This window comes from Pseudomonas sp. S3_B08, from assembly GCF_054667725.1.
Window position 1 is genome coordinate 2,898,917 of the sequence record NZ_CP162750.1, and the last position, 113,246, is coordinate 3,012,162.

Below are 113,246 nucleotides of genomic sequence, written 5' to 3' on the forward strand. Positions count from 1 at the left end.
GAATCGCCAGCAGGCCGATGACCATTTCCAGCGAACGCTCCAGCGCCAGACCCACCCGCACTTGCGGGCCGACCCCGCGTTCACGCAGCGCCCAGGCCAGACGATTGGCCCGGGCATCGAGTTCGGCGTAGCTCAGGGTCTGCCCAGCGAAAGTCAGTGCTGGTGCGTCTTTGCGCGCCAGTGCCTGTTCGGCGAACAGATGATGGATGCACTGATCGAGACGATGCTCGCCCGGCTCGATGCCGAGGCTGTCGAGCAGCTGCTGTTGCTCGGTGTTGTCGAGCAGCGGCAGTTCACTGAGCCGTTGCTGCGGATCAGCGATCAACGCTTCAAGCAGGTTGCGCCAATGCCTGGCCATGCGCGCGATGGTCGGTTGGTCGAACAGATCGGTGCTGTAAGTCAGGCAGCAGCCGAGGCGATGGTCGAGGTCGGTGACTTCCAGATTGAGATCGAACTTGGTCGCCCGCGCATCGTTGGCCAGGTACTCGACCGTCATCCCAGCGAGCGTGCGGCTCTGCTGGAATTCCCAGCGCTGCACGTTGCACATCACCTGGAACAGCGGGTTGTAAGCCGCGCTGCGTGGCGGCTGCAAGGCTTCGACCAGATGATCGAACGGCAGATCCTGATGGGACTGGCCCTCGATCACGGTGTGGCGCACCTGCTCGAACAGTTCGCCGACCGACATCCGCCCGTCGAGCCGGCAACGCAGCACCTGGGTGTTGAGAAACGCCCCGATCAGCCCTTCGCTTTCCGGGCGAATGCGGTTCGCCACCGGCGCGCCGATGCGCAGGTCGGTCTGGCCGCTATAGCGGTACAGCAACGTGGCGAGCGCGGCGGTCATGGTCATGAACAGGGTCAGACCGTTTTGCGCGTTGAACGCCCGCACCCGCGCGGCGAGATCGTCACTCAGATCGAAACGGAACAGCTCGCCCTGATGGCTCTGTACCGGTGGACGCGGACGGTCGCCGGGCAGTTCGAGGAGCGGATGTTCGCGACCGAGCTGCGCGGTCCAGTAATCGAGCTGGCGCTGGCGCTCGCCGGACTCCAGCCAGTTGCGCTGCCAGACGCTGTAGTCGAGGTATTGCACCGGCAGCGGCTCAAGCGGCGAGGCGCGCTCATCGACGAACGCTTCATACAGCGCGCTGAGTTCACGGGCAAAGATGTCCATCGCCCAGCCTTCGGTGACGATGTGGTGCAAGGTCAGGACGAAGTAATGCTCGTGCTCGGCGGTCTTGACCAGACAGGCGCGCAGCAGCGGACCGGTTTCCAGATCGAACGGCTGGTGCGCTTCTGCATCGGCCAGTTGCTGGACTTGTAGCTCCCGGACTTCTGCCGGCAGGCTGGAGAAATCTTTCCAGCCCATGCGCACGCCGGTCTCGGCATGCACCTGTTGGCGGGCGACACCGTCGACACTTGGGAACGTTGTGCGCAGGGTTTCGTGACGCAGGATCAGCGCCTGCAACGCCGCCTCGAAATGCTCGACGTGCAGCACGCCACGCAAGCGCGCCATGCCGCCGACGTTGTACGCCGGGCTGTCCGGTTCCATCTGCCAGAGGAACCACATGCGCTGCTGCGAATAGGACAACGGCACCGCTTGGCTGCGGTCGACTTTGCTGATCGGCAGCTGGGGGTTGGTGCGGCCGCTGACCTGGATCAGGCGAATCTGTTCGGCGTAATCGCCCAGTTCGCTGTGCTCGAACAAGGTGCGCAGCGGCAGTTCGACGTCACAGGCCTGACGTGTGCGCGAAATGATTTGCGTGGCCAGTAGCGAGTGACCGCCGAGGGCGAAGAAATCATCACGCAGGCCAACCTGCTTCAGACCCAACACTTCGCGCCAGATCGCGGCGATTTGTTGCTCCAGTTCGCTGACCGGCTCGATATGTTCACGCACCTGCCATTGCGGCTCGGGCAAGGCGCGGCGGTCGAGTTTGCCGCTGGGACTCAGCGGCATCGCATCCAGGCGCAGCAATTGTGCGGGCACCATGTATTCCGGCAGCTCGGCAGCGAGGGCAGCTTTCAGCCGAATGATTTGCTCATCGGCATTTTCATGCGCATCGGTCGCCGTGAAGTAGCCGATCAGTTGCGCACCGGCAGCGGTTTCCCGCACCAGGACCACGGCTTGAGCGACGCCATTTTGCGCCAGCAGTCGCGCCTGGATTTCTTCAGGTTCGACGCGAAAGCCGCGCAGCTTGACCTGCTGATCGAGACGGCCGAGATATTCGATCACGCCATCCGAGGACCAGCGCGCACGGTCGCCGGTGCGGTACAAGCGGGCGCCCTGCTCGCCCAGTGGATCGACGACAAAACGCTCGGCGGTCAACGCCGGACGACCCAGGTAACCGCGAGCCAGACCAATACCGCTGATGCACAGCTCACCCGCCACACCCGCCGGCACTGGATTGAGATCGGCATCAAGGATGCGGCAGACCACATTGCCCAGCGGCCGGCCAATCGGCGAGCGCTCGCCATCGACAGTTGTGCAGTGCCAATGAGTGACGTTGATCGCGGTTTCAGTCGGCCCGTAACGGTTGTGCAATTGCACCGCCGGCAATTGCGCCAGTACCCGATTGCGCAGCTCGGCGGGCAAGGCTTCACCGCCGGAAAACAGCCGGCGCAGGCTGGTGCATTCGGCACTCAGCGGCTCATCGATGAACAGCGCCAGCAGCGGCGGGACGAAGTGCAGCGTGGTCACGCCGTATTGCTGGACCAGTTGCGCGATGCGCTGCGGGTCACGGTGCTCGCCGGGCGCGGCAAGCAACAGCCGCGCGCCGGTGATCAGCGGCCAGAAGCATTCCCACACCGAGACGTCAAAGCTGATCGGCGCTTTTTGCATCAGCACGTCGGTTTCGTCGAGGCGGTAAGTGTCCTGCATCCATTGCAGGCGCTCGGCCAGCGCGGCGTGAGTGTTGCCGACGCCTTTCGGTTGCCCGGTGGAACCCGAGGTGTAAATCACGTAGGCGAGGTTGTCGCCGTGCACTCGCAGTCCCGGTGCCTGGCTCGGCCATTTATCCAAGTGCAGCGCATCCATGGCGATCACGCTGACGCCATCGCTGGCCGGCAGACGCTCGAGCAATTGCGTCTGGGTCAGGAGCAGTTCGACGCCGCTGTCGCGGAGCATGTACGCGAGACGTTCGGCCGGATAATCCGGATCAAGCGGCACATAGGCGCCGCCAGCCTTGATGATCGCCAGCAGGCCGATCAGCAGTTGCGGCGATCGCTCGGCGGCAATGGCCACGCACACGTCAGGGCCGACGCCCTTGTCGCGCAGGTAATGGGCGAGCCGGTTGGCTTGCGCGTGCAGCTCGGCGAAATCCAGAGTACCGCCGTCCCACAGCAGTGCGGTGCGTTGCGGGCTTTTGCGCAGTTGTTGCTCGAGCAGTTCCGGCAGCCATTGTCGCGCCGGGGTGCACGGAGCGACGCTCCAGTCTTTCTGCTGATTCTGCTCGCTGGCGGTCAGCAAGCGCAGATCGCCAATGGCCTGCTGAGGCCGTTCGCAGACCTCGCTGAGCAGATTGTGGAAATGCTCGGCCAGGCGCTCGATGGTCGCGGCGTCGAACAGTTCGCTGGCGTAGTCGAACGCCAAGCTCAGACGACCGTTGCGATCCTCTTCGCTGTGCAATTGCAGATCGAACTTGGCCTCGCGGCTGTGCCACGGCAGTTCTTCGGCGAGTAGACCGGGCAGGCGCTTGAGTGCACTGAGGTCGCGCTGCTGATGGTTGAACATGACCTGGAACAGTCCCTGTTCGCGGGCCTGCGGGAACGCTTCGAGCAGTTGTTCGAACGGCAGATCCTGATGGGCCTGGGCGCCGAGTGCGGCTTGGCGGGTCTGGTTCAGCAGCTCGGCAAATGTCAGGCGCGAATCGATTTGCGCACGCAACACCTGGGTATTGATGAAGAAACCGATCAGGCTTTGGGTGTCCAGGCGCGGACGGTTGGCGTTGGGCACACCGATGCGAATGTCGCGCTGACCGCTGTAGCGGTGCAGCAAACTTTGCAAGGCAGCGAGCAGAAGCATGAACGGCGTGGCTTCGTGAGCCTGCGCGGTCTGGCGGATCGCCTCGCTGAGTTCGGTACTCAAGCGCACGCTGTGGCGCGCGGCGCTGTGGTTGTGTCTGGCCGAGCGCGGGTGATCGGTGGCCAGTTCCAATGGCGGATGTTCTTCGCCCAACTGCGCTTTCCAGTACGCCAGTTGCCGCTCGCCCTCGCCTTGCGCCAGCCATTGCCGCTGCCAGTTGCCGTAATCGGCGTATTGCGTGGGCAGCGCTGCCAGCGTCGCCGTTGCACCTTGGGTAGCGGCGGCATAGAGGCGCGAGAATTCGTCGAGGAGGATATTCAGCGACCAGCCGTCAGCAATGATGTGATGCAGGGTCACCAGCAGTTGATGTTCTTCGTCATCGAGACGCACCAGTGTCACCGCCAGCAACGGGCCTTTTTCCAGATCGAACCGAGTGCGCGCCTCGTCTTCGCGAATCTGCTCGGCACGGGCTTCACGCTCGGACATTGGCAGGTCGCTGATGTCGATCAGTTGCAGGTTGAATTCGGCAGCGGCAAGCACTTGCTGCAATGCCACGCCGTCGCGCTCGAAGAAACGTGTGCGCAAGGATTCATGGCGTTCGATCAGTTGCTGGAAGCTTTTGCGCACGGCGTCTTCGTCGAGTTCGCCACGCAAGCGCAGGCCGCCGGGAATGTTGTAGGCGCTGCTCTGTGGATCGAGTTGCCAAGTGATCCAAAGACGATTTTGTGCCAGCGACTGCGGCATCGGCTCACTGCGCGGCAACGTGCTGATTGCACCTTGGGCGCTGCCGCCAGTCTGTTGCTGCTGCGCCACGGCGGCGGCGAAGGCGGACAAGGTTGGCGCTTCGAACAGCAGGCGCAGGCTCAGCTCGACACCGAGTGCTTCGCGAACCCGCGCAACCACTTGCGTGGCGGCGATCGAGTTACCGCCGAGCAGGAAGAAATGGTCGTCGCCACTGACCTGCTTGACGTTGAGTTGCTCGGCCCAGATTTGCCCGATCAACGCTTCAAGATCCGAAGTGCTGCTGGTCGCGGTTTCCGTTGCCGCTGTAATCGAAGGGAAGAGCGCGTAACTGTCGAGACTGCCATCAGCCAGACGATTGCGGCACGCCGAGCGCTGCAGTTTGCCACTGGAAGTTTTCGGCAACGCGCCCGGATTGAGCAGCACCACCACGCTTGGCGCCTCCTGATACGCCTCGGCCACGGCTTGGCGAATAGCTTTGATCAGCGCATCTGGCGCAAGGATTTTCTGCACGCTGCGGCTGATTTCCGCAGCGATGCCGATGCCCTCTTCGCCGTTGTGAGTGACCGCGAACGCCGCCACACGCCCCTTGCGCACCACTTCGACTTCGCGCTCGACAGTCTGCTCGATGTCCTGCGGATACAGGTTATGGCCACGGACGATGAGCATGTCTTTCAGGCGCCCGGTGACGAACAGTTCGCCGTCACGGATAAAACCCAGGTCGCCGGTGCGCAACCAGGTGCGGCCGGCGTGCTGGACAAAAGTCTTGGCGCTGGCTTCGGGGTTGCGCCAGTAACCGTGAGCGATGCTCGGGCCGGCGGCCCAGACTTCACCGACGGCATTGTCGGTCAGTTCCTCGAGCGTGTTGGGATCGACAATCAGCACCGCGTGCTCAGGCTGACTGATGCCGCAGCTCATGATCGCGCTGCCGTCGCCCGGCTCGGCGCGGTTTTGCGCCAGCGCCTGATCGTCCACGCGCAGCGCCGGGATGCCGGTGCCGCGCGGTGTGCCAGCGACAAACAGGGTCGCCTCGGCCAGACCGTACGAAGCCATGAAGCTGTTGTCGCTGAAACCGCAAGCAGCGAATTTTTCCGCGAAGCGTTCAAGGGTGTCGAGGCGGATCGGCTCGGAACCGGAATAGGCCACGCGCCATCGACTGAGATCGAGGCGCTCAAGGGCCGACTCGCTGACCCGCTCACTGCACAAACGGTAGGCGAAATCCGGGCCGCCGCTGATGGTGCCGCCGTATTCGGCAATCGCTTCCAGCCAGCGCAACGGCCGGCCGAGGAAATACGCCGGCGACATCAGAATGCACGGCACGCCGCTGAAAATCGGTTGCAGCAGACCGCCGATCAGACCCATGTCGTGGTACAGCGGCAACCAGCTGACGATGACGTCGTCCGGGTTGACGTCGATGCCGAAACCGTGACGGATCAGCAGTTCATTGGCGACCAGATTGCCATGGCTGACCTGCACGCCCTTGGGCAGCGCGGTGGAGCCGGAAGTGTATTGCAGGAAGGCGATGTGCTCGGGCGGCAGTGGCGGCTCAACCCACTGTTCGGCCAGTGCGCTGTCCAGAGTGTCGACGCACAACAGCGGCGGCGCGCCGTCGATTTGTTGCAAGGCATCGCGCAGATCGGCGCTGGTCAGCAACAGCGTGGGCTCGGCGTCGGCGATGATCGACAGCAACCGCTCCTGATGGTGACGACGCGCGGATTCCGGCGGATAGGCCGGTACCGCAATCACACCGGCATACAGGCAGCCGAAAAACGCCGCGACGTAATCCGCGCCACTGGGAAACAGCAACACCGCACGCTCACCGAATCCAGCCTGAGCCTGCAACGCAGCGGCGATGGTGCGCGCGCGTTGATCCAGTTCGCGATAGCTGAGCACAACGGTCTGCTCCGGGTTTTCAGCGAGAAAACGCAAGGCCAGTCGGTCCGGCGTCAGAACTGCGCGACGCTTGAGGGCATGGACCAGGGTGCTGGGGAGTTCGAACGCGTCGGTCATGAGGTTTCCTGCCTGAATTCGGCTTGCAAGTGGAATCGGGTGGCTGCGTCACACCTGTCGAGAGGCGTGCGGGGCGCGGTCTGTGCCGACCGCGCAAGGCATCGGAATGCGCTGAGGCCGGGGATCTGCACCCGGGCCATTCACCAATGAGAACGGATGGACTGTGGAAATAATTAGTCGGCAGGCACGACGTCCAGCGGGGCCAAGGTGCGGCGGCGTGTCGCAGTTCGCAAAACACATCGACTTACAGCACTACTTCTCTTTCTCATTTGACAATCATTATCATTCAACATAATTTGTCGCTCGATGTGTAGGACGGCGCCGTCCCCCGAGGCCCTCCCACTAACCTATTGGCAGCAAGGTGATTTCCATGACGGAACAAGTATCCACAAGCAGGTGCGATTCACCGCTACTTCAGGCATTCGTCGACAATCGACTGATTCTGGTCAAGATTGCAGCCCGTATTACCGGTTGCAGGTCTCGTGCCGAAGACGTGGTTCAGGATGCGTTTTTCCGACTGCAATCGGCCCCGCCGATCACGTCGTCGATCAAGGCTCAGCTGAGCTACCTGTTCCAGATCGTGCGCAACCTCGCCATCGATCACTACCGCAAGCAGGCGCTCGAACAGAAATACTCAGGCCCGGAGGAGGAAGGCTTGAACGTGGTGATTCAGGGCGCTTCGCCGGAAACTTCGCACATCAACTTCTCGACTCTGGAACACATCGCCGATGCGCTGACCGAACTGCCCAGCCGCACCCGCTATGCCTTCGAGATGTACCGTCTGCACGGCGTGCCGCAGAAAGACATCGCCAAGGAACTGGGCGTATCGCCCACCCTGGTCAACTTCATGATTCGTGATGCTTTGGTGCACTGCCGCAAGGTCTCGGGCAGTCGGCGGGATGCGGTGATTGCGGGTCGTCGTTAGCATCCGGATTCTGCGTCAAGCCATTCGCGAGCAGGCTCGCTCCCACAGGGTTTGATCAACGACACAAACCCAGTGTGGGAGCGAGCCTGCTCGCGAAAGCGGCCTCAGACCCAACGAAATTCCGAGGCCGAACACATCAGGCCAACCGGCACCGATCAAAAAACCGCTCCCGCCCCAGAATCATCAGCGCCGCGCGCTTGTGCGGAAAATCGAATTCCTTCTCGCAGTGAAAGCATTGGTTGTGCATATGTCCGATCATCTTCGCGTTGTCGGCACGTGGCTCAGCGACCACGCGCTGGGTCCGTGGATCATCGAGAAACAGGTAATGCACCAGCGCCGATAACCAGCTCGCCACTTTGTGCGGGCCGCGATGACTTTCCTCGCCGACCAGCATGTGAATGCCACGGTCGTAATCGTCGGCATCGTAGAACGGCGCAATGCGATCTTCCTTGGCCCAGTAGGCTTCGAAATAAGCGAACGGCTGGTCATCGAAACAACCAATCAGCGTCAGCGTGTGCGGATCGGCATCGAGCTTGCCGAGGTATTCGCGATGCTGCTCAAGGCTGCCCTCCTCCTGCCAGAAACTCGCCACGCGCGGGCTGTTCTGCCAGCGATTGAAGCGCGACAGATCTTCCTCGATTTCCAGCGTTCGCAAGGAAATCCACGCGCCGAGACGTGCATCGAAACGCCGATAGACTTCACCGCGCGGCTTCACCGGTCGCAGCGGATGGCGCTTGCCCTGGCTGATGACCATTTGCTGCGGATAGCTGCCGGTCAGTGACGTGCCCAGCCACGGCTGCGGCAGTTGCCAGAACAGCGTGCGCTCGCAGCGATATTCGCCGGCGACTGCGGTGTTGATCAGCAAACCACTGCGCAAGGCTTCGGTCGGTGGCTGATCGAGTTGCCAGATCAACTGCTGACACGCCGGGTCACGGGCGAACAGCCAATAACAGGCTGCCCACAAGGCGTGGCCGGGCGGCAGAGCGAAACGCTCGTCGAGCTGGATCGGGCCATTGGCCTCGCGGTCCAGGCGCAGCCGAATCAGCGGTTGCCCGTCCAGGCTCAGGCTCAGCAGGCTCTCGGTAGCATCAGCGATCAATCGACTGCCCGAGGGCAATGCCAGGGCAGTGAGGTCATTCAGATTGGACATGGGTCGGGCTCACGTAATCGTCGACAGTTCAACGAAGTGACGTGAGCCGGGAGGGGAAATTTAAGCGCGAGAGGCAATTAGCGCTTCAGTGATGAGGCGCCGGCATCACGGCAATCCTGTAGGGCTCGAAAATCCTCAGCAATTCGCCGTTGTCGCGCAAACGCTGCAACAGGTTGCCGAAGGCTTCGCCGGTGATAGGAGCGCTTGGCCGCAGAATCGCGTAATGGTGATAGATCTGATCGGTACGCTGCGACGCCAACAGCTCATCGCGGACCTTCTCGTTGCGCAGCAGGTAATCGAACAGATAGGAACGGGTGACCAGGGCAATGTCGGCGCGCCCGCGCAGGACCATCAGCAGGTTGCTGTCGTGGGAATAGGTCAGCGTCGCGTTGTAGTTTTTCGCGAGATATTTCGGGTCGGCGTTGAAGTCGGCGAATTCGTAGTGATAACCGCTGAACAGCGCCAGACGTTTGCCCGACAGGCTCGAGAAGTAGTTTTGCTGGCGGCCGTCTTCGCGTTGCGCGACAAAAATCTCGGCGTCTTCCAGGCCCATGTCGACGTCGTCGTGGGGAATGTCCTTCCAGCCCCACTCGGGGTTCTCGAAGATCGCCATATCGATGCGGCCTTGCTTGAAATCACCGAAGCGGCGCGGGATCGACGTCGGCACCAGGACAAATTGATAATCGCTCTGCGAGCGGTTCAGCGCCTCGACCAATTGCGGCAACAGGCCGGTGTCGGCGCCGTTTTCCGGGCGAATCGTATAAGGCGGGAAATGCGCGGCGCCGACCCGGACCAATTGCGCTGACTGAGCGGGCAATACCCATAACGCAGCCAGCGCAGCGAGCAGCAGCCCGGCGGCTGTCCGAATTGGCGAAGACTTCAAAACACCCCACTCCCCGAAAAAAATAGCGATCAATGCATTCAAGCTAGGCGGTTTCGCCGACTTAGCCAGTTTCCCGGCCGGTCCGACAACCGTTCAACGCGCTTCGAGGACCAGAATCAACGCTTCATCGGCGAGTTGATCGAGGCTCAAACTGCCGCCGGCACGGAACCAGGTGGTGGTCCAGGACAGTGCGCCGGTAAGGAAACGTCGGGTAATAAAAACGTCACCGCGAATAAAGCCCGCGTCCTTGGCCTCGCCCAGAACCTGCAACCAGATGTCTTCATAAACATCACGCAAAGCGAGGACTTTAGCCTGGCCGTCTTCGGACAATGAGCGCCATTCGTATACCAGCACGGCCATCGCTTCGCCACTGCCGCCCATGATCGACTGCAACTCGCAACGAATCAGTGCCAGCACCCTTTCGCGCACATCGCTCGCCTCGGCCAAGGCTGCGCGCATCAACGCGGTGTTGTAGCGGATGGTTTCCTCCATCACCGCGCGGAGAATTTCATCCTTGCTTTTGAAGTGATGAAAAATGCTTCCCGACTGAATGCCCACAGCACTGGCCAGATCACGCACTGTGGTGCGCTCATAGCCTTTGTTGCGAAACAGGTGAGCCGCCACTTGCAGCAATTTGCCACGGGCGCTGTCCGGGTCGGTCAACTGGCCTTGGTCGACCAGTTCGCGCATGACCCGCAGGGCTTTTTGCTCGTCCACCCGTTCTCTCCTACAGTCGATCAGTGTGTTGCCCCCTGTAACCGCAGGGTTGCGCGCAATTTAAGCCGCGCGCGGGCACCAAGCAAGCGCTTGGGCAGAAGAATGTTTCGCCTGTTTACAAACCAAGCGCTTGCTTGGTAGCCTCCAGACACTTCTGTCGCAGGTCCCTGAGTCGGAGATAAAAATGCCAACCACCGTGCGAATCGGCTGCGCCAGTGCCTTTTGGGGCGACACCTCCACCGCTGCCGCCCAGTTGGTGACGGGCGGAAACGTGGATTATCTGGTGTTCGATTATCTGGCCGAGATCACCATGTCGCTCATGGCTGGTGCGCGTCTTAAAGACCCGCAGGCCGGGTTCGCGGGTGACTTCGTTGAAGTGCTGGCGCCGCTGCTGACGCAGCTGTCCGAACAGAACATCCGCGTGATCAGCAATGCCGGCGGGGTCAATCCGCAGGCTTGCGCGGCGGCCCTGCAAGCGGCCTGCGACCAGGCTGGGGTCCAGCTGAAGATTGCCGTGTTGCTCGGCGATGACCTGCAAGGACAACTCAAAAACCCTGCCGACATCAGCGAAATGTTCAGCGGCGCGCCGCTTCCGCGGATGTGCGTGTCGACCAACGCCTACCTCGGCGCGCCGGGGATTGTCGAAGCTTTGCGCCTGGGCGCCGACATCGTCATTACCGGCCGGGTGGTCGACAGCGCCGTTGTCAGTGCGGCGCTGGTTCACGAATTCGGCTGGTCGTGGCATGACTACGACAAACTCGCCCAGGCCGCGCTGGCCGGGCACATCATCGAGTGCGGCGCACAGTGCACCGGCGGTAATTTCACCGACTGGCGCGAGGTGCCGGATTACGAGCACATCGGTTTTCCGATCGTCGAGGTCAGCGCCGATGGCCAGTTCCTCGTCAGCAAACCCGAAGGCTCCGGCGGACTGGTCACGCCATTGACGGTCGGCGAGCAGATGCTCTACGAAATCGGCGATCCGCAGGCCTATCTGTTACCCGACGTGATCTGCGATTTCAGCCAGGTCAAACTCCAGCAACAAGGCAAAAACGTCGTGCACGTGCACGGTGCCAAAGGCCTGCCGCCTACCGATAAATACAAGGTCAGCGCCACGTACCCGGACGGTTTTCGCTGCACCGCCAGTTGCCTGATGGCCGGCATCGACGCAGTGGACAAGGCACGGCGGGTCAGTCAGGCAATCATCGACAAGACCGCCGAGATGTTCAGCCTGCGCGGCTGGGCGCCGTACAGCGAAACCCATGTCGAACTGCTCGGCAGCGAAGCCACCTACGGCCCCCACGGCCAGCGCCGCGACAGCCGTGAAGTGGTGATCAAAATCGCCGTGCGCCATCCTGACAAACGCGCGCTGGTGCTGTTTTCCAAAGAGATCGCCCAGGCCGCGACCGGCATGGCGCCGGGTTTGACCGGCATCGTCGGCGGTCGTCCGACCGTATACCCCCTCATCCGTCTGTTCTCTTTCCTCATCGATAAAAGCGCCTGCACCCTGCAAATCGACATGGCCGGTGAGCGCCATCCGTGCACCCTCCCCGACCCAGTGGCCCTCGACAGCGCCGATTTGCCGCTCGCCCATCAGCCACCCAAACCCCAGGGCCGCGCCGATGCCAGTGTGCCGCTGGTGAAACTGGCGGTGGCGCGCTCCGGCGACAAGGGCAACCACAGCAACATCGGCGTGATGCCGCGCCATCCCGATTACCTGCCATGGATCGCCGAGGCGCTGACCACATCGGTGGTGGTCGACTGGATGCGCCACGTCCTCGATCCGGTGCTCGGGCGTGTCGAACGCTGGTATCTGCCCGGCACCCACAGCCTTAATTTTCTTTTGGAAAACGCCCTTGGCGGTGGCGGTGTCGCCAGCCTGCGCATCGACCCGCAAGGCAAAGCCTTCGCCCAGCAACTATTGGAAATCCAGATTCCGGTGCCGCAGAGCATCGCCGAACAGCTCGACTAGAGGATGGTGTGCATGGCTTACGCGTCGATTTTTCGCGCCGATCTGTTCAGCGGCCAGAACCTGATTGTCACCGGTGGCGGCAGCGGCATCGGTCGCTGCACCGCCCATGAGCTGGCGGCCCTTGGCGCCAATGTGCTGCTGGTCGGGCGCAAGCCGGAAAAACTCGAAAAGGTCGCCGCCGAAATCGCCGAGGACGGCGGCCGCGCGCACTGGAAGGCCTGCGATATCCGCGATGAAGAAGCGGTCAAGCAACTGGTCAAAGAACTGATCGCCGAACACGGGCCGATCCACGGCCTGGTCAACAACGCCGGGGGCCAATACCCGTCGCCCTTGGCCTCGATCAATCAGAAGGGCTTCGAAACCGTGCTGCGGACCAACCTGGTCGGCGGCTTTCTGATGGCCCGCGAAGTGTTCAACCAGTCGATGAGCAAACACGGCGGCAGCATCGTCAACATGCTTGCCGACATGTGGGGCGGCATGCCCGGCATGGGCCACTCGGGCGCCGCGCGTTCGGGCATGGACAACTTCACCAAGACTGCCGCGTTCGAGTGGGGTTACGCCGGGGTCCGGGTCAACGCGGTGGCGCCGGGCTGGATTGCGTCCAGCGGCATGGACACTTACGAAGGCGCATTCAAAGCAGTGATTCCGACCCTGCGCGAGCATGTGCCGCTCAAGCGTATCGGCACCGAATCGGAAGTCAGTGCGGCAATCGTGTTCCTGCTCAGCCCGGCGGCGGCTTTCATCAGCGGCACTACGGTGAAAATCGACGGCGCCGCCAGCCTCGGCAGTCGCGCCTGGCCGCTGCACAAGGCCAGCCACAGCGAATCGTTCAACGGTTTCCACCGCGCGTATTTACCAGAAGTGTTGCGTCCCGACGTGCTCAAGGACAAGGAATAAGCCATGGCGCAGATTCAGTCGCAACTCGATCCGCACAGCGAAGCGTTCGCACGAAACCGCGCGGCCATGCTCGCCGCCATCGAGCAGGTGCAGCAGCTCGAACAGAACCTGTTGAACAAGGCCGCCGAAGCCAAAGACAGATTCAGCAAACGCGGGCAACTGTTGCCCCGCGAACGCCTGAACCTGCTGCTCGACCCCGGCGCGCCGTTCCTCGAACTGGCCAGCCTCGCCGGCTACAAATTGCATGACGACAAGGACGGCAGTTCGGCCGGTGGCGGGCTGATTGCCGGCATCGGTTATGTCTGCGGCATCCGCGCGATGGTGGTCGCCAACAACAGCGCGATCAAGGGCGGCACGATCTCGCCGAGCGGCCTGAAAAAATCCCTGCGCCTGCAACAGATTGCTCGGGAAAACAAACTGCCGATGATCACCCTCGCCGAAAGCGGCGGTGCCAATCTCAACTACGCGGCGGAGATTTTTGTCGAAGGTGCGCGCAGTTTCGCCAATCAGGCGCGCATGTCAGCCATGGGTTTGCCGCAGATCACCGTGGTGCACGGCTCGGCCACGGCGGGCGGCGCCTATCAACCGGGATTGTCGGATTACGTGGTGGTGGTGCGCGGCAAGGCCAAGCTGTTTCTCGCCGGCCCGCCATTGCTCAAAGCGGCGACCGGCGAAGTGGCCAGCGATGAAGAACTCGGTGGCGCCGAGATGCACGCGCAGGTCGCCGGCACTGCCGAATATCTCGCCGAAAACGACGCTGACGGCATACGCCAGGTCCGCGACATCATGCGCATGTTGCCCTGGAATGAGCAGCTGCCGTGGCTGCCGCAGCCGCAATTCAAAGAACCGCTCTACCCCATCGACGAACTGCTCGGGCTGATCCCGGACGATGCAAAAAAGCCCTACGATGTGCGCGAAATCATCGCGCGGATTGCCGATGAATCGGACTTTCTCGAATTCAAAGGCGAGTTCGATCAGCAAACCCTTTGCGGCCAGTTGAAAATCCAGGGCCGCGCCTGCGGCTTCATCGGCAACAACGGCCCGATCACCCCGCAAGGTGCGAGCAAGGCGGCGCAGTTCATCCAGTTGTGCGACCAGAGCCAGACGCCGCTACTGTTTTTCCACAACACCACGGGTTTCATGGTCGGCACCGAATCGGAACAGCAAGGGGTGATCAAGCACGGCTCGAAACTGATTCAAGCGGTGGCCAACGCACGGGTGGCTAAACTGACCATTGTCGTCGGCGGTTCCTACGGCGCCGGCAACTACGCCATGTGCGGGCGCGGGCTCGATCCGCGCTTCATCTTCGCCTGGCCCAACAGCCGCACGGCAGTGATGGGCGGCGCACAGGCCGGCAAGGTCTTGCGCATCGTTACCGAAGCCAAACAGCTCAAGGACGGCATCGAGCCCGATCCGAAAATGCTCGACATGCTCGAACAGATGACCGCGCAGAAACTCGACAGCCAATCCACCGCCCTGTATGGCAGCGCCAACCTGTGGGACGACGGCCTGATCGATCCGCGCGACACCCGCACCCTGCTCGGTTACTTGCTGGATATCTGCCACGAAGCCGACACGCGCACGCTGCAACCCAACAGCTTCGGCGTCAGCCGCTTCTGACCGCCACGGATCCTACGGAGAACAACAACAATGATCTTCACCCCGGAACACGAAGCCCTGCGCCGCACCGTCCGCCAGTTCGTCACGCACGAGATCAACCCGCACGTCGAAGAATGGGAAAAGGCCGGGCGCTTTCCGATCCATGAGATATTCCGCAAGGCCGGTGAGCTGGGCCTGCTGGGCATTTCCAAGCCGGAAAAATTCGGCGGCATGGGCCTCGACTACAGCTATTCGATCGTCGCCGCTGAAGAGTTCGGCACCATTCATTGCGGCGGGATTCCGATGTCGATTGGCGTGCAGACCGACATGTGTACACCCGCCCTCGCCCGCTTCGGCTCCGATGAATTGCGCGAAGAATTCCTGCGCCCGGCGATCACGGGCGAACAGGTCGGCTGCATCGGCGTTTCCGAAGTCGGCGCCGGCTCCGATGTCGCCGGGCTGAAAACCACGGCACGCAAGGACGGCGATGACTACGTGATCAACGGCAGCAAAATGTGGATCACCAACTCGCCGAGCGCCGATTTCATCTGCCTGCTGGCCAACACTTCGGACGACAAGCCACACATCAACAAGTCGCTGATCATGGTGCCGATGAACACCCCGGGGATCAGCCTCAGTTCGCACCTGGACAAGCTCGGCATGCGCAGCTCGGAAACCGCGCAGGTGTTCTTCGACAACGTGCGCGTGCCGCAGCGCAATCGCATCGGCCATGAAGGCGCCGGGTTCATGATGCAGATGCTGCAGTTCCAGGAAGAACGCCTGTTCGGCGCGGCGAACATGATCAAGGGCCTGGAATATTGCATCGACAGCACCATCGAGTACTGCAAGGAGCGCAAGACCTTCGGCAACGCGCTGATCGATAACCAGGTGATCCACTTCCGCCTCGCCGAATTGCAGACCGAAATCGAATGCCTGCGCGCCCTGGTCTATCAGGCCACCGAGCAATACATCAAAGGCCAGGACGTAACGCGCCTGGCGTCGATGGCCAAGCTAAAGGCCGGACGCCTCGGCCGTGAAGTCAGCGACAGCTGCCTGCAATATTGGGGCGGCATGGGCTTCATGTGGGACAACCCGGTGGCCCGTGCTTATCGCGATGTGCGTCTGGTATCGATTGGCGGCGGCGCCGACGAAATCATGCTGGGGATCATCTGCAAACTGATGGGCATCCTGCCGGGGAAAAAGAAATGAGCAACCTGCCCGATTGCCAGGCGCTGTTGCTGGAACTGCATGGTGGCGTACTGCACATCACCCTCAACCGCCCGGACAGCCGCAACGCGATGAGCCTGCAAATGGTCGCCGAACTGCGCGCGGTGCTGGCGGCGGTGCGTGATGACCGCACAGTGCGGGCCTTGGTGCTCAGCGGTGCCGGCGGGCATTTCTGCGCCGGTGGCGACATCAAGGACATGGCCAATGCCCGGGCTCAGGGCGCGGAAGCTTACCGCGAGTTGAACCGGGCGTTTGGCGCGCTGCTGGAACAAGCCCAACATGCGCCGCAAGTGCTGATCACTGTGCTGCAAGGCGCCGTGCTCGGCGGCGGCTTCGGCCTGGCTTGCGTCAGCGATATTGCGATTAGCGGTCACAAGGCGCAGTTCGGCTTGCCGGAAACCAGCCTTGGCCTGATCCCGGCGCAAATCGCACCGTTTGTGGTGCAACGGATAGGCCTGACCGAAACCCGCCGACTCGCGCTGACGGCGGCGCGTTTCGATGGCCCTGAGGCGCAGCGATTGGGGCTGGTGCATTTCGTTGAACAGGATGCGCAGGCGTTGGCCGAGCGACTGGATGAGGTGTTGCAACAGGTGCTGCGCTGCGCGCCGGAAGCGAATGCGATGACGAAAAAATTGTTGCTGGCGAGTGCCGGACAGCCGTCGAGTGCATTGCTCGATGAGGCGGCGCAGTGGTTCAGCGCGGCGGTGACCGGAGACGAGGGAATCGAGGGGACCATGGCATTTATGCAGAAACGTAACCCTCGGTGGGTCAGCTAAAAGCTTCGCGAGCAGGCTCGCTCCCACAGGTCGAAATGCGCTCCAAATGTGGGAGCGAGCCTGCTCGCGAAGAGGCCCGCACCTTCGCCGCCCAAAACTCAGGAGCGCCCGCATTCGCGGTTGAAATGCGTTCCAAATGTGGGAGCGAGCCTGCTCGCGAAGAGGCCATCCCATTCACCGCTATCATTTCAGGAACCCCACCATGCCTACCCTCCACAAAATCCTGATCGCCAACCGCGGTGAAATCGCCTGCCGCATCCAGCGCACGGCCCAGGCGCTGGGCTATCGCACCGTCGCCGTGTTCAGCGACGCCGACGCCGATGCGCTACACGTGCAAATGGCCGACCAAGCCGTACATATCGGCCCGGCGCCGGTGCAGCAGTCCTACCTCAACATTGCGGCGATCATCGACGCCGCCCGCCGCAGCGGCGCCGATGCAATTCACCCCGGCTACGGCTTCCTCTCGGAAAACGCCGATTTCGCCCGCGCCTGCGCCGAAGCCGGGCTGATTTTCATCGGCCCCAGCGTCGAAGCGATCGAACTGATGGGCAGCAAACGCCTGTCGAAAATTGCCATGCTCGACGCGGGCGTGCCGTGCATCGCCGGCTACCAGGGAGCAGCGCAGGACGACGCGACGCTGCTGGCCGAAGCCGAGCGCATCGGTTATCCGCTGATGATCAAGGCCAGCGCCGGCGGCGGTGGACGTGGCATGCGCCTGGTGCACGAGGCCAGCGAACTGGCGGCGCAACTGCGTACCGCGCGGTCAGAAGCACTGAACGGTTTCGGCAGTGACGAGTTGATTCTCGAGCAGGCCTTGATCGACCCGCGCCACGTCGAAGTGCAACTGTTCGGCGACCAGCACGGGCATCTGGTCTATCTCGGCGAACGCGATTGCTCGATCCAGCGCCGCCATCAGAAAGTCATCGAAGAAGCGCCGTGCCCGGTGATGACCGCCGAGCTGCGCCAGGCCATGGGCGAAGCAGCACTCAAGGCCGGGCGCGCGGTGGATTACGTCGGCGCCGGCACCGTGGAGTTCCTGCTCGACGCGCGCGGGCAATTCTACTTTCTGGAATTGAACACCCGTCTGCAGGTCGAACATCCAGTGACGGAATTGATCACCGGCCTCGATCTGGTCGCGTGGCAGTTGCTGGTTGCCGAGGGTCAGCCGCTGCCGCTGACGCAGGAGCAGATCCGTCTCGACGGTCACGCCATGGAAGTGCGCCTCTACGCTGAAGATCCCGCTGCGGATTTTCTCCCGCAAACCGGCCGAATTGCCGCATGGCAACCGGCGTCGGGCCACGGTGCACGGATCGATCACGGTCTGCTTGAAGGCCAGTCGGTCAGCCCGTTCTACGACCCGATGCTGGGCAAACTGATCGCCCACGGTGCAACCCGCGAAGAGGCGCGGCGCAAGCTGTTGCGTGCGGTGCAGGACACCGTGCTGCTCGGCGTGCAAAGCAATCAACGTTTGCTCGAGGGCCTGTTGCAACATCCGCAGTTCATCAGCGGCGATTTCAGCACCGCCTTCATCCAGCACCATTTTTCCAGCCATGCCAGCCTCAACACTTATGTGCCGACGACGGAGCAACTGGCGATTGCTGTGGCGTTGTTCTATCAGGCCAGCGCCCTGCCCCATCGCGCCCCATTGAATGGCTGGCGCAACAACGCCAGCGTGCCGTTGCACTATCGACTGGGCAGTGACGAGCAGGACTGGACGCTGTCGGTGCTGGCGCGCAAATCCGGCGAGTTGGTCGTGCAGGCTGGCGAAAGCACTGTGGCGGTGAAAATCATTGAGCACGCCGCGCAATCGATCACCCTCGAAGTCGACGGTCTGCGCCAATGTCACGCCTATCGTCTGCACGATCGGCAGCTGTGGCTGTTCACCCATCCGGGCAGCCTGCGCCTGGAGGATCGAACTCATGCGCCGATCGACAGTCAGACCAGCGTCGCTTCCGGCACCCTCAAAGCGCCGATGGACGGTGCCATTGTCGACGTGCTGGTCAGCGAAGGCAGTACGGTCAGCAAGGGTCAATTGCTGGTGGTGCTGGAGGCAATGAAAATGGAGCATCCGTTGAAGGCCGGCATCGATGGCGTGCTCAAACGGGTGCAAGTGAAGGTCGGCGATCAGGTAAAAAATCGTCAGGTTCTGTTGCAGGTCGAGTAGTCGCCCGGGCACAAGCGCGGGGTTTGACTACGCTCTGATAAATCAGAACGCGGAAATCAGGAACCCTGCGATGCCCCATTGGCTGGTCATAGATCTGGAAGCCACCACAGACGAGGGTGGCTGGCCGGTCACGGAGATGGAAATAATCGAGATCGGTGCGACCCTGGTCGACCGCGCCGGGCGCGAGCAGGATCACTTCCAGCGCTTCGTCAAACCGACCCGCCGGCCATTGCTGACGTCGTTCTGTCGGGAGCTGACACACATCACTCAGGCCAACATCGATTCGGCACAACCGCTGAGCGAGGTCTGGCCAGCCTTTGAGCGTTGGCTGGCACAGCATCAGGCTCGCCTTGAAGGCTGGGCCAGTTGGGGCGGCTACGATCGCCAGCAGTTGCTCCAGGAGTGGCAGCGCCTGAACATCGACAGCGGCCTGAGCAAAGTCCCGCACATGAACCTCAAACAGCGCTTCGCCAAGGCCCGGCGCCTGGAACGACCGCTGGGGCTCAACGGCGCGTTGCAACTGGCGGGCATGCAGTTCAACGGCCAACAACATCGCGCGCTGGAAGATGCCCGCAATACTGCACGGTTATTGCCGCTGGTCCTGCCGCTATAGGCGCGTGACGGCGCGAAAAGCCTTGTGCATACTGGCCGCCCCCTTTTAAGCCCTTTTCGAGGAATCCGCCCATGTTTAAAGTCAACGAGTACTTCGACGGCACCGTCAAGTCGATCGCCTTTGGCACCGCTGAAGGTCCGGCGACCATTGGCGTCATGGCCCCGGGCGAATACGAATTCGGCACCAGCCAGCGCGAGATCATGCATGTGGTTTCCGGCGCGCTGAGCGTAAAACTGCCAGACAGCAGCGACTGGGAAACCTTCGCCGCCGGCAGCCAGTTCAACGTCCCGGCCAACAGCAAGTTCCAACTGAAAGTCGCCGTTGATACCGCTTACCTGTGCGAATACCGCGGCTGATCCCGCCGGTTTCACTGCGCAAAAAAATGCCCGCGTCCAAAAGACCCGGGCATTTTTCGTTTCAGCGACAACCTATTCGAGGATTTCCACCGGCATGCCGACTTCCAGGCGGCCGTTGCCGTCGTTGACCAGATTCTGCCCGAACATCGCGCCATCGGCGGTTGAGCGATGTTTCTGTAACGTCGCGAACGGCTCGCGATCGGCGCTACGCTCACCGGTTTGCGGGTCGACAGTGGTCATGATGCAACGCGCGCACGGCTTGACCACGCGAAATTCGATGTCGCCAATGCGAATACGCTTCCAGTTGTCCTCGGCGTAAGGCGCGCTGCCTTCGATGACCAGATTCGGACGGAAGCGCAGCATCTCCAGCTCTCGCCCTACCGTTTCCGAGAGTGCCAGCCGCGAGGCTTCGCCAATGAGCAGCAACGGATAACCGTCGGCGAACGCCACTTGATCGTCATCCTTGCCGAAACCCGACTGCGTGGTGCGCGCCCGCTCGAGTGGCATTTGCACCAGACGTGTCGGCTTGCCGAGGAAGTCGCTGACAAAACGCGCGGCTAGATCACCGGCGTCCGGCACACGCAGGGTGTCACGCCAGATCGTCACACCGCGCTGCTCGGCGTCGGCCGCGGGCAGCGCGACTTCGATAGAACCCTGCTCGGGAGCGCTCAGAGTCAGACCGCCGCCGGCATTCCATAACGCCGACAGCTGACTCATCTTCGCTTCGGCACGCTGGGTCAGAAAGCGCCCGCTGGCCTCGTCCACCAGCATCCAGCGTCGGTCGCCCACCAGCCCGAGCTTGTCCAGCTCAATGCTTTGCAGCATTTCGCCCTTGCCGGATTTCAACGGGTAACGATAAAGCGCGCTCAGACGCAGCATGGCCAGCTTCCTTGGAGGAAAAACGCCACCCTATACGAGCTTCAATAGCGAATCAAAGCCGTCATTAATGTAAATACACTTCTGTGGGAGCGAGCCTGCTCGCGAAGAGGCCGGCACATTCACCATCAATGTGTCCGACCCTGCGCTTTCGCGAGCAGGCTCGCTCCCACAGGAAGCAAGATGTGCGTGTTTCAGGCCGGCACGGCGTCGAGCATCAGACGCTGGCGCACCACATCAACCAATTTGTCCGGCTGGAATTTGGAAAGGAAGTTGTCGCAACCGACCTTCTTCACCATCGAGTCGTTGAAACTGCCGGACAGCGAGGTGTGCAGTACGACGTACAGGCCACGCAGGCGAGGGTCGTTGCGGATCTCCGTGGTCAGGCGATAGCCGTCCATTTCCGGCATTTCCGCATCGGTGAAGATCATCAGCAGTTTATCGGTCATGTGCACGCCGGTATCGGCCCAGGCCTTGAGCATGTTCAAGGCTTTCAGACCGTCGCTGGCGATGTGCATTTTCACCCCGAGCTGGCCGAGGGTGTCGCGCAATTGCGAAAGCGCTACGTTGGAATCGTCCACCAGCAACACTTCGCGGCCTCGGGCGCGCTCGAGAACCGGATCGTCGAGTTTCTCGCGCGAGACCTTGGCGTTGTACGGGACGATTTCCGCGAGGACTTTCTCGACGTCGATGATCTCCACCAGTTGATCGTCGACCTTGCTGATCGCGGTCAGATAATGCTGACGGCCGGCACTGGTCGGCGGCGGCAGAATGGCTTCCCAGTTCATGTTGACGATGCGGTCGACACCGCCGACGAGGAAGGCCTGCACCGAACGGTTGTATTCGGTGACGATGATCGTGCTGTTCGGGCCCGGCACCAGTGGGCGCATACCGATTGCCTGCGACAGGTCGATCACCGGCAAGGTCTGTCCGCGCAGATTGACCACGCCGCAGACGAAAGGATGACGCTGCGGCATCAGGGTCAGCTTGGGCAGTTGCAGCACTTCCTGAACCTTGAACACGTTGATCGCGAACAGCTGGCGTCCGGCCAGGCGAAACATGAGGATTTCCAGGCGATTCTCACCCACCAGTTGCGTGCGTTGGTCTACCGTGTCGAGAATGCCGGCCATCAATGACTCCTGGGCTTGTTCTGATGAATTCACTATGGGGGTTTATCGGCTGCATTCAGCTAATCTTGATTGCTGTAAAGCGCGTCGCTAAAAATGCCACAAACGGCCATTGATGTCACACTGACATCATGCTTTACTGGCAATCGTGATTTCATCTGCTAGATTCATTGCGGCGCGACCTCGGTTTGCACGTTAGGTTCCCGCGTCTAAGGGATTCCCCTAGGATCAATCAGGCCCAACCTGATATTCGCCATTTCCAATAGCCATTACTGTGACGCCATTCTCATTGCATGAACGGAGTCAGGCTATTGTGTGCGATCGCAATTCAGTGGCAACCCACCCTCTGGAACCCCTCGGTCCGTGCACCTGCACCGCCGGGCGCGATCTGCCGACGATTCACGATCGTCGCCACACACGGCCATCCGTCAACCAACACGACGTGGTGGAGATGAACATGCCAATCGACCGTAAAGACTGGGCGCAACGCTTCCCCGAATTTCTGGTCGAGGCCGAAACGCTTCTCGCCAAGTCCGAAGAATGCCTGAGCCATCTGCAACTGATCAGCAATGACAAGGATGCCATCGACTGCATGCTCGGCACTCTGCTGAAGCTGGCGGGTCGGGCCGAAGCGCTGGCGCTTGAAGCGATCTCCGAGTTTTCCCTGCACATCTACAGCCTGCTCAATTTGCAGCAGGACCACGTCGATCTGCACGAGCAGGCCCTCGATGCGTTACGTGACTGCCTGACCTTGATGGCGTGGCAGCTCGAGCTGGTCGATCCCAGGACCGGACAGCTGACCCTGGATAAAAGCGAACAGACTGATCTGCTCGAGGCCTTCGCGGCACAAATGGGCCAAACCTCGTTCGAGCCCAAGAGGGTGAGCAAACGTTTGCTCTCTTCATCCTTTACCGCGCGCCAGGCTTGAGCCGGTAAGTCGCGATATTGTCGTAAATGAATACTTCGTGCCTGAAAGCGACAATCCGGGGCAAATAATCAGCCCGACCAACGGCTAATTTTCAGGTGCTGCCATCAGGGTTTTCCCTGTGCCCACCGAGCGACACTTCCAGGCAAATCGAAGTGGCCCAAATACAACAACTCCAGCTTTTTCCAATATGGAACTTGCGTCCACGATCCGATATTTCCTGACTGAATGGACATATATAGCAACCGCGACCAACGGTATGTTAAGTGGTATTATGCCGCCGGTTAGTTGCCTGCCGGTTAATGGCATACTGACTTCAGTGTTACCTTTTCGATGTTATTGCCGGTCAATGATCGCTTAATGAATGCGGTTTGAATCAATAACATAAATGACAGTATTTCCACACAGAGATCCGCCAGTCACCGGTCGGTCTGCCCGCAGCGAACATCCATTGGCTCCATCCGTTATGTACGCCAGTCTCAAGTCACTCATTACATGGCCACCTTCTCGGGAAAACGCCCGGCGCTTCACACTTGTCCTGTGTGTTCTGGCGACCTTGGGCAGTCTGCTGGCGTATGTTGTTTCCGCACGCCTTCCTTTGGGATTGCTGGCGCTCGACATCGCCGCCACCGCGTGCGTCTGGGTGCAATATCGCTTGTCACGCAAATCGATCAAGTTTCAACCACAAGAGCTGGCTGATCGACTGTTGCAAGTTCAGGAAAACGAGCGCCATCGCCTCAGCCGGGAATTGCACGACGATATCGGCCAGTTGCTCACCGCCGCCAAACTGCAAAGTGACTGGCTCAAACGTCGCCTGCCGGAGGATCTGCAGGAACAATGCAAGGTGCTCTGCGACACGCTGGATGAAACCCTGACCAAGGTGCGTGACGTCTCGGCGATTCTCAATCCACGTCAATTGACCAGCCTGGGCCTCGAAGCCAGCCTGCGTGCGCACTTGCTCAAGACACTGGCCAACACGCCGGTCAACTGGAGTCTCGATTGCCAGCAACGGCTCAACGGCATCCCCGAGGAAATGGCCGTCGCCGCGTTTCGCATCGCCCAGGAAGCCGTGACCAACATCCTGCGCCACGCACAGGCAAAAAACCTGTTGATTCGGGTACAGCGATTGCCGCAAGGTCTGACGCTGTTGATCAGTGATGACGGCCTGGGTTTTGCCCCGGCGGCCGACCCGGCCAGAGAAGGTCAACGCGGCATGGCCGGAATGGCCGAGCGCATCGAACAGTTGGGCGGCACATTGAGCGTTATCAGCGAGCCGGGCAAAGGCACTCGAATCGAAGCACTTTTCCCGTGGGCGCCGCGAGCGCTCGAACGGGCCAGTACGAATAAGGTTATGCGTTGACTTGTAACTTACTTCTGGTGGATGACCACTCGCTGATCAGAGCCGGCGTGCGTGCTCTGGTTCTGGATATTCCCGGTTACGCGGTAGTCGGCGAAGCCAGTGATGGTTCGCAATTGCTCGAAATGGTCGAGCAACTGAGCCCCGACATCGTATTGCTGGACATCTCGATGCGGGAAACCGGTGGCCTGGAAGCGCTGCAACGCCTCAAGCGTGTGCGGCCGCAGAGCAAAGTGCTGATTCTGTCGATGCACACCGACCCGGCGCTGATCATGCAAGCGCTGGAGTCCGGTGCCCATGGCTACCTGCTCAAGGACACCACGGCCACCGAGCTCGAGCACGCGCTGGAAGCCCTGCGCAACAACGAACGCTATCTCAGCCCGGCCATCGCTCACACCGTGATCAATCAGGCACTGACCCGCAACCAGAAAAGCCAGCCGGACATCGCCGATTCGCACAATCTGACCGCGCGCCAGCTGGAAATCCTTCGCCTGATCGTGCGCGGCAAATCGACCCGGGAAATCGCCAATGGCCTGGGCTTGAGCGTCAAGACCGTGGAAACCCACCGCGCACAGATCATGAAACGCCTGCAGATCTATGACGTGGCGGGCCTGGTGCTGTTCGCCGTGCGCGAGCAGATCATCAGTCTTGATGACTGACTGGCGTCAGTTGACTCAATAGCGGCGAGTCCTTTGGCAAGTGCACCTGCAACGCTGCGGGTTTCGCAACAAAACGCAGACTGTCGCCTTCCAGCGGCTCGCCGTCGAGATTGATGCTCAGCCCTTCGGCGACCTTGATCTCGACCCACGGCAATCGCGCCCGCACGAACATGTTGTCGAGGCCGAAGCCCTCGCTCAGCAGATTCTTCAGCGTGCCGACCAGTTCTTGCGGTGCCGGCAGGATACTGATGTCCAGCAAACCATCATCGACCTGTGCCTCGGGGCACAGCACATGGCCGCCACCCGCCTGCCGCCCGTTACCGATGCCCAGCGCCAGCAGCTCACCCTGCCAATGGAAATCCGGGCCTTGCAACTCGCCGTAAGCGGCATGCAGTTCGCTGAACCGGGTCAGGCCGGTAAACAGATACGCGGCGCCGCCCAAGACCTTTTTCAGATCTTCCGAAGTATTGGCGGTCACCTGGCTGCCGAATCCGCCGGTCGCCATGTTGAGGAAAATCTGCCCGCCCACTTCGCCCAGATCGATATCCGAGGGCTGAACATCCAGTAGCTCAAGGGCTTCGGCAGGCTCCAGGGAAATACCGGCGGCGCGGGAGAAATCGTTGGCGGTTCCCAGCGGCAGCAACACAAGACTGGCTTTTTGCGGATGCTGAGCCAGCGCCTCGGCAATATCGCGCAACGTGCCATCACCGCCACCGGCGATGATTTTGCTGTAGCCGGCCGCCAACGCTTCCTCGACCAGACGCTGGGCGTCGCCGGCCTCCCAGGTCACTCGCACAGCCAGTTCCCAGCCTTGCTCACGCTTGGCTTCGACGGCAGCGCGGACATCCTCGTTGAGTGCCTGTTTGCCATGCAAGATCAGCAGTGCCCGGCGTTCACTCATAACGTCACTCCAAGAATTGAAATCGATTGAAACATCTTGACCACTGTGCGCCTTAAAAAAGCCACCGAGCGGCAATTAATTCTTCGTCCAACTGCTGGCGTCCTACACAGCGGTATTTTTTCTTACGAAACAAGAGGAATCGGCTTAATTGACCCCGTCCGACCATTGGGTCACCGTGTGCCAGCAGCATCAACCTTCAACCCATTAACACAAGGATGTGCCGGTAATGAACGGATACCCCCCGATTTATTTCCATGAATCGAGCAATGGCAAAACCAGCAAGCGTGCAGTTGATACGATCGGCGAGAACTTCCATGCACAACCATGAAACCAAGGCACCGGTGAGCCCGGTCGCCGCTCTCGCCGAAAGTCGTGCCAGCAAGAAACCAGACTTCTGTAACAGCGCCAAGACCCCTGGAGAGTTTGATATGGAACCCCGAGTCAGCGAGCTGGAGACTCACTTCAAATACATGCGCCGCGATATGGACGAAGTGCTCAATGATGTCCGGACGATCAAACACCGTCTGGCGTATTCGGCGGGTGCCACCGCTGTCATCCTCGGTCTGCTGGGCTGGGTGGCCAACAGCCGATTCGACCAGTTGGTGACATTGATCAGCAACTGACCGAATCATTCGTTGCACGCGCCGTGCGTATCAGCCGACGCGTGCATGGGCGAGATGCTCTACCCCAGAAGGTCACTGAGGGGAATGAAGCTCACTGCATCACCCTCGCTCAGCGTGCGGCCTTCTCGGACTTCCACCAATCCGTCGGCCCACGCCGCGCTACGCAGCACACCCGAACTCTGGTTGCGGTAAATGATCGCCCGCCCCTGTTCCAAGCGCCCGCGCAGATATTCACGACGGTTGCCGGCCACCGGCCAGACAAAGCCTGCTGGCACTGCAAACTTGAGCGGCTCGACATCTTGCACACCCAGGCGTCGCAATAAATAGGGCCGCGTCAGCAAGGCGAACGTCACCAGCGTAGAGGCGGGATTGCCGGGCAGGCCAATCACCGGCACGTTGCGGAAATGGCCGAACGTCAACGGTTTTCCAGGCTTGATGGCCAGCTTCCACAAGGCCAGTTCGCCTTCCTCTCGCAAGGCAATGCCGAGAAAATCCGCTTCACCGACCGAGACACCGCCAGTAGACAGAATCAGATCGACATTTTGCAGTTCGCCCAGCCGCGCCCGCGTCGCGGGTAGATCGTCCGGAAGAATTCCGCCATCGATCACTTCGCAGCCCAGACGCTGCAACCAGCTGCACAGAAGTACGCGATTGCTGTTGTAGATCTGGCCCGGACCCAATGCCTGACCGGGTTCAACCAGCTCGTCCCCAGTGGACAGAACCGCCACCCGCGGCTTGCGCACGACGTTAACCCCGGCACAGCCAAGCGAAGCAGCCAGGCCCTGCTCAATCGGTCCGAGCCGGGTGCCAGCTTGCAGCACCAATTCACCGACCGTGGTTTCCTGGCCCTGCGGACGAATGTTCTGCCCGGCCTTCAAAGGCTCAAGAAAGCGCACTCGGCAGTCGGCCTGAACTTCGGCGTTTTCCTGCATCTCGACACAGTCAGCGCCCGCCGGTAACGGCGCCCCGGTAAAGATGCGTGCGCAGGTACCTGGTTCCAACGACTGCGGAGATTGCCCGGCAAACACCTTTTGACTGACCGGCAGCGGCTCGCCCTGCCAATCAGCCAGGTTCAAGGCGTAGCCGTCCATGGCGCTGTTCGGCCACGGCGGCAGATCCAGCGTCGAGATCAGATCTTCAGCCAGCACCCGCCCTTCGACTTGAGACAGCGGCAAGTATTCGCGCTCGACAATGCGCGACGCATCGGCCATGGCCAGCAAACGCTCGAGCGCCGTTTCGACAGGCAGCAGACTGCCGGTCTTGCCCGGCTTACCCACGGGATTCACACGGCGCCGCCTGCTTCAGGTGGGTGACGAAGTTGCACGGACGATGACGGGCGTCCAGTTGCTCAGCGAGAATGCCGTCCCAGCCGGTGCGCACTGCATTGGTCGAACCCGGCAGGCAGCACACCAGCGTGCCGTTGGCCAGACCAGCCAAGGCCCGGGACTGCACGGTCGAAGTGCCGATATCGGCCACGGAGATCTGGCGGAACAGTTCGCCGAATCCGTCGACCTGTTTGTCGAGCAGGCATGCCACCGCTTCCGGTGTGCTGTCACGCCCGGTAAAGCCAGTGCCGCCGGTGATCAGCACAACCTGGACCACATCGTCGGCAATCCAATTGGCGACTTGCGCGCGAATTTTGTAGAGATCATCTTTAAGCAAAACACGCTCGGCCAGCGCGTGACCGGCCGCGATCAAGCGATCGACGAAGACCTGGCCGGAGGTATCGGTTTCCAGGGTTCGGGTGTCGCTGACAGTCAGCACCGCAATATTGAGCGGCACGAAAGGTACATCAGCCTTGGCTTTCATAGGCTCTTCCAGTTGTAGGGGAAACAGCCCGGTGTTATATCACAGCGGCTCATTTTTCCGCCGCCCCTCTGGAGAGTCGTCATGCCCTCGAACAAGCCGTTGCCACCCTGCTCCGTCCTGCTTCTGGCCGGTGGACGCGGTCAACGCATGGGCGGTCAGGACAAGGGCCTCATCGAGTGGCTGGGCGAGCCGTTGATCGCGCATCTCCAGCGCAAGGTACGGCCGCTGACCGACGATCTGATCATCTCGTGCAACCGCAATCGCGAGCGTTATGCCGGGTTTGCCGATCAGTTGGTAATGGATGATGAAGGCGATTTCCCCGGGCCGCTGGCCGGTATTCGTGCTGGACTGAAAGCGGCGCGCCATGCGCATTTGCTGGTGTTGCCATGCGATGTGCCGCGAATCGACACGGCGTTGCTGGAAGCCATGCTGACCACTGCCGATCTGCAACGTGAAAAACCTTTAATGCTGCGCCACGGCGAGCACTGGGAACCGCTGTTGTGCGTGATTCCGGTGGCGCTGTTGCCAGCGTTCGAAGCAGCCTGGAATGCAGGCGAGCGCAGCCCGGGCAGGGTGATGCGCAGTCTCGGCGCCGTCGCATTGCAATGCCCTGACAACGACCCGCGACTGGCCAACCTCAACACCCCCGAATTGTTACATCTGCACAACACTGTGTCAGACTGACACTATCCAAGGAACTCTCACGCCTTGTTTACGTCTCAAGCTCAGTAACCAGAAGATTTCCCATTCGGAGACACACTCATGACTCAACGGACCCTCGCCACTTTCATGCTCGCACTGGGCCTGGCAACCCTCGCCGGTTGCTCCTCGCCGACAGTGATCACCTTGAATGACGGTCGCGAAATCCAGGCCGTCGACACCCCGAAATACGATGATGATTCGGGCTTCTACGAGTTCCAGCAGCTGGACGGCAAAGAGACCCGCATCAACAAGGATCAGGTTCGTACCGTTAAAGAGCTGTAAGGCTCCGCGTCGTTACCGGATACAGAAAAGCCCGCATTGTCATGCGGGCTTTTTCATGGGCGCTCGGAAAGCAGTTTCAGCATTACCACTGCAAGGTGATTCGACTCTCGAACTCCCGCAATTCCCCGGTCACCGGGTCAATGAAGCGCAGGCCTTGCGCAAGCAGCTTCAACGGGTTGGCGTAGTCGTCCTCGACATCTTTCAACACCGTCGGATAAAACGGGTCGTTGCAAATACTCGCTCCCAGCGCCGTCATGTGCACCCGCAACTGATGCTTCTTGCCCGTCACGGGATACAGGCCATAGCGCCACAGATCACCATTTTTCTCACGCACCTCCACTGCCGTTTCGGTGTTGCTGGCGCCAGGCCCTTCTTGCATGCGGAAGAACGGCTCGCCATCGACCAACCGGCTCTTGTGCACCAACGGGAAATTCAGCTCGGGCAACGCCGGGGCGATCGCTTCATAGCGCTTGTCGATCTGCCGCGTCGGGAACAACGACTGATAGGCCGAGCGGGTTTGCGGGTTGGCCGAGAAGATCACCAAACCTGCCGTGTGCCGGTCGATGCGGTGCAGCGGCACCAGATGCGGATTGTCCAGCCGACGGATCAGCCGGCGCAGCAGGGTTTGTTCGACATATTCCCCGGCCGGGGTGACTGGCAGAAAATGAGGTTTGTCGGCCACTACCAGATGTTCGTCAGCGTAGAGAATCGACTCGAGCACCGGGATCGGCTTCTCGTCCGGCACTTCGCGAAAGTAGTGAATGCGCAGACCTTCCTTGTACGGCAAGTCCAGCGCAATCGGCTGGCCCTGCGCATCCAGCACCCGCCCGCGAGCAATCCGGTCAAGCCATTGCTCGCGGCCGATGGCACTGAAGTGCTCGCACAGGCAATCGAGCACTGTCAGCCAAGGACCGGGCGGCAAATACAAGGTGCTGGCCTGATTGTGCGCAGCGGAAAATACGGGGCTGGTCATACGAAACAGAAATCCTCAATGCAGGCCGGCATTATCCAACAGTGAGGCAAAGCCACCTAGCGCAGTTTCATCAGGCCGGAATCGACTTGAGGGCCGCCGCTTCGGTGAACTCCTTCAGCCAGCGCAAGACATCGACCGCCTCCCAGCGACCCGGATCGTACAAGGCATACAGCAGGCCCTGATAACCGACCACATCCAGCTGCTTGTGATAACCGGCGCGCTGGAACAGGGCTTCGATCTCGGCAAAGCAGGTGTTGAAATGCAGCTTGTTGAACGGCGTCTTGCCTTCCGTGACCAGCCCGTCCAGGCGCAATTCGAGGACGGCCTCGCGCACCACGTCGACCGACATCCGGTTAACGCTGCTCTTCAACTGTTCGACATTGACCACGGTTCATCCCTCTGACTCGATTGCTGTATGGACATACAGTAACCGAAGAAGTCAGCGAGCGCCAACGCAAGGATGTATCGCTGCGACCAGCGGAAGAACGGTAGTAAACCCCATCATCGTAAAAACGCCGCGATTTCATCGCCACTGAACGGCCAATCCAGCTCCGCGCCAGTGTCAACGCGCCGCAGTACCGGGATGCGCAAGCTGTATTTTTCGAACCACGATTCGTCTTCGGCAATGTCCACCAGTTCAACCAGCAGACCATGCTCGACGAAGGGCATCAGCTCGGCTTCGGCGACTTCACACAGGTGACACCCGAGGGTGCCGAACAGCTGACATTCAGGAGGCATGACGGCATTACCGGAAAACAAGTGAGCCCATTCTAGGACGCCACTAAACCCTCGTCGACCCAGCGCCGCTCAAAGGACCCAGCGCTCCCGGCGCAAAATCCTGACGCAAATCATTCAGCGCAAATTGCAAATGCGTCATCCTCGCGGACTTTTTGCCTCTACGCTTCAGAGGCCAACGCCCTGACAGCGGAGTGTCCCGTGTTTGCAAATCTGTTGATCATCCTCGCCTCATCCCTGGTGGTGATTGCCCTGTTCCGGCGCCTGCGACTGCCGCCGGTACTGGGTTACCTGTGCGTGGGATTACTGGTCGGGCCGAACGCATTCGACTGGGTCAACGAGAGCGAACATCTGCCGGATGTCGCCGAGCTGGGCGTGGTGTTTCTGCTGTTTTCGCTAGGCCTGGAGTTCTCCCTGTCGAAGATGATTGCGCTGCGCCAGGTGGTGTTTCGCCTCGGCAGTCAGCAAGTGCTGATCAGCGCAGCGCTGCTCGGCACACTGTTGATGGGCCTGGGTATGCCGCTGATGCCGGCGCTGTTGCTCGGTGCCGGTTTATCGCTGTCATCCACGGCGATCGTGACCAAGGAGCTGGGCAGCCTTGGTGAAGTGTTCAGCAGCCACGGCCAGAACGCGGTCGGCGTGCTGCTGTTTCAGGACGTTGTTGCGGTATTGCTGCTGACACTGGTTCCGGTGTTCGCCGGCACCAGCGAGCAGGCCTGGTATTGGGCCTTGCCGCTGACCCTGGGCAAGACCTTGGTGCTGTTCTTCGGCCTGCTGCTCGCCAGTCGCTGGTTATTGCCACGGCTGTTTCATGAAGTGGCGGCCTCGCGCTCTGCGGAGCTATTCGTCCTGCTGGCGCTGGTGATCGTGCTGCTGACTGCCTGGCTCACGCACTTGTTGGGGCTGTCGCCTGCACTCGGCGCTTTCCTTGCCGGCATGTTGCTCGGGGAAAGCCATTACCGGCACCAGATCGAAGCTGACATCCGGCCCTTTCGCGACATTCTGCTCGGCGTGTTCTTCGTCAGCATCGGCATGCTCATCGACCTGCAATTGTTCGTCAGTCACAGCCTGTTGATCATCGGCCTGACGCTCGGCCTGATGCTGATCAAAGGCATCGTGGTCGCGCTGCTGGTGAAGTGGCGCGGCAGCGACAGCGAAACCGCATGGCGCAGCGGCCTCGCCCTGGCCCAGGGTGGCGAATTCTGTTTTGCCTTGATGGCGCAGATGCAGCAGAACAGCCTGTTGCCGGCCGAGCCGGGTGCACTGCTGCTTGCGGCGACGTTCTGTTCGATGCTGCTCACGCCACTGCTGTTGCGTGCGGCGCCGCGCATCGCCGCCGTGCTGCACCGCAAGCCCAATCAGGAAGCGCAGATCGAACAGATCAGCGCGCTCAACGCCGACCTCGACCAGCACGTGGTGATCTGCGGCTACGGTCGCGTCGGCCAGTCCATCGGCCGCTTCATGGGCAATGCGGGGCAAGCCTATGTTGCGCTGGACAACGATCCGGTGCGGGTGCAGGAAGCCGCATCCGCGGAAAGCGACGTGCATTACGGCGACTCGGCGCGTGGCGATCTGCTTACTGCGGTTGGCCTGTTGCGCGCCAGGCTGCTGGTGATTGCCGTGGATCAAAGTGACGTGGCGTTGCGCATTCTGCGCGAAGCCCGGCGACTCAACCGACAGGTGCCGATTCTGGTACGCACCCGTGACGACAGCCAATCGGCGGAACTCAGAGCCGCCGGCGCCACCGAGGTGGTGCCGGAGCTTCTGGAGTCAAGCCTGATGCTCGCTTCACACGCGCTGATCATGCTTGGCCTGCCCGCGCACAAAGTGCAGGAGAAGGTCGATCAAGTGCGTATCGATCGCTATCGCCTGCTCCACGGTTTCTATCCCGGAGCCAATGATGAGGAAATCTAGTCCTGACTCACCGCGCCGATCTTGTGCAGCGACAGGTCGGCGCCGTAATACTCTTGTTCCTGACTCAGGCGCAGCCCATGCAATGCCTTGATCGCGCCGTAGACGACGAAGCCGCCGACCAGCGCCACCGCGACGCCAAGCGCAGTGCCGATCAACTGGCTGATCAGGCTGACGCCGCCCAGGCCACCCAGCGCAGACTGACCGAAGATGCCGCAGGCAATCCCGCCCCACACGCCACACAAACCATGCAACGGCCAGACACCCAAGACATCATCGATACGCCATTTGACTTGCGCAGCGGTAAAGCACCAGACAAACAAGGCGCCGGCAATCGCGCCCGTCACCAGCGCACCGAGCGGATGCATCAGGTCGGATCCGGCGCAAATCGCCACCAGCCCGGCCAGCGGGCCGTTGTGCAGAAAGCCAGGGTCGTTGCGCCCAACGATCAACGCCGCGACGGTACCGCCGACCATGGCCATCAGCGAGTTGACCGCGACCAGGCCACTGACGCCTTGCAGCGTCTGCGCGCTCATCACGTTGAAGCCGAACCAGCCGACAATCAGGATCCACGAGCCCAGTGCGAGAAACGGAATGCTCGACGGCGCGAACGCGACCAGGCGCCCATCGCGGTAGCGACCATTGCGCGGGCCGAGCAGCAGAACAGCGGCCAACGCCAGCCAACCGCCCACGGCATGCACCACCACCGAGCCGGCGAAATCATGGAATGCCGCGCCAAACTGCGCCGCCAGCCAGCCTTGCAAACCGAAGTTGCCGTTCCAGATCAGCCCTTCGAAGAACGGATAGATAAACGCCACGATCAGCGCCGTCGCGCACAACTGCGGGACAAACCGCGCGCGTTCGGCAATGCCGCCGGAAATGATCGCCGGGATCGCGGCAGCGAAGGTCAGCAGAAAGAAAAACTTCACCAGTCCATAGCCATGGTCAGCCGTGAGCACCGCCGCCGGTTGCATGAAGGTGACGCCATAGGAGATCCAATAGCCTATAAAGAAATAGGCCAGGGTCGACACGGCGAAGTCGCTGAGGATTTTCGCCAGCGCGTTGACCTGGTTCTTCTGCCGGACCGTGCCGACCTCCAGAAAGGCGAAACCGGCGTGCATCGCCAGTACCATCACCGCACCGATCAGAATGAACAACGTGTTGGAGCTGTGAACCAGCGTGTCCACAGCGCTTTGCAGATTTTCCATGAGAAGGCAGACCCAAGGCTAAAAGGCACCAAAGCGGTTCATGTGTGCATTTCATGCACCAAATTACGACTCATCAAATATCCAACGGCAGGGTTGATGAACTGATTTGGCGCATTTATCGATGTCCGATCACGAACTGCTAGTAAATTAATTAGAGTTTTTCTGCTGGGACGCCCGGCAACAGCGCACATATACCGAGCGACGCACCACGACACAGCAAAAGTTGTACCAGGCATTTGCACTGAACCTTCGCGCAAGGCTCATACTCGAACGCTTCAAAGCCACCTACGGAGATCCACCCATGGCCAGCATCAAGGCAAAGACTGCTCAAGAAATCCTGATGAACGACTTCCAGACTCTGGTCGCCGACACCGAACGCTTGCTCGAACACACCAAGACCCTCGCGGGTGATCAGGCCGATGAGCTGCGTGCCCAGATTCATGACAGCCTGCTGCGTGCCCGGGAAACCCTGAAGGTGACCGAAGACACCCTGCGTGAGCGCGGTCAGGCGGCCGTAACCGCTACTGAAGACTATGTGTCGGCCAACCCATGGCAGTCGGTGGGCATCGCTGCCGGCGTCGGCTTTCTGATCGGCCTGCTGGCAACTCGGCGCTGATCATGTCGATCGGTGAATCCGGCCCGACTGCGGGCACCGCCTCCTCTACGCGTCGCCTCGGCGCTGCCGTTCTGGGCCTGCTGCACAGTCATGTCGAACTGTTCGGCATCGAACTGCAGGAGCAGAAATCACGCACTGTCAGCCTGCTGCTGTTCGCAGGCCTGGCGCTGGTTTTTGCCCTGCTGTTGCTGGTAGGTCTGTCGACGCTGGTGATGATCATCTTCTGGGACACCTACCGCCTGGCGGCGATCATCGGCCTGTGCGTGTTTTACACGCTGGCGTCGATCTTCTGCGGTCTGCGCCTCAAAGCGGCGATTTTCGATGAGTCCTCGCCTTTCCACGGCACGCTCGAAGAGCTGGCCAACGACCGGGAGCGCCTGCTGCCATGAGCCTGCCTGAACTTCCGCACAACAGCTCGCGCCGGGAAATGCGCAAGGCGCTGATCCGTCTGCGCATGGAAATGCACCGTCAGGAAATCCGCCACGAAACCGCGCAAGTGCTGCAACCGTTGCAGCGCATGCGTGGCATGAAGCAGAACGTGCAGGATGGTTTCGGCATCAAGCATGCGCCGTTGTGGGGCGTGGCAGCGGTGACGCTGCTGGGTTTCCTCACCGGCAAAGGCTCGAAACGCAGCGGTGGTGGCGGTTTGACGCGACTGCTGCGTCTGGGCACGACGCTTGGGCCGCTGATCAGACTGGTCATGCACAGCTCGGGCAAACGCTGAAGCGCCCTTCTGGCTACATTCTTGCAATAGCGCCGGGATGAATCTCCTAATCGGAAGATTCCATCCCGCGTGCCTATCCGGCAAGCGCGGCCAAACCAAAAACAAGATTAAGGACTTGCCGTGATCGACGGGCAACCGCTCGCCTGTTTTCAGCCTTTCATCGATACCGCCACCGGCCGCATTGCAGGCGTCGAAGCATTGGGCCGCCTGCGTCAGAGCGATGGTCAACTGACCTCGGTCGGACCGTTGTTCGCCGATCCGCGCACGCCGGCCACTGCCTTGCGCCGTCTCGACCGGCAAATCCGTGATCACGCCCTCAGCCGCCTGCATGAAGCGCCGGCCGAGTGGTTTCTCAGCCTGAACATGTCACCACGCTGGATCAGCCGCCTGCGCGCCGATCAAGCGCTGCCAAGTCTCAAACAACTGGCGCGACACGAGGTTGATCCGCAGCGCATCGTATTTGAAATCACCGAACTGGGTGGTAACAGCGAACGCCTGGCCCACGTGGTCGGGCGCTACCGTGACGCAGGGGCGAGAATCGCCATTGATGATTTCGGCGCAGGCTATTCGCAGCTGGATCGGGTGCTGGCCCTGCAACCGGACATTCTCAAGCTCGATATGCGCCTGTTTCAGGCTGCAGCCCTCGGCGGACCGAGCAGCGATGTGGTAAAGGCTCTCGCCCAGATGGCCGAGAAAACCGGCTGCTGGATCATCGCCGAAGGCGTCGAAACCGAAGCGCAGCTGAATTTCGCGCTGGAGTGCGGCTCGCGCTATGTGCAGGGATTTCTCTTCGCCCGGGCACAAGAAGAATTCTTCGCTACCGATGCCTTCGTCGCGCATTTCGCGCAATTGCGGCAACGCTACGTGAAGCAGAAACTCAGCGAGCGCGGGCGGCTGATGCAAATGCGTCAGCAGCTCAGCGAACTGATGGCGATTCTGCAGCAATGGGCGCAGGCCCGCGCCCCGCTCAGTGCGTTGCCGCAATTGCAGGCGTTTCCCTGGCTGCTGCGCTTTTATCAGTGCGACCGCCACGGCACGCAACTGACTCCCAACCTCGAATGGCGCCATGACGGCTGGTTTGCCGATGACCGCTATCTGGGGCACAACTGGTCGTGGCGACCGTATTTCTATCATCTGCTGGCCGAAGGCTGGGAAGAACGCCGCCTGACCCTGTCGAACACCTATCGCGATGCCACCAGCAACCAGTATTGCCTGACTGCGGGGCAGTTTTTCGATAACGGTGAACGCTTGCTGTTGATCGATATCGACGCAGCAGGCCTGTAGTTCCGCTTGCAGGCGCGCAGCCGAACCGGGAAGCTAGGGCGATCAGTCACCAGACGGAGAGATTCAGCCTTGGATTGGCCAACCCTGCTCAACCGCGAACGCCTCGGCAAGCCGCTGCACAGCCCCCAAGAACTCGGCCGCAGCCCTTTTCACAAAGACCATGACCGCATCATTTTCTCCGGTGCCTTTCGCCGCCTCGGGCGCAAGACCCAAGTGCACCCGGTCACCAGCAACGATCACATTCATACCCGCCTGACCCACTCGCTGGAAGTCAGCTGCGTCGGCCGCTCGCTGGGCATGCGTGTCGGTGAAACCTTGCGCAGCGCGCTGCCAGACTGGTGCGACCCGGCCGACCTCGGCATGGTCGTGCAGTCGGCCTGCCTGGCCCATGACATCGGCAATCCGCCGTTTGGCCATTCCGGCGAAGACGCGATTCGCCACTGGTTTCAACAAGCCGCCGGACGTGGCTGGCTCGATGGCATGAGCGAGGCCGAGCGTGGTGATTTCCTCAATTTCGAAGGCAATGCTCAAGGCTTTCGCGTGCTGACGCAGCTGGAATATCACCAGTTCGACGGCGGCACACGCCTGACCTACGCGACGCTGGGCACCTACCTGAAGTATCCGTGGACCGCGCGCCACGCCGACTCCCTCGGCTACAAGAAACACAAATTCGGCTGCTACCAAAGCGAGCTGCCATTGCTCGAACAGATCGCGCACAAACTCGGTCTGCCGCAAATCGAAGACCAGCGCTGGGCACGCCATCCATTGGTGTACTTGATGGAGGCTGCCGATGACATCTGCTACGCGCTGATCGATCTCGAAGACGGTCTGGAAATGGAGCTGCTCGAATACGCCGAAGTCGAGTCACTGCTGCTCGGTCTGGTCGGCGACGATTTGCCGGAAACCTATCGCCAGCTCGGCCCGCAGGATTCCCGGCGGCGTAAACTGGCGATCCTGCGCGGCAAGGCCATCGAGCACCTGACCAACGCGGCGGCGCGGGCATTTGTCGAACAGCAGGATGCCCTGCTCGCCGGCACACTGCACGGCGATCTGGTCGAACACATGCACGGGCCGGCAAAGCGCTGCGTGTTGAACGCCAAGGACATCGCGCGCAAGAAGATCTTCCAGGACAAGCGCAAGACGCTGCATGAGATCGGCGCGTATACCACGCTGGAGATTCTGCTCAATTCGTTCTGCGGTGCCGCGCTGGAGCAGCACAACGGCCGCACGCCGTCGTTCAAGAGCCGGCGTATTCTCGATTTGCTCGGCAACAATGCGCCGGACCCTCAAGGTTCGCTGCACAGTTCGTTTCTGCGCATGATCGATTTCATCGCCGGCATGACCGACAGTTACGCCAGTGACATGGCACTGGAAATGACCGGCCGCTCAAGTCATTGATCGTCCCCATCAGCCGGCCATTGGTCTGGCCGGCTGATGCCCGGTGAGTTATCGCCACGAACGTTATACGCGTTCTTTAAACTGGTAAGACTGGATCGCGCTGACCCAGGCAACCAAACAAAACGAACCGCACTTGTTAAACACAACTTTAAACACCAGTAAATAATTGGAGATCAATATTGGCTCTCGGATAATTTCCATCTTCGGCGAATTGAACTCTCGTGCTTCCTTACGCCAATCCTAATTTCAACGTAGTCCATTTCTTCATTACGCGTAGGATTAATCCGATAACGTAGTCGCGACACTACCAGTCCATGCGAGTGCTCATGCATCTGAGCTAAGGTGCGCGCTTTATTCATGCTTGCATGGGACTCTATTTATGAACTCCGTTTTTATTGTGGACGATCATCCGGTCATCCGCCTCGCCGTGCGAATGCTCCTGGAACATGAAGGCTACAAGGTCGTCGGTGAGACCGATAACGGTGTCGATGCCATGCAGATGGTCCGTGAATGCATGCCCGACCTGGTCATTCTCGATATCAGCATTCCCAAGCTGGACGGCCTCGAAGTACTGGCCCGCTTCAACACCATGGGTTCCAATTTCAAGATTCTGATTCTGACGGCGCAGTGTCCTACGCTGTTCGGTATCCGCTGCATGCAATCCGGTGCATCGGGATATGTCTGCAAGCAGGAAGACTTGAGCGAATTGGTCAGCGCAATCAAAGCGGTACTTTCCGGTTACAACTACTTCCCCAGTCAGGCACTTAATCCGGTGCGCAGCGATGACACTCGATATGCAGAACTTGAACTATTCAAATCCGTTAATGATCGCGAGCTGATGGTATTGCAGTTATTTGCACAAGGACGCACCAACAAGGAAATTGCCAAGGGCATGTTTCTGAGCAACAAGACCGTCAGCACTTATAAAAAGCGTCTGATGCAAAAACTCAAAGCCAGATCCCTTGTAGAACTTATCGAGATGGCCAAACGCAACGCACTCGTGTGAGACCCCACATGCCCAGCCGTCTGAAGGACTACCTGATCACCTTGAGCGCCGTTCTGTATCTGAGCGCCAATGCCTTCGCCTCGCCAAGCCCCTCACCCGACTATGCGTTGCTCAGCCGCTCGGCAACCGAGGCTGTCGGGATTGTCCTGCAATCGTCACAACGGCAATGGCTACAGACTCGCAGCGAACTGAAACTGGGTACCTCCGCACCTGATTACCCGCCATTCGACATGACCGTCAGTGGCCAGGACTACGAGGGACTGACCGCCGATTACGCAGGGATTCTCGGTCAGGCCACCGGTTTGCCGATTCGCGTGCAACGCTTTCCCTCGCGCGAGGCTGCCATTCGCGCCTTGATCGATGGCCAGATCGACCTGCTTGGCACAGCCAACGGCTACGAAGCAGGCAATGCCAACCTCGCGCTCTCCACACCTTACGCGGTCGATCAGCCGGTACTGGTGACCCGCGAAGATGAAACCCGCTCGCTAACCGAAGGCCTCGCCGGCCTGCGCCTGAGCATGGTGTATCACTATTTGCCGCTGCCGGAGATCAAGGCGCTGTATCCCAAAGCGCTGATCACCTGCTATCCGTCCTATCAGAACGCAATCAACGCGGTGGCCTTCGACCAGGCCGATGTGTTTCTCGGCGACACCCTCTCCACCCATTACATGATCAACAAGGGCTATCTCAATAACGTCCGCATGGCCAACTTCGGCAAGCAGGAAGCCCATGGCTTCAGCTTCGCCGTGCGGCGCAGCAATCCGCAGTTGCTGGGCATCATCGACACCGTGCTAGCAGCGATCCCGCGCAGCCAGCGCGATGACATCGCCAAACGCTGGAGCGCCGGCAGCGACCTGCTGCTCACCGACAGTAAACTCCAGCTGACGGATCGTGAGGAGAACTGGCTCAAGCAGCATCCCGTCGTCAGCGTAGTGGTCAATGAGGCGTACGCACCGTTGACCTTCTTCGACAGCGCCGGCAATTTCCGCGGCATCAGTGCCGACCTGCTCGAGCTGATCCGCTTGCGTACCGGCCTGCGTTTCGAAATCCAGCGCAGCCGTAACGATGCGGAAATGATCAGGCAGATCGACAATCACAAAGCCGATCTGATTGCCGCCCTGCTGCCCAGCGCCGAACGTGAAAAAAACCTGAGTTTCAGTCGTCCCTATCTGGAAAATTCCTACGTGCTGCTGACCCGCAAAAGCGCCGACAGCCCGACCAACCTGGCCCAACTCAAAGGCAAGCGTCTGGCGATCGCCCAAGGCAATCCGCTGGTCGCCTACTTGCATGAGAATTTTCCGGGCATCGAACTGATCGAAACCCCCGACACCTTCAGCGCCGTGTCGATGCTGGCCGACAATCACGTCGACGGCGCGGTGAACTCGCTGGTAATCGCCAACTATTTCATCTCATCGCGCATATTCGATCGGCCACTGCAAATCACCACCACGATCGGCACCAGTCAGGCAGCCTTCTCGCTGGCGACCGCCCGTGACAACACCGAACTGGCCTCGATCATCAACAAGGCGCTGCTGAGCATCGCTCCCGAGGAGCTCGGCGTGATCAACGGTCGCTGGCGCGGTTACTCCACCGCCTCCCAGAACATCTGGCAAAACTATCAGCGCCTGTTCTATCAAGTAGTCGCGGCCGCCGGCCTGATCCTGCTGCTGTTACTGACCTGGAACGCCTACATGCGCCACCAGATCAAGCAACGTCAGGCCGCCGAACGCGCGCTGAACGATCAACTGGAGTTCATGCGCTCGCTGGTCAACGGCACACCACACCCGATCTACGTGCGAGATCGCCAGGGTCTGCTGCAAAGTTGCAACGACAGTTATCTCGAAGCGTTCAACGCCAGACGCGAGGACATCATCGGCAAAGGCGTCGTGCAAGGCACTCTGAGCAATGCGTTCGAGGCCGAGGCGTTCCAGGCCGATTACCAGAGAGTCATTGCCGAAGGCATTCCCTTGATACTCGACCGGCCTCTGCACATCGGCAGCCGCCGCCTGACGATTTACCACTGGATACTTCCCTACCGCGACTCCAGCGGTGCCGTTCAGGGCATCATTGGCGGCTGGATCGATATCAGTGAACGCCGCCAATTGTTTGAAAAACTGCGTGCGGCCAAAGAACAGGCAGACGAGGCGAACCGGGCCAAAAGTACCTTCCTGGCAACCATGAGCCACGAGATCCGTACACCGATGAACGCCGTGATCGGCATGCTCGAACTGACCCTGCGACGCATCGATCCGCAACACCCCGATCGCGCTTCGATCGACACGGCCTACCATTCGGCCAAGGATCTGCTCGGGCTGATCGGCGATATTCTCGACATTGCCCGTATCGAATCCGGGCGCCTGAGCCTGTCCCCGGAGTGGATCAATCTGGTCGACACGGTGACCTCCGTTGCGCGCATCTTCGACGGCCTAGCGCGGCAGAAAAACCTTGCCTTGCAAGTCGTCTTCAACCCGCCGAACCCGGCTGTGGATGTGCACCTGGATCCGCTGCGCTTCAAGCAAGTGCTGTCCAACCTGGTCAGCAATGCCATCAAGTTCACCGAAAGCGGCCACGTGCGGATCACCCTCGACCTGATCCCGGCAGACGCTGCTGGGCGAACATTGATGCAGCTGACCGTGCAGGACAGCGGCTCAGGCATCAGCGCCGAAGATCAACAGCGCTTGTTCGAACCTTTCTCGCAGGCGGATAACGGCAGTAGGCAGGCAAAAAACGGCGCCGGACTCGGGCTGGTCATCAGTCGCAACCTGTGCGAAATGATGGGCGGACAACTGCAGTTGAGCAGCCAGCCCGGCATCGGCACTCAGGTTTGCATATCGCTGCCGCTGGACAGCCTGCCGGCAAAGGCGAATCCGCCGAAAAGCGAACCGTTGATCAAGCCTGCGACAACGCCGTTACATGTCCTGGTTGTCGACGACCATCCGGCCAACCGTTTGCTCATGTGTCAGCAACTGGAGTTTCTCGGTCATCGCTTCAGCATTGCCGAAGATGGCTGCAGCGGCCTCGAGCGGTGGAAGGCCGATCATTTCGATCTGGTGATCGTCGACTGCAACATGCCCTTGATGAACGGCTATGACATGACCCGTGGGATTCGCCAGCTTGAACTGCAAAACCACCGCCCGCCGTGCACCGTGCTGGGTTTCACCGCCAATGCCCAGCCCGAAGAAGTCCAGCGCTGCAAGCTCGCCGGCATGGACGACTGCCTGTTCAAGCCGTTGAGCCTGACCCTGCTCGGACAGTGGATCGACGGCATCACGCCGGCTTCACCGGCCTCGGTCTTCGACCTGCAAAGTCTGAGCCTGCTGACCGGCAACAACCCCGGGCAAACCCGGCGCATGCTGGTGGAACTGCTCAAGAGCAGCCGTCTCGACCGCGAAGAACTGCTGAGGCTGTCGCCCGAGGATGATCGCGAAGCGCTGGCAGTGGTTGCGCACAAGATCAAGGGCGCAGCACGCATCGCGCAGGCCTCGCGGTTGATCGAATGTTGCGATGAGCTCGAGGACGCCTGCCAGCAAGCGCTCGCGTCACAGGAGATTGCCCGTCGCTGGGCGGCAACCAGCCAAGCGATGCTCGAACTGGCGCAGGCCCTGCAACAACAATTGTCCCTGGCCGATCAAGGCACAGTGAGCGAGTCTTAACTATGCTTGGACGCTGAGCAGTGAGTTAAACATTCATGGAGAGCCTGCAATGCACAGCCCACTGCGCCCCGAGCAACGCCGGTTGCCGCTGCACGTGCACATCAGCGTCATGTTCACCTTTCTTTTATTGCTCACCGGCGTGGTGCTGGGCCTGTTCAATTACCACCAGACCACGCAGATCATCCTGTCGAGCAGCGAAAAGCTGTTTGACCGCATCGAGCAGGATGTACGCCTCGATCTGCAGGCAACCTATCAGCCGATCCGCAACCTGTTAAGCCTGCTGGCGGATACCCCGGCAGCCCAGGCTAGTGATCTGGAACAACGCCTGCCCTTGCTCAAACCCTTCAGCCAGTCGCTCACCGACAACCCGGCGCTGGCGTCGCTGTATCTGGGTTACGCCAATGGCGATTTCTTCATGGTGCGCGCGCTGCGTACTCCGGCTCTGAAGGCGCAGCTTCAGGCGCCGGAAGCGGCGGCCTATCAAGTCTGGAGCATCGAGCATGCTCCACAAGGCGCCATACGCTCGCAATCATTGTTCTTTGATCAGGCCCTGACACCGATCAACCGCCGCGAGCATCCCCAAGAGCCGTACGATCCGCGCAGCCGGACCTGGTTCAGCGACGCCCTGCAACAGGCCGGGCAAATCACCACCGAGCCCTATGTATTTTTCTCGACCCACAATGTCGGCACCACGCTGGCCCGGCGCAGCGGCGAGAACGCGGTGATCGGCGCCGACCTGACCCTCGCTTCGCTGTCGACCGCCCTGGGCAAGCACCGGGTCACGCCCTCGACAGAGATCGCGCTGTACGACATTGACGGCAACGCCGTAGCTTACCCCGACAGCCATCGCCTGATCGTCGATGACCGCACTGCGCGTCTGGCCAGAGCGGCCGATCTCAGCCCTGAGCTGAACGCGCTGCTCAGCTCCGACAATATCGGCAAGCGTCTGCAAGTAAACGACCGGCAATGGATCGTCGCGCGCACCAGCATCGAGGAAGGCGGGCCGAAAGGCCTGCAACTGGCGCTGCTGGTGCCGGAAGACGAATTACTGGTGGATGCGTTCCGCATGCGCTGGCAAGGCGCGCTGATCACCCTCGCCATCCTGTTGCTGTGCCTGCCATTAGGCTGGGTGATTTCGCGGATTCTGGTCAAGCCGCTGCATGCCCTGGTCAAGGAAGCCGACGCGATCCGCAGCTTCGACTTCAGTTCTCCGCTGGCGCGCCGCTCGCCCGTACTGGAAGTCGATCAATTAAGCCTGTCGATGGCGCGGATGAAAGAAACCCTGGGCAGTTTCTTCCGCATCACCGACAGCCTGTGCGCCGAAACCCGGTTTGCCCCGCTGCTCGAACGCGTGCTGTTCGAAACCGTACAGATCGCTCAGGCGCAGGCCGGTCTGATCTACCTGCGCGAAGCCGACGGCGCGCGCATGGAACCTTATGGACTGGTGATTGATGGCGTGCCGCAGAAGCTGGAGGCGTTCGACATTCAAGGACGTGAGTTGCATAAAAACACAGGCCCGGCGTGGTTCGAGCAACTGGCCAGCGCCAACAATACCGTCAGCCATCTGGGCTTCGATCAGGCCGGCGACTTGCAGAAAATCCTCCTGGCCATGGAATCACCGCGCATTCACCTGATCGGCATCCGCCTGCACAACCAGCACGATGAAACCATCGGCCTGCTGATTCTGCTGGTCAATGACAGTGGTGAGCCGAGTGATCTGGAAAAGCTGCGGCCTGACCGAATTGCCTTCTTGCAGGCGGTGTCCGGCGCGGCGGCGGTGAGCATCGAAAGTCAGCGTCTGCAAGCGCGGCAGAAACAACTGCTCGACGCCTTCATCCAACTGCTGGCCAGCGCGATCGACGCCAAGAGCCCCTACACCGGCGGCCATTGCCAGCGGGTGCCGGAACTGACGTTGATGCTCGCCCAGGCTGCTGCGGCAAGCCAGGACCCGGCGTTCAGCGCTTACCAACCGAGCGAGGATGAATGGGAGGCGTTGCACATCGCAGCGTGGTTGCACGATTGCGGCAAGGTCACGACGCCGGAATACGTGGTCGACAAAGCCACCAAGCTCGAGACCATCAACGACCGCATCCACGAAATCCGCACCCGCTTCGAGGTGCTCAAGCGTGACGTGTGGATCAACTACTGGCAGACGCTGGCGAACGGTGCAGACGAAGCGGCGCTGGCCCGCGCCCGTGATAGTGAGTTGCTGACGCTCGATGACGACTTCGCCTTTGTCGCCCGCTGCAATCTCGGTGGCGAGGCCATGGCCGAGGCCGACCTGCAACGCCTCGAGCGAGTGGCGCAACGCAGATGGCTGCGCACCCTCGATGATCGCCTCGGTGTGTCATGGGAAGAAAACCGCCGCCAGGCGAAAACCCCTGCGCAGCTGCTGCCCGTCAGTGAAAGTCTGCTGGCCGACAAACCCGAGCATCTGATCGAACGTGACAAGAACGAGCTGATCCCCGAGGACAACCCCTGGGGCTTCAAACTCGATGTGCCCGCGTACAAGTACAACCGCGGCGAGTTGTACAACCTGAAGATCGCCCGCGGCACGCTGACCCGCGAAGAGCGCTACATCATTAACCATCACATGGTGCAGACGATCATGATGCTCAGCCACCTGCCCTTCCCCGGTCACCTGGACAGCATTGCCGAGATCGCCGGCGGCCATCACGAAAAAATGGACGGCACCGGGTATCCGAAACGGCTGAAACGCGAGGAGATGAGCCTGCCGGCCAGGATGATGGCGATTGCCGATATTTTCGAAGCGCTGACCGCCGCCGATCGCCCTTACAAGAAAGCCAAGTCGCTGAGCGAGGCGCTGGGGATCATGGCGACCATGTGCCGTGAAGCGCATATCGATGCGCCGTTGTTCGGCCTGTTCATCAACGAAGGGGTGTACATGCAGTACGCAACGCGGTTTCTCGATCCCGCGCAAATCGACAGCGTGGATACGGCCAGCCTGTTGCACAAGGCTGGCCTCGGCGGTTGATCAGCAGTCGGTCAGGCGCAGGAAAATCGCCGCCAGTTGCTCGATGCCGGCCTGATCTTCGGCGCCGAAACGCGCCAGCTTCGGGCTGTCGAGGTCGAGCACGCCGATCAGGCGACCGTCCTTGACCAAGGGCACTACCAGTTCGCTGTTGGAAGCGCTGTCGCAGGCAATGTGGCCCGGGAAGGCATGTACATCCTCGACGCGCTGGGTTTGCAGGCTGGCAGCAGCGGCGCCGCAAACACCGCGCCCGAACGGGATGCGCACGCAAGCGATCTGGCCCTGAAACGGGCCGAGCACCAGCTCTTCGTTACGATTGAGGTAGAAACCGGCCCAGTTCAAATCATCGAGCTGGTTGAACAGGAACGCGGAAAACTGCGCGGCATTGGCGATGAAATCGCGTTCGTCCGCCAGTAGCGATTCCAGTTGCGCGGCCAACATACCGTAGCCTTCGAGGCCCTGGCCGCTTTGTTGCAAATCAATCATGCCTTGTGCTCCAGCAATTTCAGTCCCACCCAGTAGCGGGCGAATTGATACGCGCAACGTCCGTTGCGATTACCGCGGCCGGTGGCCCAGCGCACGGCGAGGATGTCGAGTGCTTCGTCGCGCTGCCAGCTCAGGCCGGCCTTGGCGGCCAACTGGCCGATCCAGTGCTCGACGACGTCGAGAAAATGTTCCTGGGTAAACGGGTAGAACGACAGCCACAGGCCGAAACGGTCGGACAGGGCGATCTTGTCTTCCACCGCTTCGCTCGGGTGCAGTTCGCCGTCGACGCGCTTCCAGTTTTCGTTGTCGCTTTCCTTTTCCGGCACCAGGTGGCGGCGGTTGGAAGTGGCGTACAACAAGACATTGTCGGGGGCCTGCTCGAGCGAACCGTCGAGCACGCTTTTCAGCACGCGGTAGTCGCCTTCGCCGGATTCGAACGACAGGTCATCGCAGAACAGCACGAATCGTTGCGGCAATTTGGCGACTTGCTCGAACACGCGTGGCAGGTCAGCCAAGTGATCGCGTTCGATCTCGATCAGACGCAGGCCGGCACCGGCGTGCTCGGCCAGCAACGCACGCACCAGCGAAGACTTGCCGGTACCGCGTGAACCCCAGAGCAAGGCGTGGTTGGCCGGCATGCCATCAAGAAATTGTTGTGTGTTGCGCCCCAACTGCTCCAACTGCCGGTCGACGCCGATCAGGTCGGACAGACGCATGTCGAGGCTGACTTCCAGCGGCAACAGGTAACCGCTGCGACCGTCACGCTGCCAGCGCGCTGCCAGGCATGTGTTCCAGTCAATGACGGGGCGCGGTGCCGGCAACAGTGGTTCGATTCGCGCCAGAACCGACTCGGCGCGTTCAAGAAAAGCATTCAATCGGGAATCCACGTCTTCTCCTCGGGCACTTTCACAGTGATGATGACGATCCAGCGACGACACACAGATAAAATCGCCTCAGCAAGCCTTGTTACAAGGCGATTCGGGAACCTCGGTATCCCTGCATGATCGACTATGCTTGAGCAGCGAAGGGAAACGGAAGTGGTTCAACAACCCATGGATATCAAATTCACCCACCGGCTGTCTTACAAGCAAGCCAGGCTTACCGTGCTGGTCGGGTTCATTCTGGGCACCCTGCTCAGTCTGCTGCAGATCGGCATCGATTATGCCAGCGAAGACGCTTCCATCAACCGTGAAATCCTCGCGCTGCTGGAAATCAGCCACAATCCGGCCTCGCGCATCGCCTATAACATCGACGCCGAGCTCGCGCAGGAGCTCACCCTGGGCCTGCTGCGCTCGCCGGCGATCATCGCCGCGCAACTGATCGACAACAACGATACCGTGCTGGCCAGCGTCAAACGCCCGGAACTGCAGAGCAGCTATCGGCTGATCAGCGACTTCCTGTTCGGCGCCAAGCGTCATTTCGAAGACCGCCTGTATCTCGACCACTTGCCCAACGAATCCCTCGGCGTTCTCAAGCTTGAAGTCGACACTTATGCCTTCGGCAGCCGCTTCCTGCGCCGTGCGGAAGTCACACTGCTCAACGGTTTCGCCCGCAGCCTGCTGCTGACCGGGATCCTCCTGGCGCTGTTCTACGTGATGCTGACCAAGCCGTTGGTGCGGGTCATCCGTGAACTCAGCGGCCGCGACCCGCGCAGCGCCGAGCCGACCACGCTTGAGTGCCCGGCCGGCCACGGCAACGATGAGATCGGCGTGCTGGTCAAAGTCGCCAATCAGCAGTTCGAGAACATCGCCACCGAAATCCAGCAACGGCGCACCGCGGAAAACCGCCTGACCGAATACCTCGCGCAACTGGAAGACATCGTCTCTGCGCGCACCGCCGAACTCAAGGCAATCAACGCCCGCCTCAGTCAATCCAACGAAGAGCTGGAAGTGGCCCGCCGCACTGCGCTGGACATGGCCGAAGCGCGTTCGGCGTTTCTGGCCAATATGAGCCATGAGATCCGCACGCCACTCAACGGTTTGCTGGGGATGATCGCGCTGTCGCTGGATGGCCCGCTCAACGCCGAGCAGCAGCAACAACTGTCAATCGCCCACGACTCGGGCAAGGTGCTGGTGGAACTGCTCAACGATATTCTCGACCTGTCGAAATTCGACGCCGGGCAACTGGAGCTGGAAAACATCCCCTTCGACCTCGGTTCGCTGATCGAAGACACCGCCAACCTGCTCTCGCAGAACGCCGCGCCAAGCGTCGAGCTGACCTGTCTGATCGAGCCGCACTTCCCGGCGCTGGTGCTGGGCGACCCGACCCGGGTGCGGCAGATCGTCAGCAACCTGCTGTCCAACGCGCTGAAATTCACCCGCTTCGGTCGGGTCGATGTGCGTCTGTCGGCGTACAAGGGTGGCGTGCGCATCGAAGTCTGCGACACCGGCATAGGCATCGCCCAGGAAGCGCAGGTGAAAATCTTCCAGCCGTTCACCCAGGCCGGCGCCGGTATCACCCGTCAGTACGGCGGCACCGGGCTGGGGCTCGCGCTGACGTACAACCTGTGCGAGGCGATGCAGGGTCGGCTGACCATCAGCTCCGAAAGCGGCTTCGGCAGCCAGTTCTGCGCCGAACTGCCACTGCCCTCTCACACCCGCGCGCTGCCGCCGATACCGTTACGCGGCAAGGTTCTCGCCATCACCGCTGCCAGCAGTGGCCTGGCGGAATTGCTGAAAAGCCTGTTGCCGGTGTGGGGCCTGGAATACACGCAGCGCACTATTGATGATTCGCTGCTGGGCCTGAGTCCGGATGTGCTGATCACCGATTGCCCGGAATGCCTGTTCGGTCTGCGCCCTAGCATCACCGCGCCGATTCTGCTGGTGACTGCTTACGGCAGTTTTCTGCCCAGCGAAGAAGCCGCCGCCCTCGCCCCCTTGCAGCAGCAAGCCCGGCCGCTGGCGCGCAACGCGCTGTACCAGCATCTGCGACGGATTCTGCAACCGGACGCCGCCACCCTCAGCGAAGCACAAGCGGATGCCTTGCCGTCCGCGCGCCGGGGCAAGGTGCTGCTGGTCGAGGACAACCCGGTCAATCAACTGGTCGCCAAAGGCATGCTCGGCAAGCTTGGCTGCGATGTAGTGGTGGCGGGGCATGGTGCCGAGGCGCTTGATCAACTGGAGTTTGCCGATTTCGATCTGGTGCTGATGGACTGCAACATGCCGGTGATGGATGGCTATGAAGCCAGTCGGCAGATTCGCCAGAGCGGGCGCTGGCCGAGTCTGCCGATTGTCGCGCTGACCGCCAATGCCATGTCCGAGGAACGCGAACGCTGCCGCGCGGCGGGCATGAGCGACTATCTGGCCAAACCGTTTCGCCGCGAAGAACTCGCCGCGTTGCTTGATCAGTGGATGCCGACTACTAAAGCCCTTTGATCTGCCCGAGCAAATGATCGAGGCCGGCGCGCAAATCATTGAGCCGGTCGAGATCTACGCCACTGTCGCAGAGCAGGCGCGCCTTGAGTGGCCCGACCTGCTCGCGCAGTGCTGTTCCGGCAGGCGTCAGGCTCAGGTGCATCTCGCGTTCATCCCGCGCCGAGCGCCGACGCTGGACCAGATCGCTCTGCTCCAGACGCTTGAGCAGAGGAGTCAACGTCCCCGAGTCCAGCGCCAGACGTTCGCCCAAGGCCTTGACCGTCGGTTGCTCCGGCGCAGCATCCTGCCATTCCCACAGCACCAGCATCGCCAGGTACTGCGGGTAGGTCAGGCCCAACTGATCGAGCATCGGCTTGTAGGCGCGAATCACCGCCCGCGAGGCCGCGTACAGCTTGAAGCACAACTGGCTGTCGAGCTTCAGCGAATCAACCGCCAGGCTCATTTCAGTAGAGCTTCGATCTCGCCGCTCAGGTCCTGCGGCTTGGTCGTCGGGGCGAAACGCTTGACCAACTGGCCATCCTTGCCGATCAGGAACTTGGTGAAATTCCACTTGATGCCCTGCGAGCCGAGCAGGCCCGGGGCGCGCTTCTTCAACTGCACGAACAGCGGATGAGCATCGGCGCCGTTGACGTCGATCTTCTTGAACAGCGGGAAGCTGACGCCGAAATTCAGTTCGCAGAACTCGCTGATGGCGCCCTCATTGCCCGGCTCCTGTTTGCCGAACTGGTTGCACGGGAAACCCAGTACCACCAGCCCTTGATCCTTGTAGGTTTGCCAGAGTTCTTCGAGGCCCTTGTATTGCGGAGTGAAGCCACACTTGCTCGCGGTATTGACCACCAGCACGGCTTTGCCGGCGAAATCGGCCAAGGTCTTTTGCTCACCCTTGATGGTGGTGCACGGGATATTCAGCAGGTTGTCGCTCATGGGTCGGCTCCGCAATGGTCAGGAAGGCGCAAACATAACGAGCAATTGAATTGTGTGCAATCTAATTGACCGATAAAAAGGCGACGCGATGTCGCCTGTTTCGGTTATTCCCGGGGCTCGAGATTCAGGCACACCGAGTTGATGCAATAACGCAGGCCGGTCGGTGGTGGGCCATCCGGGAACACGTGGCCCAAGTGCGCATCACAGCGCGCGCATTTCACTTCGGTGCGGATCATGCCGTGGCTGGTGTCGCGGATCTCAGTCATCGCGCTATCGCCGATCGGCGCGTAAAAGCTCGGCCAGCCGCAGCCGGAGTCGAATTTGGTCTTGGAGTCGAACAGCGGCTCGTTGCAGCAGACACAGTGGTAGACACCGTCGGTTTTGGTGTTGTTGTATTTGCCCGAAAACGGACGCTCGGTGGCACTCAGACGGCAGACGTTGTACTGCTCGGGGTCGAGCATGGCACGCCATTCTTCCAGGGTTTTCTGCAACTTTTCCATCATCACACCTCAGCGGCTGAAAAAGCCCGATCTGTACCTTTTCCACGGATCGGGCGGCACGTATGATTGCGCCTCGTCACGCGCCAGTCTGGCAGCCAGACCGGGCGCATTCAAACGGATTCTGAGCGCTAAAGCGCCAGACCTCCGCCTGTGCGAAGACGCAGCAATCCCAGTACGGTTGTCCATTTGCCGCCTGGATCGTTCATTTTCGGGATCACATCGCCATGCAGTTCAGCAAATCGAACAAGCTCGCCAACGTCTGCTATGACATTCGCGGCCCGGTGCTCAAGCACGCCAAACGACTGGAAGAGGAAGGCCAGCGCATCCTCAAGCTGAACATCGGCAACCCGGCGCCGTTTGGTTTCGAAGCGCCGGACGAAATCCTCCAGGACGTGATCCGCAACCTGCCGACCGCGCAAGGTTACAGCGACTCCAAAGGCCTGTTCAGCGCGCGCAAGGCGGTGATGCAGTACTACCAGCAGAAGCAGGTTGAAGGTGTCGGCATCGAAGACATCTACTTGGGCAACGGCGTTTCCGAGCTGATCGTGATGTCGCTGCAGGCGCTGCTCAATAATGGCGACGAAGTGCTGGTGCCAGCCCCGGACTATCCGCTGTGGACCGCTGCCGTCAGCCTCGCTGGCGGTAACGCCGTGCATTATCTGTGCGACGAAGGCGCCGACTGGTTTCCGGATCTGGCCGACATCAAGGCCAAGATCACCCCGAACACCAAGGCCATGGTGATCATCAACCCGAACAACCCGACCGGTGCGGTGTACTCGAAGGAAGTGTTGCTGGGCATGCTGGAAATCGCCCGCGCGCACAACCTGGTGGTGTTCTCGGACGAGATCTACGACAAGATTCTTTATGACGACGCCGTGCATATCTGCACTGCCTCGCTGGCGCCGGATCTGCTCTGCCTGACGTTCAACGGCCTGTCGAAATCCTACCGCGTGGCCGGTTTCCGCTCCGGCTGGATCGCCATCTCCGGGCCGAAACACAACGCGCAGAGCTACATCGAAGGCATCGACATGCTGGCCAACATGCGCCTGTGCGCCAACGTGCCGAGCCAGCACGCAATCCAGACCGCGCTGGGCGGCTACCAGAGCATCAACGATCTGGTGCTGCCGCAGGGTCGCCTGCTGGAGCAGCGCAATCGCACTTGGGAGTTGCTCAACGATATTCCCGGCGTCAGCTGCGTGAAGCCGATGGGCGCGTTGTACGCGTTCCCGAAAATCGACCCGAAGGTCTGCCCGATCCACAACGACGAGAAGTTCGTGCTTGATCTGCTGCTTTCCGAGAAGCTGCTGGTGGTGCAGGGCACGGCATTCAACTGGCCGTGGCCGGATCACTTCCGCGTGGTCACCCTGCCCCGCGTCGATGATCTGGAAATGGCCATCGGCCGCATCGGCAACTTCCTCAAGTCCTACCGCCAGTAATGGCCAGCAGTGCGCAACGGATTGACTGTTGCGCACTGTCTGATTCAGCAACACATCTTTGTTCCGCGCCTTTGCAGCCCTTCTACACTTGCGATGCGAGCCGTACAGACGTGTCTGACCTAATGGCGGCGGGGCGAAAGGCTGTGTCATCCGTGTCGGAATCGAGGGTGGGAATTTTCTTTTTCCTCAAGAAACCGCTGTAGGACACAGTTTGAAATAGTCACTCGGTTGAATAGCCCGGTGCCGCACCTTATATACCCCGCAGTACGCTACATCTTTAGCTTGAGGAGAGTTCTACAACCATGATGCGCATCCTGCTGTTTTTGGCCACTAACCTGGCGGTCGTGCTGATAGCCAGCATCACCCTGAGCCTGTTCGGCTTCAACGGGTTCATGGCGGCCAACGGGGTCGACCTCGACCTCAGTCAGCTGCTGGTCTTCTGTGCGGTCTTTGGTTTCGCCGGCTCGCTGTTCTCGCTGTTCATCTCCAAGTGGATGGCGAAGATGAGCACCGGTACGCAAATCATCAGCCAGCCACGCACTCGTCATGAGCAATGGCTGCTGCAAACGGTCGAGCAATTGTCCCGCGAAGCCGGGATCAAGATGCCTGAAGTCGGGATTTTCCCGGCCTACGAAGCGAATGCTTTCGCTACCGGCTGGAACAAGAACGACGCGCTGGTCGCGGTCAGCCAGGGCCTGCTCGAGCGATTCTCGCCCGATGAAGTGAAAGCCGTACTGGCCCACGAAATCGGTCACGTCGCCAACGGCGACATGGTCACGCTGGCTCTGATCCAGGGCGTGGTGAACACCTTCGTGATGTTCTTCGCGCGGATCATCGGCAACTTCGTCGACAAGGTCATCTTCAAGAACGAAGAAGGCCAGGGCATCGCCTATTACGTGGCGACCATCTTCGCCGAACTGGTGCTGGGCATCCTCGCCAGCGCAATCGTCATGTGGTTCTCGCGCAAGCGCGAATTCCGTGCCGACGAAGCCGGCGCCCGCCTGGCCGGTACCAGCGCGATGATTGGTGCTCTGCAACGTCTGCGCGCCGAACAGGGCCTGCCGGTGCATATGCCCGACACCCTGAACGCCTTCGGCATCAACGGTGGCATCAAACAGGGCTTCGCCCGCATGTTCATGAGCCACCCGCCGCTGGAAGAGCGTATTGACGCACTGCGTCGTCGCGGTTGATTTGATCGCAATAAAAAAGAAGGCCCGCAGTGATGCGGGCCTTTTTTTGTATCTTCAGATCATGCGTTGTCAGCAAAGTCCCATTCGCGAGCAGGCTCGCTCCCACCTTTGAAACGCATTCCCCTGTGGGAGCGAGCCTGCTCGCGAAGACGCCGGAGCTGCTAATAAAAAACTATCTGGAAGAAACCCGATAAACCCGCTCCACCAACCACTCAACCCCGCCCTGTAGAAACTTGGGGCTCTCAGCCAGAATATCTCGCTCTTCCAGTTTCTCCAGCTGCCAACCCTGGCCCAGCAGCCGCTGCGCCTCATCATCATTCACCGCAAACGGCGGTCCCGGGATCTGCGTCTGATCGTAATCCAGGGTAATCACCAGCCCTTTCATCTCCGGCGCCAGCAAGTGCTGCAAATGCGCCGCGTAGCGCTGGCGCATCGCGTCCGGCAAGGCAATCAGCGCGGCGCGGTCATACAGCGCAGTACAATCTGCGACGTCCTCGGCCGTCAGCGCAAAAAAATCACCGCACCACAATTCGAACGCAACACTGCGATAAACCTTGAATGCGCCCTGCTCGCTGATCTGCGGTTGCAACTGATGTTCGCTGAAAAACTCCTCGACAGCCTTTTCCGCTAGCTCAACCCCAATCACCTGGTGTCCCTGCCCGGCAAGCCAGAGCAGATCCAGACTCTTCCCGCACAGCGGCACCAGCACACGCGCCGACGGTGCAATCGCCAGCTCCGGCCAGTAGCGCTGCAAATACGGGTTGGCCTCGGGCTGATGAAAGCCGATCTGGTTCGAATCCCATTTCTTGTACCAAAACTCAGGCTGCATGGATCACTCCCGAAAAACCGATGAAAAACCGCAGAAACTTATATTGGATTCAGATCGATGATCTGACTGAAGATGGTTCATCTTAGCGCTCAGGAGCCCGTCCATGTTGCCCAGCCTGTTTATCTCCCACGGTTCACCGATGCTGGCGCTGGAGCCCGGTGCCAGCGGCCCGGCACTGGCGCGACTGGCCGCTCAACTGCCGCGCCCCAACGCCATTGTCATCGTCTCGGCGCACTGGGAAAGCCAGGAACTGCTGGTCAGCAGCCACCCGCACCCGGAAACCTGGCACGACTTCGGCGGTTTCCCCCGTGCGCTGTTTGAAGTGCAGTACCCGGCACCGGGCAATCCGCAGCTGGCCGCCGAGGTGGCTCAACTGCTGAACGCCAATGACCTGCCGGCGCGGCTCGATCCGCAACGACCGTTCGATCATGGTATTTGGGTGCCACTGTCTTTGATGTATCCGCAGGCCGATATTCCGGTGGTGCAAGTCTCGTTGCCGAGTCGCGGCGGACCGGCATTGCAGACGCGAGTTGGCCGTGCACTGGCGAGCCTACGCGAACACGGCATTCTGTTGATCGGCTCCGGCAGCATCACCCACAACCTCCGGGAGCTGGATTGGCATGCCGGCCCGGAAAGCGTTGAACCGTGGGCGCGGGATTTCCGTGACTGGATGATCGACAAGCTGGCGGCCGACGATGAAACAGCGCTGCATGATTATCGCCAGCAGGCGCCGAATGCCGTGCGCAGTCACCCGAGTGATGAGCATTTGTTGCCGCTGTACTTTGCTCGCGGTGCTGGCGGGGTTTTCAGCGTGGCGCATCAGGGTTTCACGATGGGGGCGCTGGGTATGGATATTTATCGCTTCGGCTGACGTCATCGCTGGCAAGCCAGCTCCCACAAGGTGTTGTGTCGCCCGATGAGCAGGCAAAAAAAATCCCCGAACCAGTCGGGGATTTTTTATGTGCGATCAATCAGCCCGAGGGCGGATCAATCTTCGCGGTAGCGACGCAGCTTGAGCTGCTTACCGGCCACGCGAGTGTCCTTCAGTTTGGTCAGGAGTTTTTCCAGACCTTCTTCCGGCAGCTCGACGAGGCTGAAGCTGTCACGCACCTGGATGCGACCGATCGCTTCACGGGCCAGACCGCCTTCGTTGAGGATGGCGCCCAGCAGGTTTTTCGCAGCGATACCGTCACGCGCGCCCAGCGCGGTACGGCAACGAGCACGGCCTTCGCCCAAAGGCATTGGCGCGCGACGCTCGCGGTCACCACGATCAGGACGATCACCGGAACGCTCAGGACGGTCGCCACGCGGTGCGTTGTTCGGCACCAGTGGACGTTCCTTCTCGATTGCGGCCAGGTTCAGCGCTTGACCATTGGTGGCTTTGCGCAGCAGCGCAGCAGCCAGAGCACGCGGGGTGCAACCGATGTCGGCGGTCAGGCGGTCGAGCAGCTCACCGTGAGTCGATTCGGCATCAGCAACCAGCGGCGAAAGGCTGTTGGTCAGTTTCTTGATGCGAGCATCGAGAACGGCTTGAGCGTCCGGCAGACGCACTTCGGCAACTTTCTGACCGGTTACGCGCTCGATCACTTGCAGCATGCGGCGCTCACGTGGAGTCACCAGCAGCAGTGCACGACCTTCGCGACCGGCACGGCCGGTACGGCCGATACGGTGCACGTAGGATTCCGGGTCGTACGGCATGTCAACGTTGAACACGTGAGTGATGCGCGGAACGTCCAGACCACGGGCAGCAACGTCGGTGGCGACAACGATGTCCAGACGGCCATCTTTCAGCGAGTCGATGACGCGCTCACGCTGGTTCTGGGCGATGTCACCGTTCAACGCGGCGGCTTTGTAGCCTTTGGCGTCGAGGGCGCTGGCCAGGTCCAGAGTGGCTTGCTTGGTGCGCACGAACATGATCAGGGCGTCGAAGTCTTCGACTTCCAGCAGACTGAGCACGGCCGAGGTTTTCTGGTCAGCGTGAACCAACAGGTGAGCCTGTTCGATCGCGGTAACGGTCTGGGTCTTGGTCTGGATCTTGACGTGTTGCGGATCGCGCAGGTGGCGTTCGGCAATGGCGCGGATCGACTGCGGCAGGGTCGCCGAGAACAGCACGGTCTGGCGGGTCGATGGCAGAGCCTTGAAGATGACTTCCAGGTCATCCATAAAGCCCAGCTTCAACATTTCGTCAGCTTCGTCGAGAACCAGATGGTTCACGGTCGACAGGACTTTCTCGTCGCGACGCAAGTGATCGCACAGACGACCCGGAGTAGCGACAACAATCTGTGCGCCATTACGGATTGCCTTGAGTTGCGGGCCCATCGGCGCGCCGCCGTAGACAGCCACGACGGTGACGCCTGGCATTTGCTTGGCGTAGGTTTCAAAAGCGGTTGCTACTTGCAGCGCCAACTCTCGGGTTGGCGCCAGGATCAGGGCTTGCGGTTCGCGCTTGGCAGGATCGATGCGGTGCAGAATAGGCAGTGCGAACGCGGCGGTTTTACCGGTACCGGTTTGCGCCTGGCCAATCATGTCCTGGCCGGCCATGATGATCGGGATCGATTGCTGCTGAATCGCCGAAGGCTCTTCGTAGCCAGTCGCTGCGACGGCTGCAAGAATATTCGGGTTGAGATTAAAAGCGGCGAATCCGCCGGTTTCCTGGGTCATGGGTCTGCCTCTAAGTGCATCCGCAAAGACCCATGCTCCAAAGCTGCGCATGCCGTGTTGAGACTCAAGAGTCGCCCTGGCAGCTTTGTCGGCGGGGATTTGCGAAAACGAATGAATGAAGATGAATCGTCAAGGAAGAGCCCGCAATGCGGACGTGCAGCCGAAGCTGACTTCGGGAAATGCGCTACCTAAACGCGGCCCGGTTAAAGGCCGGCGCGCACTATACCGGATTTCGCCCGAAAAGGGAGCTTTTTTTGTGGCCCCTATCCGTGTGTCACCGCCGTGTAACGGGGTTTTGCGGATAATCGCGCAACGGTCTATTTTGCAAAGGCCCGGCCCTGCGGGCGATGACGCTTAAACGGTTCACCGACCTGCGGCAAAGCGCCGCGCATCCGCCCTTCCCGCTTGAGGATTTAGCCATGAATCAGCCCTGCGCCGGCCGCGTCAGCCGAGAACGTCGTGGTCATGTGCACTTGATCGGCCTCGATCGGGCGGCCAAGCGCAACGCTTTCGATATCGACCTGCTCAACGACCTGAGCCTGGCCTACGGCGAGTTCGAAGCCGACCGCGAAGCGCGGGTCGCCGTGGTGTTCGGCCACGGCGAGCACTTCACCGCCGGGCTTGATCTGGTCAATGCCAGCGCGGCTCTGGCCGAAGGCTGGCAGGTTCCGACAGGCGGGTGCGATCCCTGGGGCGTTTTCGTCGGGCCACGGGTGAGCAAGCCGGTAATCGTCGCCGCGCAGGGTTACTGCCTGACTATCGGCATCGAGCTGATGCTGGCGGCGGACATCAATCTGTGCGCGAGCAATACCCGCTTCGCGCAGATGGAAGTGCAACGTGGGATTTTTCCGTTTGGCGGGGCGACTTTGCGTTTCCAGCAGATCGCCGGCTGGGGCAATGCGATGCGCTGGTTGCTCACCGGCGACGAGTTTGATGCACACGATGCGTTGCATCTGGGCTTGGTCCAGGAAGTGATGGCCAGTGAAGACTTGCTGCCCCGCGCGATCGAGCTGGCCGAACGGATTGCCCGGCAAGCACCGCTGGGCGTGCAGGCGACCTTGATGTCAGCGCGGCAGGCGCGCTATGAGGGTGAGACAGCGGCGGCGCAGGCGTTACCGGCGCTGGTGAAGAAGTTGCTCGCCACTGAAGATGCCCGGGAGGGGGTGAGATCGCTGGTGGAGCGGCGGCCAGGGATTTTCAAAGGGGTGTGAAGAATCTGCTGCCTGTCAGGGCCTTTTCGCGAGCAGGCTCGCTCCCACAGGTCGAACGCATTTCAAATGTGGGAGCGAGCCTGCTCGCGAAGGGGGCGGTACTGCCGGCTCAGGTCGCCGGGCGAATCGCGTTGATCAACGACTGCAACGAGTACCCCAACTGCGGCGCCAGCGCTTCGGCTCGTTGGGTCAGCGCCTGCATGTCCAGCGCCTGATCGAGATCCGCCGGAACGATCAGAATCACGTTGCCCTCCTTCACCGGCAACTCCCAGTAATGCCGGTGATAGAGGCCGCGCAACAATGCCGCGCCCAGTGGTTTGCCATCGTCGGTGGCCCACTGGTTGATCACCAGCCAGCCGCCCGGATTCAGGCGCTTCTGACAATCGCCGAGAAAACTCCAGGCCAGATGCCCGACACCGGGACCGACATCGGTATAGAGGTCGACGAAAATCAGATCCGCCGGCTCGGCAGTCGGCAGCAATTCCAGCGCATCGCCGACGCGGATGTACAAACGCGGATCATCATCCAGGCCAAGATATTCGATGGCCAGGCGCGGCACGTCCGGGCGCAGTTCGATGGCCTCGACGTCTTCGAGCGGCAGAAACTTCAGGCAAGCCTGGGTCAGTGTGCCCGCACCCAAACCGAGAAACAGCGCGCTCTCCGGCTGCTCGTGGCACAGCGCACCGATCAGCATCGCGCGGGTGTAGTCGTACTCCAGCCAGCTCGGGTCGGCTGTGAACACGCAGCTCTGCTCGATCGCATCGCCGAACTCGAGAAAGCGGTAATCGGCCACTTCCAGCACGCGAATCACGCCGAACTCATCCTGTACTTCGGCGAGCAGATGCTCGACGCGCTCCTCAGTCATTTCGTCTCCTGATGGTCACCGGGCGCGGTGACGCGATGGCACCGCTGTGGCGCCGTGGCAAAGCGGCGATTGTCGGCGAAGGGGCGGGAGCAGGTCACGCACTAATTGCTGCTAACATGGCGCTTCCCTGCGTACGAACTTCGAGACCGTGATGAGCCAACCGTGGAGCCCTGACAGCTGGCGCGCCCTGCCGATCCAGCAACAACCGCAATACCCCGACGCCGCGCACCTGCGCCAGGTCGAGCAAACCCTGGCCAGCTATCCGCCGCTGGTGTTCGCCGGCGAAGCGCGCGAGCTGCGCCGCCAGTTCGCCGAAGTTACCCAGGGTCGCGCGTTTCTGTTGCAGGGCGGCGATTGCGCGGAAAGCTTCGCTGAATTCTCCGCAGCGAAGATTCGCGACACCTTTAAAGTGTTGCTGCAGATGGCGATCGTCATGACCTTCGCTGCCGGTTGCCCAGTGGTCAAGGTCGGGCGCATGGCGGGTCAGTTCGCCAAGCCGCGTTCGGCCAACGACGAAACCATCGGCGGCGTGACCCTGCCGGCCTATCGCGGCGACATCGTCAACGGCATCGGCTTCGACGAAAAGAGCCGCGTGCCGGATCCAGAGCGTTTGCTGCAGTCCTATCATCAGTCAACGGCGACTCTGAATCTGTTGCGCGCTTTCGCCCAGGGTGGTTTTGCCGACCTGCACCAAGTGCACAAGTGGAACCTGGATTTCATCGCCAACTCGGCGCTGGCCGAGAAGTACAGCCACCTCGCCGACCGCATCGATGAAACTTTGGCATTCATGCGCGCCTGCGGCATGGACAGCTCGCCGCAACTGCGCGAAACCAGTTTTTTCACTGCCCACGAAGCGCTGCTGCTGAATTACGAAGAAGCCTTCGTACGCCGCGACAGCCTGACCAACGATTACTACGATTGCTCGGCGCACATGCTGTGGATCGGCGACCGCACGCGCCAGCTCGACGGCGCGCACGTCGAGTTCCTGCGCGGGGTGAACAACCCGATCGGCGTCAAGGTCGGACCGAGCATGGACCCCGATGATCTTATCCGCCTGATCGACGTGCTCAACCCGGACAACGATCCGGGGCGTTTGAACCTGATCGCGCGGATGGGTGCGAACAAGGTCGGCGATCATCTACCGGCACTGATCCGCGCGGTCCAGCGCGAAGGCAAGCAAGTGCTGTGGAGCTCCGACCCGATGCACGGTAACACCATCAAGGCCAGCAGCGGCTACAAGACCCGTGACTTCGCGCAGATCCTTGGCGAGGTGAAGCAGTTTTTCCAGGTGCACGAAGCGGAAGGCAGCTATGCCGGCGGCATTCATATCGAGATGACCGGACAGAACGTCACCGAGTGCATCGGCGGCGCGCGGCCGATTACCGAGGATGGCTTGTCCGACCGTTATCACACCCACTGCGATCCACGGATGAATGCTGACCAGTCGCTGGAATTGGCGTTTTTGATTGCCGAGACCCTGAAGCAAGTCCGCCGCTAGACCGAGTAGCCCCAATTCGCGAGCAGGCTCGCTCCCACATTTGCAATGCGTTTCCCTGTGGGAGCGAGCCTGCTCGCGAAAGGGCCGGCTCAGGCAACCTCAATCCGCGCCAATGCCACCCGCAACCGCCCCGCACTCTCGCGCTGACAATTCAACTGCACCCGCGCCAAACCCAACCAACCGGCCATCCGCCGCAAATTCAGCGCCAGCGCCAGCATCCCCTCCTCGTCCAGTCCCGATTCTTCCTCATGCACCGCATGCACTGCCAACTGCCCTGCCGCCCGTTCGGCGCGCAGATCAACCCGCGCGGCGATCCGCTCGTTGTGCAAAAACGGCAGCACGTAATAGCCATACACGCGCTTGGGCTGCGGTGTGTAGATTTCCAGGCGATAGCGGAAATCAAACAGGCGCTCGGTGCGGCTGCGCTCCCAGATCAGCGAGTCGAACGGCGACAGCAGCGCACTGGCAATGACCTTGCGCGGCACTTTGGGCTCCGGCAGGCAATAGGCGATCTGCCGCCAGTCGGCGACTTCGCACATCTGCAATTGCCCCGCCTCAACCAGTTCAGCCAGACGCGGCCGCGCATCCGCAGGGCTCAGGCGAAAGTAATCACGCAGGTCTCTTTCCGTACCAACGCCCAACGCTTGCGCCGCATGCAACAGTAAACTGCGTTGCGCCTCGGCCTCACCCGGTTGGGGCTGCTGCAGAATCGCTGCCGGAATCACCCGCTCGGGCAAATCGTACAAACGCTCGAAACCGCGTCGCCCCGCCACTGTGACCTCACCGGCGGCGAACAACCATTCCAGCGCATGTTTCTCGGCACTCCAGTCCCACCATGGCCCGGCCTTGTCTTCGCGGGTCGACAGACTGCCGGCGCCAAGCGCGCCCCGCTCCTCAACCGCAGTCAGCACGCGGCGGATGGTTTCCTGTTGTTCGCGACCAAACCTCGCCAATTGCTGATAGATGTCTTCGCCACGCTTGGCCCGCTGCATGCGCCAGCGCAGCAACGGAAACATCGACAGCGGCAGCAACGACGCTTCATGGCCCCAGTATTCGAACAGCGTGCGCCGACGGCCCGAACTCCAGGCAGCCTGGTCGAGCAAGTCAGATGGATAGCAACCGAGACGGGAAAACAGCGGCAGGTAGTGCGAGCGCACCACGGCATTGACGGAATCGATTTGCAGCAGGCCCAGCCGTTCGATCAGCCGGTTCAGATGACTGGCATTGACGTTCGGCGGCTGGCGCCCGTTGAACCCTTGGGCAGCCAGCGCCAGACGTCGTGCTTGTTTGAGGGAAAAGGACACTGTCGCGGGCATTTATTCCTCCATGTCTGCTCGCAACCTACCTCACCTGAAAGGGGTTTGTGTAGCGATAGCCTCATCATTTATGCATCGGGTCGTCCCAGAACGGCCGCACGGTTTCATGCTCGACATCGGCGCGGCTGATGCCGATGTCCTTCAGTGCCTCATCGCTCAGACCGGCGAGCATCTCCCGTTCGCGATGCAGCTCATACCAACGGCTGAATTTGTGCAGCAGATCGGACACGATATGGCCGTGGCCGGACAGCTGTTCTTGGCTTGCATACTCTCTTTGACCTTTCATCGTCTTGCCTCCTTTTGTGGATGGCTCAAGTCTCGCGCCGGCGCTAAGATCAATCCAACGAATGTTTCTGATGGCATGCATCACGGAGATTCATCAATTGTCCGCCTACCCCAGTATCGATACCGATGTCCTGCGCACCTTTGTCGCGATTGCCGATCAGGGCGGTTTCACCCGTGCTGGCGAGATGGTCAACCGCACCCAGTCGGCGGTGAGCATGCAGATGAAACGCCTGGAAGAAGACGTGTTGCAGCGCCAGCTGTTCGAGCGTGATGGGCGCCAGGTGCGCTTGACGGCCGAAGGCCAGGTGCTGCTCGGTTATGCACGGCGCATCCTCAAACTGCACAGTGAGGTGTTCAACACCCTGCGCGAGCCGCACATGGTCGGCACCGTGCGCATCGGTACGCCGGATGATTATGTGATGCGTTTTCTGCCGGGAATCCTGTCGCGGTTTGCGCAGTTCTATCCGCTGATCCAGATCGAAGTGCATTGCGAATCGACCAAACAACTGTTGCAGCGCACTGATCTGGACTTGTCGATCGTCACCCGTGAGCCGGGCAACGAGATCGGCCAGTTGCTGCGCAAGGAGCGCTTTGTCTGGGCCGAGGCGCAGAACTTCAGCGCCCACGAACAGACGCCGCTGCCCCTGGCGATGTTCAACAGTGATTGTTTCTGCCGCTTGTGGGCGTGCAATGCGCTGGACGCGATGGGCCGCGATTACCGCATCGCCTACAACAGCAGCAGCCTGTCGGCGCTGATGGCTGTGGTCAGCGCAGGGCTGGCGATCACCGCGCAACTGGAGAGTCTGATCACCCCGGACATGCGCATCCTTGGCGCCGCCGAAGACCTGCCGCTGCTGCCCGAGGCAAGCATCATGCTGATCCGAAACCTGAACAACCCGTCGCCGATCACCGAGTGCCTGGCCGAGCACATCGTCGAGGGCTTCAAACTTTAAACGCGAGCATCACCGCACACAGCACGAGGAAGCCGCAGAACAGCCCGCGCAGAATTTTTTCCGGCATGGCGTGGGCAACTTTCACGCCCCAACTGATGCTGAGCAGACCACCGACCGCCAGAGGCAGACCGATCATCCAGTCGACTTCATGGTGCACGGCGTAGGTCACCAGGGTTACACCAGTGCTCGGCAGGGCCAGCGCCAGCGACAAGCCCTGAGCGACCACTTGGCTGGTGCCGAACAGGCTGGTCAGCACCGGCGTCGCCACCACCGCGCCGCCGACGCCGAACAGACCGCCCATGGTCCCCGAGGCGGCGCCGAGCACGCCCAGCCAAGGCCACGAATAGCGCATCTCGGCAGTCGGCGCTGGGCGCGGGCCGAACATCTTCAACAGGTTGTAGGCCGACAGCGCCACCAGAAAGGCGACAAAGCCGATGCGCATGGTCTGCGCATCGATGCCCACCGCCCAGATCGAGCCGAGCCAGGCAAAGCAGAAACCCATCACCGCCAGCGGCAGCGCATGGCGCAATTCGATGCGATTGCGCTGGTGATAACGCCACAGCGCCAGCATCACGTTCGGTACCACCATCACCAGTGCCGTGCCTTGGGCGATCTGCTGATCAAGCCCAAACCACACGCCAAGCAACGGAATCGCAATCAAGCCACCGCCAATGCCAAAGATCCCGCCCAATGTGCCCAGAGCGGCGCCGAACAGCAGGTACAACAGAAAATCCATCACAACGGTAATCCTCTAACGACAGGCGGCCAATGCTACGCACTCGCGCCTAGCGGGGAAACGCATAGCAACGCACAATGGCTATGCCGATTTTGCACAAGCGTGGTTTCCATGAATCCCAACCAATTGACCGATCAACTCGGCCTGTTTCTCGATGTGCTGGAGAGTGGCAGCTTTTCTGCTGCTTCGCGCCGCCATCCGCTGACACCTTCCGCCGTGGCGCGGCGCATCGACAGCCTGGAAAGTGCCGTCGGCAGTCAGCTGTTCGTGCGCAGCACCCATGCCGTGCTGCCGACTTCGGCCGGCCTGGCCTTTGCCGAGCGGGCGCGCCGGATCATCGCCGAGTTGCAACTGGCGCGTGCCGAAGCGGTGTCGTTGAGCAGTGCACCGGAAGGTCTGATCCGCATCGATGCGCCAGCAGCTTTTGGGCGGCGACATCTGGCGCCGGTAATTGCCGATTTTCTCCTGCTGTACCCTGGACTGGACGTGCAGATGCACCTGATCGACAGCTTCAGCGACATGGCCGGCAGCAGCCTGGGCAAGGTCGATCTGGTGCTGCGCACCGGACAGTTGGCCGACTCGCGCCTGGTCGCCACGCCATTGGCGAGCATGGTCCGCGTCGCCTGCGCCAGCCCTGACTATCTCAAGCAGCGCGGCGTGCCCGAGCGTCCGGCGCAGTTGAGTGAACACGACGGGCTCGACTGGGAAGGCCTCGCGCCGCCCTTTGCCTGGAAATTCGAAGTGGACGGGCAAATGCAACTGCACCGGCCATCGCGGGTACGCCTGAGCGCCAACAATGCCGAAGCCCTGGCGTGTGGCGCGGCGGCGGGTCTGGGCGTCGCACACCTGCCGACCTGGCTGGCCAGCGAATACCTGCTGCGTGGCGAACTGGTGCCACTGTTCTGCGAAAATGGCCTGCCGCCGCCGGAGTCCACCGGCATTTACGCGCTGCGCATGGAACAGCAGGTCCATTCGCGCAGTCGGTTGTTGCTGGAATACCTGAAAACCCGCTTCAGCCCGGTGCCGCCGTGGGATCTGGCGCTGCAACGGCAATTCGCCCGGCACTGAGGCCGGACATATTTATCTGGCGCCTTAAAGATTCGAGCGCTAGATTAAAAAACGATCAACGATCAAGGCTTTGACATGACTTCCGAACGCGACAACTGCGACGACCTTCTGCTCGACAATCAGGCGTGCTTCGCCCTGCACTCGACCTCGCTGATGATGACCAAGGTCTACAAGCCGCTGTTGCAGGCGCTGGGCCTGACCTATCCGCAATATCTGGCGATGATGGTGCTGTGGGAGAAGGACGGTCTGACTGTCGGAGAAATCAGCGCACGCCTGCTGACCGATCCGGGATCGCTGACGCCATTGCTCAAGCGTCTGGAAGCCGAAGGCCTGCTCAGCCGCACCCGCAGTCGCGAAGATGAGCGGGTGGTGATTGTGGAACTGACCGCAGCGGGCCGAGCCTTGCGCGACAAGGCGCAGACCGTGCCGCAGTGCATTCTTGGCGCCAGTGGCTTCACCCTTGAACGTCTGCAGAAATTGCAGGCCGAGCTGCAAGCGCTGCGCGGACATCTGCAAGACAGCCTGAATTAAGCCCCGCTACATTCCCCTGTGGGAGCGAGCCTGCTCGCGAAAGCGTCCGATCAGACAGCGAGTCGTTGAATGGTCCACCGCCTTCGCGAGCAGGCTCGCTCCCACAGTGATTTCAGCGCCAACAAAAATATTTTTCCCGCCTGAATTCCCTCGTCAAGCGCTCTAAATCAGGCCTTACCCGCCCCTTACACGCTATGCCCTTGAGCAGAACGCGATTTTTATTAAAAATTTATCTTGCGCACTAAACATTAGCGCTATACATTCTCTTCACACCTACTTAGCGCGCAAACAATTAGCGCACAAAACCACAACCCATGAGGCTCACACCATGCAAACTCTCTACACCGCAATCGCAACTTCCACTGGCGGCCGTGACGGTCGTGCGATCTCCAGCGACAACGTACTGGACGTCAAACTGGCCACTCCGAAAGAACTTGGCGGTGCTGGCGGTGCGGCGACCAACCCTGAGCAACTGTTTGCTGCCGGTTACTCGGCCTGCTTCATCGGCGCACTGAAATTCGTCGCCAGCCAGACCAAGCGCAAGATTCCCGACGACGCGTCGATCACCGCCCATGTCGGCATCGGCCAGATCCCTGGCGGTTTCGGTCTGGACATCGATTTGCACATCAGCCTGCCAGGTCTGGAACAAGCCGATGCGCAGTCGCTGGTCGACGCCGCTCACCAGGTCTGCCCGTACTCCAACGCCACCCGTGGCAACGTCGATGTCCGTCTGCACGTGACTGTGTAATCACTCAAGCCCCCGGCCCGAACAAGGAAAAATGAACATGAACACTTTCAGCAAAGTCTTGACCGGTACCCTTCTCGCCCTGTCGGTACACAGCGCTTTCGCCGGTGATGTCGAACACAACACCCAGGCATTTCTCGATGCGCTGAACTCAGGCAGCGGCAAGCCGATCGAGCAGCTGTCGCCCAAGGATGCCCGCGCCGTGCTGGTCGGCGCGCAGTCCGGGGTCAAGTTGACGTTGCCCAAAGCCGATGTCAGCGAGAAAACGGTGCAGGTCGATGGTCAACCGCTGAGCCTGACCATCGTCCGGCCGGCCGGGGTCAAGGGTGAGCTGCCGGTGTTCATGTTCTTCCACGGCGGCGGCTGGGTGCTGGGGGACTTCCCGACTCACGAACGTCTGGTGCGCGATCTGGTGGTCGGTTCGGGGGCGGCGGCGGTTTTCGTCAACTACACCCCTTCGCCGGAAGCGCATTACCCGGTGGCGATCAACCAGGCCTACGCTGCGACCAAATGGGTGGCGGAACACGGCAAAGAGATCAACGTCGATGGCAAGCGCCTGGCCGTGGCCGGCAACAGCGTCGGCGGCAACATGGCCGCAGTGGTTGCACTGATGGCCAAGGACAAGGGCACCCCGGCGATCAAATTCCAGGTACTGCTGTGGCCGGTGACCGATGCCAACTTCGACACCGGTTCGTACAACCAGTACGCCGAAGGACACTTCCTCACCCGCAACATGATGAAGTGGTTCTGGGACAACTACACCACCGACGCCAAACAGCGCAACGAGATCTACGCTTCACCGCTGCGCGCTACTACCGCACAGCTCAAAGGCCTGCCACCTGCACTGGTGCAGACTGCCAGCGCCGACGTGTTGCGTGACGAAGGCGAAGCCTATGCGCGCAAACTCGATGAGGCCGGAGTACCGGTAACGTCGGTGCGGTTCAACGGCATGATCCACGATTACGGTTTGCTCAACGTGGTCAGCCAAGTGCCTGCGGTGCGTTCGGCGATGTTGCAGGCGTCTGAAGAACTGAAGCAACACTTGAAGTAACCACAGTCCCATTGTGGGAGCGAGCCTGCTCGCGAAAGCGTCCCGTCAGACAGCGCTTCATTGAATGACACACCGCATTCGCGAGCAGGCTCGCTCCCACATGGGACAGGTGTGAAACTCAAAGCGCAGGCACAAAAAAACCCGACTCAATGGTCGGGTTTTTTCTTTCCGCAAAAAGCAGTGCTTATTTCGCACGGCCTTTGTAGGAACCGCCTTCGCGGGTATCGATCTCGATCATGTCGCCGATTTCGATGAAGTCGGCAACCGACAGCTCGGTACCGTTCTTCAGTTTGGCAGGCTTCATCACCTTGCCGGAAGTGTCACCGCGAGCGGAGCCTTCGGTGTAGTCAACCTGACGCACGATGGTGGTCGGCAGCTCTACGGAAACCAGACGCTCTTCGAAGAACACGGCTTCGCAAACGTCGGTCATGCCTTCTTCAACGAAAGGCAGAACGCTTTCGATGTCTTCGGCGTTCAGCTCGTACATGGTGTAGTCAGTGGTGTCCATGAACGTATAGGTGTCACCGCTGATGAACGACAGGGTGGCTTCTTTACGATCCAGGATCACGTCGTCCAGTTTGTCGTCCGCACCGTAAACGGTTTCGGTCTTGTAACCGGTCAGCAGGTTCTTCAGCTTGGTCTTCATGATCGCGCTGTTACGGCCCGACTTGGTGAATTCAGCTTTCTGAACCAGCCAAGGATCGTTGTCGATACGGATCACGGTACCGGGTTTGAGTTCTTTACCAGTTTTCATTGCGAATATCCGAATTTGGATGGGATTTACAAAAATCTAGGCCGCGTATCATATCCAATTTACATAAAACTGTACCAGCGCCGTGGCAAGATCCGCTTGCAAGGCCTGTTCCAGACACCATGCCTCGGCGTTTTTCTCGAGTTCCGGCCAATGATTTCGCGCCGCCAGCCAGTGCTCACCGATCGGTTGCCCGGCGCTCCACGCTCGCCACAGACCGTTCATCGCCTGCGCCGCAGCGGGCGAAAGGCCGTGAGTGTAGAGCGCGAGGAAAGCGTCGAGCTTGTCCAGATGGATGTCATCGTCCTGCTGATAGATGTGCCAGAGCATCGGCCGCCCCGCCCATTGCGCGCGCACGAATGAGTCTTCACCGCGCACCGCGTTGAAATCGCAGCACCACAGCAGATGGTCGTATTGATCCTGACGGACGAACGGCAGCACTTGCACGGTCAGGGACTCGCGCACATGAATCGCGCCGACCGTCAGGGTTTCCACATTCAGCCAGCGCGCCACATCGCCGAGAATCCGCCCTTCCGGCACCAGCAGGTGAGTCGCCTGTGCGTCGGCCGCCAGCACATCCAGCCAACTGGCCAACCCGGCATTTTCATAAGCAAACAGCGAGATCAGTTGCGCATCGGGCGCGGGATCAATACCCAGGTCTTGCAGGAAATGTCGCTGAGCCGGCCGATCCTGCTGAAACTGCCGACGCTGTTCGAGCAGTCCGCATTCGCGCAGCAGGCCACCGGTGCCCGGCTTGAAGCCCGGAAAGAAGAAGAACTTCTGCACCGATTTGTATTTCACCGACGGCAAGCCATGGCAGCCGGTGACCCAGTCTTCGGCGCTGAGATAATCGAGGTTGAGCCACAGCGGCGGCGTTTCCCGCGCAGCCATGCTGTCCATGTAATCAGTGGGCAACTGACAGGCGAAGGCGGCGATGACTACGTCGGCCGCCTCGGCGTGCGGCCATTCGCTCGGCCACTGACGCACCTCGACGCCCTGCTGCCATTGCTGCACAACATCGACATCGATCTCAGGACAGAGGCGCTCGAACGCGCGTAGATCATCCACCCACAGGCGCACCGGCAAGGCATGTTCGGCCACCAGTTGCCGGGCCAGGCGCCAGGTCACGCCGATGTCACCGAAGTTATCGACCACGGTGCAGAAAATGTCCCAGCGGGGTTTCGCTTCAGGCATGCCGTTCTCCCGTTGGCAAAAGACCTCGATTGTCCGCATAAATGCGCTCGCGCAGAAGAGCCGACGGCGATTAATCTTCGTGCGACAATCGCCACTTGCCCGCAACCATCCGCCAGGAGGCCGCCATGCCCTACCGTCCGAATCCGCGTCGTCCCTTGCCTGTTCAGCTTAGCGCGCTGCATCTGACCGGCAGCATCGCGCTGGGCCTGTGGCTGGGGTTCCTGGCGATTGCGCTGACCTGCTGGCTGCTATCGCGCTTCATCTTTCCCGAGCAATTGGCCCCGGTGGCTCAAGCGGTGCAGCAATTGGCCAATCCGCCAGTTGCAGTCGAGCCACAGCCGGACGTCGCACCGCCGCCAACGCCGCTGTTCCAACAGTACGAAGAAAACCTGCGCAAGAATGAACAGCAGGCCCGACTGGACCAGGCGCGCGCCAATTCGCGCAATGCGTCGAACCCGAAATGCCAGTTCTGGCTGCAGCAGGACCAGACCGCGCCGACGGAAAAGAGCCGCGCCAACGTTTTGCAATTCTGCGATTGATCATGAATAAACACAGCGTCCACCAATTGATTCTCGACAAGCTGCGCATCGACCTCGACATCGCCGAACGCGCCGCGCAAACCGCCTACGAAACCGCGACCCACGAAGAAAACATCGCCGAAAACAAATACGACACGCTGGGGCTGGAGGCGTCGTATCTGGCGGCGGGTCAGGCGAAACGGGTTGAGGAGATTCGTCAGTCACTAGCGCTGTGCCAGAACCTGACGTTGCGTGCCTACGACGAAAATCGCGGCATCGAAGTCGGCGCCCTGCTCGGTCTGGAGGACGAAAAGGGTCGCGAGCAATGGCTGTTTCTGGCGCCGGATGCGGCGGGGCTGAAAGTCGACGTGGTGGGTCAGCCGATCACCGTCATCACCCCACGCTCGCCGCTGGGCAAAAGTCTGCTGGGCAAGTTCGCGGGCGATGAGGTGGAGATTCTGGTGGCGGGCACCCGGCAACAATTTGCTGTCACCGAGGTGCTCTGAAGCGGGTGCTTAGTGAACGGGCAGTTCGACGCCGTCGAACAGTTCTTCCAGCTCTTGCTTGTTGTGGCACTGAATGGCCTTGGCCATGACTTCGCGGGTCAGGTGCGGAGCGAATTTCTCGATGAAGTCGCACATGAAGCCACGCAGGAAGGTGCCACGACGGAAACCGATCTTGGTGATGCTCGACTCGAACAGCTCGCTGGCATCCAGCACCACCAGGTCGTTATCGAGTTTGGTATCGACGGCCATTTTAGCCACGATGCCCACGCCCAGACCCAGACGCACGTAGGTTTTGATCACGTCGGCGTCAGCAGCGGTGAACACCACTTTCGGCGTCAGGCCACGATGGCTGAAGGCTTCGTCGAGCTTGGAACGGCCGGTGAAACCGAACACGTAAGTAACAATCGGATATTCGGCCAGCGCTTCGAGGGTCAGCTTCGGCAGCTTGGTCAGCGGGTGGCCATGGGGTACGACCACGCAGCGGTTCCAGCGGTAGCACGGCATCATCACCAGATCGCCGAACAGCTCCAGCGCTTCAGTGGCAATGGCGAAATCGACGGTGCCGTCAGCGGCCATTTCGGCGATCTGCATCGGCGAGCCCTGATGCATGTGCAGGGCCACGTCCGGGTATTGCTTGATGAAATTGCTGATCACCGGTGGCAGCGCATAACGCGCCTGGGTGTGGGTGGTGGCGATCGACAGGGTGCCCTTTTTCTCGTTGGAGAATTCCTGGGCAATCTGCTTGATGCTTTCGACTTTGCGCAGAATCTCGCCAGCGGTGGTGATGATGCGCTCGCCGGCCGGGGTGACGCGGGTCAGGTGCTTGCCGCTGCGGGCGAAGACTTCAACGCCCAGCTCGTCTTCCAGCAGGCGGATCTGCTTACTGATGCCCGGTTGCGAGGTGTACAGGCTTTGAGCGGTAGCGGAAACGTTGAGGTCGTGGTGCGCCACTTCCCAGATGTAGCGCAGTTGTTGAAGCTTCATATCAATCCCTCAAAGCAGGTAGACGCCACGGGCATCAGCGACGGTATATAACTATATTAATGGTTCGAAGAATAAATCTAGAACTTTTTTATCAAAACGCCATTATTCCTGCTTCAACGATCCTCCCGCCGCCGGCGCTCCATCAGCGGCACCAGATAGACCGGCACCTTGGCCAATTGCAGGACCCGCGCCGCCGTGCGCCCCAACGGCGTTTCCGCGCCGACGCCATGGCTGTGACTGCCGACGATCAGCAGATCGACCGAGAGCTTGTGCACCTGGTCGAGAATCACCTGCGACGGGTCGCCCTGCAGCACGCGCACCGCGCGTATGCGCTGCAGATCCTGTTCGCCGTCGTCCCCCAGTTCTTCACGAAAGCTGTCGAGCACCCGCTGTTCGATATTGGCGATGACTGTTTTCAGACCCTGACTATGGAATTCGTTCAATGCCTGTTCGTCGAGATAGCTTTGCAGCACCGACTCGGCAAACAGGCCCATGGGTTCCACCGCGTGTACTACATACAGATCGGCATTGAAGGTGCGCGCCAAGGCCAGGGCATGCTGCATCACGAACGGTGCGTACAGACCGAGGTCGGTGGCATACAGCATTGAGCGAATCATGGGACCTCCTCGCGAGCCAACGATGGCGGAGATTGATTCAGCTTAGCAGTGCCTTGGCGAGTACGACGTGCGACGCAACGTCCTGAATGAAAAGGCTCTAGATCGACGGTTCGTTGCTGATGCCATGGGGCACGTGGCCGGTGGCGACCACTTCGCGAGCCAGCTCGCAATGACCGGTCTGGTCATCGAAGAACACGTCAGCGGCGAAGGCTTCGAGGAACGCCGATTTGGTCAGGCCACCGAGAAACAGCGACTCATCGAGACGGATATCCCATTCCCGCAAGGTGCGAATCACCCGCTCATGGGCCGGCGCCGAACGCGCGGTCACCAGCGCCGTGCGGATCGGGCAATCGTCATCGGGAAACTCGCGCTGCAACAGATTGAGCGCTGCCAGAAAGCCCTTGAACGGCCCACCACGCAATGGCTCGCGTGCCGATTCGCGTTCCTTGGCCTGAAACGCTTCCAGGCCGCCGGACTGATAAACGCGCTCGGACTCGTCGGAAAAAATCACCGCATCACCGTCAAAGGCGATACGTAATTCATCACTGGCCGCACGGCTCGCGCCACCGGACAGAATCGTTGCCGCAGCGAACCCGGCGTCCAGCGCCGCACGCACGTCTTCGGCGTGGGTCGAGAGAAACAGGTCGCAGCCAAACGCTTTCAGATAAGGGTACGGACTGCGCCCACCGACGAACGCCGCACGAGAAATCGCCAAGCCGTAATGATGAATCGAATTGAACACGCGCAGACCGGTGTCGGCGCTGTTGCGGGAAACCAGAATCACCTCGACCCGCGCGCGGCCGAGGCGGCTGTTCAGGCTCAGGAGTTTTTCCACCAGCGGGAACGCATCGCCCGGCGCGAGGATTTCGTCCTCGTGCTCGATCTGATATTGCCGATAGGCTTCGACGCCGCTCGACAGGTAGACCTTGTGGCTTTCGCTCAGGTCGAACAAGGCGCGCGAGGAAATCGCCAGCACCAGTTTGTCATCGATGTTATTGGCCATGCCTTCCCCCAGAACAACCGACTCAGGTATTGCGTCGGTCGATAAAACCCAAATGGCGATACAGCGCCTCGATGCGCGGCAACTCGCAGCCCGCCGCGTTCGCCGCTGCCAGTGGCCGGGCGTAAATCGCCTCCAGCTCCAGCGGGCGTTTGTGTGCAAAGTCGTGGTACATGCTCGGCCAGTAATCGGGCATTTTCTCGGTCATGGTGAACAGGTACTCGGCATAGCCGGGCGGGATCTCGTATCCACAGGCCCGGGCGCCCTGCACCACTTCCGCCATCAGTGCCTGAATCGACACGCGGCTGTCAGCATCAGCCATCAGCGCTTCGGTTCCCGCGCCGAGCAACACCGAAAGGCCGTTGTAGGGAATATTCCACACCAGTTTCTGCCAGCGCGCCTGATGCAGGTTGGCCATCGCCTGCGAGTCGATGCCGGCGGCACGGAACAGCCCGGCGCCCTCCTCGACGATCGCCATGCGCGCTACTTCATCAATGGCCGAGCCGCTGTGATAACCGACATTCACCGCGCCAAGGGCCTGATGGGTAATCTGCCCCGGACCCTCGCGGTGCACGCAGATCAGGCACAGACCACCGAGCAGATGCAGTGAATCCGGCAACAGTGGCCGCAGGCTGTCTTCGACATCCAGACCGTTCTGCAGCAACAGCACCTTGGCGTCAGGCTTGGCGGCCTGAATGATCGCCGGGGCCAGACCGGCGTTGCTGGTGGTCTTGGTGCCGACCAGCAGCCAGTCACAGGGCGGCATGTCTTCGGCAGCGGAATAGGCATTGGCCGGATGCAGCGTCAACGGCCCGTGCACCGCACTGTTGATCTGCAAACCGCGCTCAGCCACCGCCGAGAATTCGCTGCGCAACAAAAAGTGCACGTCGAAACCGGCACGCGCCAGCATCACCCCGTAGAACCCGCCGATTGCACCGGTGCCGATAATCCCCACCACCGGCTTGCTGACTGTCTCGCTCATGGCAACTCCTCTGCAATTCGACTCAGCGATTGCGCCACCGCCTGGTTGAGTTGATCAACCGTCAGACGTGTGTGCACTGCGCCAAAGAACTCGCCGTCGCGCACCACAAACAGCGCCGGCAAATGAAACACCTGATAACGCTCGACCAGCCCGCCATTGTCGCCGGCGTCAATCCAGCACAGCCGATCGATAGCCAGCGGCAATCCCGGCAACACCTCGCGGGCATAACGACAACTGGCACAGCCGACGCTGGTGAAGATCACCAGAGAAACCCCGCGCATCGCCAGCAGCCGCTGGTCGGCGTCGAAGTCGGTCAGCTCGGATTCGACCACTATACTGGGGGAAACAATGTCAGATGGCCGACACAGGGAGTCTGTGCTCATGGGACGTTTCATTCCTCATCCGGACGAAGTGCCGGTTGAATTGACGTTACTCAAGCCTGAATGCATTTCCAGACAACAGCTGCACACTATCAGCCTCGGCGGCATCGCTTGCAATTACCACCGCGCCTGGCGCCACGGCACTGCACTGCAAGTACGCATGCCGACGCTGAATGCCGACTTCTGTTGCCCGGGCTACGTGGCCTGGTGTCTGCGCCGTAAAAAGGCTATCTGGTGGGCATCGCCTTCACTGACGAACAGACCCTGTTCAGCGCGCGAATGGGTGAGCAGGTGTGTCAGATCGAACGCTATTCGCGCATGCAGGACAGCCACGACGACCTGCAGGATAGTCAGGCGCTGGCCCTGCAATGGGTCGAGGAGCACGCCGAAGAGTTCTCCCACGACAACTTGCGCAAGGCTTTCGCGCAGCCAGCGCTGGACTAAAGCACGGTTTGCCCATTGTCGAGCCGCCTCCGACGCGCTAAGGTTCGGCTCCCCCGACGCGCTAAATCTGCTGTGCTCCGCCGCGCGGGGATCGCTGGCGGCCGGCACCCGTGACCTGACGAGTAAACGATGGCTGATTTACCGATCAACGACCTAAACGTCGCCTCTAACGAGACCCTGATCACTCCCGATCAGCTCAAGCGTGATATCCCCCTGAGCGACGCCGCCCTGCGCACCGTCACCAAGGGCCGCGAAGTCATTCGCAACATTCTCGATGGCACCGACCACCGTCTGTTCGTCGTGATCGGCCCGTGCTCGATTCACGACATCAAGGCTGCCCACGAATACGCCGATCGCCTCAAGGTACTCGCCGAGGAAGTCTCCGACACGCTGTATCTGGTCATGCGTGTGTATTTCGAGAAGCCGCGTACCACTGTCGGCTGGAAAGGTCTGATCAACGATCCGTATCTGGACGACTCGTTCAAGATCCAGGACGGTCTGCACATCGGTCGTCAGTTGCTGCTCGACCTGGCCGAGAAAGGCCTGCCGACCGCGACCGAAGCCCTCGACCCGATCTCCCCGCAGTATCTGCAGGATCTGATCAGCTGGTCGGCCATCGGCGCGCGTACCACCGAATCGCAGACTCACCGCGAAATGGCTTCCGGCCTGTCCTCGGCGGTCGGCTTCAAGAACGGCACCGACGGCGGCCTGACCGTGGCGATCAACGCCTTGCAGTCGGTGTCCAGCCCGCACCGTTTCCTCGGCATCAACCAGGAAGGTGGCGTGTCGATCGTCACCACCAAAGGCAACGCCTACGGTCACGTGGTGCTGCGCGGCGGTAATGGCAAGCCGAACTATGATTCGGTCAGCGTTGCGCTCTGCGAGCAGGCGCTGAACAAGGCGAAGATCAAGCCGAACATCATGGTCGACTGTAGCCACGCCAACTCCAACAAGGACCCGGCGCTGCAACCGCTGGTAATGGAAAACGTCGCCAACCAGATTCTTGAAGGCAACCAGTCGATCATCGGCCTGATGGTTGAAAGCCACCTGAACTGGGGCTGCCAGGCGATTCCAAAGGATCTCGCCGACCTGCAATACGGCGTGTCGATCACCGATGCCTGCATCGATTGGTCCGCCACCGAAAACACCTTGCGCAGCATGCACGCCAAGCTCAAGGACGTATTGCCGAAGCGTCAGCGCACGTAAGCTGCGTTTTGCGGGCATAAAAAAACGCCGGGCATTGCCCGGCGTTTTCGTGTGTGCGGTTCAGATCTTCGCGGCGCGACGCTGATGGCGTTCCATGTAGCGCTCGACGTAGGAGCAAGACGGGATCACCGTGTAGCCCATTTCTTCGGCGTATTGCAGCGCGCGTTCAGTCAGCGCTGCGGCAATGCCACGGCCACGCAGGGCGTTGGGCACGAAGGTGCGATAGATATCCAGGGTCTGCTTGCCCAGATCCATGTAGGTCAGGTAAGCACGATGACCGTCCACAGTGGTCTCGAATTGATGACCAGCCTGGTCATGGTGGATGGACAACGCCTCGCTCATCACTACTCCTCGCGGGTCTTGAATTGTGACCCCTACCTTACCGATGTTTTTCCGGCGAAGGAACATCTACGCCACCCCGTGCCTGATGGACACTGAGAAGAGCCACACCGATCTCGCGCAATCTGACACCTGCTGAATAGTAGGCACCATTGGCGAAAATGCTCAAGGTACGCTCGTCATCGGATGGTTTGCGTGCATTGGCATCGATGGTCGCAGGTTCGGCCGCAAGACAATCTTCGCGTGCCGTTTGCCTGAACATTGCCGGAATGTTGAGACTTAAGACGTGCGACCTTTTTTAAAGTCACCTGTACATCAACAAAGATACGCGAAGCGCTTCGCAGAACCTGAACAAAAGTGTGGACGAATTCATTTAGAAAGACTTTAGCCGAAGTCGCAAAAACAGCGCGCGAGCGCGGGAACTTTTCCCGTTTGAGTCGCTCACGCCGGGGCTTGCAGCTGGATATTTTTTATACAGCGCAGTTAAAAGTTGCTCGAAAAAGAATCAACGCCTACAATTTTTTTTGCTTCTTGCGCTACGTCAGTTTACTTACTACAAGTAATGGGTAGTATGTACGCCGGCTATTTCCTCAATCGTGAGGAGACAGCCACTTAATTTGAAAGTCCTTGAAGGGGAACACGATGAACAACGTTCTGAAATTCTCTGCTCTGGCTCTGGCCGCAGTTCTGGCTACCGGTTGCAGCAGCGCATCGAAAGAAACCGAAGCACGTCTGACCGCTACTGAAGACGCAGCTGCTCGCTCCCAGGCTCGTGCAGACGAAGCTTACCGTAAAGCTGATGAAGCTCTGGCTGCTGCTCAAAAAGCACAACAGACTGCTGACGAAGCTAACGAGCGTGCTCTGCGCATGCTGGAAAAAGCTAGCCGCAAGTAATAATCCCTCGGGATTGTTATCGAGCCGATCCGGTTTTCCGGGTCGGCTTTTTTGTGCCCGGTGCTTTTCTCCGGGCAATAAAAAACCCGCCGACGCTGCTCGCATCGGCGGGTTTCAATCAGCGCTTATTGCTGCAGGTCGATCGGTGCACTGCTCACCATTGGCGCCGAGGTATTCGGCACGGCGATTTCTACCGGCAGGCCGTCTTCGGCGGCGACCACATCACGCACCACATCCCAGTTCATGCGCAGGTTGCTGGTGATGTCTTCACGCTTGAGCATCGCGTTGATTACCGCCGTGTGCTTGTCGACCACCGACGGGTTGCCCTTGTCGTCGAGCGGCGTGTGCGCTTCCAGATAGACCTTGCCGCCACTGCGACCGAACTTGTACGGGTCGTTGATGATGCGCACCGAGGTGCCGACCGGGACCATGCCGGCCATCTCCAGCACGTTGTTGTTGAACATGCGGAAGCAGCCGTGGCTGGTACGCATGCCGATGCCGAACTTCTTGTTCGAACCATGGATCAGGTAGCCCGGCGTGCCGAGGGTGAACTTGAACGGACCCAGCGGGTTATCAGGACCGGCCGGCACCACATTGGGCAGCGGATCACCGTCAGCGGCGTGTTCGGCCTTGATCGAAGCCGGAGGCGTCCACGTCGGGTTCGGTGTCTTGGCGATGATCGAGGTGTGCGCGATCGGCGAGCCCCAGCCTTCACGGCCGATACCCAGCGGGAAGGTGTACACCACGTCGCGGCCTTTCGGATAGTAATAGAGACGGTATTCGGCGAGGTTGATGACGATGCCTTCACGCGGGCCAGGCGGCAGGATGAAGCGCGTCGGCAGGACGATCTCGGTACCGGCGCCCGGCAGCCAGGCATCGATGCCCGGGTTGGCCGCAACCATTTCCGAATAACCCAGATCGTAGGTGGTGCCCAGGTCGGCGAAGGTGTCTTCGTACTTGGCTTTGATCACCTGCACCTGGCCGACGATGTCTTCGCCGGGTGGTGGCAGGGGAAGCTCCAATGCAGCAACGGGGCCGGCCACACACAGGGCGGCAAGTGACAGGCAGCGGGTGACGGCAGGAAAGCGCGGCAACATCCGGAAAATCCTTCGCATGATCATCAAGGGTATAAGGACGCGATTGTACACCGCGGCTTGGGGATTCGGGAGACACGCCGATAGACCGTGTCGCGCCCTGAAAGATCGCAGCCTCGTTGCACTCGTCAGCTCCTACATTTGCAACGCATCCCTGTAGGAGCTGACGAGTGCAACGAGGCTGCGATCTTTTGATCTTAAAGTTCGAATCGAAGCTCGGGCCAGATCGGCGACGTACCGCGCTTCTGCGATTCAAGAATCGCCCGGCACAGCGAGCACAGACGCTGATCCTGGAACACCCGGCGATCAACATTCGACCAGCGCGGTTGCGCTGGCAGCAGCGTGCCGCACAGCGTGCGATCGGCAGAGCCACCGAGTTCCAGCTGACGCGTCACCAGATGCACCCGCACTTCCTGGCAGGCGAACAGATCCAGCTGCTCGTCAGGCTCGATCAGTTGGTAGGCAAACAGGGACCAGGCAGGACGCGGCATCGGGGGCTCCAAATTAGGGGGCGCCACATTAGCCGAAAGCCTGCCTCTAGAAAAGCCTCATAACAGCGGTTTTAGCGTCGGCCAGACATTTTCCAGCAACTTGCCCTGAGCCCCGGCCGCCGGGTGCAGACCGTCGGCCTGCATCAACTCCGGATGCCCACCGACACCTTCGAGAAAAAACGGCACCAACGGGATGTTTTTCTCTTCGCCGAGCTTGCCGTAAACCTCGGCGAACGAATCGGTGTAGCGCTTGCCATAATTGGGTGGCAACTGCATGCCGAGCAGCAGCACTTTCGCGCCGCTCTGCCGCGAGCTGTCGATCATCGAGGCAAGATTTTGTTGCAATTGCGTTGGCGGCATCCCGCGCAGGCCGTCGTTGCCACCCAACTCGAGGATTACCAGCTCAGGCTTATGCTCTGCAAGCAGCGCCGGCAGCCGCGCCAGGCCTCCGGCACTGGTGTCGCCACTGATCGAGGCGTTGACCACTTTATCGTCGAAACCCTCTTGTTTGAGGCGCTGCTCGAGCAGCGACACCCACCCCAGACGGGTATCCAGGCCGAAACCGGCGCTGATACTATCGCCAACGATCAGGACAGTACCCGCCGCTGCGTTCTGGGCCATGCACATCAAGGCCAGGCCAGCACTCAAAAACCATACACGCATCGGATTCTCCATGGGCGCAAGCATTCTCACCGCGAAGAACCTCAGCAAAGTGGTCCCTAGCGCGGAAGGTGAACTGACTATCCTGCACGAACTCAGCCTGGAACTGAACAAGGGCGACAGCCTGGCCATCGTCGGCGCGTCCGGTTCCGGCAAATCCACCCTCCTCGGCCTGCTCGCCGGACTCGACCTGCCGAGCAGCGGCGAAGTCACTCTCGCCGGCCAGGGCCTGAGCAATCTCGACGAAGACCAGCGCGCGCGAATCCGCGCCGAGCACGTCGGGTTTGTCTTCCAGTCGTTCCAGTTGCTCGACAGCCTCAATGCGCTGGAGAACGTCATGTTGCCGCTTGAACTCGATGGCCGCAAAGATGCCCGCGAGCGCGCCACGCAATTGCTTCAGCGCGTCGGCCTCGGTCAGCGCCTGACCCACTCGCCGCGCCAGCTCTCCGGTGGTGAACAGCAACGCGTGGCCATCGCCCGCGCCTTCGCTGCCGAACCGGACGTGCTGTTCGCCGACGAGCCGACCGGCAACCTCGACAGCCACACCGGCGAGCGCATCAGCGACTTGCTGTTCGAATTGAACAAGGAACGCGGCACCACCCTGGTGCTGGTGACCCACGACGAACGCCTGGCCCATCGCTGCCGGCGCCTGATCCGTCTTGAAGCCGGGCTGCTGGTCGCCCCTCTGGAGCCTTGATGGCACGTCTGCCGCTGTTGCGTCTGTTCAGCCTTGCCCTGCGCCAGCTCATGCGCGATGCCCGCGCCGGTGAGCTGCGCGTGTTGTTCTTTGCGCTGGTGGTGGCCGTCGCGGCAAGCACCGCGATCGGCTATTTCGGCGCCCGACTCAATGGCGCAATGATGCTGCGCGCTACCGAGTTTCTCGGTGCCGATCTGGTCCTTGAAGGCAGCTCGCCGGCCCGCGATGAGCAAATCCGCAGCGGCACCGAACTGCGCCTGAATCATGCGCAAGTGGTGGAGTTCTCCAGCGTCATCGCCACCGACAATGGCATTCAGTTATCCAGCATCAAAGCCGTCGACCGCGCGTATCCTCTGCGCGGCGAGCTGAAAAGCGCGCCCGCGCCATTTGCCAATGAAGAAGTCGGCGGCGAACCGCAACCCGGTGAAGCCTGGGTCGAGGCACGTCTGTTGACCGCGCTGGATCTGAAGATCGGCGACAGCATCGACGTCGGCATGAAGACGCTCAAGCTGACCCGCGTGCTGACCTACGAGCCGGATCGCGCCGGCAACTTCTACAGCCTGACGCCACGGGTGTTGATCAATCTTGAGGACCTCGCCGCCACCGGCGTGGTGCAACCGGGCAGCCGGGTGAGTTATCGCGAACTGTGGCGCGGCGAACCGCAGGCGCTGGAAACTTATCGCGAGCTGATCAAACCGGGCCTCGCTGCAAACCAGCGAATCCAGGATGCCCGTGACGGTAACCGGCAGATTGGCGGTGCGCTGGGCAAGGCCGAGCGCTATCTGAACATGGCCAGTCTGGTCGCGGTGTTGTTGGCTGGCGTGGCCGTGGCGCTGTCGGCCAATCGTTTCGCCAGTCGCCGTTTCGACGCCAGTGCCTTGCTGCGCTGCCTCGGCTTGTCACGCCGGGAAACCATGGTGCTGTTCAGCCTGCAACTGACCGTGCTCGGCCTGATTGCCGCCATAAGCGGCGCCCTGCTCGGCTGGCTGGCGCAACTGGGTCTGTTCGCGTTGCTGCATGATTTGCTGCCAAGTGACGTACCGCCGGGCGGCCTGTTTCCGGCGATGGCCGGGATTGGCACCGGGCTGGTGGCGCTGGCCGGTTTTGCCTTGCCGCCTTTGGCTGCACTGGGTCGCGTGCCGCCGCTGCGGGTGTTGCGCCGCGACATGCTGCCGATCCCCTCGAGCACATGGATAGTGTACGGCGCGGCGTTGGGTGCGCTGGGCCTGATCATGTGGCGTCTGAGTCTGGATCTGCTGCTGACCTTCGCCCTGCTTGGCGGTGGCGTAGTCGCCGCGCTGGTGCTGGGCGGCCTGCTGTTGTTGCTGCTGCAAAGCCTGCGCCGCATGCTGGCCCGCGCCTCGTTGCCTTGGCGTCTGGGCCTTGGCCAGTTGTTGCGGCATCCATTGGCGGCGGCCGGGCAGTCGCTGGCGTTCGGTCTGATCCTGTTGTCGATGGCGCTGATCGCACTGCTGCGCGGCGAACTGCTCGACACCTGGCAGAACCAGCTACCGAAAAACGCGCCGAACTATTTCGCGCTGAATATCCTCCCGGCGGACAAACAGGCTTTCGCCGATCACCTGATCAAGGTGTCCGCGCAAGCGGCGCCGTTGTATCCGGTGGTACCGGGTCGGTTGATCAGCATCAATGGCGAAGCGGTACAACAGATCGTCAGCAAGGACTCGGCCGGTGACCGCGCCATTCAGCGTGACCTGAGCCTGACCTGGGCGGCGGATCTGCCGGCCGGCAACAAGCTCACCGCCGGCTCGTGGTGGAGCGGCCAGCCGTCCGATGATGTGCCGGGGGTCTCGGTGGAAGGCAAGGTTGCCGAAAGCCTGAAACTCAAACTCGGCGATCACATGGTATTCAGTGTTGGCGGGGTCAATCGCGAAGCGAAAGTCACCAGCCTGCGCGAGATCAATTGGGACAACTTCCAGCCGAACTTCTTCATGATCTTCCAGCCTGGCACCCTGAAGGATCTGCCGGCGACCTATCTGACCAGTTTCTATCTGGCTCCGGGGCATGATCAGCAGATCGTCGAGTTGTCGCGGACCTTCCCGGCGGTGACCATCCTGCAGGTCGAGGCCTTGCTCGAACAGCTACGCAGCATCCTCGCCCAGGTCACCCTGGCGGTGGAATATGTGTTGTTGTTTGTTCTGGCTGCGGGGATGGCGGTGCTGTTCTCCGGCCTGCAAGCGACGCTGGATGAACGCATCCGCCAGGGTGCGCTGTTGCGCGCGCTGGGCGCCGAGCGGCAGTTGCTGATCAAGGCGCGGCGTATCGAGTTCGGTTTGTTGGGTGCGGTCAGCGGTCTGCTCGCGGCGATCGGTTCGGAGGTGGTCAGTCTGGTGCTGTACCGCTTCGCCTTCGATCTGCCATGGCATCCGCATCCATGGCTGCTGGTGCTGCCGCTGATTGGCGCCGCGCTGATTGGTGGCGCCGGTGTGTTCGGCACGCGTCGCGCTCTGAATGCGAGCCCGCTGACAGTGTTGCGCGAGGGTTGATAGACTCAAACGGTCTTAATCACAAGAAGTCGCCATGAGCCGTTATCGCCCTCCCCGCACCGCTGGCACCGCGCTGATCACCCCCGAGGGTGAAGCGCGGATGCGCGCCGAATTCCATGAGTTGTGGCATGTGCGTCGCCCGCAGGTCACCCAGGCGGTGAGTGAAGCGGCGGCGCAGGGTGATCGTTCGGAAAACGCCGAATACACCTACGGCAAGAAGATGCTGCGCGAAATCGACAGTCGCGTGCGTTTTCTCACCAAACGCCTGGAAGCGCTCAAGGTAGTCAGCGAAAAACCCAGCGACCCGAACAAAGTCTATTTCGGCGCTTGGGTAACCATCGAAGACGAGGACGGCAAGCAGTCGCGCTACCGCATTGTCGGCCCCGATGAACTGGACCTCAAACAGGGTTTGATCAGCATCGACTCGCCGCTCGCCCGCGCGCTGATCGGCAAGGCACTCGACGCAGAAGTGCGGGTGCAGACGCCGACCGGCGAGCAGTTCGTTTACATCGTTGCGATTGAATACCCGTAAGACTGATCAGAGCCGAGTGATCAGGCCCTGCCGCGCTACGCGGGTCAGTTGCTTGATCATGTCCGGCGCATCTTCTGCGCTCGGCGCCTGAATCACCGCCAGATCGAAGCTGTCCGTAGCAAAACGCGCCAGCGACTCGCCGTCATCGACAAACTGGATCAGGAACGCGGCAGGACCGCCGCTGCGACGTGGCCAGCCATCGAGATAACGCAACAGCGTCGGCTGGTGTTTGCCGCCAAGAAGGATTTTCGGGTTGCGCTGGGTGACATGTGCCGTGATCGGCGCGGGACGTGCTGGAGGGCGTAGTGCGTTCATCGTGTCGTGTCTCTGCCTCAAAAGTCTGCATGGCAGGTGAGAGGCAACACCGAACCAGCGCTTTAGCGGTATTTCGAAGCCCTGTTCCGGCTTCTGACGGTAACTGTAGAAGTCACCTGGCGCCCCGCAAGTAGCTGTTTAAATCGGCGCATGGGCAACATCCTAGAGAACGTGACCGATCAGTGTCAAGAATCGCCAGCAACAAAAAAGGCCCGCGCAATGCGGGCCTTTGCCTTGAGCCAGAGCCTTCAACCGGCGATGGCGCGATCCGCCGAGAGCTTGCCGGCGCCTTCAATCAGGACCGCAATGCTGCCGGCCAACAAAGCCAGGGCGAACTCGTAACCGTTGTTGGCCATGAACAGACCGTTACCGATGTGCACCGAGAAGATCGCCACCAGCGAGAGGAACGCCAGACCGAGTGCCGCCGGGCGTGCCAGCAGGCCGATGATCAGCGCCAGACCCGCAAAGAACTCGGTACCGCCGGCCAGCGAGGCCATCAGATAGCCGGGGGTCAGGCCGATGCTTTCCATCCATTGCGCAGTGCCGGCCAGGCCGTAACCACCGAACAGACCAAAGAGTTTCTGCGAACCGTGGGCGGCGAAGATCACGCCGACAGCAATGCGCAGGACAGTCAGGCCGTAACCGGCGCGGGTGAACAGAACCTTGTTGATCAGAGAGCTCATGGTGCATTCCTTGTTGTGCAGAAGTGTTTGTGTGTTTGGGTTGGTCGCTATATTAATCAGTTTATTTCATGTTTAAAGCGCAAAAATTTCGCCATAACAATCGAATTGTTAGATTATTTCCGTGTGACCACTTTCTGCTGCCGGGGCTCGAGCGACTCTCGCTCCCGGTCGAATGCCAGATAATACTTGTTCACGCTATTAACATAGCTGACGGCGCCCATCCCCACCTGCTCCATGGCAATGCGCTCGACCTGGAAGAACCACTGGTTGGGATTGAGGCCACGGCGGCGGGCTTCCGCACGCATACCCTGGACGCGCTCGGGGCCGATGTTGTACGCGGCGAGGGTGAACGCCATGCGCTCACGCTCGTTGAGTTTCGGGCTGCTGAAGAACTTGCGGCGGATCATCGCCAGGTACTTGGCGCCGGCCTGCACATTCGCATCGAGATTCTGGATATTGTTCACGCCGACCCGTTGCGCGGCGGACGGAGTGATCTGCATCAGCCCGGTCGGACCGCTGCCGCTGCGGGCGTTGGGCTGCAGACGCGATTCCTTGAACGCCAGCGCCGCCAGATTGAGCCAGTCCATGTTCTGCGCGTCGGCGTGCTTCTGCAGGGTTGGACGGAGTTTTTCCAGACGCTGGCGATCGGCTTTGGCCAGCGGGTTGTGCACCTGGTACAAGCGTCGATAGATGCGCAGGAACGCCGCGTCTTCGTCCGACGGTCTCTTGTAACCGGTGAGGAAGCGATCGATGCTCGCGCGCAACATCGACGCATCGCGGCGCACGAACCAATGCTCTTCGCCCGGCTCGCCGAGGCTCAGCTGCCGATCGAGACGCAGCTTCGGCAGGATTTTGCCCCAACGCTCGGCAATCGGTTGCTCGACAATGGTCAGGTGGAAAATCCCGCCCTGAACCATCTCCAGCACATCTTCGACCGCCAGCGTCGGATCGACCCATTCGATATTGATCGGCGCCAGTTTGTGCAGCGCCAGTTTCTGGTTGAGCTGGCTGACCACCTCCCCCGCCGCACTGCCGGTGGGCAAGGCCAGGGTCTTGCCGGACAGTTGCTCGACCTTGGTGTAACGGCGCTGGCCCTTGATCCCGACCAGCACCAGCGGCACGTTGCTGGCAATCGGCTCACTGCTGGCGACCGCGTAGCCAGAAGGCAGATCGAGCAATTCACCGGGCGCGACCATGTCGCCTTCGCCGCGCTGCAAAGCGCCGAGCAATTGATCCTTGGCTTTGGGAATGATCTTGAGGGTGACTTCCTGGCCGTCGCGAGCATGGCCATTGAGGTATTGCTCGAACGCGCGCAATCGGTGGTACTCGACACCGATGGCCTGGCCCTGGACTTCGCCGGAGCTGTTGCGGCTCTGATTGACCAAAACCCGCAACACGCGGCTGCTGCGGATTTCCGAGAGGTCGCGAACCTTGCTCGCCGGCACGGCTTGCAGCGGCCCGGGCAGGCGCGCGACCGCCGTCATCGGCAGCAGCAGCGCAGCACACAACAGCAGCAGAACCGAGGGACGATGCATCCACTCTCCGAAAAGAATACGGGGCTATTCGTCGCAAAAGAGACGACATCACCGACGAAAACAGAGCGCTTTGCGCGCTGATAAAGTGCGTGAGACTGGCACAGTGATGGCATAGTCGCCACCCCGGAGTCCTTCGCGGCCTCAACAGACAGCCATAAGTCTTTGTAGTTCTTGGCTTTTCTTATAAATCTACAGCTCTGATATGCTTTCCGGCCTTCGGCCCGAGGTAGCACCATGCAACTCATCGATATCGGCGTCAACCTGACCAACCCCAGTTTCGCCGACAAACACCAGGCCGTGCTCGACCGCGCCTACGCCGCCGGCGTCTGCCAATTGGTGCTGACCGGCACAAGCGTCGAGGGTAGCGAGCAGGCGCTGGAACTGTGCCAGCAACTGGATGAGAGCGGCCAACGGCTGTTCGCCACCGCCGGTATTCACCCCCATTCGGCCAGCGACTGGAACGCTGACAGTGCTCGTCGCCTGCGCAGTCTGTTGAACGAATCCAACGTCGTCGCGGTGGGCGAATGCGGGCTGGATTTCAACCGCGATTTCTCTCCGCGCGCGCAACAGGAAAAGGTTCTCGAAGAACATCTGGCGCTGGCCGTCGAACTGCAATTGCCGGTGTTCCTGCACGAGCGTGATGCCAGCCAGCGGCTGCTGGAGATCCTCAAAGACTTCCGCGATCAACTGCCGGCGGCGGTGGTGCACTGCTTCACTGGCGAGCAAAAGGCTTTGTTCAGCTACCTCGATCTGGATCTGCACATCGGCATCACCGGCTGGATCTGCGACGAACGCCGGGGCACGCATCTGCATCCATTGGTCAAAGAGATCAAGCCGGGGCGGCTGATGCTGGAAAGCGATGCGCCATATCTGCTGCCGCGCACGTTGCGGCCGAAACCGAAAAACGGTCGCAACGAACCGGCGTATCTGACCGAAGTGTTGCGCGAGGTGGCGTTGCATCGCGGCGAGACCGAGGAAGCGCTGGCCGCGCATACCACCGCATGTGCCCGGGCGTTTTTTAATCTTCCCATTCTCACCTGACTGCACACTTCCCCTGTGGGAGCGAGCCTGCTCGCGAAGGCGGTGGATCAGCTACAAATGGGCTGAAGGACGCAGCGCTTTCGCGAGCAGGCTCGCTCCCACAATAGATCTCGGCATCTGTTGATTCATATCAAAACTCCCGAATCTGCATAGCGGCACAATAATGGCACCTTGCCAAAACTGTTTCCGCTATCAGAGAAGACCTCCATGGGTGCCTGGCTTAGCAACATCTCGCTGAAATACAAATTCTGGGCGGTCAACGCGGTCGCCTTTGTCACCACCCTGCTGCTCGTACTGTACGCCGTACATCTCGAACAGCAGGCCCGCAGCCACGCCGCGCAGGCATCCGCACAAGCGCAGGCGCAGTTGCTCAAGGCCTGGCCGCTCGGGCAACCGTTGCCCAAGTCCGCCCAAGTGCTGACATTCAAGCGCGGTGAAGCGCCGCGTCTCAATGATCAACCGCTGCTGGAAATCAGCGGCAGCAACGGCTGGAACGTCATCAATGAAATGCCACTGTTCGGTGACGACCCGTTGATCGGCGCCGAAGTGTTCAGCCGTGCCGACGGCGAACAAGTGGCGGTCATCGCCTCCGCCCCGAGCCTGAGCCAGGTGTTCAGCGAGCGTTTCGCCAACTATGCATCGGCGGTCTTCGTCCTGATGCTGGCGATGCTCGGTGCCTCGCAATTGTTGATCCGCTTTCTGCTCAGCCAGCTCAACACGTTGAAAGACGTGATGCTGCACGTTGAAAAAACCGGCGATCTTTCTGCTCGTGTGCCGCTGGTGGGCAAGGACGAAGTCGGGCAGATGGCCAATGCCTTCAACGCCATGCAGGCCGGCTATCAACGCGTCGTAACCACCGTTGCCAGCACCGCGCGACAACTGGATGACGGCGCTGCGCGGCTGGCCTCGAGCATGAATGATGTGCGCCACGGCATGCTCGGCCAGCAAAGCGAAACCGACCAGGCTGCCACCGCGATCAACGAAATGACCGCCACCGTTTATCACATCGCGCAACACGCCGGCGCCACCCGCGATCTGTCGAAAACCGCCGATGGTCTCGCTGGAAGCGGTCAGCAGGTGGTGGCGCGCGTGCAGCAATCGATTGCCGGGTTGTCCAGCGGCGTGCAGCAGACGGCAGAAATGATTCAACGCCTGGCCGAGGACAGCCAGAAGATCAACGGCGTGGTCAGCGTGATTCACAGCATTGCCGAACAGACCAATCTGCTCGCGCTCAACGCGGCGATCGAAGCGGCCCGCGCCGGGGAGATGGGGCGCGGCTTTGCCGTGGTCGCCGATGAAGTGCGCAACCTCGCCAAGCGCGTGCAGGCGTCCACCGACGAGATCACCAGCATGATCGCCGCGTTGCAGGCCGGCACCCGCGATGCGGTGGATTTCATGCAGGAGAGTTCGTACAAGGCCGACGACTGCGTGCAGCAGGCGCAGGAGGCTGGCGCGGCGCTGGCGGAAATCACCGGAGCGGTGGCGCAGATGCGCGAAAGCAACACGCAGATTGCCGTGGCGGCGGAACAGCAGAGTCAGGTCGCCGAGGAGATGAACCGGGCGGTGGTGAGTATTCGTGACGTGACCGAGAACACCGTGCAGCAGACGGTGGATTCGGCGACGACCAGTAATGAGCTGGCGACATTGGCCGGGGAGCTGAACAAGGCGATAGGTCAGTTGAAATTGTGAATCCGCTTTCGCGAGCAGGCTCGCTCCCACATGCGCCATAGAATCAATGTGGGAGCGAGCCTGCTCGCGAAGGCGTCAGAGGCACCTACATCGAATCCTGCGATGACGGCTATCACTTCAATAGCCAACCTTGATTCGCCGCGCTCCGCGCCCGGGCCTATTCTTCAACCATGAAGTTCAACATGGATCGAGGAGTAGCAAACATGGGCAAACGTCACCCCAACCTTCCCGCGTGGCAATGGCGCGCCTATCCGGGCAATCATCAGCATCCGACCAATCTGGTCCTGCACCTGATTGCCGTGCCGCTGTTCATCGTGGCGTTTCTGTTGATCGTGTCGGGAGTGTTCAGTCTGAGCCTGGCCAGCGTCGCCATCGGCGTGATCGGTATCATGGCGGCGCTGGGTCTGCAGCGCCACGGTCACGGCCTGGAGGCGCAAGCCTCCGAGCCGTTCAGTGATCGCAAAGATGCCGTGTCACGTTTGCTGGTCGAGCAGTTTCTGACCTTTCCGCGGTTCTTCCTCAGCGGTGGCTGGTGGCGCGCCTGGCGTGAGCGCCACCGTCGGCATTGAGTCAGGCGAAGATCGTCACGGTCTGCCGACTCATGGCAATCAACTCCCCTTTCGCGCTCCACAACTTCGCGGCGACATGGCCGTAACCGTCGGCCGCGTATTCGATATCGGCCAGGTATTGGCACCAGTCCAGTGTGCTCAAATCGTGTAACGGCTGCACGAATTCGATGGTCCAGGTCAGCGTGCTACCCGGCGCCGGCTTCTTCAGATACGGCAACAGCGCCGGCGGCCAGGCATCCACCAGCGCCAGCAGATGCGCCTCGTTGACCGGCTCCTCTTTGACATCCCCACGCAACCGCACCCAGCCGCCCATCAAGCGCGAGGCCGTGCCGGAAAACGGAATGCCGCCGACGCTCCAGCGCATCGCCAGATGGCGCATGAATTCCGGGGTCACGCCTTTGATGTAGGGCAGCTCCTGGCATTCGTCCCAGTGTTTCATGGTCGGCGCCGGGTAGGCTTCGACGGCGACTTCCGAGGGCCGCGAGGCACCGAAGCTGCCCTGAATGATCGTCACCACCTGACCATTCTGCATGGCGCGGCCCAACACCTGGCTGACGGCTTTGCCTTCACGCAGCACGTCGACTTCGAAACTCACCGGCACTTCCGGCTCGACCGGGCCGACAAAGGTAATCGCCAGCGAACGCACCGGGCGCTCCGTCGGCACCCTGGCGCGCATGGCTTCAAATTGCAGCGCGGCCACCAGTCCGCCAAAACTGGCGCGGCCCTGCCCCCATTCGGCGGGGATGATTACTTCAGGTTGTTGGCGGACAGCATCGAGCAGATCGCAAAAGCGCATGGCAACCTCGGAAAACGAGAAAGGAATGCGCGGATCTTACCCAGCCCCGGGCGGCGGCGCAGCGTCTATTCCGGTCAAATGGGCTGACAGATAGGCCTTGGCACTTTTCGATTTCGCCGCAGAACCCTTGTAGGAGCTGTCGAGTGAAACGAGGCTGCGATCTTTTGATCTGTTTGCAAATCAAAATCAAAAGATCGCAGCCTTCGGCAGCTCCTACAGGGGATGCGCAAGCTTCAGGATTTGAAACACGTAGCGCTGAGCTTTTCCAGCACTTGATCGGCCTTCAGCTCTGCCTTGATCAACCCGGCCTGCCAGGTGGCCACACACGGCTGCAGATCAGCCTCCTGCTCGGCGCGCGCCAGCCATTGCCAGCAATCGTGCCAGTCGCCCAGTGCGCCTTGCGCGGATTTCAGGCGTTTGTAAGCCGGTTTCGGCAAGCGATCCAGTTCGGGGTAGGCTTCAATGCCATAGCGCACGCGCTTGATCAGCAGGCGCAGGCGATGGCGGTCATGGGCGGGATCGTGCAGCGCTTCGTCGAGTTTCTGCCATTGTTTGCCCAGGCGTTTTTCAATGCGTTTATCCAGATCCTTGAGCAGCCCCTGACGCTGGGACGCGCGCAAAAATCGTGGAAATGCGTCGAGAATCATCAGCAACGAAGCCAGTTCCGCACTCGCCGCCAGCGCCGGATACGCTTCGGCCATTTGCGCCAGACGCCGCTGCGCAGCCTCGGGCTGATCATGCTCGAGCAGATACGCCGCGAGCACTTCGCGATCACGCCACGGTGTGGTCAACTCGCCCACCGCAGACGCTGCCGCCTCCAGTTGCTCGACACCCGGCAACCCGCGCAACGGCCGCAACAGACTGCGCAAGCGCCGCACCGTGGTGCGCAAATCATGCAACGCCTCGGGATCAGTGCGCGCAGTCAAGCGCGCCTGACATGCCAGTAGCCGCACATCCAGGCTCAACACATGAGCCACCAAGCGATCGATCATGGGGTCTACTCCGTAGACAGCTACAAGCTTCTAGCTACAAGCTTGAAGCTTCAAGCTGAATGTGATTGCTTCAAAGCTTGCGGCTTGCAGCTAGAAACTTGCAGCTGCTGTTAACGTCCTGCGCGGGATTCGCGAATGTAGAAGCGGGCTTTTTCGGCTTTTTTGCTGCAGCCTTCGAAGCCTTCGAATTGTTGCTGGGTCTTGGCGGCGGTCAGCAGCGACAGCGCTTTGGAATAGCTGACGGTGCCGGCGAAGCCTTCAGCCTTGGCCAGGTCCAGTTCGTGCCAGGCCGCGTCGAGTTGGCTGCCGCAGCTGTCGCGGTACGCGGTTTTGCCGGCGCAACCGGCCAGAACCAGAGCCATCAACGGTACACAGATCCAGGCTTTCATCACTCACACCTCAAGGTAGGTCAACAGTCGTGCAGGTAAGACGGTCAAGCGGTGAAAAAGTGCCTCGCTGATCGGTCAAACCACGTGGCGCAGAGCATAGCGCGCAAGCGTGCGCCGCGAACGAAAAACGACGTCACCGCTTCGCGCAACGACCTTGGCGATTGAGCCGCTTGGCCGATGCGTGCATTGTGCAGGCTTGTCCGGAGGAAGTTTGATGAAAAAGCGTGTCGCACTGGTGCTGGGCTCCGGTGGCGCCCGGGGCTATGCCCATATCGGCGTTATCGAAGAAATTGAAAAACGCGGCTACGACATCGCCTGCATTGCCGGTTGTTCGATGGGCGCGGTGGTCGGCGGGATCTATGCCGCCGGCAAACTGGATGAATACCGGCGCTGGATCGAAAGCCTCGATTACCTCGACGTGCTGCGTCTGGTCGATGTGAGTTTCCGTCTCGGCGCGATTCGCGGCGAAAAGGTCTTCGGGCAGATTCGCAAGATCGTCGGCGAGATCAACATCGAAGACCTGCGCATTCCCTACACCGCCGTCGCCGCCGACCTGACCAATCAGCAGGAAATCTGGTTTCAGGAAGGCTGCCTGCATCAGGCCATGCGCGCCTCGGCGGCGATTCCCAGCCTGTTTACCCCGGTGATGCAGGGCAACCGCATGCTGGTCGACGGCGGCATTCTCAATCCGTTGCCGATCGTTCCGGTGGTGTCGAGCCATTGCGACCTGATCATCGCGGTCAACCTCAACGCCACCAATCAGCGCCAGTACAAGTTGCCGGTGATCGAGCGGCCGGCGGCGTTCCGTTCGCGCTTCGACAGTCTGATCAAATCCATGGGTTCGAAGTTGCCGTTCCGCCGTAAACAGGCTGAACAATTGTTGAAGCTGGAACAGGAAGCGTTGCGCGCCGAGGCGGCGGAGATCAATCCGTGGCTTGAGGGCGTCGAACCGGAAAGCCAGCAACCGGCCTCGGCCCCGGAACGCGAAGGCGCGCCGAAATCCGCCACCGGTTCGTTCATCATCGATAACGTCGGGCCGGCGTCGCTGCTGGATTTGATCAACCAGAGTTTCGAGGTGATGCAGACCTCACTGGCGCAGTACAAGATTGCCGGGTATCCGCCGGATATCCTGATCAACGTGCCGAAACGGGTGTGCCGGTTTTTCGAGTTCTACAAGGCGCCGGAGTTGATCGCGCTGGGGCGGGAGATTGCCAGTGATACGCTGGATCGGTATGAGCAGGAGCAGGGTTGAACTGATGCGGATTTTTCGGAGTATTTGATGGCCTCTTCGCGAGCTGGCTCGCTCCCACATTTGAAATGCATTCCCCTGTGGGAGCGAGCCAGCTCGCGAAAGCGTCAGCTCAGCCAGCTTCACTCAACAACCGATACCCCACCCCCGCCTCAGTCACGATAAACCGCGGCCGGGTCGGGTCATCCGCCAGTTTCTGCCGCAGGTGCCCGACCACGATGCGCAGATAATGACTGTCCTCGGTGTGCGTCGGCCCCCAGATATCCTTGAGCAATTGCTGCTGGGTGATCACCCGCCCCGGATGCCGCGCCAGTTGCGCCAGCACCGCATATTCCTTGCGGGTCAGGGCGACTTCGGCGCCGTCGAGCAGCACGCGCCGATAGGCCAGATCCACGGTCAGAGGGCCGAAACTCAGCGCCGCTGGCTGCGCCTCCCCCGCCGGTGCCTGGCGCAACAACGCGCGAACCCGGGCGAGAAATTCCTGAATGCCGAACGGTTTGGTCACGTAGTCGTTCGCGCCGCCATCCAGCGCTTCGACCTTCTGCCCTTCACTGGCGCGCACCGACAGCACAAGCACTGGCGTGGTCGCCCACTCGCGCAACTCGCGCAGGACCTGCTGACCGTCCATGTCCGGCAGGCCGAGGTCGAGCACCACCAGGTCCGGTTTGCTCAGCGCGGCTTGTGCCAGGCCTTCAGCGCCGGTGCCGGCTTCGAGCACTTTGTAGCCTTGTGAAGCGAGGCTGATGCGCAGGAATTTGCGGATCTGCGGTTCGTCGTCGATGACCAAAATGGTCGCGGTCTGGCTCATGAATTCACATCAACACAATAGATTGGCAAGAGAGTAGCGCAGTCGACTTCAAGCTTCACCGTCCATCCCCGGTTGTGCCTGCAACGGCAGGTGCAAGGTGATGCAGGTGCCGCGCCCGTCGATGCCGTCAGCCACGGAAATACGCCCGCCGTGCGCGCCGACCATGCCCTGACAGATCGCCAGTCCCAACCCCGTGCCCTGCCCGCCGCGATCACCGCGCGCGGCGGTGTAGAACATGTCGAAAATCTTCGCTCGGTCCTCTTCAGGGATCCCCGGGCCTTCATCGCTGACCGAAAAGAAAATCTCCTGCTCATCGGCACCCGCGCGCAGTTGCAGGCGACCGTGGCTGGGCGAAAATCGCGCGGCGTTTTCCAGCACGTTAACCAGCGCCTGTTCGATCAGCGCCGCGTGCACATACAGCAGCGGCAACTCGGCCGGCACTTCGGTGCTGACCTGCAGCGGCGCCAGCACGGCGCGAAGGCGATTGAGCGAGCTGCCGACGATATCGGCCGGCGATACCCAGTCGCGCGCCAGCTTCAAGGCGCCGTGGCCGAGGCGGGTCATGTCGAGCAGGTTCTGGATGTAGCGGTCGAGGCGTTCGGCCTCATCGCGGGTGCCTTCGAGCAGCTCGCGGCGATCCTCCAGCGGGATCGCTTCGCCGAGGGCCAGCAGGCTGTCGATGCTGCCGCGCATGGCCGTCAGCGGCGTGCGCAAATCGTGGGACACCGAGGCCAGCAAGGCGCTGCGTAACTGTTCGGTTTCGCCGTGCAGACGCGCCGCTTCGAGGTCATCGGCCAATTGCGCGCGGGCCAGGGCTTGCGCCAACGGCTGGCTCAGCGCAGTGAGCAAACGCCGGCGCTGACCGCTCAAGCTCTGGCCTTCCTTGGCGCAAACACCAAGCAACGCCAGCGGCCCGTCCTCGACCGACAACGGCCACCACCACCAACGCCCCAGCGGCAAGGTGCCGGTGCCCTTGCCCGCCGGTTGATCGTGTTGCCAGGCCCAGTCGGCGGCGGCGCGTTCGGCCTCGGTGAATTGCAGCGGCCCGCCGGTTTCGACTTTCCAGCCGCCCTGGCCGTCGCGGTTGAGCAAGCACAATTGCACATCGCTCCAGCCTTCGAGGTGTTGCGCGGCAGCGCTGATCACGGCTTGGCGATCCGTCGCGGCGGTGAGTTTGCGCGACAGGTCGAGCAGTTCGCTGGTCTCTTCCTGCGTATCGCGCAAGGCCTGCAACTGCCGCCGCTGACGCGCCGCGAGGTTGCCGGTGAGCGCCGCCATCAACAGGAAGAACAGCAGCGTCAGCACGTCTTCTTCGCGCTGAATGCTGAAGGAGAAATTCGGTGGAATGAACAGAAAATCGTAGGTCAGAAACGACAGCGCCGCACAGGCCAGCGCCGGGCCGAGGCTACTGCGCACCGCCACCAGCAACACCGCCGCGAGAAAAACCAGCGAGATGTTCGGCAGCGGCAACACACTCGACACCGCCCAGGCCAGGGCCGTGGCCAACAACGTCGCAATCAGCGCCAGCGCGTAGTCGAACCACACCAGCGTGACTGAATTGCGCGGGCGCGGTTGGCGCTGCTCGTGGTCACTGTCGAGCACGTTGATTTCCAGACCGTGCGCCTGACGCAGCAGGCGCGCCGCCAAGCCACCGCCGAACAGTCGACGGCGCAGACGTGGCCGCGACTGGCCGACCAGCAACAGACTGGCGCGGCGTTCGGCGGCGTGTTGAATCAGGGTTTTCGCCACTTCGCCGGCCCGCAACAGCACCACTTCGCCACCGAGGCGTTCGGCCAGTTGCTGGGCGCTTTGCAAACGCAAACGCGATTGCTCGTCACGGGCGCTGCCGTTGTCGACATGCACCAGACTCCACGGCAGATGCCGGCGCTGGGCGACGCGGCTGGCGTGACGCACCAGCCGTTCGGCCTGCGCATCGCCATCGATACCGACCAGCAAACGCCCGCGTACCGCCGGCGCGGCCTGCCCGAGTTGGCGATAGCCCTGGGCGAGATCGTTGTCGACCTGCGCGGCAGCGGTCTGCATTGCCAGTTCACGCAGTGCGGTGAGATTGGTCTGGGTGAAAAACGCATCGATCGCAGCGCGGGCCTGTTCCGGCACGTAGACCTTGCCTTCGCGCAGACGCTCGAGCAATTCACGCGGCGGCAAGTCGATCAGCAGCAGCTCGAAGGCTTCCTGCAATACCCAGTCCGGCAGCGTTTCGCGCACCTGCACGCCGGTGATGCCGCGCACCTGATCATTGAGGCTTTCCAGGTGCTGGACGTTGACCGTGGTGTACACGTCGATGCCGGCGGCGAGCAGTTCCTGAATGTCTTGCCAGCGCTTGGCGTGACGACTGCCGGGGGCGTTGCTGTGGGCCAGTTCATCCACCAGCACCAGTTTCGGCTTGGCGGCGAGAATGCCGTCGAGGTCCATTTCTTCGAGCAGCACGCCACGGTATTCGCTGCGCACCAACGGCTGCTGCGGCAGGCCGCCGAGCAAGGCTTCGGTTTCGGCGCGGCCATGGGTTTCGACCACGCCGGCGAGAACCTTCACACCCTGGCGCAGTTGCGTATGCGCGGCCTGAAGCATGGCGTAGGTCTTGCCGACCCCGGGCGCCGCGCCGAGGAAAACCTTGAGCCGGCCACGGCCATCGCGGGGCAGGTCTGCTAACAATGCGTCGGCGCGGCCGGAGTCGCTCATGCTTGATGTTCTCTCTTACGAATGATCGTTCCCACGCTCCGCGTGGGAATGCAGTCCGGGACGCTCTGCGTCCCATAAAAGCAGACGCAGAGCGTCTATTGATGCATTCCCACGCAGAGCGTGGGAACGATCGGTATCAACTGAATTACAGGTTTTGCAGTGCCAGATTCAGCTCCAGCACATTCACCACCGGCGGCCCAACCAGCGGCTGTTCGATGTGCTTATCGAGCAATTGCTGCACGGTCGACACCGGCAGGTTACGCGCTGCTGCGACACGCGCCAGTTGATAGGCAATTGCCGCCGGTGGCAAGTGCGGATCGAGGCCGCTGGCGGAGGTGGTCAGCAAGGCCAATGGCACCGGCCCCTGCCCAGCGACTTGTTGTTTTTGCGCGTCTTCGATTACGCGGGTCGCCAGGGCCGGATTGCTCGGCGCGAGGTTGCTGGCGCCGCTGGCGACCGTGGCAAAAGCCCCGGCAGAGGGGCGCGGGTGGAACCAGTTGTCACCGCTGAAATCCTGGGCGATCAGCGCCGAGCCGCGGACTTTGCCGTCGGCGTCGTGGATCAGGCTGCCATTGGCCTGAGCCGGGAAAGCGACCTGGGCGATGCCGGTGACCGCGAGTGGATAGGCGACGCCGGTGATCAGGGTCATCAGCGCCAACAGGCTCAGGGCCGGGCGTATCATTGTGGACATTGCAGAATCCTCGATTCAGAAACCAGTACTGTGTTGAACCAGATAAGCAGTGGCGCATTTTTCGCGAGCAGGCTCGCTCCCACAGGGGAATGCAATTTCAGGTGGGAGCGAGCCTGCTCGCGAACGCGTCACACCAGATGCAACGCCGTAAGCAGCATGTCGATCACCTTGATCCCCACGAACGGCACGACAATCCCGCCGACGCCATAGATCAGCAGATTGCGCCGCAGCAACGCCGCCGCACTCGCTGCTTGCACGCGCACACCGCGCAATGCCAATGGAATCAGCACAACGATGATCAAAGCGTTGAACACGATGGCCGAGAGAATCGCGCTCTGCGGACTGCTCAGATGCATGATGTTCAGCACGCCCAACTGCGGGTAAATCGAGGCGAACAGCGCCGGCAGAATCGCGAAGTATTTGGCGATGTCGTTGGCGATGGAAAAGGTCGTCAGCGCGCCACGGGTCACCAGCAATTCCTTGCCGATCTGCACCACGTCGAGCAGCTTGGTCGGGTCGCTATCGAGATCGACCATGTTCGCCGCTTCGCGTGCCGCTTGCGTGCCGTCGTTCATGGCCATGCCGACGTCTGCCTGGGCCAGCGCCGGGGCGTCGTTGGCGCCGTCGCCGCACATGGCGACCAGGCGACCGTCGTTCTGCTCGTGACGAATGCGCGCGAGTTTCTTCTCCGGCGTGGCTTCGGCGAGCACATCATCGACGCCTGCTTCAGCGGCGATCGCAGCAGCGGTCAGCGGGTTGTCGCCGGTGACCATCACCGTGCGAATTCCCAGTTTGCGCAACTCGGCAAAACGCTCGCGGATGCCTGGTTTGACCACGTCCTTGAGATGGATCGCGCCAAGCAACTTACCGTCTGCACAGACCAGCAACGGCGTGCCACCGCTCTGCGCAATCTTGTCGATTTCCCGCGCCAGCGCCGGGGCCAGATCGCTACGTTGCTGACCGAGAAACGCCAGCAGCGAATCCACCGCACCTTTACGATACACGCGGCCCTGATAATCGACGCCGGACAAGCGGGTTTCCGCGCTGAACGGCACGGCGGTCAGGGTTTCCGGGGCCGGCTCCGGTTGTGGATGCAGGCCACGGAGGAACTCGACGATCGACTTGCCTTCAGCGGTTTCGTCGGCCAGCGAAGCAAACAACGCGCCTTCGGCCAGCTCACGGCCGCTCACACCCGGCGCCGCGTATACGGCACTGCAGCGACGGTTACCGAAGGTGATGGTGCCGGTCTTGTCGAGCAACAGCACATGCACGTCACCCGCCGCCTCCACCGCGCGACCGGATTTGGCGATCACATTCAGGCGCACCAGTCGATCCATCCCGGCGATACCGATGGCCGACAGCAGACCGCCGATGGTGGTCGGGATCAGCGTGACCAATAACGCGACAAGGAACACCAGCGGCAGGCTGCCATTGGCGAAATGCGCGAACGGTTGCAGGGTGACGACCACCAGCAGAAAGATCAGGGTCAGGCCGATCAGCAGGATATCCAGCGCGACTTCGTTCGGGGTCTTCTGACGCTTGGCGCCTTCGACCAGGGCGATCATGCGGTCGAGGGTCGATTCACCGGGGTTGGTGGTGATCTTCACCAGCAGCCAGTCGGACACCAGCCGCGTGTTGCCGGTGACGGCGGAACGGTCGCCGCCGGACTCGCGGATCACCGGCGCCGATTCGCCAGTGATCGCCGCTTCGTTGACCGCCGCGATGCCTTCGATGACTTCGCCGTCACTGGGGATCATTTCCCCGGCTTCGACTCGCACCACGTCGCCCTTGCGCAGATTGGCAGCCGGCACGATCTTGAAGCTGCCATCAGCCTGACGGCAACGGGCGCTGAGGCCTTCGCTGCCGGCCTTGAGGCTGTCGGCGCGGGCCTTGCCACGACCTTCGGCCAAGGCTTCGGCGAAGTTGGCGAACAGCACGGTGAACCACAGCCACAGGGCGATTTGCGCGGCGACGAAGGTCGGCACGTCGGCGTCCGGGATGAAGCACAGCACGGTGGTGAAAATCGCCGTCAGTTCGACCACCAGCATCACTGGCGAACGGGCCAGCTGCCGTGGGTCGAGCTTGACGAAGGCTTGCACCAGCGCCGGGCGCCACAGGGCCGAGATCGCAGTTTTGGCTTGTTCCGGCGCTTTGACGGCGGCGGGTTTGATTGCAGGCATATTCATGATGGATTCCTTAGAAGCCCATACTTAAATGTTCGGCGATAGGACCGAGCGCCAGCGTCGGCAAGAACGTCAGGCCGCCCACCAGCAGAATGGTCACAGTCAACAGGGTCACGAACAGCGGGCCGTGAGTCGGGAAGCTGTTCTGGCCGATCGGTGCGCTTTTCTTCATCGCCAAACTACCGGCCAGTGCCAGCACCGGCAGGATGTAGCCGAAGCGGCCGATCAACATGCCCAGGCCGAGCATCAGGTTGTGGAACGGCGTGTTCGCGCCCAAGCCACCAAATGCCGAACCGTTGTTGGCGCTCGCCGAGGTGTAGGCATAGAGCAACTGACTGAAACCATGCGCGCCGGGGTTGCTGATGGTTGCCGCAGCGCTGGGAACCGTGGCGGCAATCGCGCCGAGCACCAGCACGCCGACGGGCATCACCAGCAGCGTCACCACCAACAATTGCACCTCACGCGCTTGAAGCTTCTTGCCGAGGTATTCCGGCGTACGACCGATCATCAGACCGGCGAGGAACACCGCGATCAGCACGTTGAGCAACATGCCGTAGAGCCCGGCACCGACACCGCCGAAGATCACTTCGCCGACCATCATGTTGACCAGCGCGACCATGCCACTCAGCGGGTTGAGGCTGTCGTGCATGCCGTTCACCGAGCCGTTCGAAGCCGCCGTGGTAGTCACCGACCACAGCACCGTCGCGGTGGTACCGAAGCGCGCTTCCTTGCCTTCCAGCGGCGCGGTCTGCTCGACGGCAGCGTTGTTCAGGGTCGGATTCGGCTGATACTCGGCCCACAGCGAGGTCGCACCGCCGATCAGGAACAACGCCAACATGCAGGCGATGATCGCCCGGCTCTGACGCAAGTCCTTGACGTAGTGGCCGAAGGTGAACACCAGCGCCACCGGGATCAGAATGATCGAGGCGACTTCGAACAGGTTGCTCCACGCGGTCGGGTTCTCGAACGGATGCGCCGAGTTGACCCCGAAGAAACCGCCACCGTTGGTGCCCAGCTGCTTGATCGCAATCTGGCTGGCGGCCGGGCCGAGCGGAATTACCTGATCGACGCCTTGCAAAGTCACGGCATTTACATACTGGGCGAAGGTTTGCGGCACGCCCTGCCAGACCAGGTACAGCGCCAGCAGCAGGCACAGCGGCAGCAGGCCATAGAGGGTGGCGCGGGTCATGTCGACCCAGAAGTTGCCGAGGGTCTGCGCCGATTTACGGCCGATGCCACGGCACAGCGCGACCAGTACGGCGAGGCCGGTGGCGGCGCTGACGAAGTTCTGCACGGTGAGACCGACCATCTGGCTCAGGTAGCTGAGGGTCGCTTCGCCGCTGTAGGACTGCCAGTTGGTGTTGGTCATGAAACTGACCGCGGTGTTGAACGCCTGGGTCCATTCCTGGCCCGGCAGGTTTTGCGGGTTCAGCGGCAGGTGATCCTGGAACAGCAGAATCGCAAACAGCAGCAGGAAACCGGCAAGGTTGAACGCCAGCAGCGCCAGCGTGTACTTCTGCCAGCTCTGCTCCGCCTGCGCATCGACCCCGGCAAGACGATAGCAACCGCGCTCGACCGGTCCGAGAATCGGCGTCAGCCAGGTGCGCTGGCCCTCCATCACCTTGTAATAGAAGCGCCCAAGGAACGGCGCCGGCAGCAGGACCAGCGCAAAAAACCCGAGGATCAGCCAATAGTCATAACTGTGCATAACCGCTCCTAGTTCCGGTCCGCGCGCAACAGCGCAACCAACAGATAAATGAACAGCCCCACTGCCAACAGCAGTGACACCCCGTCCAGAACGCTCATGGAAGATCTCCGTGTAACGGCGTATTGCCGTGTGTGCAGCGATTGTCGGGAAGGAGGCTGTAAAGGAACGAGAGCGAGGCGCGGCGTGGGTCATAAAGAAAGCGTAAAGAGTGGGTTTATGCGGGCTTTACGGCTGAGTTTCGTGGTGTTTGGGCTGCGCCTTCGCGAGCAGGCTCGCTCCCACCGGGGCAACGCATTTCAAAATGTGGGAGCGAGCCTGCTCGCGAAGACGGCATCACCGACAACATCGCACCCAACTGGCGCACAAAAAGCAGCTATCCCCACCCGAACATCCCCCCTGCGACAGCTTTGAACTCATTACGACTTGTTTCAGCGTAATGGCACGCCCACTGCACACGCCCTCCCCTGAGCTTTCCAACCATTGCGGGAGCAAGCGCATGAACACACAACTCAAACCCACGCTGGGCACGTTGCACCTGTGGGGTATTGCCGTGGGGCTGGTGATTTCCGGGGAATATTTCGGCTGGAGTTACGGCTGGGGCGTGGCCGGTACGCTGGGTTTTCTGGTGACCTCATTCATGGTCGCGACCATGTACACCTGCTTCATCTTCAGTTTCACCGAACTGACCACCGCGATTCCCCATGCCGGCGGGCCGTTTGCCTACAGCCGCCGCGCGTTTGGCGAAAAAGGCGGATTGATCGCCGGGCTGGCCACACTGATCGAATTCGTCTTCGCCCCGCCAGCGATTGCCTTGGCGATTGGCGCGTATCTCAATGTGCAATTTCCGGCACTCGACCCGAAACACGCGGCGGTCGGGGCGTACATCGTGTTCATGGGCCTGAACATTCTCGGGGTGAAACTGGCGGCGACGTTCGAGCTGATCGTCTGCGTGCTGGCGGTGGCTGAGTTGCTGGTGTTCATGGGCGTGGTCGCGCCGGCGTTCAGCTTCAGCAACTTCGCGCTGAATGGTTGGGCCGGTTCCGACGTCTTCGGCGCGCCGGCAATTGCCGGGATGTTCGCGGCAATTCCATTTGCAATCTGGTTCTTCCTCGCCATCGAAGGCGCCGCCATGGCCGCCGAGGAAGCCAAGGACCCGAAACGCACGATCCCGAAAGCCTATATCAGCGGCATCCTGACCCTGGTGCTGCTGGCAATGGGCGTGATGTTCTTCGCGGGCGGCGTCGGTGACTGGCGCACCTTGTCCAACATCAACGACCCATTGCCGCAGGCGATGAAAACCGTGGTCGGCGACAACTCCGGCTGGCTGCACATGCTGGTCTGGATCGGCCTGTTCGGCCTGGTCGCCAGTTTCCACGGCATCATCCTTGGTTATTCGCGGCAATTCTTCGCCCTCGCCCGCGCCGGTTACCTGCCCGCCTCATTGGCAAAACTGTCGCGCTTCCAGACCCCGCACCGCACAATCATCGCTGGCGGCCTTATCGGCATCGCGGCGATCTACAGCGACGGTCTGATCAACCTCGGCGGCATGACACTCACCGCCGCGATGATCACCATGGCCGTGTTCGGCGCCATCGTGATGTACATCATGAGCATGCTCAGCCTGTTCAAACTGCGTAAATCGGAACCGAATCTGGAGCGTACTTTCCGCGCGCCGTGCTATCCGCTGGTTCCGCTGATCGCGCTGGTGCTGGCGGTGGTTTGCCTGGTGGCGATGGCGTGGTTCAACACACTGATCGGGCTGATTTTCCTCGGTTTCATGGCGGTGGGGTTCTGCTACTTCATGCTCACCGGGCAACTGCGCGCCGATGCGCCGGCGGATGCCATGTTGACCGGTCTGTAACACGGTTCGGATGTGCCGGGCATAAGCGGCCTAGAATGGAACCACTGCGAAGTCGTTTCGCTCAAAGGTGGTATGCAGCATCGCACGGCGAAGTCCTCGCCCGTCGAGCTGCCATTAAGGAGAGCCGTTATGCCCTGGTATGCCTGGTTGATTCTGGTCGTCGCGATCGGCTCGATTGTCGGCGGATTGATGATGTTGCGCGACACCGCCAACAAGGTCGAACTGACCGATGAAGAACGCAAGCGCGTCGCACAGCGCAATGCCGAAGCGGATGCCAAGGATGCACAAGACCGCTGATACCAACCCCGCCGCATGGCGGGGTTTGTTTTTTCAGCACAATCGGACTTACCCGCAGGCTGTTTAGATTTTAGAAGTACAGTCACCATTTAATCTTCCGTGGTTAAGATGGCAGCATCGTCGCGGAGAGCTCCACATGCGTTACTCGCCAGATCACAAAGCCCAGACCCATCAACGCATCATCAAGGAGGCTTCCGCCCGATTTCGCAAGGACGGTATCGGCGGCACCGGCCTGCAGCCTTTGATGAAAGCCCTGGGCTTGACCCATGGCGGCTTCTACTCGCACTTCAAATCCAAGGAAGAGCTGGTCGAAAAAGCCCTGCAAGAAGCCGGCGAGCAAGTCGCGGGCCTGTGCGAAGAGATCTTCGCGCAGGAAAACCCGCTGCAAGTCTTTATCGACACCTACCTGTCGGAGTGGCATCAGACCTCGCCCCACGAAGGCTGCCCGCTGCTGACCATTTCCTCCGAGCTGGGCCTGCGCGGCCAGCCAAGCCCCACCAGTGACGAAGTCCTCAATGCTCGCCTCGAACAAATTCAGGCCACGCTCGAAGGCGAGAACAGCGCCGATCGCAGCATTGTCATCATGGCGACCCTGGCCGGCGCTCTTCTGCTGTCACGCAGCGTCGCGGATGCCGACTTCGCCCAGCGCATCCTCGACGTCACCCGCGAGCATCTCAAGCAATCGAGCGATTAACCTTCCCAGCGCTTGAACAACACGCTCGCATTGACCCCGCCAAAACCGAAGCCGTTGGACAATGCATATTCGATCGCCATCGACCGCGCCTCACCATGGACAATGTCCACCCCTTCGCTCGCTGGATCCGGGTTTTCAAAGTTGAGCGTTGGTGGCACTACCTGATCCCGAATCGCCAGGAGCGTGAAAATCGCCTCCAGCCCGCCGGCCGCGCCGAGCAAATGACCAGTAGCGGATTTGGTCGACGTTACGGCGATCTTGTTCTGCGTGCCAAACAACGCCTTGATCGCCGCCAGCTCGCCCAAATCGCCAACCGGCGTCGACGTCGCATGGGCGTTGAGATGCTGCACCTGCTCCGGCTTTACACCGCCCTGAGCCAGTGCCAATTGCATCGCCCGGCGAGCGCCACTGCCATCTTCCGGCCCGGCGGTAAGATGATATGCATCAGCGGTCGTGCCGTAACCGACCAGTTCGGCCAGCGGCTTCGCACCGCGTGCAAGCGCATGCTCCAGCGACTCGATGACCAATAGACCGGCACCCTCGCCCATCACGAAACCATCGCGCCCACTGTCGAAGGGACGCGAAGCTTTTTCCGGGGTGTCGTTGTAGCCGCTGGACAGCGCCCGCGCCGCCGCGAAACCAGCGAGACTGACGCGATCGATCGATGCCTCCGCACCGCCACATACGGCGATGTCCGCCTCACCTGCGCGAATCAACCGCGCTGCGTCGCCGATCGCCTGAACCCCGGCGGCACATGCGGTAACCGGAGCACCCAATGGCCCTTTGAGGCCGTGCTGGATCGACACATGACCGGCCGCGAGATTGACTAGAAACGATGGAATGGTGAACGGCGACAAACGCCGGGGACCACGGCTGTCGGTGGTACGCACCGCATCGGCAATCGCACCGAAACCACCGACACCCGAGCCGATGATTGTTGCGGTCCGCTCCTGGCTTTCAGCGTCGGCTGGATGCCAGCCGGCCTGCTCCAGCGCCTGCCGCGCCGCTTCCATGGCGAACATGATGAAGCGATCCATCTTCTTCTGTTCCTTGGGCGGCGTGGCGCGATCCGGATCAAACCCGGCCTCGGCATCCTCCTCCACCGTCGGCACACTCCCGCCGACCCGGGTCGGCAGATCAGCCACAACCGCATCGGGCAGGTTGCGCAATCCGGAACGACCGGCCAGCAAACGCTGCCAGACGATTTCAACATCACTGCCCAAGGGTGAAACCAGGCCCATGCCCGTGACGACGACTCGACGTTGGTTCATACCGTGGTTACCCCTTATCAATTCAAAATTCGACGTGCATCGGTGTGCTGCGATTCGGCTGCTGAATCAGTCCCGAGCAAAATTATTATAGGCATAATCAAACCGCAATATGATAGCCGTAATTTCAGCGTTTAGGCATTCACCCGATCAGCACCCAATAAAAAAGGCCGGTCAATGACCGGCCTCTCGGCGTTGAACTGTCAGCTTAGTTCACTTCCAGCTTTTCACGATTGCGATCCAGAATCGCCTTGCCAATCCCCTTCACTTCCAGCAACTCATCCACCGACGCAAACGGCCCATTTGTATCACGATACGCAACAATGGCCTGCGCCTTGGCCTCCCCCACACCCGCCAACTCCTTCTGCAACGTTGCCGCATCCGCGCCGTTGAGATCGACCTTGGCGCTTGCCGAGGGCGCAGCTGCATCCATCAGCAACGGCGCTTTTGTTGACTCGGTCGGCGCTACAGGCGCAGCAATGGCAGCGATCGAGGCGCTGGTGAGGAAAGCAAAGATCAGCGAGTAGAAATAACCGGTACGCATAAGTGACGCTCCATCATCGTTTTAGAAAGCAGCTTTTCCGAAGCTGCTCTCCAAACGTAGGTCATGATAGAGCGAAGTCAAAAATGCGAGCGTTACAGGATGTGAAATAATCAGGGTTCGAGGCGGCGTTGCTGGTAGATCCAGTCGACGATTTCGCCATCGGGGGTGTAGCCGGAGACGGTTTCGCGCAGGAGTTGGCGGACGCGGGTGTAGTCGTCGGCTTCCACGGCTTTGAGCAGTTCCCCCAGCCTGGCCTTCAGCACGTCCCATGGGAGGTGATCTTCATTGGCCGTCATGATCATCGGGTGCGATGTTGCTGCGACGTTGTCACCGATCAGCAGCTCCTCGTAGAGCTTCTCGCCAGGGCGTAATCCGGTAAACTCGATGGAAATATCACCCTGCGGATTACGCTCGGAACGAATACTCAAGCCGGACAGGTGAATCATTTTCTCCGCCAGTTCGACGATTTTTACCGGCTCACCCATATCCAAAACGAAGACATCTCCGCCCTGCCCCATGGAGCCAGCCTGGATGACCAACTGTGCGGCTTCGGGGATGGTCATGAAGTAGCGGGTGATTTTTGGATGGGTGACGGTCAACGGCCCGCCGGCTTTGATTTGGCTATGGAACAGCGGGATGACTGAGCCTGAAGAGCCAAGCACGTTGCCGAAACGGACCATGGTGAAGCGGGTTTTGTTGACTCTGGAAACGTTGGCTTTATCGCCGAATAAGACAGGAGCGATCTCACGGCTCAGAGCCTGAAGCGTCAATTCCGCCAAGCGCTTGGTGCTCCCCATGACGTTGGTCGGGCGGACCGCTTTGTCAGTGGAGATCAACACGAAGTTAGCCACTCCGCACTGTAATGCGGCCTGAGCAGTATTGAGGGTACCGATCACATTGTTCAGTACACCTTCGGCAATGTTGTGCTCAACCATAGGCACGTGTTTGTAGGCAGCCGCGTGGTACACGGTATCAACATCCCAAGTTTTCATGACATCCAACAGCTTGTGTTGATGCCGGATGGAACCAAGGATTGGTAACAGTCTGATCGATAAAGACTCGCGAACGGCTCTCTGCTCAAGTTCTGACAAGATGCTGTAGAGGTTGAATTCACTATGCTCAAACAGCAGCAGAGTCTTGGGTTCAAGAGAAAATATTTGCCGACAAAGCTCTGACCCGATGGATCCGCCTGCACCGGTCACCATTACCGTCTTCCCCTTAACGCAGCGCTCCAGCAAATCACTCTGCGGCGGCACTGAATCCCGACCAAGCAAATCGGCAATGTCGACTTCCTGAATGTCTTCCACCTTAACGCGACCGCTAGCCAGATCGGTGAAGTTTGGAACGCTCCGGACGTGCAGCGGGAAACCTTCCAGCAGATTGAGAATTTCCCGTCGCCTGGCGCGAGTGGATGAAGGAAGCGCCAGCAGTATTTCCTGGGCGCCGGTAACATCAATCATCTGTTGAATGTGCTTTGGCTTGTAGACCTGCAACCCCGAAATTGACCGGTCCGCGATGCTCGCGTCATCGTCGATAAACGCTACGGGGCGCATAACGCGCCCCATGCGTAACGCAGCAACCAGTTGATTGCCGGCAACGCCGGCACCGTAAATCGCGACTTTCGTTAGGCCATCATCACGATTCGCAAACGGCACATGTTGAGCTGCATTGAACCAGTCGCCCATGAAATATTGGCGCATGCATAGTCGAAGCCCACCTATGATGACCAGGCTCAGCCACCAATAATTGAAGATAATTGAACGTGGCACGACCGCTTCATGATTGCTGTACCAGTACACCACCAATGCAAGTATCAATGAAGAAAGGCTGACCGCTTTGCCTATCGCTATCAACGCATCATTGCCAAAATAGCGCATCACCGCACGATACATACCAAAACGGACAAAGAGCGGAATAGCAATAATAGGGGCGCTTATAAAAAGCCAGAAATGCATCTTGATCGGGTTGTACATATCGTCGATGCCGAGGCGAACGATAAACGCAAGCCAGAGCGAGCCCCAGACAAGAAATACATCTGTGGCGACTTGAATCAGGCGCTTTTGCTTGCGTGGCAAACCTAGCAAAAAGCTGCGTATCTTATCCATAAACCTCAACCGATCAGACCAGTTTGGACGCTTAGCTATGACTACTCATTGTACGAGATAATTCGCAGCCGACCGATTTTTTCCCTTCATCGCTCCGGCGAACTCACTTCCGTCTTGCCCGCATCAAATGCGATTGCGAGCAGGACGAGCGGAGCATACGCCAGCACCACACCGACCATTCCATTGAGCCCCAGCACACTTACGCTGTAGGCAATGGGAAACAGCCAGACAACATTGATCGCCGCCGCAGACAACGTAACCGGTAAATGACGGGCATAACGTCGTGCGGCGTACTGATACGCATGGCTTCTGTGAGCTTCATAAACCTTCTCGCCCTGCATGAGGCGCCGGACAAGGGTAAACGTCGCATCAACGATAAAGACGCCCAGCAGGATCAACCACATCCACAGGAAACCGGGATCAATCCAGGCAGCCTGCAGGGAAAGAGCGCCCAGAGAAATACCTAGGAACCCACTTCCAGCGTCCCCCATGAATATTTTAGCTGGTGGAAAGTTCCAAAACAGAAAGCCAAGTACAGCTGCGGCCAAGAGTACGGGCGGCCAAACTAACGAGCCGTGACCGTTGATCCAATAAAGAACGCCTGCCCCGATACATACGCACAGCGCCTCAATGCTGGCGAGCCCGTCAATACCGTCCATGAAATTATAAAGATTCAGCATCCAGACTAGATAGAGCAATGCGAGAATATTTCCAACCAGTTTCAAGTCGACTGATGCACCAAAGATCTGAATCGGTGCAAAGCCTCCGATCCAGACGAGCACCCATCCTGCAGCCAGGAAATGGCCAACCAGACGCCAACGAGCGGCGATATGGCCGTGATCATCCATGAAACCGATAACCGCCACCAGAAAGCCACTGCCAGCCGTTGCAATAAACGTGGCGTTATTAATCAAATGAGTGCTCCATAACCATGCGAGTGCAATGAGAAAGCCCACGACGATTGAAATGCCGCCGCCTCTGGGTGTTGGCACGGTATGTGAACTACGTCCGTTAGGGATATCTATCATACTGCGCGCCAAGGCATATCGACGGAGCGCTGCAGTCAAACCGAGAGCAAGACCGAAAACGATGGGAAACAACCACCATGAAAACATTTATGAAACTCCACTTTTGAGTTCTCCGACGAAGGTGCCGCGTTATTGATTACAACACCCTCGCCAAGCCCTCACCTCGGGCACCGAGGCTATTTACTAAAATCATACTTATCTACTTCAACCGAGTTCACTTGTATTATTCCACCTCTAAAACCAGTCGGAACGATCAATAACTCAGTGACATCGTCATCTATATGAATGGTTTGTCTTTTTTCGAGAAAATTGATTGGGAACCTGCCGTAGACGTGGTTTTCGGAAAATTCCTTGACGCTGGCAGATTTCCAGTAAACCGTCATGTAGTCGTAAAAGAACCCGCCTCTGATATTGAGAGTAACTTTCGAAACGATACGACCCCCATCCGCACGCCCTACAGGTGGTACGGTTACGTTAATCACGGGCGGCGCGTCGACGTCATTTATATAAACGTCTTTGGACACGTTCGTGGTGTTGGCGACGGGCAATGCATCAGCCAAAAAGTCAAAAGATGCTACTTTCCGGGCGCTTGCCACATCCGCCACCTCGACCCCCATGTAGCGTGCGAGCCGATAGGCCGACATTTCCTTATGAATGTTCCACGAAAAGATGTAAGTACTGAACACGATAATAATGGAAACCAAAACCGCCGCGCACAGGTAAGTGGAGCGAATGATCTTGTCCCAACCAGCCGATCGGGCCTGGATCACCGTAGCGGCGTGCGTAAGCGATGCCGGACTGTACCGTTCGATAACGTAGTCAAGCAGCACAGCAAAAATGATAAGCACGAAAGGGATGGCCGGGAACGCGTAGCGCGGGAGTCCGTGAAATGGCGCATTCATATACGTTAACGCCAATGGCACAGCCGCAATGAATAAGATGCGCGGATCTGTTCTTCGCGCCAGAAAGGGCAAGGCTGCCACGGTAGGAATGATCACAAGGTGCTGTAACAGTAACCAGGGCCGAAGCAAAGGCTGCACATGCACGAGGCGCTCGTCCCAGACATCTCCCCACAACTGTTGCATGTAGCCGAAAATTCGCCAGTTCCAGTAAGTGAGCGGGGCTGGCGTACTATTCGCTGCAACAATGTCGGCGAGCTGTCGTCCATTCGTTGCGCCCATATCGAGAAAATAGGGAACTGCTCCCCAGATCATCGGACCACCGCCGGTTTCCGGCAGCAGCAACACCCGGTCGAACTCTAGGAAATTATGCACACCGTAGGGCGCCATTCCAGCGGTGACGCCCATCGCGAATACGGCCGATTGAATGCACCGTTTCTTTATAGGGCCGTGTCCGTAGACCAAATAGAACATCATTGCCAACAGTGCAAATGGCAGCGCCTGAGCTCGAACGTGTATAGCGTAAGCAACCAGGATTGCAGCCAAAAAGGTAGTCCAGGCGCGCCCGGTACCGAGCGAACTTATAAATGCGGCGACGAATCCAAGCATGACAAATATGAAGAGGTGCTCTGTCAGAAGCCTGTCGGTATTATATAAAAAAGCAGGATAAACCGATAAAAGTGCAAGCGCCAATACCACCAGCATCCGGCGAACTTTGAGCTGAGTCAGAATGAGAGCGGCCAATACGAGCGACAAAACACTTAAAACCACTTGAACTACAATCACATGCTCGAATGATTCACCCCATAATGTATAAATCGCAGCAAGGAAAACAGGATAGCCAGGAGACAGGCCTGTCACACCCTTAAGGCCAGAGAGCTCACCATTAGTTATATAAGGCTCTCTGACCATATACCCATAGGCGAGAATACTTTTCGCCGCATTGTGATAAGTATATTCATCCCCCGGCAATGGCGTCCGATCCAGATCGGTATATGTATATCTCATATACGCCGCGAGACACAGGACCATAACCAGCACTAGAAAATACAGACATCTATTCACATTGCTCATACTGAAATACGCTCGAGCATCAGCGACTGGCTTGCTCGTTTCAGTGGTTACCTGAATAGATGTTGGTACGGTTGACATTGTTATTTTTTCCATTTTAAGTGATGACCTGCAACTGCCTTCACAACGCTGCTGATTGGCTGAAAGCATGCAACACCAATGCTCGCCGACCTCCCCAAGAGCGTACACTGAGCGATTTACGCTTGACATTCCGAATGGCCTGAGGGTACTCCGCTTACCGCTGTCCGGGCCGGGAGACGAATCGTCCGGAATTCGTGGTGCTGGCACAAATCCGTCCGATTATGCTTGATTTTTTTTCGTATGCATAAGGCAATGCTCACATTTAGTCTGTAAAATGCGTCCATGCAAGCGTGTCCGCGGCTTCCACGCGGGATTCAAAACGGACATGAACGCACCGCTCTGACATTAAGCACCGGCTAAAAAATCTATTAAACACTTACCATTAAAAAGGAAGCTTTTAACTCAATGCAGTTTTTTGCTTTCAGACAAAACTGGGCGATCATCGGATGAGTACTGAAAAAAAAATCGCAGTAGTGATACCTAGCTACCGTGTACGCAATCACATTCTTAACGTGATTGGCAAAATTGGACCTGAAGTCAGTAATATCTATGTGGTTGATGATTGCTGTCCTGAGCAATCCGGCGATTTTGTACAAACAAGCTGTAATGACTCTCGTGTCAGGATAATTAGACATGCCGTCAACCAAGGTGTCGGCGGCGCAGTAATGACAGGCTACCAAGCTGCGATTGACGACGGTATCGACATTATCGTGAAAGTCGATGGCGATGATCAGATGGAGCCGCATTTGATTCCCAACTTCATTGCACCTATCCTTGCCGGTGACGCGGATTATACCAAGGGCAATCGTTTTTTCGATCTTGAAGAAATTCGGGCAATGCCAAAATTGCGCCTTTTCGGAAACTCGGTTTTATCATTCATGACGAAGGTTTCTTCGGGTTATTGGGACTTGTTCGATCCTACCAATGGCTTCACCGCTATACATAGCGACGTTGCAAAACACTTGCCATTCAAAAAAATAAGCCGTCGTTATTTTTTCGAAACTGACATCCTGTTTCGCCTGAACACCTTGCGTGCGGTGGTGATGGACATCCCGATGGACGCTAAATACGGTGATGAAGTCAGTAACCTCAAAATTTCCCAAGTGATCGGCGAGTTTCTTGCCAAACACACACGAAATTTCTTCAAGCGTATTTTCTATAACTACTATTTGAGAGACATGTCGATCGCATCGATCGAACTGCCATTAGGCCTGCTCCTTTTTCTGTTCGGCACGTTCTACGGCGCTTATCACTGGATCTATAGCCTGTCGTCCGGGGAAGCTGCTCCATCCGGCACGGTGATGCTTTCATCTCTGCCAATAATACTGGGAGCCCAACTTATCCTGGCGTTCATTGCCTTTGACATATCCGCGCTACCAAAAAATGCTCTGCATAAGCGTATTTCTTCTTACATAAAAAACTCAAAGAGTAAATAAATCATGGCCTACGTGATAGCGATCATCTGCGTTTTGGGGATTGCCACTGGGCAAATACTCTTCAAACTCAGCGCCGCCAGCATGCACCAAGCAAATAACTTTTTTGACAAACGCAGCCTTATCATATTGTTTTTCGCTCTTGCTCTCTATGGCATAACAACTTTGGCATGGGTCTGGGTTTTGCAGAAAATCGAGTTGGGCCGGGCTTACCCGCTAATGGCGCTGGCGTTCGTTCTGGTACCGATCGGCAGTCATTTCATCTTTGGGGAGCGCTTCAATCTGTACTATGTCATGGGCGTAGTAGTAATCATGCTGGGCATACTGCTCACCATTAAAAGCTGAGAAGAATGCTCATCAAGATTTGCTACCGGCGCTTGCGCTGGTGCAGATCTGGATTATACAAAAACAGATAATCAAGTCGACAACCGTTAGCGAAGCGCGGGACGCCTGGACACAACATACGGACTTTGGAAAAAAATGTCATATATTGAACGCAACAGGTGGCAACTGGTCTTTTTTGCCGCTTTAACCGCCATCACGCTGACATGGATATATTTGGGTTTTTACCAAAGTCATTTCCTTTCCGCCTTGCGAATACTGGGCGACTACTCCACTCAAAGTGTGACGGGTTTCCCGAAGGAAGGGCGTGGCGATGAGTGGTCGACTTATCTGCCAATGCTGAAACAAGCTTACATTGAAGGCTTCCCGCTAAAGTCTACCCTCGCCCCTTACTACGAGAATCTGGACTGGTTCATCGCCATACCAAAATTAGATATTTCGTTACTTTTTCTGCCGAATCAGATTGCCTACTGGGTGCTGCCGGGCGCTAACGCCTTGGCCCTGCAAGGTGCCTGGTACAACCTTCTGTTGCTAGGTTCTGTCTTCTGGCTCTTGCGAAACATGGGAGTGAGAACCGTTCTCGCTCTTTCAGTTGCAGGAATGATACTGTTCAGTCACTTCTATCAAGTGTGGTGGACAAGTAATTTTCCCGCGCTGGGTGCCGGCATACTTCCCTTTGCCGTACTTAGTTGCAAGCTACGCGACAGCATCAAATATCCTCTTTTTTTCTGGTCGGTGGGCCACGCAGTATTTGGGCAAATTTATCCACCTTTTTACGTGTCCATGGCCTATGCGGTCGTACCTTTGCTTTTTACCGCCAACCCCAAGCTGCTGACTCGCAAAAATCTGCTCCTGACCATCATTTGCGTCGCTGCCGCTCTCGCCGTATTCCTTCTGATGAGATGGGATTTCGTCAAAGCAGTCGCCTCCACCAGCTATCCTGGCGTAAGGATCAGCACAGGGGGGGACGTCACCCTACACTTGCTTCTTTCGGCCATTTTACCTACCGCGCCTGTTGGC

104 protein-coding genes and 1 pseudogene (2 of these 105 running past the window's edge) are annotated in these 113,246 nt (G+C 60.2%); 53 read left to right on the forward strand and 52 right to left on the reverse strand.

Features of this window, described 5'->3' with window-relative positions; translation table 11 throughout:
- Positions 1 to 6,766, reverse strand: partial view of a non-ribosomal peptide synthetase gene (locus tag AB4N73_RS13105; RefSeq protein WP_460143560.1) — the 5' portion only. It extends 6,233 nt beyond the left edge of the window; 6,766 of the gene's 12,999 nt are visible here — the first part of the coding sequence; the start codon lies at positions 6,764 to 6,766; its stop codon lies beyond the left edge, outside the window.
- Positions 6,767 to 7,136: 370 nt separating this feature from the next.
- On the opposite strand from AB4N73_RS13105, the gene AB4N73_RS13110 reads away from it, so the two are divergent.
- Entirely contained in the window at positions 7,137 to 7,691 is a 555-nt protein-coding gene (locus AB4N73_RS13110) for an RNA polymerase factor sigma-70 (protein ID WP_008088195.1), read from the forward strand.
- A 136-nt stretch (positions 7,692 to 7,827) separates the two neighbouring features.
- Here AB4N73_RS13110 and AB4N73_RS13115 read toward each other — a convergent pair whose 3' ends face one another.
- The 3 genes from AB4N73_RS13115 to AB4N73_RS13125 form a co-directional block, all read right to left on the reverse strand.
- Entirely contained in the window at positions 7,828 to 8,841 is a 1,014-nt protein-coding gene (locus AB4N73_RS13115) for a GNAT family N-acetyltransferase (RefSeq protein ID WP_460143561.1), read from the reverse strand.
- An 85-nt stretch (positions 8,842 to 8,926) separates the two neighbouring features.
- Positions 8,927 to 9,724 (reverse strand): substrate-binding periplasmic protein, encoded by a 798-nt coding sequence (locus AB4N73_RS13120; RefSeq protein ID WP_041478456.1) that lies wholly within the window; start codon positions 9,722 to 9,724, stop codon positions 8,927 to 8,929.
- Between the two features lie 93 nt (positions 9,725 to 9,817).
- Positions 9,818 to 10,441: a TetR/AcrR family transcriptional regulator gene (locus AB4N73_RS13125; protein WP_041478455.1), complete on the reverse strand. Its 624-nt coding sequence runs from the start codon at positions 10,439 to 10,441 to the stop codon at positions 9,818 to 9,820.
- Positions 10,442 to 10,625: 184 nt separating this feature from the next.
- On the opposite strand from AB4N73_RS13125, the gene AB4N73_RS13130 reads away from it, so the two are divergent.
- From AB4N73_RS13130 to ppnP, 8 genes are all read left to right on the forward strand, one after another.
- Entirely contained in the window at positions 10,626 to 12,410 is a 1,785-nt protein-coding gene (locus AB4N73_RS13130; RefSeq protein ID WP_460143562.1) for an acyclic terpene utilization AtuA family protein, read from the forward strand.
- Positions 12,411 to 12,422: 12 nt separating this feature from the next.
- On the forward strand, positions 12,423 to 13,307 hold the full coding sequence (locus tag AB4N73_RS13135) for an SDR family oxidoreductase (RefSeq protein WP_122700113.1): 885 nt from the start codon (positions 12,423 to 12,425) through the stop codon (positions 13,305 to 13,307).
- 3 nt (positions 13,308 to 13,310) lie between these two features.
- The gene (locus AB4N73_RS13140; protein WP_460143563.1) at positions 13,311 to 14,927 is read left to right on the forward strand and encodes an acyl-CoA carboxylase subunit beta; all 1,617 of its coding nucleotides are present in this window, start codon (positions 13,311 to 13,313) and stop codon (positions 14,925 to 14,927) included.
- 30 nt (positions 14,928 to 14,957) lie between these two features.
- On the forward strand, positions 14,958 to 16,115 hold the full coding sequence (atuD, locus tag AB4N73_RS13145) for a citronellyl-CoA dehydrogenase (protein WP_056788533.1): 1,158 nt from the start codon (positions 14,958 to 14,960) through the stop codon (positions 16,113 to 16,115).
- Positions 16,112 to 16,909, forward strand: a complete 798-nt coding sequence (locus AB4N73_RS13150; protein ID WP_460143564.1) for an enoyl-CoA hydratase/isomerase family protein — start codon at positions 16,112 to 16,114, stop codon at positions 16,907 to 16,909. The genes atuD and AB4N73_RS13150 overlap by 4 nt, the downstream gene beginning before the upstream one ends.
- 202 nt (positions 16,910 to 17,111) lie before the next feature.
- Positions 17,112 to 19,073, forward strand: coding sequence for an acetyl/propionyl/methylcrotonyl-CoA carboxylase subunit alpha (locus AB4N73_RS13155; protein WP_460143565.1), 1,962 nt, complete (start codon positions 17,112 to 17,114; stop codon positions 19,071 to 19,073).
- A gap of 70 nt (positions 19,074 to 19,143) precedes the next feature.
- Entirely contained in the window at positions 19,144 to 19,686 is a 543-nt protein-coding gene (locus tag AB4N73_RS13160) for a 3'-5' exonuclease (protein ID WP_256809690.1), read from the forward strand.
- A 71-nt stretch (positions 19,687 to 19,757) separates the two neighbouring features.
- Positions 19,758 to 20,042 (forward strand): pyrimidine/purine nucleoside phosphorylase, encoded by a 285-nt coding sequence (gene ppnP / locus AB4N73_RS13165; protein WP_039759849.1) that lies wholly within the window; start codon positions 19,758 to 19,760, stop codon positions 20,040 to 20,042.
- 72 nt (positions 20,043 to 20,114) lie between these two features.
- Here ppnP and AB4N73_RS13170 read toward each other — a convergent pair whose 3' ends face one another.
- Together AB4N73_RS13170 and AB4N73_RS13175 are read right to left on the reverse strand one after the other, a co-directional pair.
- Positions 20,115 to 20,921, reverse strand: a complete 807-nt coding sequence (locus AB4N73_RS13170) for an MOSC domain-containing protein (protein ID WP_150637785.1) — start codon at positions 20,919 to 20,921, stop codon at positions 20,115 to 20,117.
- 191 nt (positions 20,922 to 21,112) lie between these two features.
- Positions 21,113 to 22,048, reverse strand: a complete 936-nt coding sequence (locus AB4N73_RS13175; RefSeq protein ID WP_016770829.1) for a chemotaxis protein CheV — start codon at positions 22,046 to 22,048, stop codon at positions 21,113 to 21,115.
- Positions 22,049 to 22,502: 454 nt separating this feature from the next.
- Between AB4N73_RS13175 and AB4N73_RS13180 the strand changes: the two genes are divergently transcribed.
- The 3 genes from AB4N73_RS13180 to AB4N73_RS13190 all read left to right on the forward strand — a co-directional run bounded on the left by AB4N73_RS13180 (position 22,503) and on the right by AB4N73_RS13190 (position 24,986).
- The gene (locus tag AB4N73_RS13180; protein ID WP_150637816.1) at positions 22,503 to 22,973 is read left to right on the forward strand and encodes a hypothetical protein; all 471 of its coding nucleotides are present in this window, start codon (positions 22,503 to 22,505) and stop codon (positions 22,971 to 22,973) included.
- Positions 22,974 to 23,436: 463 nt separating this feature from the next.
- Positions 23,437 to 24,330, forward strand: coding sequence for a sensor histidine kinase (locus tag AB4N73_RS13185; protein ID WP_024013690.1), 894 nt, complete (start codon positions 23,437 to 23,439; stop codon positions 24,328 to 24,330).
- On the forward strand, positions 24,327 to 24,986 hold the full coding sequence (locus AB4N73_RS13190) for a response regulator (protein WP_056788523.1): 660 nt from the start codon (positions 24,327 to 24,329) through the stop codon (positions 24,984 to 24,986). Before AB4N73_RS13185 ends, AB4N73_RS13190 begins: the two co-directional genes overlap by 4 nt.
- On the opposite strand, the gene yegS is transcribed toward AB4N73_RS13190, so the two are convergent.
- Positions 24,970 to 25,887, reverse strand: a complete 918-nt coding sequence (gene yegS / locus AB4N73_RS13195) for a lipid kinase YegS (protein ID WP_041478444.1) — start codon at positions 25,885 to 25,887, stop codon at positions 24,970 to 24,972. The genes AB4N73_RS13190 and yegS overlap by 17 nt on opposite strands.
- 314 nt (positions 25,888 to 26,201) lie before the next feature.
- Between yegS and AB4N73_RS13200 the strand changes: the two genes are divergently transcribed.
- On the forward strand, positions 26,202 to 26,510 hold the full coding sequence (locus AB4N73_RS13200; RefSeq protein WP_172834003.1) for a hypothetical protein: 309 nt from the start codon (positions 26,202 to 26,204) through the stop codon (positions 26,508 to 26,510).
- 59 nt (positions 26,511 to 26,569) lie between these two features.
- Here AB4N73_RS13200 and AB4N73_RS13205 read toward each other — a convergent pair whose 3' ends face one another.
- Together AB4N73_RS13205 and moaB are read right to left on the reverse strand one after the other, a co-directional pair.
- Entirely contained in the window at positions 26,570 to 27,796 is a 1,227-nt protein-coding gene (locus AB4N73_RS13205; RefSeq protein WP_460143566.1) for a molybdopterin molybdotransferase MoeA, read from the reverse strand.
- On the reverse strand, positions 27,780 to 28,319 hold the full coding sequence (gene moaB / locus AB4N73_RS13210; protein ID WP_016770598.1) for a molybdenum cofactor biosynthesis protein B: 540 nt from the start codon (positions 28,317 to 28,319) through the stop codon (positions 27,780 to 27,782). Before moaB ends, AB4N73_RS13205 begins: the two co-directional genes overlap by 17 nt.
- Before the next feature lie 81 nt (positions 28,320 to 28,400).
- Between moaB and mobA the strand changes: the two genes are divergently transcribed.
- Positions 28,401 to 29,003, forward strand: a complete 603-nt coding sequence (gene mobA, locus AB4N73_RS13215; RefSeq protein WP_056788518.1) for a molybdenum cofactor guanylyltransferase MobA — start codon at positions 28,401 to 28,403, stop codon at positions 29,001 to 29,003.
- A 78-nt stretch (positions 29,004 to 29,081) separates the two neighbouring features.
- A complete protein-coding gene (locus AB4N73_RS13220) occupies positions 29,082 to 29,303 on the forward strand; it encodes a YgdI/YgdR family lipoprotein (protein ID WP_016770600.1) in 222 nt (73 codons plus the stop codon).
- 82 nt (positions 29,304 to 29,385) lie between these two features.
- On the opposite strand, the gene AB4N73_RS13225 is transcribed toward AB4N73_RS13220, so the two are convergent.
- The 3 genes from AB4N73_RS13225 to AB4N73_RS13235 form a co-directional block, all read right to left on the reverse strand.
- Entirely contained in the window at positions 29,386 to 30,276 is an 891-nt protein-coding gene (locus AB4N73_RS13225) for a pseudouridine synthase (RefSeq protein ID WP_460062255.1), read from the reverse strand.
- Between the two features lie 70 nt (positions 30,277 to 30,346).
- Positions 30,347 to 30,664 (reverse strand): hypothetical protein, encoded by a 318-nt coding sequence (locus AB4N73_RS13230; RefSeq protein ID WP_016770837.1) that lies wholly within the window; start codon positions 30,662 to 30,664, stop codon positions 30,347 to 30,349.
- Between the two features lie 113 nt (positions 30,665 to 30,777).
- A complete protein-coding gene (locus AB4N73_RS13235) occupies positions 30,778 to 31,014 on the reverse strand; it encodes a glutaredoxin family protein (RefSeq protein WP_016770838.1) in 237 nt (78 codons plus the stop codon).
- A gap of 198 nt (positions 31,015 to 31,212) precedes the next feature.
- On the opposite strand from AB4N73_RS13235, the gene AB4N73_RS13240 reads away from it, so the two are divergent.
- Positions 31,213 to 32,925 carry a cation:proton antiporter gene (locus tag AB4N73_RS13240; protein WP_041478439.1) on the forward strand — a complete coding sequence of 571 codons (1,713 nt, stop codon included), beginning with the start codon at positions 31,213 to 31,215 and terminating at the stop codon, positions 32,923 to 32,925.
- Here the strand turns inward: AB4N73_RS13240 and AB4N73_RS13245 are convergent.
- The gene (locus AB4N73_RS13245; RefSeq protein WP_460143567.1) at positions 32,922 to 34,130 is read right to left on the reverse strand and encodes an ammonium transporter; all 1,209 of its coding nucleotides are present in this window, start codon (positions 34,128 to 34,130) and stop codon (positions 32,922 to 32,924) included. The two genes, AB4N73_RS13240 and AB4N73_RS13245, sit on opposite strands and share 4 nt — an antisense overlap.
- Before the next feature lie 301 nt (positions 34,131 to 34,431).
- Between AB4N73_RS13245 and AB4N73_RS13250 the strand changes: the two genes are divergently transcribed.
- The 8 genes from AB4N73_RS13250 (at position 34,432) to AB4N73_RS13285 (ending at position 45,806) form a co-directional block, all read left to right on the forward strand.
- On the forward strand, positions 34,432 to 34,746 hold the full coding sequence (locus AB4N73_RS13250; RefSeq protein ID WP_016770842.1) for an ElaB/YgaM/YqjD family protein: 315 nt from the start codon (positions 34,432 to 34,434) through the stop codon (positions 34,744 to 34,746).
- Positions 34,747 to 34,748: 2 nt separating this feature from the next.
- The gene (locus AB4N73_RS13255) at positions 34,749 to 35,135 is read left to right on the forward strand and encodes a phage holin family protein (RefSeq protein ID WP_008079909.1); all 387 of its coding nucleotides are present in this window, start codon (positions 34,749 to 34,751) and stop codon (positions 35,133 to 35,135) included.
- Positions 35,132 to 35,470 (forward strand): hypothetical protein, encoded by a 339-nt coding sequence (locus tag AB4N73_RS13260; RefSeq protein WP_041478436.1) that lies wholly within the window; start codon positions 35,132 to 35,134, stop codon positions 35,468 to 35,470. Before AB4N73_RS13255 ends, AB4N73_RS13260 begins: the two co-directional genes overlap by 4 nt.
- Positions 35,471 to 35,590: 120 nt before the next feature.
- Positions 35,591 to 36,754 (forward strand): EAL domain-containing protein, encoded by a 1,164-nt coding sequence (locus tag AB4N73_RS13265; protein WP_041478435.1) that lies wholly within the window; start codon positions 35,591 to 35,593, stop codon positions 36,752 to 36,754.
- Between the two features lie 69 nt (positions 36,755 to 36,823).
- The gene (locus AB4N73_RS13270; RefSeq protein WP_016770846.1) at positions 36,824 to 38,152 is read left to right on the forward strand and encodes a deoxyguanosinetriphosphate triphosphohydrolase; all 1,329 of its coding nucleotides are present in this window, start codon (positions 36,824 to 36,826) and stop codon (positions 38,150 to 38,152) included.
- A 379-nt stretch (positions 38,153 to 38,531) separates the two neighbouring features.
- Positions 38,532 to 39,158 (forward strand): response regulator transcription factor, encoded by a 627-nt coding sequence (locus AB4N73_RS13275; protein WP_041478434.1) that lies wholly within the window; start codon positions 38,532 to 38,534, stop codon positions 39,156 to 39,158.
- 8 nt (positions 39,159 to 39,166) lie between these two features.
- On the forward strand, positions 39,167 to 42,811 hold the full coding sequence (locus AB4N73_RS13280; protein ID WP_150637775.1) for a transporter substrate-binding domain-containing protein: 3,645 nt from the start codon (positions 39,167 to 39,169) through the stop codon (positions 42,809 to 42,811).
- A 49-nt stretch (positions 42,812 to 42,860) separates the two neighbouring features.
- Positions 42,861 to 45,806: an HD domain-containing phosphohydrolase gene (locus AB4N73_RS13285; RefSeq protein ID WP_460143568.1), complete on the forward strand. Its 2,946-nt coding sequence runs from the start codon at positions 42,861 to 42,863 to the stop codon at positions 45,804 to 45,806.
- Here AB4N73_RS13285 and AB4N73_RS13290 read toward each other — a convergent pair whose 3' ends face one another.
- Positions 45,807 to 46,289, reverse strand: coding sequence for a GAF domain-containing protein (locus tag AB4N73_RS13290; RefSeq protein ID WP_016770850.1), 483 nt, complete (start codon positions 46,287 to 46,289; stop codon positions 45,807 to 45,809).
- Positions 46,286 to 47,176 (reverse strand): ATP-binding protein, encoded by an 891-nt coding sequence (locus tag AB4N73_RS13295; RefSeq protein WP_460143569.1) that lies wholly within the window; start codon positions 47,174 to 47,176, stop codon positions 46,286 to 46,288. Before AB4N73_RS13295 ends, AB4N73_RS13290 begins: the two co-directional genes overlap by 4 nt.
- A 165-nt stretch (positions 47,177 to 47,341) precedes the next feature.
- On the opposite strand from AB4N73_RS13295, the gene AB4N73_RS13300 reads away from it, so the two are divergent.
- Positions 47,342 to 49,663, forward strand: coding sequence for a hybrid sensor histidine kinase/response regulator (locus AB4N73_RS13300; RefSeq protein ID WP_423662682.1), 2,322 nt, complete (start codon positions 47,342 to 47,344; stop codon positions 49,661 to 49,663).
- On the opposite strand, the gene AB4N73_RS13305 is transcribed toward AB4N73_RS13300, so the two are convergent.
- The 3 genes from AB4N73_RS13305 to msrB all read right to left on the reverse strand — a co-directional run bounded on the left by AB4N73_RS13305 (position 49,650) and on the right by msrB (position 51,087).
- The gene (locus AB4N73_RS13305) at positions 49,650 to 50,105 is read right to left on the reverse strand and encodes a MarR family winged helix-turn-helix transcriptional regulator (protein ID WP_056788501.1); all 456 of its coding nucleotides are present in this window, start codon (positions 50,103 to 50,105) and stop codon (positions 49,650 to 49,652) included. The two genes, AB4N73_RS13300 and AB4N73_RS13305, sit on opposite strands and share 14 nt — an antisense overlap.
- The gene (locus AB4N73_RS13310; protein WP_016770854.1) at positions 50,102 to 50,587 is read right to left on the reverse strand and encodes a glutathione peroxidase; all 486 of its coding nucleotides are present in this window, start codon (positions 50,585 to 50,587) and stop codon (positions 50,102 to 50,104) included. Before AB4N73_RS13310 ends, AB4N73_RS13305 begins: the two co-directional genes overlap by 4 nt.
- A 104-nt stretch (positions 50,588 to 50,691) precedes the next feature.
- A complete protein-coding gene (gene msrB, locus AB4N73_RS13315) occupies positions 50,692 to 51,087 on the reverse strand; it encodes a peptide-methionine (R)-S-oxide reductase MsrB (protein ID WP_041478500.1) in 396 nt (131 codons plus the stop codon).
- 224 nt (positions 51,088 to 51,311) lie between these two features.
- Between msrB and AB4N73_RS13320 the strand changes: the two genes are divergently transcribed.
- Positions 51,312 to 52,523, forward strand: coding sequence for a pyridoxal phosphate-dependent aminotransferase (locus AB4N73_RS13320; RefSeq protein ID WP_016770856.1), 1,212 nt, complete (start codon positions 51,312 to 51,314; stop codon positions 52,521 to 52,523).
- A gap of 302 nt (positions 52,524 to 52,825) precedes the next feature.
- The gene (gene htpX / locus AB4N73_RS13325; RefSeq protein ID WP_007908619.1) at positions 52,826 to 53,713 is read left to right on the forward strand and encodes a protease HtpX; all 888 of its coding nucleotides are present in this window, start codon (positions 52,826 to 52,828) and stop codon (positions 53,711 to 53,713) included.
- Between the two features lie 172 nt (positions 53,714 to 53,885).
- Here the strand turns inward: htpX and AB4N73_RS13330 are convergent, their stop codons facing one another.
- Positions 53,886 to 54,542: a thiopurine S-methyltransferase gene (locus AB4N73_RS13330; RefSeq protein WP_041478428.1), complete on the reverse strand. Its 657-nt coding sequence runs from the start codon at positions 54,540 to 54,542 to the stop codon at positions 53,886 to 53,888.
- Positions 54,543 to 54,645: 103 nt separating this feature from the next.
- Here AB4N73_RS13330 and AB4N73_RS13335 point away from each other — a divergent pair, with 103 nt between their 5' ends.
- The gene (locus AB4N73_RS13335) at positions 54,646 to 55,413 is read left to right on the forward strand and encodes a DODA-type extradiol aromatic ring-opening family dioxygenase (protein WP_460143570.1); all 768 of its coding nucleotides are present in this window, start codon (positions 54,646 to 54,648) and stop codon (positions 55,411 to 55,413) included.
- 116 nt (positions 55,414 to 55,529) lie between these two features.
- Here the strand turns inward: AB4N73_RS13335 and AB4N73_RS13340 are convergent, their stop codons facing one another.
- Complete coding sequence (locus AB4N73_RS13340; RefSeq protein WP_016770859.1) at positions 55,530 to 57,203, reverse strand: DEAD/DEAH box helicase; 1,674 nt, start codon at positions 57,201 to 57,203, stop codon at positions 55,530 to 55,532.
- Between the two features lie 419 nt (positions 57,204 to 57,622).
- Between AB4N73_RS13340 and AB4N73_RS13345 the strand changes: the two genes are divergently transcribed.
- On the forward strand, positions 57,623 to 58,414 hold the full coding sequence (locus AB4N73_RS13345) for a crotonase/enoyl-CoA hydratase family protein (RefSeq protein ID WP_056788494.1): 792 nt from the start codon (positions 57,623 to 57,625) through the stop codon (positions 58,412 to 58,414).
- Between the two features lie 109 nt (positions 58,415 to 58,523).
- Here the strand turns inward: AB4N73_RS13345 and AB4N73_RS13350 are convergent, their stop codons facing one another.
- Positions 58,524 to 59,279 (reverse strand): spermidine synthase, encoded by a 756-nt coding sequence (locus tag AB4N73_RS13350; protein WP_024013768.1) that lies wholly within the window; start codon positions 59,277 to 59,279, stop codon positions 58,524 to 58,526.
- 151 nt (positions 59,280 to 59,430) lie between these two features.
- On the opposite strand from AB4N73_RS13350, the gene AB4N73_RS13355 reads away from it, so the two are divergent.
- Positions 59,431 to 60,777, forward strand: a complete 1,347-nt coding sequence (locus AB4N73_RS13355; protein ID WP_095182202.1) for a class II 3-deoxy-7-phosphoheptulonate synthase — start codon at positions 59,431 to 59,433, stop codon at positions 60,775 to 60,777.
- Positions 60,778 to 60,866: 89 nt separating this feature from the next.
- On the opposite strand, the gene AB4N73_RS13360 is transcribed toward AB4N73_RS13355, so the two are convergent.
- Positions 60,867 to 62,093, reverse strand: a complete 1,227-nt coding sequence (locus AB4N73_RS13360; protein WP_256809703.1) for a winged helix-turn-helix domain-containing protein — start codon at positions 62,091 to 62,093, stop codon at positions 60,867 to 60,869.
- 64 nt (positions 62,094 to 62,157) lie between these two features.
- Positions 62,158 to 62,379 carry a DUF1127 domain-containing protein gene (locus AB4N73_RS13365; protein WP_016770864.1) on the reverse strand — a complete coding sequence of 74 codons (222 nt, stop codon included), beginning with the start codon at positions 62,377 to 62,379 and terminating at the stop codon, positions 62,158 to 62,160.
- Between the two features lie 97 nt (positions 62,380 to 62,476).
- Here AB4N73_RS13365 and AB4N73_RS13370 point away from each other — a divergent pair, with 97 nt between their 5' ends.
- A complete protein-coding gene (locus tag AB4N73_RS13370) occupies positions 62,477 to 63,331 on the forward strand; it encodes a LysR substrate-binding domain-containing protein (RefSeq protein WP_174823892.1) in 855 nt (284 codons plus the stop codon).
- On the opposite strand, the gene AB4N73_RS13375 is transcribed toward AB4N73_RS13370, so the two are convergent.
- The gene (locus AB4N73_RS13375) at positions 63,321 to 64,067 is read right to left on the reverse strand and encodes a sulfite exporter TauE/SafE family protein (RefSeq protein ID WP_221264894.1); all 747 of its coding nucleotides are present in this window, start codon (positions 64,065 to 64,067) and stop codon (positions 63,321 to 63,323) included. The two genes, AB4N73_RS13370 and AB4N73_RS13375, sit on opposite strands and share 11 nt — an antisense overlap.
- Positions 64,068 to 64,178: 111 nt before the next feature.
- Between AB4N73_RS13375 and AB4N73_RS13380 the strand changes: the two genes are divergently transcribed.
- The 4 genes from AB4N73_RS13380 to AB4N73_RS13395 all read left to right on the forward strand — a co-directional run bounded on the left by AB4N73_RS13380 (position 64,179) and on the right by AB4N73_RS13395 (position 67,462).
- A complete protein-coding gene (locus tag AB4N73_RS13380; RefSeq protein WP_150637763.1) occupies positions 64,179 to 65,135 on the forward strand; it encodes a LysR family transcriptional regulator in 957 nt (318 codons plus the stop codon).
- A 75-nt stretch (positions 65,136 to 65,210) separates the two neighbouring features.
- Positions 65,211 to 65,666 carry a MarR family winged helix-turn-helix transcriptional regulator gene (locus tag AB4N73_RS13385; RefSeq protein WP_042607887.1) on the forward strand — a complete coding sequence of 152 codons (456 nt, stop codon included), beginning with the start codon at positions 65,211 to 65,213 and terminating at the stop codon, positions 65,664 to 65,666.
- A 328-nt stretch (positions 65,667 to 65,994) separates the two neighbouring features.
- A complete protein-coding gene (locus tag AB4N73_RS13390) occupies positions 65,995 to 66,414 on the forward strand; it encodes an organic hydroperoxide resistance protein (protein ID WP_007940002.1) in 420 nt (139 codons plus the stop codon).
- Positions 66,415 to 66,451: 37 nt separating this feature from the next.
- Complete coding sequence (locus AB4N73_RS13395; RefSeq protein WP_041478416.1) at positions 66,452 to 67,462, forward strand: alpha/beta hydrolase; 1,011 nt, start codon at positions 66,452 to 66,454, stop codon at positions 67,460 to 67,462.
- Between the two features lie 184 nt (positions 67,463 to 67,646).
- Here the strand turns inward: AB4N73_RS13395 and AB4N73_RS13400 are convergent, their stop codons facing one another.
- Positions 67,647 to 68,216: an elongation factor P gene (locus tag AB4N73_RS13400; RefSeq protein ID WP_003226785.1), complete on the reverse strand. Its 570-nt coding sequence runs from the start codon at positions 68,214 to 68,216 to the stop codon at positions 67,647 to 67,649.
- Between the two features lie 48 nt (positions 68,217 to 68,264).
- On the reverse strand, positions 68,265 to 69,407 hold the full coding sequence (gene earP, locus AB4N73_RS13405; protein WP_256809704.1) for an elongation factor P maturation arginine rhamnosyltransferase EarP: 1,143 nt from the start codon (positions 69,405 to 69,407) through the stop codon (positions 68,265 to 68,267).
- A 125-nt stretch (positions 69,408 to 69,532) separates the two neighbouring features.
- Between earP and AB4N73_RS13410 the strand changes: the two genes are divergently transcribed.
- Entirely contained in the window at positions 69,533 to 69,946 is a 414-nt protein-coding gene (locus AB4N73_RS13410; RefSeq protein WP_041478413.1) for a hypothetical protein, read from the forward strand.
- Positions 69,947 to 69,948: 2 nt separating this feature from the next.
- The gene (locus AB4N73_RS13415; RefSeq protein WP_024013776.1) at positions 69,949 to 70,431 is read left to right on the forward strand and encodes a GreA/GreB family elongation factor; all 483 of its coding nucleotides are present in this window, start codon (positions 69,949 to 69,951) and stop codon (positions 70,429 to 70,431) included.
- 9 nt (positions 70,432 to 70,440) lie between these two features.
- On the opposite strand, the gene cysB is transcribed toward AB4N73_RS13415, so the two are convergent.
- From cysB to AB4N73_RS13440, 5 genes are all read right to left on the reverse strand, one after another.
- Entirely contained in the window at positions 70,441 to 71,415 is a 975-nt protein-coding gene (cysB, locus tag AB4N73_RS13420) for an HTH-type transcriptional regulator CysB (RefSeq protein WP_016770873.1), read from the reverse strand.
- A gap of 113 nt (positions 71,416 to 71,528) precedes the next feature.
- The gene (locus tag AB4N73_RS13425) at positions 71,529 to 72,032 is read right to left on the reverse strand and encodes a universal stress protein (protein ID WP_016770874.1); all 504 of its coding nucleotides are present in this window, start codon (positions 72,030 to 72,032) and stop codon (positions 71,529 to 71,531) included.
- A 97-nt stretch (positions 72,033 to 72,129) separates the two neighbouring features.
- Complete coding sequence (locus AB4N73_RS13430) at positions 72,130 to 73,035, reverse strand: 5'-nucleotidase (protein WP_039759920.1); 906 nt, start codon at positions 73,033 to 73,035, stop codon at positions 72,130 to 72,132.
- Positions 73,036 to 73,057: 22 nt separating this feature from the next.
- Positions 73,058 to 74,014, reverse strand: coding sequence for a putative 2-dehydropantoate 2-reductase (locus AB4N73_RS13435; RefSeq protein ID WP_056788472.1), 957 nt, complete (start codon positions 74,012 to 74,014; stop codon positions 73,058 to 73,060).
- Positions 74,011 to 74,397: a thioredoxin family protein gene (locus tag AB4N73_RS13440; protein ID WP_041478405.1), complete on the reverse strand. Its 387-nt coding sequence runs from the start codon at positions 74,395 to 74,397 to the stop codon at positions 74,011 to 74,013. The genes AB4N73_RS13435 and AB4N73_RS13440 overlap by 4 nt, the downstream gene beginning before the upstream one ends.
- Here AB4N73_RS13440 and AB4N73_RS13445 point away from each other — a divergent pair.
- A pseudogene (locus AB4N73_RS13445) lies at positions 74,396 to 74,838 on the forward strand (PilZ domain-containing protein). The gene AB4N73_RS13440 and the pseudogene AB4N73_RS13445 overlap by 2 nt on opposite strands.
- Positions 74,839 to 74,967: 129 nt before the next feature.
- On the forward strand, positions 74,968 to 76,044 hold the full coding sequence (locus AB4N73_RS13450; RefSeq protein ID WP_016770878.1) for a 3-deoxy-7-phosphoheptulonate synthase: 1,077 nt from the start codon (positions 74,968 to 74,970) through the stop codon (positions 76,042 to 76,044).
- Between the two features lie 60 nt (positions 76,045 to 76,104).
- On the opposite strand, the gene AB4N73_RS13455 is transcribed toward AB4N73_RS13450, so the two are convergent.
- On the reverse strand, positions 76,105 to 76,386 hold the full coding sequence (locus tag AB4N73_RS13455) for a GNAT family N-acetyltransferase (RefSeq protein WP_016770879.1): 282 nt from the start codon (positions 76,384 to 76,386) through the stop codon (positions 76,105 to 76,107).
- Between the two features lie 639 nt (positions 76,387 to 77,025).
- Here AB4N73_RS13455 and oprI point away from each other — a divergent pair.
- Complete coding sequence (oprI, locus tag AB4N73_RS13460) at positions 77,026 to 77,277, forward strand: outer membrane lipoprotei OprI (protein ID WP_003183784.1); 252 nt, start codon at positions 77,026 to 77,028, stop codon at positions 77,275 to 77,277.
- Between the two features lie 125 nt (positions 77,278 to 77,402).
- On the opposite strand, the gene AB4N73_RS13465 is transcribed toward oprI, so the two are convergent.
- The 3 genes from AB4N73_RS13465 to AB4N73_RS13475 all read right to left on the reverse strand — a co-directional run bounded on the left by AB4N73_RS13465 (position 77,403) and on the right by AB4N73_RS13475 (position 79,525).
- Positions 77,403 to 78,374 carry a L,D-transpeptidase family protein gene (locus AB4N73_RS13465; protein ID WP_024013783.1) on the reverse strand — a complete coding sequence of 324 codons (972 nt, stop codon included), beginning with the start codon at positions 78,372 to 78,374 and terminating at the stop codon, positions 77,403 to 77,405.
- 194 nt (positions 78,375 to 78,568) lie between these two features.
- Positions 78,569 to 78,862: a hypothetical protein gene (locus AB4N73_RS13470; protein WP_016770881.1), complete on the reverse strand. Its 294-nt coding sequence runs from the start codon at positions 78,860 to 78,862 to the stop codon at positions 78,569 to 78,571.
- Positions 78,863 to 78,919: 57 nt separating this feature from the next.
- Complete coding sequence (locus tag AB4N73_RS13475; protein WP_460062300.1) at positions 78,920 to 79,525, reverse strand: arylesterase; 606 nt, start codon at positions 79,523 to 79,525, stop codon at positions 78,920 to 78,922.
- Positions 79,526 to 79,535: 10 nt separating this feature from the next.
- Between AB4N73_RS13475 and AB4N73_RS13480 the strand changes: the two genes are divergently transcribed.
- The 3 genes from AB4N73_RS13480 to greB are packed head-to-tail and all read left to right on the forward strand — an operon-like array spanning position 79,536 to position 83,255.
- On the forward strand, positions 79,536 to 80,219 hold the full coding sequence (locus tag AB4N73_RS13480) for an ABC transporter ATP-binding protein (RefSeq protein WP_016770883.1): 684 nt from the start codon (positions 79,536 to 79,538) through the stop codon (positions 80,217 to 80,219).
- Positions 80,219 to 82,723, forward strand: a complete 2,505-nt coding sequence (locus AB4N73_RS13485) for an ABC transporter permease (protein ID WP_460062302.1) — start codon at positions 80,219 to 80,221, stop codon at positions 82,721 to 82,723. The genes AB4N73_RS13480 and AB4N73_RS13485 overlap by 1 nt, the downstream gene beginning before the upstream one ends.
- A 34-nt stretch (positions 82,724 to 82,757) precedes the next feature.
- Entirely contained in the window at positions 82,758 to 83,255 is a 498-nt protein-coding gene (gene greB / locus AB4N73_RS13490; RefSeq protein ID WP_071173132.1) for a transcription elongation factor GreB, read from the forward strand.
- Between the two features lie 6 nt (positions 83,256 to 83,261).
- Here the strand turns inward: greB and AB4N73_RS13495 are convergent, their stop codons facing one another.
- The 3 genes from AB4N73_RS13495 to AB4N73_RS13505 all read right to left on the reverse strand — a co-directional run bounded on the left by AB4N73_RS13495 (position 83,262) and on the right by AB4N73_RS13505 (position 85,788).
- Entirely contained in the window at positions 83,262 to 83,570 is a 309-nt protein-coding gene (locus AB4N73_RS13495) for a class I SAM-dependent methyltransferase (RefSeq protein ID WP_423521639.1), read from the reverse strand.
- Positions 83,571 to 83,818: 248 nt separating this feature from the next.
- Positions 83,819 to 84,253 (reverse strand): DoxX family protein, encoded by a 435-nt coding sequence (locus tag AB4N73_RS13500; protein ID WP_016770887.1) that lies wholly within the window; start codon positions 84,251 to 84,253, stop codon positions 83,819 to 83,821.
- Positions 84,254 to 84,366: 113 nt separating this feature from the next.
- Positions 84,367 to 85,788: an MltF family protein gene (locus AB4N73_RS13505; RefSeq protein ID WP_095182215.1), complete on the reverse strand. Its 1,422-nt coding sequence runs from the start codon at positions 85,786 to 85,788 to the stop codon at positions 84,367 to 84,369.
- A gap of 234 nt (positions 85,789 to 86,022) precedes the next feature.
- Here AB4N73_RS13505 and AB4N73_RS13510 point away from each other — a divergent pair, with 234 nt between their 5' ends.
- From AB4N73_RS13510 to AB4N73_RS13520, 3 genes are all read left to right on the forward strand, one after another.
- Positions 86,023 to 86,829: a TatD family hydrolase gene (locus AB4N73_RS13510; protein WP_460142188.1), complete on the forward strand. Its 807-nt coding sequence runs from the start codon at positions 86,023 to 86,025 to the stop codon at positions 86,827 to 86,829.
- 207 nt (positions 86,830 to 87,036) lie between these two features.
- Positions 87,037 to 88,518: a methyl-accepting chemotaxis protein gene (locus AB4N73_RS13515; RefSeq protein ID WP_460142189.1), complete on the forward strand. Its 1,482-nt coding sequence runs from the start codon at positions 87,037 to 87,039 to the stop codon at positions 88,516 to 88,518.
- Between the two features lie 203 nt (positions 88,519 to 88,721).
- Positions 88,722 to 89,087 carry a DUF962 domain-containing protein gene (locus AB4N73_RS13520; RefSeq protein ID WP_217851699.1) on the forward strand — a complete coding sequence of 122 codons (366 nt, stop codon included), beginning with the start codon at positions 88,722 to 88,724 and terminating at the stop codon, positions 89,085 to 89,087.
- Position 89,088: 1 nt separating this feature from the next.
- Here the strand turns inward: AB4N73_RS13520 and AB4N73_RS13525 are convergent, their stop codons facing one another.
- The 3 genes from AB4N73_RS13525 to AB4N73_RS13535 form a co-directional block, all read right to left on the reverse strand.
- Positions 89,089 to 89,883 carry an acyl-CoA thioesterase gene (locus AB4N73_RS13525; RefSeq protein WP_041478384.1) on the reverse strand — a complete coding sequence of 265 codons (795 nt, stop codon included), beginning with the start codon at positions 89,881 to 89,883 and terminating at the stop codon, positions 89,089 to 89,091.
- 233 nt (positions 89,884 to 90,116) lie between these two features.
- Positions 90,117 to 90,875, reverse strand: coding sequence for a CHAD domain-containing protein (locus AB4N73_RS13530; RefSeq protein WP_310217523.1), 759 nt, complete (start codon positions 90,873 to 90,875; stop codon positions 90,117 to 90,119).
- Positions 90,876 to 90,985: 110 nt separating this feature from the next.
- Positions 90,986 to 91,264 (reverse strand): hypothetical protein, encoded by a 279-nt coding sequence (locus AB4N73_RS13535; protein ID WP_016770894.1) that lies wholly within the window; start codon positions 91,262 to 91,264, stop codon positions 90,986 to 90,988.
- 214 nt (positions 91,265 to 91,478) lie between these two features.
- Here AB4N73_RS13535 and AB4N73_RS13540 point away from each other — a divergent pair, with 214 nt between their 5' ends.
- Positions 91,479 to 92,516 carry a patatin-like phospholipase family protein gene (locus AB4N73_RS13540; RefSeq protein WP_305381244.1) on the forward strand — a complete coding sequence of 346 codons (1,038 nt, stop codon included), beginning with the start codon at positions 91,479 to 91,481 and terminating at the stop codon, positions 92,514 to 92,516.
- A gap of 109 nt (positions 92,517 to 92,625) precedes the next feature.
- Here AB4N73_RS13540 and AB4N73_RS13545 read toward each other — a convergent pair whose 3' ends face one another.
- The 6 genes from AB4N73_RS13545 to kdpF all read right to left on the reverse strand — a co-directional run bounded on the left by AB4N73_RS13545 (position 92,626) and on the right by kdpF (position 100,701).
- Complete coding sequence (locus AB4N73_RS13545) at positions 92,626 to 93,321, reverse strand: response regulator (protein ID WP_016770895.1); 696 nt, start codon at positions 93,319 to 93,321, stop codon at positions 92,626 to 92,628.
- 48 nt (positions 93,322 to 93,369) lie between these two features.
- Positions 93,370 to 96,021, reverse strand: a complete 2,652-nt coding sequence (locus tag AB4N73_RS13550; protein WP_460142190.1) for a DUF4118 domain-containing protein — start codon at positions 96,019 to 96,021, stop codon at positions 93,370 to 93,372.
- Positions 96,022 to 96,166: 145 nt separating this feature from the next.
- On the reverse strand, positions 96,167 to 96,712 hold the full coding sequence (kdpC, locus tag AB4N73_RS13555) for a potassium-transporting ATPase subunit KdpC (protein WP_460142191.1): 546 nt from the start codon (positions 96,710 to 96,712) through the stop codon (positions 96,167 to 96,169).
- A 128-nt stretch (positions 96,713 to 96,840) separates the two neighbouring features.
- On the reverse strand, positions 96,841 to 98,898 hold the full coding sequence (kdpB, locus tag AB4N73_RS13560; protein ID WP_256809713.1) for a potassium-transporting ATPase subunit KdpB: 2,058 nt from the start codon (positions 98,896 to 98,898) through the stop codon (positions 96,841 to 96,843).
- Between the two features lie 10 nt (positions 98,899 to 98,908).
- Positions 98,909 to 100,603, reverse strand: a complete 1,695-nt coding sequence (kdpA, locus tag AB4N73_RS13565; RefSeq protein ID WP_252884650.1) for a potassium-transporting ATPase subunit KdpA — start codon at positions 100,601 to 100,603, stop codon at positions 98,909 to 98,911.
- Positions 100,604 to 100,611: 8 nt separating this feature from the next.
- Complete coding sequence (kdpF, locus tag AB4N73_RS13570) at positions 100,612 to 100,701, reverse strand: K(+)-transporting ATPase subunit F (protein WP_007899818.1); 90 nt, start codon at positions 100,699 to 100,701, stop codon at positions 100,612 to 100,614.
- Between the two features lie 398 nt (positions 100,702 to 101,099).
- Between kdpF and eat the strand changes: the two genes are divergently transcribed.
- The 3 genes from eat to AB4N73_RS13585 all read left to right on the forward strand — a co-directional run bounded on the left by eat (position 101,100) and on the right by AB4N73_RS13585 (position 103,455).
- Positions 101,100 to 102,464, forward strand: a complete 1,365-nt coding sequence (gene eat, locus AB4N73_RS13575) for an ethanolamine permease (RefSeq protein ID WP_460142192.1) — start codon at positions 101,100 to 101,102, stop codon at positions 102,462 to 102,464.
- 129 nt (positions 102,465 to 102,593) lie between these two features.
- The gene (locus AB4N73_RS13580; protein WP_016770901.1) at positions 102,594 to 102,761 is read left to right on the forward strand and encodes a DUF2897 family protein; all 168 of its coding nucleotides are present in this window, start codon (positions 102,594 to 102,596) and stop codon (positions 102,759 to 102,761) included.
- 136 nt (positions 102,762 to 102,897) lie between these two features.
- The gene (locus AB4N73_RS13585) at positions 102,898 to 103,455 is read left to right on the forward strand and encodes a TetR/AcrR family transcriptional regulator (protein ID WP_460094933.1); all 558 of its coding nucleotides are present in this window, start codon (positions 102,898 to 102,900) and stop codon (positions 103,453 to 103,455) included.
- Here AB4N73_RS13585 and fabF read toward each other — a convergent pair.
- From fabF to AB4N73_RS13610, 5 genes are all read right to left on the reverse strand, one after another.
- The gene (fabF, locus tag AB4N73_RS13590) at positions 103,452 to 104,726 is read right to left on the reverse strand and encodes a beta-ketoacyl-ACP synthase II (protein WP_073472389.1); all 1,275 of its coding nucleotides are present in this window, start codon (positions 104,724 to 104,726) and stop codon (positions 103,452 to 103,454) included. The two genes, AB4N73_RS13585 and fabF, sit on opposite strands and share 4 nt — an antisense overlap.
- A 205-nt stretch (positions 104,727 to 104,931) precedes the next feature.
- On the reverse strand, positions 104,932 to 105,267 hold the full coding sequence (locus AB4N73_RS13595; protein WP_122700150.1) for a ComEA family DNA-binding protein: 336 nt from the start codon (positions 105,265 to 105,267) through the stop codon (positions 104,932 to 104,934).
- Between the two features lie 110 nt (positions 105,268 to 105,377).
- Positions 105,378 to 107,372 (reverse strand): polysaccharide biosynthesis protein, encoded by a 1,995-nt coding sequence (locus tag AB4N73_RS13600; RefSeq protein WP_375122491.1) that lies wholly within the window; start codon positions 107,370 to 107,372, stop codon positions 105,378 to 105,380.
- Between the two features lie 86 nt (positions 107,373 to 107,458).
- Positions 107,459 to 108,487 (reverse strand): MraY family glycosyltransferase, encoded by a 1,029-nt coding sequence (locus AB4N73_RS13605; protein ID WP_375122492.1) that lies wholly within the window; start codon positions 108,485 to 108,487, stop codon positions 107,459 to 107,461.
- Positions 108,488 to 108,576: 89 nt separating this feature from the next.
- On the reverse strand, positions 108,577 to 110,451 hold the full coding sequence (locus tag AB4N73_RS13610) for a hypothetical protein (protein ID WP_375122493.1): 1,875 nt from the start codon (positions 110,449 to 110,451) through the stop codon (positions 108,577 to 108,579).
- Positions 110,452 to 110,897: 446 nt separating this feature from the next.
- Here AB4N73_RS13610 and AB4N73_RS13615 point away from each other — a divergent pair, with 446 nt between their 5' ends.
- The 3 genes from AB4N73_RS13615 to AB4N73_RS13625 form a co-directional block, all read left to right on the forward strand.
- Positions 110,898 to 111,887 carry a glycosyltransferase family 2 protein gene (locus AB4N73_RS13615; protein ID WP_375122494.1) on the forward strand — a complete coding sequence of 330 codons (990 nt, stop codon included), beginning with the start codon at positions 110,898 to 110,900 and terminating at the stop codon, positions 111,885 to 111,887.
- Positions 111,888 to 111,890: 3 nt separating this feature from the next.
- Entirely contained in the window at positions 111,891 to 112,229 is a 339-nt protein-coding gene (locus AB4N73_RS13620) for an EamA family transporter (protein WP_375122495.1), read from the forward strand.
- Positions 112,230 to 112,364: 135 nt separating this feature from the next.
- Positions 112,365 to 113,246, forward strand: partial view of a DUF7657 domain-containing protein gene (locus AB4N73_RS13625; protein ID WP_460142193.1) — the beginning only. It continues 1,203 nt past the right edge of the window; the window shows 882 of its 2,085 coding nt (coding positions 1-882); its start codon is at positions 112,365 to 112,367; the stop codon falls past the right edge of the window.

Excerpts from the sequence above, each read along its gene's own strand:
- AB4N73_RS13110 (WP_008088195.1), top strand. The coding sequence starts at position 7,137 with ATGACGGAACAAGTATCCACAAGCAGGTGCGATTCACCGCTACTTCAG.
- AB4N73_RS13115 (WP_460143561.1), bottom strand. The coding sequence starts at position 8,841 with ATGTCCAATCTGAATGACCTCACTGCCCTGGCATTGCCCTCGGGCAGT.
- AB4N73_RS13130 (WP_460143562.1), top strand. The coding sequence starts at position 10,626 with ATGCCAACCACCGTGCGAATCGGCTGCGCCAGTGCCTTTTGGGGCGAC.
- AB4N73_RS13135 (WP_122700113.1), top strand. The coding sequence starts at position 12,423 with ATGGCTTACGCGTCGATTTTTCGCGCCGATCTGTTCAGCGGCCAGAAC.
- AB4N73_RS13140 (WP_460143563.1), top strand. The coding sequence starts at position 13,311 with ATGGCGCAGATTCAGTCGCAACTCGATCCGCACAGCGAAGCGTTCGCA.
- atuD (WP_056788533.1), top strand. The coding sequence starts at position 14,958 with ATGATCTTCACCCCGGAACACGAAGCCCTGCGCCGCACCGTCCGCCAG.
- AB4N73_RS13150 (WP_460143564.1), top strand. The coding sequence starts at position 16,112 with ATGAGCAACCTGCCCGATTGCCAGGCGCTGTTGCTGGAACTGCATGGT.
- AB4N73_RS13155 (WP_460143565.1), top strand. The coding sequence starts at position 17,112 with ATGCCTACCCTCCACAAAATCCTGATCGCCAACCGCGGTGAAATCGCC.
- AB4N73_RS13160 (WP_256809690.1), top strand. The coding sequence starts at position 19,144 with ATGCCCCATTGGCTGGTCATAGATCTGGAAGCCACCACAGACGAGGGT.
- ppnP (WP_039759849.1), top strand. The coding sequence starts at position 19,758 with ATGTTTAAAGTCAACGAGTACTTCGACGGCACCGTCAAGTCGATCGCC.
- AB4N73_RS13170 (WP_150637785.1), bottom strand. The coding sequence starts at position 20,921 with ATGCTGCGTCTGAGCGCGCTTTATCGTTACCCGTTGAAATCCGGCAAG.
- AB4N73_RS13175 (WP_016770829.1), bottom strand. The coding sequence starts at position 22,048 with ATGGCCGGCATTCTCGACACGGTAGACCAACGCACGCAACTGGTGGGT.
- AB4N73_RS13180 (WP_150637816.1), top strand. The coding sequence starts at position 22,503 with ATGCCAATCGACCGTAAAGACTGGGCGCAACGCTTCCCCGAATTTCTG.
- AB4N73_RS13185 (WP_024013690.1), top strand. The coding sequence starts at position 23,437 with ATGTACGCCAGTCTCAAGTCACTCATTACATGGCCACCTTCTCGGGAA.
- yegS (WP_041478444.1), bottom strand. The coding sequence starts at position 25,887 with ATGAGTGAACGCCGGGCACTGCTGATCTTGCATGGCAAACAGGCACTC.
- AB4N73_RS13200 (WP_172834003.1), top strand. The coding sequence starts at position 26,202 with ATGCACAACCATGAAACCAAGGCACCGGTGAGCCCGGTCGCCGCTCTC.
- moaB (WP_016770598.1), bottom strand. The coding sequence starts at position 28,319 with ATGAAAGCCAAGGCTGATGTACCTTTCGTGCCGCTCAATATTGCGGTG.
- mobA (WP_056788518.1), top strand. The coding sequence starts at position 28,401 with ATGCCCTCGAACAAGCCGTTGCCACCCTGCTCCGTCCTGCTTCTGGCC.
- AB4N73_RS13220 (WP_016770600.1), top strand. The coding sequence starts at position 29,082 with ATGACTCAACGGACCCTCGCCACTTTCATGCTCGCACTGGGCCTGGCA.
- AB4N73_RS13225 (WP_460062255.1), bottom strand. The coding sequence starts at position 30,276 with ATGACCAGCCCCGTATTTTCCGCTGCGCACAATCAGGCCAGCACCTTG.
- AB4N73_RS13235 (WP_016770838.1), bottom strand. The coding sequence starts at position 31,014 with ATGCCTCCTGAATGTCAGCTGTTCGGCACCCTCGGGTGTCACCTGTGT.
- AB4N73_RS13245 (WP_460143567.1), bottom strand. The coding sequence starts at position 34,130 with ATGGAAAATCTGCAAAGCGCTGTGGACACGCTGGTTCACAGCTCCAAC.
- AB4N73_RS13250 (WP_016770842.1), top strand. The coding sequence starts at position 34,432 with ATGGCCAGCATCAAGGCAAAGACTGCTCAAGAAATCCTGATGAACGAC.
- AB4N73_RS13255 (WP_008079909.1), top strand. The coding sequence starts at position 34,749 with ATGTCGATCGGTGAATCCGGCCCGACTGCGGGCACCGCCTCCTCTACG.
- AB4N73_RS13260 (WP_041478436.1), top strand. The coding sequence starts at position 35,132 with ATGAGCCTGCCTGAACTTCCGCACAACAGCTCGCGCCGGGAAATGCGC.
- AB4N73_RS13275 (WP_041478434.1), top strand. The coding sequence starts at position 38,532 with ATGAACTCCGTTTTTATTGTGGACGATCATCCGGTCATCCGCCTCGCC.
- AB4N73_RS13280 (WP_150637775.1), top strand. The coding sequence starts at position 39,167 with ATGCCCAGCCGTCTGAAGGACTACCTGATCACCTTGAGCGCCGTTCTG.
- AB4N73_RS13285 (WP_460143568.1), top strand. The coding sequence starts at position 42,861 with ATGCACAGCCCACTGCGCCCCGAGCAACGCCGGTTGCCGCTGCACGTG.
- AB4N73_RS13290 (WP_016770850.1), bottom strand. The coding sequence starts at position 46,289 with ATGATTGATTTGCAACAAAGCGGCCAGGGCCTCGAAGGCTACGGTATG.
- AB4N73_RS13300 (WP_423662682.1), top strand. The coding sequence starts at position 47,342 with ATGGATATCAAATTCACCCACCGGCTGTCTTACAAGCAAGCCAGGCTT.
- AB4N73_RS13305 (WP_056788501.1), bottom strand. The coding sequence starts at position 50,105 with ATGAGCCTGGCGGTTGATTCGCTGAAGCTCGACAGCCAGTTGTGCTTC.
- AB4N73_RS13310 (WP_016770854.1), bottom strand. The coding sequence starts at position 50,587 with ATGAGCGACAACCTGCTGAATATCCCGTGCACCACCATCAAGGGTGAG.
- msrB (WP_041478500.1), bottom strand. The coding sequence starts at position 51,087 with ATGGAAAAGTTGCAGAAAACCCTGGAAGAATGGCGTGCCATGCTCGAC.
- AB4N73_RS13320 (WP_016770856.1), top strand. The coding sequence starts at position 51,312 with ATGCAGTTCAGCAAATCGAACAAGCTCGCCAACGTCTGCTATGACATT.
- htpX (WP_007908619.1), top strand. The coding sequence starts at position 52,826 with ATGATGCGCATCCTGCTGTTTTTGGCCACTAACCTGGCGGTCGTGCTG.
- AB4N73_RS13330 (WP_041478428.1), bottom strand. The coding sequence starts at position 54,542 with ATGCAGCCTGAGTTTTGGTACAAGAAATGGGATTCGAACCAGATCGGC.
- AB4N73_RS13335 (WP_460143570.1), top strand. The coding sequence starts at position 54,646 with ATGTTGCCCAGCCTGTTTATCTCCCACGGTTCACCGATGCTGGCGCTG.
- AB4N73_RS13340 (WP_016770859.1), bottom strand. The coding sequence starts at position 57,203 with ATGACCCAGGAAACCGGCGGATTCGCCGCTTTTAATCTCAACCCGAAT.
- AB4N73_RS13345 (WP_056788494.1), top strand. The coding sequence starts at position 57,623 with ATGAATCAGCCCTGCGCCGGCCGCGTCAGCCGAGAACGTCGTGGTCAT.
- AB4N73_RS13350 (WP_024013768.1), bottom strand. The coding sequence starts at position 59,279 with ATGACTGAGGAGCGCGTCGAGCATCTGCTCGCCGAAGTACAGGATGAG.
- AB4N73_RS13355 (WP_095182202.1), top strand. The coding sequence starts at position 59,431 with ATGAGCCAACCGTGGAGCCCTGACAGCTGGCGCGCCCTGCCGATCCAG.
- AB4N73_RS13360 (WP_256809703.1), bottom strand. The coding sequence starts at position 62,093 with ATGCCCGCGACAGTGTCCTTTTCCCTCAAACAAGCACGACGTCTGGCG.
- AB4N73_RS13365 (WP_016770864.1), bottom strand. The coding sequence starts at position 62,379 with ATGAAAGGTCAAAGAGAGTATGCAAGCCAAGAACAGCTGTCCGGCCAC.
- AB4N73_RS13375 (WP_221264894.1), bottom strand. The coding sequence starts at position 64,067 with ATGGATTTTCTGTTGTACCTGCTGTTCGGCGCCGCTCTGGGCACATTG.
- AB4N73_RS13380 (WP_150637763.1), top strand. The coding sequence starts at position 64,179 with ATGAATCCCAACCAATTGACCGATCAACTCGGCCTGTTTCTCGATGTG.
- AB4N73_RS13385 (WP_042607887.1), top strand. The coding sequence starts at position 65,211 with ATGACTTCCGAACGCGACAACTGCGACGACCTTCTGCTCGACAATCAG.
- AB4N73_RS13390 (WP_007940002.1), top strand. The coding sequence starts at position 65,995 with ATGCAAACTCTCTACACCGCAATCGCAACTTCCACTGGCGGCCGTGAC.
- AB4N73_RS13395 (WP_041478416.1), top strand. The coding sequence starts at position 66,452 with ATGAACACTTTCAGCAAAGTCTTGACCGGTACCCTTCTCGCCCTGTCG.
- AB4N73_RS13400 (WP_003226785.1), bottom strand. The coding sequence starts at position 68,216 with ATGAAAACTGGTAAAGAACTCAAACCCGGTACCGTGATCCGTATCGAC.
- earP (WP_256809704.1), bottom strand. The coding sequence starts at position 69,407 with ATGCCTGAAGCGAAACCCCGCTGGGACATTTTCTGCACCGTGGTCGAT.
- AB4N73_RS13410 (WP_041478413.1), top strand. The coding sequence starts at position 69,533 with ATGCCCTACCGTCCGAATCCGCGTCGTCCCTTGCCTGTTCAGCTTAGC.
- AB4N73_RS13415 (WP_024013776.1), top strand. The coding sequence starts at position 69,949 with ATGAATAAACACAGCGTCCACCAATTGATTCTCGACAAGCTGCGCATC.
- cysB (WP_016770873.1), bottom strand. The coding sequence starts at position 71,415 with ATGAAGCTTCAACAACTGCGCTACATCTGGGAAGTGGCGCACCACGAC.
- AB4N73_RS13425 (WP_016770874.1), bottom strand. The coding sequence starts at position 72,032 with ATGATTCGCTCAATGCTGTATGCCACCGACCTCGGTCTGTACGCACCG.
- AB4N73_RS13430 (WP_039759920.1), bottom strand. The coding sequence starts at position 73,035 with ATGGCCAATAACATCGATGACAAACTGGTGCTGGCGATTTCCTCGCGC.
- AB4N73_RS13435 (WP_056788472.1), bottom strand. The coding sequence starts at position 74,014 with ATGAGCGAGACAGTCAGCAAGCCGGTGGTGGGGATTATCGGCACCGGT.
- AB4N73_RS13440 (WP_041478405.1), bottom strand. The coding sequence starts at position 74,397 with ATGAGCACAGACTCCCTGTGTCGGCCATCTGACATTGTTTCCCCCAGT.
- AB4N73_RS13450 (WP_016770878.1), top strand. The coding sequence starts at position 74,968 with ATGGCTGATTTACCGATCAACGACCTAAACGTCGCCTCTAACGAGACC.
- AB4N73_RS13455 (WP_016770879.1), bottom strand. The coding sequence starts at position 76,386 with ATGAGCGAGGCGTTGTCCATCCACCATGACCAGGCTGGTCATCAATTC.
- oprI (WP_003183784.1), top strand. The coding sequence starts at position 77,026 with ATGAACAACGTTCTGAAATTCTCTGCTCTGGCTCTGGCCGCAGTTCTG.
- AB4N73_RS13465 (WP_024013783.1), bottom strand. The coding sequence starts at position 78,374 with ATGTTGCCGCGCTTTCCTGCCGTCACCCGCTGCCTGTCACTTGCCGCC.
- AB4N73_RS13470 (WP_016770881.1), bottom strand. The coding sequence starts at position 78,862 with ATGCCGCGTCCTGCCTGGTCCCTGTTTGCCTACCAACTGATCGAGCCT.
- AB4N73_RS13475 (WP_460062300.1), bottom strand. The coding sequence starts at position 79,525 with ATGCGTGTATGGTTTTTGAGTGCTGGCCTGGCCTTGATGTGCATGGCC.
- AB4N73_RS13480 (WP_016770883.1), top strand. The coding sequence starts at position 79,536 with ATGGGCGCAAGCATTCTCACCGCGAAGAACCTCAGCAAAGTGGTCCCT.
- AB4N73_RS13485 (WP_460062302.1), top strand. The coding sequence starts at position 80,219 with ATGGCACGTCTGCCGCTGTTGCGTCTGTTCAGCCTTGCCCTGCGCCAG.
- greB (WP_071173132.1), top strand. The coding sequence starts at position 82,758 with ATGAGCCGTTATCGCCCTCCCCGCACCGCTGGCACCGCGCTGATCACC.
- AB4N73_RS13495 (WP_423521639.1), bottom strand. The coding sequence starts at position 83,570 with ATGAACGCACTACGCCCTCCAGCACGTCCCGCGCCGATCACGGCACAT.
- AB4N73_RS13500 (WP_016770887.1), bottom strand. The coding sequence starts at position 84,253 with ATGAGCTCTCTGATCAACAAGGTTCTGTTCACCCGCGCCGGTTACGGC.
- AB4N73_RS13505 (WP_095182215.1), bottom strand. The coding sequence starts at position 85,788 with ATGCATCGTCCCTCGGTTCTGCTGCTGTTGTGTGCTGCGCTGCTGCTG.
- AB4N73_RS13510 (WP_460142188.1), top strand. The coding sequence starts at position 86,023 with ATGCAACTCATCGATATCGGCGTCAACCTGACCAACCCCAGTTTCGCC.
- AB4N73_RS13515 (WP_460142189.1), top strand. The coding sequence starts at position 87,037 with ATGGGTGCCTGGCTTAGCAACATCTCGCTGAAATACAAATTCTGGGCG.
- AB4N73_RS13520 (WP_217851699.1), top strand. The coding sequence starts at position 88,722 with ATGGGCAAACGTCACCCCAACCTTCCCGCGTGGCAATGGCGCGCCTAT.
- AB4N73_RS13525 (WP_041478384.1), bottom strand. The coding sequence starts at position 89,883 with ATGCGCTTTTGCGATCTGCTCGATGCTGTCCGCCAACAACCTGAAGTA.
- AB4N73_RS13530 (WP_310217523.1), bottom strand. The coding sequence starts at position 90,875 with ATGATCGATCGCTTGGTGGCTCATGTGTTGAGCCTGGATGTGCGGCTA.
- AB4N73_RS13535 (WP_016770894.1), bottom strand. The coding sequence starts at position 91,264 with ATGAAAGCCTGGATCTGTGTACCGTTGATGGCTCTGGTTCTGGCCGGT.
- AB4N73_RS13540 (WP_305381244.1), top strand. The coding sequence starts at position 91,479 with ATGAAAAAGCGTGTCGCACTGGTGCTGGGCTCCGGTGGCGCCCGGGGC.
- AB4N73_RS13545 (WP_016770895.1), bottom strand. The coding sequence starts at position 93,321 with ATGAGCCAGACCGCGACCATTTTGGTCATCGACGACGAACCGCAGATC.
- AB4N73_RS13550 (WP_460142190.1), bottom strand. The coding sequence starts at position 96,021 with ATGAGCGACTCCGGCCGCGCCGACGCATTGTTAGCAGACCTGCCCCGC.
- kdpC (WP_460142191.1), bottom strand. The coding sequence starts at position 96,712 with ATGTCCACAATGATACGCCCGGCCCTGAGCCTGTTGGCGCTGATGACC.
- kdpB (WP_256809713.1), bottom strand. The coding sequence starts at position 98,898 with ATGAATATGCCTGCAATCAAACCCGCCGCCGTCAAAGCGCCGGAACAA.
- kdpA (WP_252884650.1), bottom strand. The coding sequence starts at position 100,603 with ATGCACAGTTATGACTATTGGCTGATCCTCGGGTTTTTTGCGCTGGTC.
- kdpF (WP_007899818.1), bottom strand. The coding sequence starts at position 100,701 with ATGAGCGTTCTGGACGGGGTGTCACTGCTGTTGGCAGTGGGGCTGTTC.
- eat (WP_460142192.1), top strand. The coding sequence starts at position 101,100 with ATGAACACACAACTCAAACCCACGCTGGGCACGTTGCACCTGTGGGGT.
- AB4N73_RS13580 (WP_016770901.1), top strand. The coding sequence starts at position 102,594 with ATGCCCTGGTATGCCTGGTTGATTCTGGTCGTCGCGATCGGCTCGATT.
- AB4N73_RS13585 (WP_460094933.1), top strand. The coding sequence starts at position 102,898 with ATGCGTTACTCGCCAGATCACAAAGCCCAGACCCATCAACGCATCATC.
- fabF (WP_073472389.1), bottom strand. The coding sequence starts at position 104,726 with ATGAACCAACGTCGAGTCGTCGTCACGGGCATGGGCCTGGTTTCACCC.
- AB4N73_RS13595 (WP_122700150.1), bottom strand. The coding sequence starts at position 105,267 with ATGCGTACCGGTTATTTCTACTCGCTGATCTTTGCTTTCCTCACCAGC.
- AB4N73_RS13600 (WP_375122491.1), bottom strand. The coding sequence starts at position 107,372 with ATGGATAAGATACGCAGCTTTTTGCTAGGTTTGCCACGCAAGCAAAAG.
- AB4N73_RS13605 (WP_375122492.1), bottom strand. The coding sequence starts at position 108,487 with ATGTTTTCATGGTGGTTGTTTCCCATCGTTTTCGGTCTTGCTCTCGGT.
- AB4N73_RS13610 (WP_375122493.1), bottom strand. The coding sequence starts at position 110,451 with ATGTCAACCGTACCAACATCTATTCAGGTAACCACTGAAACGAGCAAG.
- AB4N73_RS13615 (WP_375122494.1), top strand. The coding sequence starts at position 110,898 with ATGAGTACTGAAAAAAAAATCGCAGTAGTGATACCTAGCTACCGTGTA.
- AB4N73_RS13620 (WP_375122495.1), top strand. The coding sequence starts at position 111,891 with ATGGCCTACGTGATAGCGATCATCTGCGTTTTGGGGATTGCCACTGGG.